We start from the raw sequence: 115,343 nt of genomic DNA, 5'->3' as shown, positions 1-115,343 counted from the left end.
GGGCCGCGTGCAGCAGCGTCGCGGCCGCGTGAGCGGCCGTCAGGTCCCAGTGGCCGCCCCAGGTGTTGCTGCCGTCGGCGGGCTCGTCCTGCTGCTCCTGGGCCAGCCGGTCGACGGCCAGGGCGGGCATGGGGTTCCACCAGGGGCTGAGCCGACCGGTACCGTCGTTGATCTCCGCCATCAGGTCGTTGAGGTCGGCGCCTGTGGTGAAGCCGGTCCACAGCGGCAGCCGAGGAGCAAGGATCATCCTGTGGTCTGTGGTCTCGTCGATGACGAGGTCGTGCAGCGGCTGAAGCGCCCGCATGTCCCGGTGCTCTTCGCGGCGGGAGCGCAGCGCCAGTGAGGCCAGGGCAATTTGGGCGGCAATGCAGCTGGCGATGGTGGCCAGCCAGGCACTTTCGGCCAGTCCGTCGAGGCGGCGGGGGCCGGTGGCCGAGCCGAGCATGGCGCCGGCGGTGAGGGCGACGTTCACGAGGTCGAGGCCGAGCGCCAGGGCGAACCAGCCGAGCACGTTCCGTACGTTCTCGACGAGTTCGGGGCGGCCGGGGATCGACACCGACCGGCACTCGCGCACGGTCACCACGACGGTGACGATCAGCGTGGTCCAGTAGACGGCGTGGAGGGCGGTGACCTCAGGCACGTGGGCGTAGGCGGCGGCGAATCTCAGCGGGGTCGCCGGGCCCAGGTCGGCGTGAACGTACAGCACGGTCATGGCGGCGATGGCGCCCCCGTAGACGGGTGCCCAGCGTGCGGCCGTGCGGCGCAGCACCGCTGGTTCCCTGCGCTCGGGCTGCCAGAGCTGGCTCAGGGCGTGGGCGTGGGCCACGCACGTCAGCGTGGCGGCCGGGACGAGGAGGGCGCAGATGTTGGCCGAGTGCAGCATCTCGCCGACGAACCGGTACACGAGCGGGGTGGCGAGGAGGAAGATCAACCCGGCGAAGATGAGCACGGAGGCGGTCAGCCACAGGGTCCATTCCCGGTGCTGGCGTGCCGCCAGCAACTTGACCGTGCCGAGCCCCAGGCTGGCGACCGCGATGATCAGGTTGACGGCTGTGAGGAGCGCGGTCTCCATCAGATGGACCGACGATTGGCGAAGCCGGTGACCAGGTGGCTGGTGCGCTCGCTGGCCGGGTCCAGATCGAGCAGGGGCAGCACGACCCGCGCGAAGACCTCACACCGGCGCTCTTCGTCCGTCTCGTAGTCGGCGCGCAGCTTCGCGGGCCGGGTGAGGATTTCCTCCCGGACGCCTGCCGGCAGGACCGACAGCTGTTCCCTGAGCATCTGCACGCTCACGCCGTCGAAATGGCTGTGCACGGAGATGGGGGCGCTGGGGGAGGCCGCGCTGTCCGAGAGGTCCAGGTGACGCACCTCGTGCAGCAGGACGTGCGTGCGGTGGCGGCGGCTGAGCCGGTCGCTGAGGCCGATGTAGTCAACGTCCTCGCACGGCACCGCGATGCCGGTGATGTGCGCGGGCAGGGAGGGCAGCGTGAGAGGTACGACCGTGCGGCCGCGCGCCTCTGTGACGGCGTCCAGCACACTCTGCGGGGTGGCTCCGGATCCCAGGCCCAGCTGGCCGCCGAAATAGTCGAGTGCCGCCTGCCGCTCGCGGGCCCAACGGCGGTGGTCACGTACGGCGTTGCCGACGTTGGCGGTTGCCTCGGCGATGCGGGCGAGGCGGGCGCGGCGTGGGGGCGTTGCGCCGGTGTTGTTCATGGCCCGGTCAGCCCTCCCACCGTGGGTGGGTGCCGCGATGGGCGGGGCACGGTGCTGCTGTGCCGCGTATCAGCGCCTGGTCGGGCGCCCGAAAGTCCTGGTCCATCGGCCGTCTCACGTTCCCCGTATCCCCTAACGCAGTGACAGACTGTGCCTGTTGACCTGCGGAGAGAGAGGCTATCAGCCTGTCCTGACCATGACGGGTTCGGTGTGTCGAACAACCGGGGGCACGGCGCCGACCTCGGGCACCGTGCCCCAGCCGTCGTCTACGCCGCGGCGGTCGCGGCGGCCCTGAGCCTGATCTGCGCCCACAACGCGGTGTCGGAGTTGGAGGAGTAGGAGCTGATCGCCGGGGACGTGGGGGCGCCGGTCCGGTCCCAGTCGAAGTGCTCGATGAACGCCGCGAGTGCCGTGCCGGCCATCATGCGGGCCAGCGGGGCGCCGATGCAGTAGTGGGCCCCGTGGCCGAACGCCAGGTGCCGCGCGAGGGCGCTGCGGGAGACGTCGAAGCGGTCGGCGTCCGGCCCGAAGGCCCCCGCATCGCGGCCGGTGGCCGCGACACAGATGACCACCGCGTCGCCCTGGTTCACCGTGACGTCCGTGCCGGGCACGGCCACGTCCTCGGCCGCGTACCGGAACATGATGGTGTTGATGGGCCCGTTGAACCGGAGCGTCTCCTCCACTACGTCGTCGATCGGGACCGCTCCGTCGTGCACGAGGTCCAGCTGCCCGGGGTGATCCGACAGTGCCTTGAGCGCGTTGGTGATCAGGTTCATCGTCGTCTCGTGCCCGGCGAAGAGGAACAGCATCAGGGTGTAGAGCAGCAGCTCATCGTCGAGAGTGGCGTTCTCGCCGTCGGTCGCGTCGATCAGGGCGGAGGTCAGATCGTCCGCCCGGCGCGCTCGTTTCTCGGCGATCAGAGTGGCGATGACGGCCCCCACGCCCGCCTTGCCCGTGGCGACTTCCTCGGCGGTGCTGTGGCTGTCGTGGATGGCGGTGTAGTCCCGGGCGAGCGTCTCGCTCGTGCTGGGGTCCAGGCCGAACAGGTGGCAGATGATCTGCATGGGCAGTTCGAAGGCGAACCGGCGGCGCAGGTCGACGAACTCGCCCGGGGCGGTGCCGGCGAGGCCGTCGATCAGCTTCTGGACGATCTCGGTGATGCGCGGGCGCAGGCCCTCGACCCGGCGGGGGGTGAAGGCCCGGCTGACCAGCGACCGCAGTTCGCGGTGCCGCACGCCGTCCTCGTTCAGCATGCCGGGCATGGCGATGAACTCCAGGATCCCCCAGTCGGCGGGGACCTGGCCGTTCTGGAGGTCTGCCCAGTGCTCGGGGTTCTTCCTGAAGGCCGGTCCGCCCAGGATCGCCTCGGCGACGTCGCGGTGTCCGGTGGCCCAGGCCCGGATCCCGCCGTCGAGGACTGCAGGAACGAGGGAGCCCCGCTCGTGCAGGCGGCGCGCCTCGTCCAGGACGTTGGTGGCGTGCGGGTCGAGGGGGAAGGGGTCGGTGCAGGTAGCGAGATCCATTCAGCGGCCTCCAGCCGGTGCAAAGGTTTCTGCGCGCCCACGGGCCCGGCCGGGGTCCCAGCTGACGTCCAGGCCGCCTTCGCCGGGTATGCGCACGATGATGGAAGGGCTCCACCGGGTGGGCCGGCCGGGGTGGGTCAGGTGTATGTCGTCCAGGCGGTCGCGCAGCAGTTCGACGCCGTCCCGGACGATGGCCGTGGCCAGGTCGGGCGCCGGGCACTCGTGGGGCCCGTTGCCCCAGGCGAGATGCGACTTATTGCCGTAGGTGCAGGAGGAGCGGGCGTCGGCGGTGCCGAAGCGGGTGTGGTCGAGGTTGGCGCCGGCGAGGCTGACGATGAGCAGCGCCCCCTGGGGGATGGCCAGCCCGCCCAGTTCCAGGGCGGTGGTGGTCACCCGGCCGATGACTTGCTGCACGGGCGTGTGGTCCCACAGCACCTGCCCCATGACGCCCGGGACGTCCGCGAACCCGCTGCGCAGGTCGAGCTGTGTGTCCACCGTCCGGGCCAGCAGCTCCAGGACGTTCGCCAGCCATGCGGTGGTGGCGCCCATCCCGGCGTTGATCGACAGCCAGACCGTCCAGCGGACCTCACTGAGGCCCAGACCGGCTTCCAGGAGCCCCGAGACGATGTCCGCACGGGGCTCTGCGCGGCGCCGCTCCACGTGGCCCTCGATGATCTCAACGAGTTCCTCGTTGGCGGCGAGCGCCCCCTCCCCGCCCTCCAGGAGGGTCATGATGGCCCGCTGGAGCCGCGGCTCGTCCTCCGGCGGAAAGCCGAAGAGCCGGGCCAGCACGAGCATGGGCAGCGGGACGGCGTACTGGCTGACGAGGTCCGCCCGGCCCGCGTCCAGGAAGCCGTCGATGAGCTGGGTGGCGGCCCGCTCGACGACCGCCTTCAGCCGACCGGATCTGATCTTGCCGAGGCTGGCCGTGAAGGCATCACGCAGCCGGGCGTGTTCCTCGCCCTCGGCGTGGAGCATGTTGGGCATCCATTGGACGTGGGGGGCCAGGGGCCAGTCCGGCGGGAGCCCGCCCTGCTGGGGCACGCTCCACCGGCGCAGGTCCCGGCTGTGGAGGTAGCCGGTGCGCAGTACGTGGTTGCACTCGTTCCAGCCGATGACGAGGTAGGCGGGAACGTCCCCGTCCAGGTTGACCTTCACCACGGGGCCGTGCGCGCGCAGTTCGGCGTAGAACTGAGCCGGGTCGCCGACCATCTGCTGACTCGACAGGGGAACGGCCCCGCCGTGCTGGACTGGGCAGCCCGCGGGCTGTAACGCTGGACCGTCGGAGGGGCGCTGTGCCGGGTGTGAGGTCATCGCACGATTCCGTATCGCCGGGATGGGGCCAGGCGGCGCCCGCCGGAAACCCCGAGTCGCTGTGATCCTGAAGGACAGTCCGTCCAACTGTCAACGAATGGCTACACTCCTGGTCGCAGGCGACACAGCCCGGATACGCTGCGGGCGCACATCCATCTGCCATGGCCCCTCTGGAGACCCACCGGTGAATGATCGCCCCAGCGAGGTGACCGCGGCCGACATCGCACAGCTACTGCGCGAGATCGACAAAGCGGCTCTGCGTCTCGACAAGCACCGGGACGAGGTCCTCGACATCGAGGAGATCTCTGCGGCAACCGGTATCCGGCCCGGCCGCGTGCGCGAACTGCTCGCCGGGGCCGAGCCGGAGCAAGAGCCGCGCGTGCGGGAGCTGCGCGAGGAGTTCTATCGGCGGCTGGTGAGTCAGCGCCTGGACGATCTGCGGAAGAAGGGCAATCCGGCGTCGCCAACTGGCGACAGCTACCGTGCTATCGGTTCCGAGGTCAACCTCACCCACACGCTGGTCGAGTTCCTGGTCAAGGGCAGGCGCAGCGCCCGCCCGGAGTACAGCTCCCCCCTGGAGAAGCACTACGGGGTGGATCACGGGTTCCTGTCGAAGCTCGAAGGCGAGGCCCTCGCCGACCGGCTGACCGAGACCAGGGACGCCCTGCACGCCGGGGCTCTGCTGGAAGGGCTTCAGGTCCTCGGAGGCGGGGAGGTGGCGGCCCTGCGGCAGACCGAGGCGGCGGCTCCGTCGCTCGGTGATCTGGTGGAGGTCATGGACGCCCTGGTGGCCCGGAAGCGGATCCGGGACCGCAAGGAGGCGGCAGGTTCTTGACGGCCTCTCGGGGCGGTGGGTCCCGGGCGTACGCCTGAAATATGGGGAATGTCAGGAATCACGCCTTCTGCGGCCTGACCTGGCACACGCGTCTGTAGTCATTTGTTGACAGCACGGTGGGAGGTGCATCAGGATCAGGGCTCGTTAGCGATCGCCGCCGGCGCCCCACGACCAGGCGCGCCCATGCTTGCGGCCTGCTTCCTGCTGGCCTGAGCCATCTCGACGCGCCCCGGTGGCCCCCATCTACAGCAGGAGTCTGTCGTGCCGACCCCCAAGCCCGCGCCGCGTTCCGCCGCTGCATCCGTGGCTGTTCTTGCCCTCACCCTCAGCGCGTGCGGCGGCACAGACGACGACAGCGGACAAAAGCCCGCCGCGCCGAAGGCCACCGTCTCGAAGTCCAGGCAAGCGCCGCCCTCCGGCGGCGACGTGGCCGCCGGGCAGAGCGTCACGGGCAAGGTGGCGGAGAAGGACGGCGCGGTCACCTACGAGATCGCCGCCGAGAAGGTGGACCTCGGCACGCAGGCCGAGGCGGCGAAACTCGTGCAGGACCCGAAGGACGCCAAGGGCAAGGTCTTGGCCGTCGCGCACGTGAAGTTCACGCACAAGTCCGGCCCGGCCGTGAGCAGTTCGAGCGACGTCAACGACGCGACCACCGTTTGGGCCGACCACGAGCGCGGCGCGGTGCTCATCGGTGCCTCCGACGACGCTGCCGGATGCGAGGACGCCTACGACATCGAGGACTGGAAGGCGGGCGAGAGCCACACCCTCTGCACGTCCTACCTGGTCCCGGCAGCGGCGAAGAACGTGCAGGTCCACTGGTCGCAAGAGGACGGCCAGCCCTGGGTGTGGAGCTTTCCCAACAGCTGACGCTCCGCTCGATCGTGAGCGTCTGTGACCCCGGCCAGAGGCCGTTCGACCCCCTATCCGGCCGGCCCTCCCGTGGGTGAGCCGAGGCAGCGGCGCACCCACGTCCGGGATCGATTGAGGAGAGCCATGGCAGTGGCTCGACACCGCACGCGCTTCCTCCACGCCCGCGGACCTCGCTCGTGCGGGGTGGCGCCCGTGCGGCACCCCGCACCCCCGCCTGGCGCATCTCGCTGGCTCTGCCCTCTGTCCCGCCCCGTGATTTCCCTCTGCACAGGAGTCCGTCCCATGGCCGTCTTATCCGCCGCGCTTGAGGTCTCCCCCCGGCCGGTTGCCGCCCCCCGTACGGCGGCGGTGGTCGCGCCCTTCGGTGAGTGCGGCTACGCGGCGGCCCTCGTCCGTCAGGTCTGGCGGCCGGTGGCCGTCGACCTGGCGCCGCGGCTGCGGCCGCACGCTCTCGCGCAGGCGCAGCTGTCGGGACCGTACGCGCACACGGTCGAGCACCGCGGTGCGCTGCGGCAGACGGTCAAGGCGCTGCGGGGACTTGGCGTGTCGGCCGTCGTCGCCGGGAGCGCGGCGGGCATCGCGCTGGCAGAGCGGATCGCCTGGCAGCTGGAGCTGCCGGGCGGCGACCCCGTGGCCGCACTGCTGCGCCGCGATCGCGGCGCGCAGGCCGCCGCCCTGGCCCGGGCGGGCATCCCGGCCCCGCGCAGCGTGCGCACCACGAGCCTGGCCGAGGCCCTGAAGTGGGCCGAGTCCACCGCGCTGCCCGGCCACGTGCTGGCCCCGGCCGCGGCGGGAGTGCCCGTCGAACCGGTGGTGTGCACGCACGAGTTCCAGATCAGCGCGGCCTGGCCCGCCATGTGCCGGGAGGCCGCGCAGTACGCAGGCGACGCGCACCTGGTCCTCACCGAGCAGCTGCCCGGCCACCAGTACGTGGTCAACACCGTGACCCGGCTCGGCTACGACAACACCCCGGACCACATCGTCACCGACCTGTGGGCCGAGACGCGTACCCCCGGCGGACTGCTGGACCGCACCGATCTGCTGGACCGTCACCAGCTGCTGGCCAGGGCGCTGTCGATGTACGCACTGCGCGTGCTCGACGCCCTCGGGGTGGTCTGCGGCCCGGTCTCCCTCCGCATCGCCTACGGCGCGGGCCGCGGCCCGTTACTGGTGTCCGCGCTGGCGGTCCCCGGCACCTCGCCGGCCGACGACGCCCTGCGCGTGGCCACCGGCCGTGACCGCTTCGCCGACGCGCTGGATGCGGTGATCCCGCCCGCCTGCGCCCAGCTCGTCCCCGCACCGACCGGCCGCCAGGTCGTCCGCGTCCACCTGCACCCCCGCCACAGCGGCCGCGTCGACCCCTGGCTGGCGCGCATCCTGCGCCAACTGCCCACCGTGGCCACCGTCAGCGAAGCCCTCCGGCCGGAGGCCACCGATGGCCCCGCAGCCCACGCCGAGGCCGTCCTCAGCAGCGACGAACCGGAAGCCATCGAGGCGGACTGCCGCGTCATCCGGGCCCTGGAACGCGAGGGGCTCTACCCGGCAGACCGGCCCTGAGCAGCCCGCCCGCAGCCTGCCCCCAGACCCACCGATCCCCCCACATCACCGTTCCAGGAGGAGGAACATCCATCATGTCCCGAACCACGACCCGCTCTCAGCGCCTGCACCACCTGGCCCTGCTCACCGTCACCGTGGCCACGGCCCTCACCCTCACGGCCTGCGGCTCCGGCGGGGACACCGACGGCAAGGCTGCTCACACCGCGAGCGCGAGCCCCACCCCCACAGGCGTGGTCACCGCGAAGGCTGCCGCCACGGCACTCGACCACTACGAGAACATCAACAACCAGGCCAACAAGACCGTGAAGACCGACAAGGCCAAGGCCGGGACACTGCTGCGCACGGTGGAGGGCGGGCAGGTCAACGCGCAGTCTTTGGCGGACTATGAGCTGTTCACGACCTGGACCGCGAAGAAGCAGTCGTACTACGGATCGGGCTTCACCTACGAGCGCCGCAAGTACCTGATCCCGCAGGCGGGCTCCGCCAGCTGGTTCGCCGTCCAGGCCACCGCCAGCGGTTCCAAGAACGAATCCCTGATCATCTTCGACAAGGCGGACGGCACGTACAAGGTCGTCGCGGCCGTCTACGCCGACGGCAAGCTGCCGATCCCCAAGGCCGCTCTCGACAAGCACGGACTCGCCACGGCCATCGACCCGGCCAAGCGCGTAGGAGCGCTCGCACCGGACCAGCTCAGCACCGCCTTTGAGGACCTGGCCGAGACCGGCGGCAAGAAGACCGGCGGCAAGCTCGCGTCCACGCGGGCCACCAAGGCCGCCGTCCAGCTCTACACGGACCGCGACAAGGACAAGAACTCCAAGTACGCCACCACCAAGTACTTCGCCACCGACGTGAAGGCCCGGAAGGTATACGCGCTGCGGCTGGCCGACGGCGGCGTGCTCACCGTCTTCCCGACCGCCCACAACCAAGAGACCATGCTCCGGCCCCCGTACATGAGCAGCTACAAGATCGACCCGAACAAGGAGGAAGCGGTCTACAACAGTTCGGGGCGGGTCGTCATCACGGACGAGTTCCAGGGCCAGGCCCTCGCGCAGCTGACCCCGTCGAGCAAGCCGCAGGTCATTGCACGCGAGTACCGGATGGTGGACTCGCGATGAGCGCGCGGGAGTTTGGCGCCGGCACTGCTCCTGCGCACGACCCGTTGCGGTTCCCGCTCGAATCCGTCGACGCCGCCTGGGAGCACGAGCGCGACGCCCGCCTCGCCGGGTTCATCGCCCAGCGCCTGGCCGATGTCGAGGCCACCGGCTGCGGCTCCGAGCGGAAGCTGGCGGCAGGCGTCGGGGACGTCTTCGCCGAGTGGACCCGCAAGCGCGAGCTGGCCCGAGCCACCGACAGCGCCCCGCTCGCCGCGCTGACCAGCGCGTTGGGGTGGCTCTGCGCTGCATCACGCACAGCGCGTGGCACGGAACGCCGGGCTGGGAACCGGCATTCCACCCGCAGGCCATGAGCCCCGAAACCACCCCGGAGATCCCGACGTGACCGCATCTCCCCAGCCGGGCCCCGCCTTCGGCCCGGACGACGAGTTCGATTTCGACTACAGCCCGTCCACCCGGCACGTGACGAATCTGCCCGCACAGGACACAGCCGCCGGGGCTGCCCCGGTGCCCTGGCACTCGGTCAACCCGGCGGGCCCACCGCCCGCCCCGCCGGTCGGCTGCACGGTGTGCGGAGCCCACCCGGTCGCGCCGGTCGAGGTACGCGCCCACCAGGGCCTGCTCCTGCTCATGCGGTGGCAGACGATCGACGGCCCGTTCTGCGCCACCTGCGGCATCGCCCTGATCCGCGAGCTGACCACCAAAACGCTGTGGCAAGGCTGGTGGGGGCCCTTCTCGTTCTTCTGCACGCTCTACGCCCTGCTGTCGAACTGGGACGCCTACCGCCAACTGCGGCGCCTGGCGCCGCCCATCCCGATCCCGGGCCGACCACAGGCCGTCATGGGCAAGCCGGTACTCGACCGCCCGCTGGCCTACGTGGCGATCATCCCTCTGGGCTGCGCCGTCGGGTTTCTCGCCAGCCGGGTCATCTCCGGCGCCTGACTCCGCTCCGCGAGACGACGCTGAACCGCCGCAGCATCATGTGCGCGGACTGCAAGACGGTCTTCGCCCTGGCGACCCGCGACGATGCCCCGCAGGCAACGCCGGGGCCCGCCCCGTGCGCGGCCGCGCCGCCTACCGGGCCGGGGGAGCTCCTCGAAGGGGTACTCAGCTGCTCGTGTTTGAGGTCGTTTGAGTGAGTGCAGGGCTGTCTGGCTGAGTCTGCTGCGGTTCAACGGTCCGTTCGTAACTAGTGTGCTGTGTTTGCAGATTGGGCAGCTGTGGGGGGCGCCGTCATCCCGGTCGTGGGGAGAGTGGCGTCGTCTGTGCTGCTGAGTATCGGACAGAAGAAGGCGACGAGGCAAAACCCAGGAGTCCCGAACTGCTGCTGGAACCTCACATCCACTCGGGATGGGGCAGTTCGGTAAGGCCCGCATCTTGGCCTGAGCCTCAGTTGGCGCGTTGCTTCCGCGTGGCAGCTGTGTGAGCTGCGTGTTTTCGGCGGTGCCCCCAGCTCTTGCAGCCGAACCCCCACCTGGTGGTTGTGCTCGGCGTGCCCGATGACCTTACCGCTGACGCGGGCCCCGAGAGCGGGCAAGCCCATCGCCTGAGGCATGGCAATGATCTCGGCCAGCGCCGTGGATGGCTGCGTGGAACATGCATGCCAGAGCCGTCTTCTCGCCGGCGCACTTGCACCCAGCACTGCCCAGAATCCGGCTGAGGGGCCCGAGAGGTAGCGCACCTGGCGGCTGTTGGACCGGGCAGGCAGCCGGGCTCGGCTCATGTCCCGCCTGCGGCTTCAGGACGGAACTTCCTTGATGGCTGTTTGACACCGCCATGGCCAGCTTCCAGGCTGGTGCATAGCCGAATGATTCGCCCAAAGGGAGATGATCGTGGCGATAAGCATCCGAAAGTGCACCCGACACCTCGTCGGCGCGTCGTGCGCTGCTGCGCTGCTCGCCGGAACGGTGGGCGTGGCGAGCGCGGAGGCGGTGCCGCTGACCACGGTGGAGGCGCCGAGAACGGCGCCACACGGGGACTGTACGGGTTACCACTACGACAAGGATCGCAACCGCATCTGGGATCCGGCGGGTTGCACCCCGCCATGAAGTGAGGCAGCCACTACCGGTCTCACGCCTTTACCGAAGCCGGCATTGTCACCACTGGCGTTCATCATGTCACTAAGGGTGTTGATCAGGGCTTGATGGCACATGCGCCGAGGGCAACCGTTGCAAGGGTCGGCCTTGCACTCAACACCGTTGCGTTTGGCCCCTGAGCTGGACGTCAAGCCCTGCTGAACAGCGCAACGGGACCACCTGGTAGATCAACGATCGGCGAAGAGAGTTGATCAAGGTCAGGGGTCCCGTTGCAGGAGAAGTCTGTCATCACGTCCACGATCGAGACAGCCCGGGGTGTGTTCGCGCCGGGTCATCTGGGGGAGCTGACTCAGATCGTGGACTTCGCGCTGGTGGACGCGGTGCTGGAGGAGACCGGTCGGCGTGAGAAGCGCCTGCGGCTGCTGCCTTCGCGGGTGGTGGTGTACTTCGTGCTCGCTCTCGCGCTGTTCGAACACCGCTCGTACCGCGCGGTGTGGTCCAAGCTGACCGCCGCCCTGACCCCGCTGGACCTGGTGTGTCCTGCGGTCTCCTCGCTGACGCGGGCCAGGCGCAGGGTGGGGGCTGCACCTCTGCGGCGTCTGTTCGAGACGCTCGCCGGGCCCGTCGCCCGCCCCGGGCAGGCCGGGTCCTTCTACCGGGGGCTGCGCACGGTGGCCGTCGACGGGACCTTGCTGCACACCCCCGACGACGAGACGCTCACCTGGCGCTACCCCAAGCGGGCCGGGGAGAGTCTGGAGTTCGGCTATCCGCTCCTGCGGCTTCTGGCCCTGGTCGAGTGCGGCACCCGCGCGCTCATAGCCGCCGCCTTCGGACCGGAGTCCGAGGGTGAACTCCCCTATGCCAAGCGGCTTCTGACCGCCCTGGACAAGACGATGCTCCTGCTGGCCGACACGGCCTTCGACGGCAGCGAGTTCCTTGATGCCGTCCACCGGAGCGGGGCGCGGTTCCTGGTGCGCTCAGGGGCCCGCCGCGCCCCCACCCCCGCCGGGCACCTGGGCGACGGCTCCTACATCGCCCGCATCGGCTACGGCGTCCTGCGGGTACTGCTGCCGGTGCGCGTGATCGAGGCAACCCTCACCGTCACCTTGGCCGATGGCACCGTCCGCACCGAGCAGTGGCGGCTGATCACCAACCTGCTGGACCCCGTCCGCTTTCCGGCCGCCGAGCTTGTTGATCTCTATCACCGCAGATGGCAGGCGGAAACCACGTATTTTTCGATCAAGGCCACGATGCTCGACGGCCGCGTCCTGCGCTCCCGCAGCATCGATGGCCTCGACCAGGAGGTCTACGCCCTGCTCACCGCCTACCAGGCTCTGATCCGCGCCGGCGACGACGCCCTGACCGGACAGCCGGAAGTACCCATGGAACGGATCAGTTTCACCGTCCTGCTGGCCGCCGCAGCCGACACCGTCACCGCCGGCCAGGGAATCTTCCCCGCCACCCTCACCGACCTGGTCGGCACGATCGGCCACGCCGCCCTGAGCGACCTCCTGCCAGCCCACCGACGGCAACGAGTGAAGGCCCGCACCCGCAAGAACCCCACCAGCAAGTACGGCCCGAACGCCGCACAGCACCCCCAGAAGGCCCAGAACTACACCGTCCACACCACCGTCGCATTCTTCGCCCACGGCCTCAACCGCCGCTCACGGCGCTAACGCAACGGTGTTGGCCTTGCACTGGTTACGCGATCTTCTCCGCTCGGGGTGGCTGCACGGCCGGGCGCGGTCCTCACCTGCGGACGCCCTCTAGAAGGTGATCACCGACACCGAATCCGAGCCCTTGTTGGCCACGTAGACCTGGCGCTCGGCGGGGGACACCGCCACCCCCTCCGGGGAGTTGCCGACGGGGATGCCGTCTGCGATGTGGTTCGTCGCGGGGTCGATCTCCGACACCGAATCCGATTTCCCGTTGGCCACGTAGACCTGGTGTCCGTCCGGGGACACCACCACCCCCGTCGGCCGCTTCTCGATGGGGATGGGGCTGCCGACGGTGCGGTTCTTCGTGGTGTCGATCACCGACACCGAGTCCGAGCTGAAGTTGGTCACGTAGACCTGGTGTCCGTCCGGGGACACCGCCACCCCCGTTGGCCGCTTCTCGACGGGGATGGGGCTGCCGATGGTGCGGTTCGTTGCGGTGTCGATCACCGATACCGAGGCCGGTTTCATGCTGGTCACGTAGACCCGGCGTCCATCCAGGGAGACCGCCACCCCCGACGGGAAGCGGCCGACGGGGATGGGGCTGCCCATGGTGCGGTTCGTCGCAGGGTCGATCACTGACACCGAACCCGATTTCCCGTTTGCCACGTAGACCCGTCCGTCCCGGGACACCGCCACCCCCTCCGGGGTGTCGCCGACGGGGATGGGGCTGCCGACGGTGCGGTTCTTCGTTGCGTCGATCACCGACACCGAGGCCGAGTCATTGTTGGTCACGTAGACCCGGCGTCCGTCCGGGGACACCGCCACTCCGGACGGCGAGTCGCCGACGGGGATGGGGTTGTCCACGGTGCGGTTCGTCGAGGTATCGATCACCGACACTGAGTCCGAGCTGAAGTTGGTCACGTAGACCCGGCGTCCGTCCGGGGACACCGCCACCCCCGCCGGGGAGTTGCCCACCTGGATCGAGGACAGTTCGGGATGGGAGGAGGGGGGCTGTGCCAGGTAGATACCGCCGCCTACCGCGGCCAGCGCCACCACCCCCGCGATGAGCCCGGCTCGTCGGTGTCTGGGCCGCTGCGGGCGGGGCGGGGCCTCGTCGCCTTTGCGCGGCAGCGGTCCCCGGGGCGGGCCGGCCGGTTCCGCCGGCCCGGCCGGCCCCATGGGTTCGGTCGGCGGGGCCGATTCCTGAGGGCGCGGCGGCTTCGAGGCGGGGGGCCGCTTGGGTGGCGGCACCCCCGGTGAGGGAGCCGGTTGCTGCAGAGGGGGCGGGTGGGGCCGGGCGGCGACGGAGGTGAGCCGCTCGGCGGCCTCGTCGCCGCCCATTCTCTGCGCGGGGTCCTTGGCCAGCAGCCCGAGGAGGACCGGGGTCAGCCCGGCTGCCCGGCGCGGCGGGGTGGGAGGCTCGAACTGCAGGGCGTTCAGCGTGGCGAGGGCGGAGTCGCGGTCGAAGGGGCCGGTCTCCTCGAGCGCGAAATACAGGGTGGCGCCGAGCGAGAACAGGTCGGCGGCCGGGGTCGGTGTCCCGCTGCGGGCCCGTTCCGGGGCCATGTAGCGCACGGTCCCGACGATCTCCGAGGAGGCGGTCAGGCGGGCCTCTCCAGAGCCCGGCTCCAGCGCGATGCCGTAGTCGGTCAGCAGCACCTGGCCGCCCTCCGTAGGAGAGGAGCGCTGCGGGCCGGGGTCGGTCAGCAGGATGTTGGCCGGTTTGACGTCCCGGTGCAGGATGCCGAGCCGGTGGCCCTCCAGCAGGGCGTCGAGCACCGCCAGCCCGATCCGGGCGACGTCGGCGGGCGGCAGCGGCCCCCGCTCGTGCACCACCGCCTCCAGGTCCATAGCGCCGGGGACGAAGTCCATGACGATCCACGGCAGGCCATCGTCCTCCACGATGTCGTGCACGGTGACGACATGGGGGTGGTTGCGCAGCCGGGCAGCGTGCCGCGCTTCGCAGCGGGCCCTGGCGATCCGGGTGCCCACCTCGCGCTCTGGGACGTCCGGCGGCAGGATGATCTCCTTGAGCGCAACCTCGCACGCCAGTTCCTGGTCGTAAGCCAGCCACACCCGCCCCCAGCCGCCGGCGCCGAGCCGACGCAGGAGCCGGTAGCGCCCGGTGATCACGCGCCGCGCCGCCTCGTTCGCTCCTGTCATGGCTCCCTCTTCCAGGATGGGCCAGCAGGGCTCTTCGGTAAGCGGTAAAAGGCTTCCCTCCACGTATCGCATATCAGTCAAAGAGTGGCAACTCGCCCATTGGTTCGCGACTCGATTAGTGCACGCGTTCGATTATTAGGGCAAGCGGGACACCCGTGTCGGTGGATGGCTCTCTGTGCCGTGACTCTGCTCTCTGCGGGGAGAGAACACCGCGCCTGGGTTGAGCCGTCCAGGTCGACGGACACACAACAAGGCCCAGACGGCTGGCCGTCCGGGAGCCGAGGGGTCTGTTACCGGGATCAGCGGTCGGTGGCACGAGCGGAGTGCGAGCCGACCAGGAGGCCCTTGCCCGATGCGCTGGTCGTGATCTGAGCCGTCAGGCCTGGGAGTTCCCCGAACTCGTCCTGCGGTAGTTGCACGGCCTTGGTGCTTCCCGGCCGCAGGATGAAGTGTCGCTTTACGAACGGTGTCGCAACGAGCTGGTGCACGTCGTTTTCTCTTCGCCGGGCGAAGAGGGTGGTGGTCTCGGGGACCCGGGCGCGGGGGAGGGGAGCACGCCCTGGGGCAACGGTCATCGTTGCCCCCGTTACCGCTCGTCGCGTTGATGCCGGCACTGGGGGCAACCGCCGCCAGTACCTCATCGACCTGCCCGGGGGCGCGAAGGTCGAGCTGGTACCACGAGGCTCCGGGCATGCTGCCCGGGCGGGAACAGTACGTTGCGGCCGTCTCCCAGCCTGCAGCAACCGCCTGACGCACAAGCTCCGTCCCCAGAAACCCGCTGCCACCGATGATCAAGACCCTCATGACGCCCAACGGTAGGGCAGTTGACTGCACTAACTTGGGTCTGAGGGGCCACGAAGTTTCCGGACAGGGACCCAATAGGGTTGTCCTGAACAGGAAATGAGGAAGCAGTGGCGCCACCCAGCAAGTACTCACCGGAGTTCCGCGAGGAAGCCGTCCAGATCGCGTTGAGGTCGAGCAAGACGATCTCCGAAGTCGCCCGGGAGCTTGAGCTGAACCCGGAGACGCTACGCGGCTGGGTCAAGAAGCACCAGAAGCAGCAGGAACCGGCCCCCGACTCGGAACTGACAGTGAACGAGCGGGCGCGCCTGAAGGAACTCGAACGACGCAACCGCGAGCTGGAGATGGAAGTTACCTTCCTGAAAAAAGCCGCAGCGTACTTCGCGAAGGATCCCCGGTAGCAAGCAAGTACGAGTTCATCGACGAGATGCGGCTCGACACCGAGGAGTACGCATACAGCGTCGAGTTCATGTGCGGCCGACTCGGCGTATCCAGATCCGGCTACTACGACTGGCGAGCCCGCCCGGAAACCGCGACCGGCCAACGGCGCGACGAACTGAAGCTGCTCATCGAGAAAGCCTTCGATATGTCCGACAGCACCTACGGACATCGGCGCATCCAGGCCCAGCTGCACCGCTGGGGCGTCACCGCCGGCCTGGAACTGGTCCGCCGGCTCATGCGCGAGCTGGGCCTTGAGCCCTGCCAGCCGCGGCCGAAGAGGTTCAGCCTCACCCGGGCCGCGGCCGGTCAGGTGCCGGACCTCGTCGGCCGCAACTTCACCGCTGACGCGCCCGGCGAAAAGCTCGTCGGCGACATTACCTACATCGCGACTGGGGAAGGCTGGCTGTACCTCGCAACGGTCATCGACTGCTGCACGAAGGAAGTCATCGGTTACGCGATGGACGACCACTACCAAACCCCACTGATATCCAGGGCGATCCGCAACGCGGCACGGAACAGGAACCTCTCGGCCGGCGCAATATTTCACTCCGACCGCGGAAGTAACTACATGTCAGCCGAGTTCGGGAAGACGCTCGACCGGTTCGGGCTCCGCAGATCTTCCGGCCGCACCGGGATCTGTTTCGACAACGCCATGGCCGAATCATTCTTCGGCGCACTGAAGAACGAGCGTGTATCAAGGGTGACTTACCTGACCCGCGAGGCCGCCCGGCAGGACATCACTCGCTACATCGAATTCTGGTACAATCGCAAGCGCCTCCACTCGTCGGTGGGTTACCGCCCTCCACGCGAAGTCCACGCCGAGTACGAGAAGTTGCGAATCGCCGCGTGAAATAGACGGTCAGATACCTGTCCGGAAAACGCGAGGCCCCTCAGTCAAGGCTCGACGTGGTAGCGGTGTGGAAGGCGAGACGCCGTCGTTGCCTTGGCGCGTCGTGAAGGGGCTGGGCCTGGTCCACCAAGGCCGTGAGGGGGAGAACCGATGGACGTTGTGGGCACATCGATCACAGCGGTGGTTGCACTGCTTGGCGTGGTTCTGGGCGGTTGGTTGTCCATTCGCAATCAAGACCGGTTGTGGCAGCGTGACCACGCGCGCCAATGGAGGGACATCCGCCTCGCTGCCTGCAAAGACTTCGTGGCTGCCTACCGTGCCTCGTGGCGCACAGCGTGCGCTTCACCACCCACCTGCGGGCCAGTACGACAAATTCGCGTTGCCCGTCGGATCGGCGCACGACCTCGATCCGGACTCCGTGACGGGCGAACGCCTTCGCCAGCGCCGGACCCTGGTAGGCACTATCGACCCACACCAGCTTCAACAGCCGGCCCGGCTGGTCCATGAACGTCTCCAGCAGCGCGGGGGCGGCCTCGGAGTCGTGCACATCGGCCGTGGTCACGGTCACCTCCAGGAGCAGGCCCTCGGAATCGGTCAGGATGTGACGCTTGCGCCCGTCACGTGACTTGCCGCCGTCGTATCCGCGACTGTCCTCGCCGACGGTCTCGGAGGCGTCCACCGACTGACTGCCGATGATTCCCGCACTGGGCTCGGCATTGCGGCCTGCGCGTGCCCTCGCCGTGCGGCGCAGGCGTTCGTGCAGTTCACGCACGTAGTCGCAGGCCCGCCAGCGGCGGAAGAAGTCGTAGACCGCCCGCCAGTGCGGGAAGTCGACCGGCATGGCCATCCACTTCACGCCGTTGTCGACCAGGTAACGCACAGCGTCGAGCATCTCGCGGTGGCAATACGCCTCCGGACGCCCGCCCCGCTTGAGCAGCCAGGCCAGCACCGGCATCGCGGAGCGGACCTCGGCCCACTCCGCATCCGTCATGTCACTCGGATAGCAGCCTGCCCGCAGCCCCGGAGCGACCGAACCGGTGCACGTAGCAGTCACACCCAGGGGTGACCGCGGTGGACGCAGGCACAGTGGTACTGCTCAACTGATCAGGCAACGGGCTTCCTTGGTCGTGCTGGGTGTCGTAACCGCGTCACTACCAAGGGGTCCGTTTTTTCATGCCCACGGCCGCACCCGTACCTCTGTCACGGCAGCTGTAAGTCTTGATTGTTGAGGTGTCCGTGCAGGTCAGGGGGGTGGCCGCAGACACGGGAATGGCCACCGTGATCATTGACGTGTGTGAATACGATCAAGAACCAGGTGGCCGTGGAGGCCACGATAGCCGAGCGGGTCTGGACGGCGGCGTTCGGGTCGCTGATGGCGGCGGTGGCCGTCTGCTTCCCGCGCCGGGACTCGCGGATGCTGGGCCGGGCGATGACGCAGGGCATGCTGATGGAGCTGGAGCGGCGCAACTGCTGGACCCTCGCCGAGGCGCTCGGGCACGACGGGCCGCACCGCCTCCAGCACTTCCTCTCGCGCGGCGCCTGGAACCATGACCTGGCCCGCGACCATCTCGCCGCCTGGGTCGCGGCCGAACTCGCCGACAACGAAGCCGTGTTGATCGTCGACGAGACGGGTGACGAGAAGTCCTCCACTGACTGCGTGGGAGCCTCCCACCAGTACTCCGGCGCTCTTGGCGGGGTGGGTCTGTGCCAGGTCGCCGTCCATCTCACCTACGCCTCGCCGCGCGGTCATGCCCTGATCGACCGCGAGCTCTACCTGCCCGCCGCCTGGGCCGAAGACGAGGAGCGCAGGCTGCTGCGGCACGTGCCCGACGAGGTCACCTTCGCCACCAAGCCTCAGCTGGCCGCCGCCATGCTGCACCGCGCCCGTCAACTCGGCCTTCCCGCCCGCTGGTTCACCGGCGACGAGGTCTACAGCAGCCTGGAGCTGCGCCGCACCGCCCGCACGCTGGGCTTCGACTACGCCCTGGCGGTCAAGGCCGACCATCGCGCGAGCACTGCCGTGGGCCGCTTCAGCGCCACTGAGCTGGCGGCGAAGGCGCCGGCCAGGGCCTGGATGCGACGACGTACGGGCAACGGCACCAAGGGCGACCGCCACTACGACTGGGCCCTGATCGACGTCCTGGCCGACGACGCCCCCGCGGACCGGGACGAGGCCGGGCACGCGTTCCTCGTCGTGCGCCGCCACCGTTACACCCGCGAACTGTCCTTCTACCGCTGCCACTCCATCACCCCCGTCAGCCTCGCGGTCCTCGTGAACACCATCTGCACCCGCTGGAAGATCGAGGAGGATTTCCAGGGCGCGAAGGGCCTGGCCGGACTCGACCAGGGCCAGGTGACCTGCTGGACCTCCTGGATGCGCTGGAGCCTGATCAGCCTGTTCGCCGCCGCCGTCCTCGCCGTCACCCACGCTGCCACCCGCACCATCGACGGAACCGAACACGGCCTTCAACTCGCCCCGGCCAGCGGGCGCGAACTCCTGGCCGTCCTGCGGATCACCGCACTCCCCACGCCCCGCCGCGACCTCGAGCACGCCCTGCACTGGTCTGCCTGGCGCCGTCACCACCGGCACCAGGCCACTGAGGCCCACCGCCGATGGAACAACATCACCGCGGCGGCGACCACATGACCGGAGCCAGACGATCAAGACTTACAGCTGCCGTGTCTGTCCAGATGATCACCCGCGCCGCACACCTCGAACGAAATCCGGTTTGCCACAACGCACTTAGCCGACCGAGCGATGCGACGGGAGCCAAAGTTGAGCGTAGTCAACGGCGTCCACAAAGCTCAGCAGCTTGCATTGAGCTGATCCGATCAGGCTGCTTCGCACACTCTCACCCGCTGACGCCCGTTCAAAGTCCGCTCCGAGCAGGCCGAAGTCGCTGTCGTCCAAGGCAACGTCTTCGTACTCCCACCACTGCCGCAGGCCGTTCCTTCGGATGACGCACCTGTAAGTGCGGCGGGGAGGAGCGTCGACTCGGTACTCACTGAGATGGAATGCAGTACACCGGTCGAAACCGACGCCCAGCAGTAGTACTTGCGCTTGCGTGTCGTACAACCGGGCGAGAGGGGAATCCTCGCCGAGGTGACAGTCGGGATGGTGACCGTCAATGATCTTTGCGGCTTGAGCACCCAGCGCAGCGAATGATGTCTGTGGATGACCGCTGCGCGCGGACTGCGGATGGCACCGAACCGCCTCGGCCAGGACGCCCATGCCCGTAGATGGAGTGTTTGCTGGATCGAAGGGCGGCATATTGTCCCAAAAGGCGATGCGAGCCTCATCGCTCAGACCGCGGATCCGTTCCCGGTGAGCAGATGACGTATCCGAGTTGTCTGAAGTAAATGTGGGGACCACGAGCGTGCCTTCGGGGCCCAGCACACGACTGAGCGCACTCAGCACGGAGGCAGCGCCACCCGCGACCCTTCCCACGGAACTCAGCGAGGCGTGCACCATCAGGGTGTCGCCATTTGCGATACCCAGTTCGGTGAGCTGGTGAGTGACTTCAGATTCGGTGAGCTCTTCCATGGCAGAGACAGTGCGCATGGTTCCCCATTCCCGCCGCCCCCACGGCAAGGTGGGCGGCGCATGGTCGGTGACGGCTCATCCTAGATCCCAGCGCCAGACAGATTCTGCCCAATGAGCAGGAGAAGACCACGTCGAACATAGTCATCATTTCCACTTGTGGGGGTCTGGAACCTAACTGCGAGCCGAAGCGCTGCGAAGCTCTGTCTCTGCGCCCCTCAGGCAGTGCAACGTCCTCTCGTGGCGATCGCCGACCGCGTCGGTCACCCGCACACGGATCTCGAAGTCCTCCAGCAACTTGGTGGCCTGCTCGGAGAATCGGCCAACGTAGACAGTGCCCAGGACAGCGCCCTGGCCGATGGTGTTCAGGTCGAAGTCCTTGCCGATCTCCAGGCTCAACTGCTCCAGCCCTGCCACCATGGAACGGTGGCTCACCCATTCCCCACCCCACCCTTGCCTGTGTCGAAGCCGATAGCTGACCTCGTCCACGGCAACGCTGTGGGTCCCTCCGTTCCGCATCTCGACGTGCCAGACGTGGCGCCCATTCATCCCGTACTCGTTGCTTCGGGGCTGGGCACGCCATCCAATCAACGGGCGGACAGCTCGGGCGTACTGCGCTCGGGCGAATGTCAGTCCCATGGCGACAGCAAGCAGACTCGCCGCTGAAGGGCGATCCAATAGAGACAGGCGCCACATCCCTGAATCCCTCGCGCCCGGTTCAAGATTCGTACGAACTATTTCCCACAGCAACATCAGGAAGAGCAGGATCACCAGACCCATCGGAACCTTGAACAGTACGAAGCTCCGGCCGATTTTGCGCGTGAGTTCCTGGCCTTCGAACCTGTCCCGCGGCATACCAAGCCCCCCAACTTGTGCCCACCCGTTCGTCTGTTCTCCTCAGAATGCGGTACGCAAGAACCCCCGCCAAGAGGCTAGTGTCCTGCGCCAGGAATTCGATGTAGATGTGTAGCCTTGGGCTGTGGCGCGTATGGGACGGCCGATGGCCGAGCTGACATTGACGGATGAGGAACGCGAGACGCTGGTCCGCTGGTCACGGCGGGCCAAATCCTCGCAGGCGCTGGCGCAACGCTGCCGGATCGTCCTCGGCTGCGCGGACGGGAAGTCGAACCAGGAGGTCGCTGCCGAGATCGGGGTGTGGCCCCAGACCGTGGGCAAGTGGCGGCGGCGGTTCCTCGCCGGCCGGCTGGAGGGCCTGGCCGACGAGCAACGCCCCGGCGCCCCGCGGAAGGTCAGTGACGAGCAGATCGAGGACCTGGTCGTCGCCACCTTGGAACGGACCCCCAAGGACGCCACCCACTGGTCGCGGGCGTCCATGGCCGCCGAGAGCGGGCTGTCGAAGTCCACGGTCGGCCGGGTCTGGAAGGCGTTCGGTCTTAAACCGCACCTGGTGGACACCTTCAAGCTCAGCAAGGACCCGCAGTTCATCGAGAAGGTCCGCGACGTGGTCGGGCTCTACCTGGACCCGCCGGAGCGGGCCCTGGTGCTCTGCGTGGACGAGAAGAGCCAGATCCAGGCGCTGGACCGGTCCGCGCCGGTGCTCCCGATGATGCCGGGCATGCCCGAGCGTCGCACGCACGACTACCTCCGCAACGGCGTGACCACGCTGTTCGCGGCACTGGACGTGGCGACCGGTGAAGTCATCGGCTCGCTGCAGTATCTCGTGTACCAGATCTCCCGCGAACTGGGCCTGACCCAGGACTGGCCGGTTGTGATCGTCGGTATCGGTAACCTCGGCGCCGCGCTGGCCAACTACGGAGGATTCGCGTCCCGCGGCTTTCGGGTCGCCGCGCTCATCGACGCCGACGCGCACTTGACCGGCAAGCTGGTCGCCGGTCTGCCCGTGCGGCATGCTGATGAGCTGCAGGAGGTCGTCCAGGTCCAGCAGGCGTCCATGGCCGTGATTGCCACGCCCGCCGGTTCGGCGCAAGAAGTGTGCGATCAGCTGGTAGCCGCCGGGGTCACCTCCATCCTGAACTTCGCGCCGACCGTCCTGTCCGTCCCGGACGGCGTCGACGTGCGCAAGGTCGACCTCTCCATCGAGCTGCAGATCCTTGCCTTTCACGAGCAACGCCGGGCCGGCGAGGAAGCTGAACAGGAAGCTTCGAGCACGGAATCGAGAACCTCGAGGCCTTCATGGGAGGAAGGCCGCAGCGAGACCCGCATGAGCAGCTGAGTAGGCGCACCGTCACATCGCGCACGGACGACACCTTCTGCCCAATCGGGGAGGCAGGTGCTGGAGATCGGGACCGGCACCGGATACTCAACCGCAGTCCTGAGCACCCGGCTGGGCGAGCAGAACGTCACCTCGATCGAATACGACGAGGACGTGGCCGCACGGGCACGGACAGCCCTCGGCCGACTCGGCGTGTACCCCACGCTCATCAGCGGTGACGGCCTCCTCGGCTACCCCGACAGCGCCCCGTAGGACCGCGTCATCGCAACCTGCAGCGTGCACACGGTTCCCGCGGCCTGGATCGAACAGACCCGGCCCGGCGGGCTGATCCTGACGACCATCGGCGGCTGGCTCGGCTCCTCGGAGCTTGCGCGCTTGAACGGAGATCGCTATGGCCAGCAAGTTCAAAAGGGTGGCCCCGTCCACGAGCGCATCGTAGAGCTGCAGTCCCAGGTTGGCGAGGGTCGCGAAGTGGTCCGGTAGAACTTCTGCCGGCCCGGCATCGTAAGGCAGAAGGCCGCCGAACGCGGTGCCGTGAACGGCACACGGATGGGGAGAACACCGCTGTCGCTCTCGCCCCACAGCAAACAGCCTGGCGTGTGGCCAACAGCGTTGCCCGTCCGCCACACGGGGTGTCAGCCGACCCGGCGGGTGGCCCGCCCCGTCGCAAGCCCGATACCCCCGTGCCCCGGGCGCTGCGCCGGCCCTGTGACGAGCGCGCCCAGCAGTCCAGGACGAGGCCGTGGTCCCGCAGTCGGCACCCTTGCAGTCCACGACAAACAGCGACAAGGCGTCTGCCGCGTCTGCGGATGCGACCCCTGCCCGCTACCGAGGCGACTTCCCGCAGGTCGGCGACGCAGGCGTTCAGGCCAACCCGGAAGGCAAGCTCAAGCCGATCCAGACTCGAACGGTGTCCGGCGCCTACCTCAAGCACGTGACGGCGCTGGGATCTTCCGACGTCGGCTGACTCGCATGTGGCCCCGGCCGCCTGGCCGTTTACCGCCGATTGGGTCAGCATGGGCGGCTCGGCCGCCCATGCGCCGGAGCCCTACGGGGCCGCAGCGGCGGCGTTGAGCGAGCGGCTGCGCGAGCTCGTCGATGCCGGGCTCGTCACCCACACCCACCTGCCTTCAGCTCCAACGGCAACTGCAAGGCCACCACGGCGGCTGTCGATGGCCGCTACCGGGCGGTCGCGTAGCGCCGCCGTGATGGAAACGGAGGCGAGGAAGGCTGCCACACCCTGGAGCAGCAACGCCCCACAGCCCGGCCCGGCTCAAAGATCCGGATCGCCGTCCTTGGAATCGGGCTGAGGAGGGCGAACATCGCGAAGGGCCTCGCCAGCAATGTCCTTGAACCGCTGGAACGGTGGGTCCTCGCCCGTCAGGTATCCAAGGTACTCCGTGAGCGTTGCCAGGCCGCCTTCGATCCAACGGACCTGATCCATCACGGCCAAGGCGAACAAGCGTGGAGTCAGATGGTCGGGGACTTCGAACCGCACGTCAGGGAACGCATCGCTGATGTACCGCATGCACATGGATCGTCCTTGCGGGTCTTGCATCATCGGCAAGTCCAGGAACGCGTCGCTCAGTTCTGCCATGTAGCGGCCCACTGACAATCGCTCGGCCTGCGGGCTGCTCCGCCGCTGTGGCACGGGCTCAGTGTTATTGCGTGAGGCGGCGATCCAGAGGGCATGGAAATGCCGGCGCTCTTCGGGCGCAGACAGGCCTGGGGCTTGCTCGCTCAAGGCCTTCACGATGATGTCGACCATGCCCCACGTCGGCAAGCGCCCCCTGCTGAAGACATCGTAGATACGGCTGTGGCTGAACGCCCCTCGGCCAAGTGCCCGCTCCAGGTCGCGCACGGACGGCTGGCCTGCGAGCAGGTGCAGATGGTGGAGCGCATCGTTCAGCTCCTTCAGCCGCCCAGGTGCAAGCTCAGGTCTGCGGAGTTTTCCCAACAGGTCCTCCTGCCGTCTGGTTCTGTCTGATTCTGTATGACAACACTTCCTGAAACAGGTCTCCCCGGGCAATACGTACGGCGTTGTCGGACTCCGTAAAGCGGGCTCCCAGGGCCCTCACCCTGTAGGTAAAGGGCCGTGCATAGAGGGGAGTTGAGGTTCATGGAAGGCGAGCGCCTACGACGTCTGCGTCATGCCGCGCTGTTCGCGGCTGTGCGAGGAGCGTCCACCGCGGCCGGCGGTGCGCTGGTCGGGGCGATCCTCTGGTGGATCCGGCAGCGATGATGCGGGAGTTGCCTGTGCCGCCAAGCCTGCTGCACAGGCATGCGGCGATGGCTGCGGGTGCCGGCCACTGTGATCCAGTTGCTCAACTGGGCTGCGGGCTCCCTTTCCGCCTGATTTTTGGCGGACCTGCCTGACACCCGTGCTGACTGTGTTGCGCGGGCAGCACGCTGCCCGGGGGACCGGCCGTGTCACCGGGCCACCGTCATGGCCGTCAACCGGCCCGGCCGGCCGCGTCCTTCCGGGCCTCGACCGCCAACCGGGTTGCACGCTCGCGCAGTTCGTCGGGGTACTTACGGGGAGCAGCCATGAGCGGCATCCTTCCGGGTCTTCGATGTCTCCATCAAACCCGGGGCGGTTCCAGGTTCTTCTAGAGGTGGAACCGGGCAGGAGTCGTCACCTATATCCGTGACCAGCTTCGCCGGAGGATCCGTACCGGCAAGGGCCGCTGCCCGCACCCGGTGACCCTGATCGTCGACTCCCAGTCGGTCAAGGGCGCCTCCACCGTCGGCCAGGGAAGCCGCGGCTACGACCCCGCGAAGAAGATCAACGGCCGCAAACGACATATCACCGTGGACACACTCTGCCTGCCCGTGATGATCATGGTGACGGCCACCGACCTCCAGGACCGCGACGCCGCCCGCGACGTGTTCTGGCGCCTGCGTCTGACCCAGCCGCAGATCACCCAGGTCTGGGCCGACCGCAGCTACGCCGGCGACCTCGTGGACTGGGCCCGCGACCGCCTCTGGCTCACCCTGCGCATCGTCTCCCGGCCCAAGGGCACCAAGGGCTTCGTCGTCCTGCCCCGCCGCTGGAAAGTAGAGCGCAGGATGTGCGCCACGAGGCGCTCTGTTTGTATCCCTGGCTCGGCCGGGAGGAACTCGGAAGGAGGTTCCTGGGCCTGATGACTTACCTGGATCCGAAAGGTGAAGGGGACAACAGCATGTCAGGAAACCAGCGACCGTGCTCAGTTGTCGCAGACGGTGCGCTCGGAGGCCCGCGCGATATGGCGAAGACTGGATTGTTTGAAGCCCAATCTCCAGCAGATGCAAGTTCTCATCCGCCGGAACGACAGCTGAAACCGGCGCCGCACCCTGCACGGGGTTCGATCGTGCCCCCGTGCACCTCCGGGGTGCGGAGCGATGCCCAGCGAGGGCATTCAAGGAGATGAGTGGGACGCCTGTGTCGCGCTAGAACGTACAGCAGAGACGAACGTGGGATCGCCTACGGGACGCGAGTCCTATGGCGACGGAGGCCCCGTAGTGGTCGCCGGAGTAACGGCTGGCCGGGGAGGACGGGAAAGCCGTCCACATCGGGCGAAAGGGGCCAGGTGGCTCGGACACGCCAGACCCGGGAGGTATGCGAAATGCAGATCGCCGCAACGGCGCCGTGTGTCCTGCGCGAGCAGTCTGACTCGCTCACGCTGTAGTCACTGGAGAGCCGGATGATCGGGAAACCATCACGTCCGGTTCGGCGGGAGGCCGCGCGGAAAAGGATCTGCCACGGCAGACACCTCGCCGCGCGGCCGACCCAACCGGCTGGTGCATGAACGCCCGCCGCAACGCCCGCGACTACGAACGCCTCCCGCAGCGCTCCGAAGCACACCTGAACTGGGCACTCATCACCATGATGACCAGGCGCCTCACCCGCAAAAGCCCCCACACCAGCTGGACGAAAAAGCGCACCGGAAATGGGGAGATGTCCTGTTGACCCGGCTCACCTCGGTCAGAGGTGGGCGACTGGTCTGATGGGTCAGTCCAAGGTCTGCGTCAGTTCGCTCCGACTCGGGGCGTGGACGATACGGCCGTACGCTCCGTTGACGATCGGCATATAGGGCGGGACGTGGCCGCACTCGATGTCGGCGATGATCGGCACGTTGAAAGAACCGAGTGCGTCGAGGACGGCCTCGTGCTGGCTGAGGGAACGGTTGCCGGGTGCGTTGGTCCGGCCTACGAGAACCGCGTTCGCCCGGTCGAAGAACCCAGCGAGCTTCATGCCATGCAGGTTCCGGCAGATGGTGAAAGCATCGTCGCCAGCTGCCTCCACATACACGAGGAGCCCATCCGGTGACTCGTTGCGAGCGATGGCCGAGACGTCGAGGTAGGACGTCCCCGCGAGATTGCACAGAGTTTCGATGCAGCCGCCGATCAGTCTTCCCTCTGCCTCCACGTCACCACTCCCGTTGAGCCGGGTCCAGGCGCCCACGGAGTCGAGCGTGTACTCGCGTATGTCGGGGCAGGCGGCAAAGTCGTCGAAGCCGGTGGTCCGGTGGCGACCGGGTGGAGTCTGGGTGAACTGGTGCCCCGGGGGCGCTGTAACGATGTCGAGCCACGATCGCAGTCCGTCAGGCACTCGGTAGGGCGTGTCCATGAGGTTGTTGCCATGGACGGTCGCCGTCCCGGTAGCCAGAGTCATCGGCGTGATCAGGGTCGCCATGTCGGAGAATCCGACGAGCCAGGTGGGCTCTGCCTCCCGCAGCCTGTCCCAGTCGAGCAGTGGCAGCAGGTCAATCGCGGTCTCTCCGCCCCACGGCGGCACGATGGCCTTGACAGTGGAGTCGGTCAGCATCGACATCAGCTCGCTTGCGCGGTCAGCAGCCGAAGCACTGACGTGCCCGGAGCCGTCCATGCACCGGCCTATAACGACCTCGTACCCGCGATCCTGGACGTCACGAACGGCGACATTGAGGCGCTCACGCAGTTCCTTCGCGACCCCGCTCGATGGAGAGGTAACACCAACACGGTCACCGGGACGCGGGGGGGTGCCTCTATGTTTTCCGTCAAGGCGCCCCTGACGGGTTTGGGGTGGTTCGGGGTTACTGGGGTTATGCGGCGAGCTCGACGTCCGTCGGTGTCCGGGATTCGTAGAAGGTGCCGTCGCGGAGCATGGCGAACAGGACGCTGATGCGTTGGCGGGCGAGGCGGAGGAGGGCTTGGGTGTGGGTCTTGCCGCGGGCTCGTTGCTTGTCGTAGTAGGCGCGGGAGGCGGGGTCGGCGTTCATGCAGGCGAAGGCGGACAGGAACATGGCCCGTTTGAGCTGCCGGTTGCCGCCTCGGGGTGCGTGTTCGCCGTGGATGGAGGTGCCGGACGACTTCGTGGTGGGGGCGAGGCCGGCGTAGGAGGCGAGGTGGGCGGCGGTGGGGAAGCTGGTGCCGTCGCCGACGGTGACCAGCAGGACGGCGGCGGTCCTGACGCCGACGCCGGGCATCGACGTCAGGACCGGGGAAAGAGGGTGCGCCTCCAGCAGGGTGTTGATCTGGGCTTCCATCGCCCGGCGCTGGGTGTGGACGGCGGCCAGGGAGGCGGCCAGAGAGGGGATGACGATGTCGAGGGTGCCGGTGCCGGGGACGACGACGGTCTGCTCGTCCAGGGCGGTGAAGACGTCGTCGATGAGCCGGGATGCCATGCGCGGGGCCTTGGGCCGGATGAGCTCGACGAGCCTGCGGCGGCCGGCTTTGCGCAGGGCGGCCGGGGAGCCGTAGCGTTCCAGCAGCCAGGTGACGGCCTGGTGGTCGAGGCGGGGGCCCAGGACGCGCTCCAGCGACGGGTGGAACTGGGTGAGCAGGCCGCGTATGCGGTTGGAGGTGCGGGTTGCCTCGGCCGCAAGGTCCTGGTCGAAGCCGACGAGCACGGTCAGTTCGGCGGTGATCTCGTCGGTCAGTTCCAGCGAGCGCAGGGTGTGCGGCATGGTGCGGGCCGCGTCCGCGATCACGGCGGCGTCCTTCGCGTCGGTTTTCGCCTCGCCCGGATACAGGTCGGCGATCCGGCGCATGGCCAGGCCGGGCAGGTAGGCGACCTTGCAGCCCGCGTCGCGGGCCACGGTGAGCGGGAGGGCGCCGATGGAGGCAGGCTGGTCCACGATCACCAGGACGGTGCCGAACTTGGCGGTCAGCTTGTCGAGGACGGCCCGCAGTTTCGGCTCGCTGTTGGGCAGCTGCTTGTCGAGGACCTTCTTCCCGGCCGGGGTCAGCCCGTGCCCGTGATGGGCGCTCTTGCCGACGTCCAGGCCGAGGAACACGCCCACGTCTTCGGTGTCGAACATCGCGCCCTTCCCGGGGTGTTGAACGTGCCGGCCTCGGCAGTGGTGTCGTGCTGGCGCATCCACGTTATGCAGACCTGCCATCCGCGAGCTGTCCGGCATTGCGCCGGACCGGGTGGTGGCCGGACCTCTGATCAGCGTCTCCGACGGCACCTGCCGGGCCCGGTGACACCACCCCCCAGGTCATCCGTTCGACAGGGGGACACAGTCATGCCGGGCCCGGAGGCCAGCGGCCCCATTGCGGAGCCGCGAAGAACATAACGGGGGGGGTATCGAACAGCCATGCGCTGAATTTTGACACAGTGCCATATCGGGAGGACAGCGAGTTCTATGCGCTCCAAACGGCACGGATGTCTGGTCACCAGGTTCAAAAACACCTAGTCAGCCCGACTGGGCGGACCTCAGCGCCGCCAGCAGCGTACGAGCGTCCCGGACCGTGGGATGGCCGTCACCAAGACGTACGGAGACCTCGTCCACGACGCGTTCGGCGTACGCTGTTCCGCTTGTCCCGTCGTAGCCGAGCATGGCGTGGGAGACCTTGAGGCGCAGGGCCAGGGGGTGGTCCTCGCCGAGCCGGGAGCGCGCCTCCGCGGCGAAGGCGCCGCATTCCCGGCGTACCTGCTCGGTCGGCTTCGAGCCGCCTTCGCGTTCCCAGGCGAGGACTTGGGCTTCGAGGTCCTGGGCTGCGGTGTCGGGGGTGCGGGCCTCAGGCGGTGTGTCACCGGTGCCGCCGCCCATCTCCGGCCGTGCGGCGACCGTGGTGTCGTCCGGTCCCTCGACCCGAGTGTGGACGAGCGTCTCGAAGCGGCGGGTGGCCGGGAGGGTGGCGTGCTCGCGGATGAGGGTCGTCGCCTCGGCGGGCAGGGGCGGCGGGGCGCACCGTTCCGCCTCCGGTCGCAGGGGTGCCCCCGCCGGGCCGGCCGCGAGGGCCGCGGCGACCTCGGCGGGGGTCGGCCGCCGGGCCGGATCGGCCTGGAGGCACGACCGCACCACCTCCTCCAGTTCGGCGGGCAGACCCGCCAGGTCGGGCGTGCCGTCGCAGATGTTGCTCATCACGGCGAGGACCTTCCTGCCCCAGGGAAGGCGCCCCAGGGCGAGGCGGGCGAGGAGCGTGCCGAGGGAGAACACGTCGCTGGCCGGGGTGAACTGCTCATGCTCCCGGATCTGTTCCGGCGAGGAGTAGGCGTACGTACCGGCGAACCCGCTCCGGGGCTCGGTCAGCCGCTCGATCTGCGCGATACCGAAGTCGATGACGCGGGGGCCGTCCTCGGTCAGCAGCACGTTCGCGGGCTTGAGGTCGAGATGCACGATGCCCTCGGCGTGGATGGCGCTGAGCGCGGAGGCAATGCCCGCACCGATGCCGCGGACGGTGGCGGTATCCAGGGCGCCGCACCGCTCGGCCACCTCCTGCAGCGAGGGCGCGGCCACGAACGGCACGGCCATCCAGGGGGTTTCGCCGCTGGTGTCGGCGGCGATCACGGGCACGGTGAACCGGCCGCTGACCCGCCGGGCCGCCTGCACCTCGTGCGTGAACCCCTCCCGGATCGAGGAGTCGGCCGCGTACTGCGCGTGCAGGGTCTTGACCGCCACCATGACGCCGTCCGGATCCTGGCAGAGGTAGACGCGGCCGAACCCGCCCTCCCCGACGCGCTCCAGGACCTCGTAGGAACCGAAGGCCGCCGGATCCTCCGCCGTCCGCGCGGACGTGGCCCGCCCCACCTGCCGCCACTCGCCCAGGGCCTCGGCTTCGGGGTGGACTGCCGTGGCACCGCCCGGGCCGCGCGCGGGCGCGGGTTCCGGCGCCGCCTGCTCGTCGTCCACCACGACGATCGACACCGTATGGGGTGTGCCCTTCCGGAAGGAGTACGCCTCCACGTTCACATTGCCGGCACCCTCATTGGAGACGTAGACGCCGAGCAGCCCCAGCCGCTCGCACAGGGCGATCTCCTCGGGCCTCGGCCGGCGGTCCGCACGGGCGAAGTAGAAGGCGCGGGCCTCGCACCCCTGGTCGGCCACGCGCTGGATCACGCCGAGCCACTGCTCGATGCTGACCATGTGCGGTCGCGGATCATCGGTACCGTCGGTGACCGGGAAGACCCGGGCGATGTGCCGGGCGCGGGCTTCGCGTGCCAGCAGCCCGAAAGCCGTGGCGGGTGCCGCTTCCACCTGCCTGGCCAGCAGGGTTCCCGCCCTGTCGCCGATGTGGAGTTCCGTCTTCCCGGCGGCCCGGGCGAGTCCGTCCCGTTGCTCGGACAGCGTGTCGTACTCGGGCGAGCCCGGGCCCTGTCCTCGTAGCTCCATACACGCGAGCACTTTCCCGAAACAGACGACGGCCTCGTCCAGGTCCTCCGTCTGCATGGCCGCCTTCGCCTGCGAGACCAGCGCGCCGAGCGTCCGGTCGCTGCCCGCGCCGTACAACTCCTTGCACTTCTCGGCTATGTGGCCGTACATACGGCTCGCCCGCGAGAGGTCACCGCTCCGCTCGATCTCCGCGGCCGCCGCGACCAGGTCCTCCAGGCTGTCGTGCCCCCGCTCGTGGCCGAAAGGCAGCCCGCCGGCGAGTTCTGCATAGCGCCTGCGGGCGATACCGGTGAGTTCGTGCCGACCGCCGAGCTCGCCCTCGGCGGTCTTGAGCATCCGGGTGTAGGTGCGCAGCGCGGCGGCGTTGTCACCGGCCTGCTGCTGCCAGTGGCCCATGTCGCCGAGCAGGTTGAGCGCGGCCTCGGTACGGCCCTCCTGCTCGGCCGAGCGGTGCATCTCCTCGTAACGGCGTACGGCTTCCTCGGCCCGCCCTGCCCGGCCGTGCCAGTGGGCGAGCTGGTGGCGGGCCAGTCCGGTGTCCTGATGCCGAGGTCCCTGGAGCCGCTCCCGGTCGCAGAGGAGCTGAGCGAACAGCTGCACCGCGCCCTCCGTGTCGCCCGACTCCCCTGTCCAGTGGGCGAGTTGGTGCCGCAGGGCCAGGGTGGCGGGGTCGTCGGGCCCGGGCGCGGCCGTCGCCCGAACGACCAGTTCGCGATACCGCTTCACCGCCTTGCCGGGCCTGCCCTGCCGGCCGTCCTGCTCGGCCGAGGCACTGCCCTCCCGCAGCCGCGCGAGCACCTCGGCCGCCGGATCACCAGACTCCGGCGTGCCGTTCCCTCGCTTGCCGATCCAACGCATACAGACCCCCGGAGCTGTCGATCGGCCGACATCCCGCCCTGCGAGCAGACCGGATGAAGGGCCAGTACACGACAAAGTACCGTTCCCAAACTGTGAATCAGGAAGTTTTCCAGCGTCACACGCGGGCCTGCTCCGGCTCCTCGATTGCACTTACGTGTGGAAGTGGTTCGGTCGAACCACTTCGTGGATCCTCGTTCGAGCGCGATGGGCTTCAGGCGAAAGGCGTTTCAGCCAAAACATCTGGGCGGCCTGGCGGAACCTCGGATCGGCCGAACCGAGGAGCCCCGGGCGGGGCACTGCCTCAGCTCTCGGCGCCGAGGACCCGGTCGGTCCGGCCGAGGACGTCGTTGGACAGGGTGAGGAGGGTGTCGGAGAGCTTGCCCAGCTCCTCCGGCGCCAGGGGCCGGGTCTGCACCTCGCGCCCCTTCTGGCTGAGCATGACGAACGGCTGGCCGTTCGCCCGGGACACCCACATGCCGTGGATGTAGGCGTTGCGGCTCTTCAAGTGAGAGCCGATCTCATCCAAGGACTTCACGAGGCCGGACAGCGCATCGTCGGAGATCCGGCCGTCGGCGGCGGCCTTCCGTGCAAGCTTCCTGGCTTCGTCCACGAGCGCGCCCGCAGGTACGCCGTCGAGAGCTTGGCGCTGCTTGTCCGTGGTGGCCAGCAGTCCGCCGGTGTGCCGCACCACCGCCTCAAGGTTTCCGGCGCGGTACACCATGCGGCCGAGGGCGGCCTCGATCGCATTCAGGTCGGCGGGTATGCCGCTTTGTGCGGTCGTCATGAGCGCCAGACTCCCATCCCTCGGTCTGCAACCTCGTTTCGGCCGAAACGAGGTTCGTACCAAACTTCTTCCGGAACCGAAGGAAGTTGAGGGAGGGGCGATGCGTTTGCACGTGACCAACGTGCCTCACGGACCCTCGGAAGCTTTCAAGGCACGTACGCCATACGGGTACTTGGCTCACATGCCTGGTGCTTCGCGGACGCCCTAGATAAGCCCGGCCGTGACCGGGATCACTCCGAACCGGGGGAGGGCCTCCCATCAGGAACTCACCCGGCGCAAGGTCGGCTGGGCGGTCAACGAAACGGGCTCGACGCGGATGACGATGGATTTGGTCGTGGGGGTGTTGCTGGTCTCTGCCGTGGAGTCCAGGGCGACCAGCACGTTCGTCTCCGGGTAGTAGGCGGCGGCGCAGCCGCGGGGTGTGGGATAGCGGACGGCGCGGAAGCCGGGGGCGCGGCGTTCACCGTCGGGGTTGACGCTGACCAGGTCGACCAGGTCACCGTCGTGCAGGTGGAGGTCGCGTAGGTCGTCCCGGTTGAGGAAGACGACGCGCCGCCCGCCCTTGATGCCGCGGTAGCGGTCGTCGAGGCCGTAGACGGTCGTGTTGAACTGGTCGTGCGACCGTACCGTCGTCAACAGCAGGTGTCCTGGGGGGACTTCGTGTGCGGTCGGTGGGTTGACGGTGAAGCGGGCCTTGCCGGTCGAGGTGGGGAAGGTGCGTGAGTCGCGCGGTGCTCGGGGGAGCATGAAGCCGCCGGGCTGCCGGACGCGCTGTTCGAAGGCGTGGAATCCGGGGACGATGTGCTCGATGCGGCGGCGGATCAGGGCGTAGTCGTCGCGCATGGCGCGCCAGCCGAGGTCGTCGCCGAACAGCGTGTGCCCGAGGTCGGCGACGATCGCGACCTCGCTGCGCAGGTGCGGGGATCCGGGAAGGAGGCGTCCGCGCGAGGCGTGCACCATGGCCATGGTGTCCTCGACCGTTACGAACTGTTCGCCGGAGGGCTGCTGGTCGCGCTCCGTGCGGCCGAGGCAGGGCAGGAGCAGCGCCTCGGTGCCGTGGCACAGATGGGACCGGTTCAGTTTGGTCGCAACGTGGACGGTGAGGGCGCAGGTGGCCAGGGCGGCCTCGGTGACCTCCGTGTCGGGCGTGGCCGCGGCGAAGTTGCCGCCGAGGCCGATGAACACGTCGACCTTGCCGTCGCGCATTGCCCTGATCGAGTCGACGGTGTCCAGGCCGTGGGCACGAGGGGGATCGAATCCGAACTCCTCGCGCAGCTTGTCCAGGAACGTGTCTGGCATCTTCTCCCAGATGCCCATGGTGCGGTCGCCCTGGACATTGCTGTGTCCGCGGATCGGGGCGGGGCCAGCACCGGGGCGCCCGATGTTGCCGCGCAGCAGATGGAAGTTGACGATCTCGCGGATGGTGGCCACCGCGTTGCGGTGCTGGGTGAGCCCCATCGCCCAGCAGACGATCACGCTGTCGGCGGCCAATACTTCGGCGGCGCAGTCCTTGATCCGGCGGCGGGACAGACCGCTCAGCGTCTCGATCCGCGACCAGTCCAGGGCGCGCCATGCGGCCGCGGCCGCCTCGAATCCGTCGCAGTACCGGTCGATGAATTCATGGTCGAGGGCGGAGCCCGGCCGGGCGTCCTCCTGCTCGATCAGCGCGCGGTTCAGTCCCGCGAACAGAGCCAGGTCGCCGTTGATGCGCACCGGGAGGTAGCGGTCGGCGAGCTTCGTACCCGGACCGGCCAGGCCGCGGGCGGTCTGCGGGTTGTGGAAGCGGCCGAAGCCGGCCTCGGGGAGCGGGTTGGCGGCGATGATGCGCGCGCCGCGCTGCTTGGCCTCCTCGAGCGCGGTGAGCATGCGGGGGTGGCAAGTGCCGGGATTCTGCCCCACGATGATGATCAGATCGGCGTGCTTGGTGATGTCCGCGTAGGTGATGAGGCCCTTGCCGACGCCGAGCGTCTCGGTCAAGGCCGCGCCGCTGGATTCGTGGCACATGTTCGAGCAGTCGGGCAGGTTGTTCGTGCCGAGCCGGCGCGCCAGCAGCTGGTAGAGGAAGGCGGCCTCATTGCTGGTGCGGCCGCTGGTGTAGAACACGGCACGGTCCGGATCGGCGAGGCCGCGCAGGCGATCAGCGGTGAGCGTGAGCGCGTCCTTCCAGGTGATGGGCGCATAGTGCGTGGCGCCAGGGGCGAGGTGCATCGGCTGGGCCAGCCGGCCCTGCGCCTCCAGCCAGTGGCCGTCGCGTTCCCGCAGGTCGGCGATGGAGTGCTCGGCGAAGAACGCCACGTCCACCCGTTTGCGGGTGGCCTCCCAGGCGACGGCCTTCGCGCCGTTCTCGCAGAACTCCGCGATCTTCCGGTGGTCGGGATCGGGATCGCCCCATGCGCAACTCGGGCAGTCGAAGCCGTCCACGTGGTTCACCGACAGCAGCGTCTGCAGACTCCGCTTCGGTCCCATTTCCTCGATGGAATAGTGCGCGGATTCGGTGATGCCATGAATTCCTACGCTGGACTTCTTGGGACCCGACGATGTCGGTTCCGATGCGGGCGGAGGGCCGCCCGCCGATGTGTTCGTACCGGTCGGATGGGTCGGTTGTTCAGCCATGGCCGCCTCTTTGCCTATATGGGCCAATGGTATGCGAGGGCGAAGTTGACCGCAGCAGCGTACGCGAGATACATGAGACAGCCGCCGGTCGCAATGTGGAAGAATCCCAGCGCGCGTTCGCCGATCTTTGAGTCCGATCGAGGCGAAGAAATCGAAGAAGTAGGTCGCGAACAGGCCCAGGAAGAACAGACCAACCGGCCAGTCGGCGACCTTGAAGAACATCGTGGCGCCCATCGCGGAGATCACCATGAAGGCGACGCACATGCCTGCATTGGTTCGTGGATCATTTCCGCGATAACGGTTCCAGCCGATCGCGAACCAGTGAATGCCGTACGCGGAGAACGCCAGCGCCGCCACGTACAGCGGCGGTTCCTCGGCGATTCCTGGAGGCAGGTCAGCCCGACGAACAGGATCATCCCTGTAATGAGCTGGCACAGGCCGGGCATCCAGATCCCCCACACTCCGAGCCCCCGGTCCACCGCATCACTTTTCCGCGGATAGCCGAACAATTCGTGCGGCCCGTGGTCAGGTATCCGGTACCGAGGCCGAAAAACCCGAGCGCCAGCGGTGGAAATACCGAGGGGACGAATGTCACGTCGGTTCTCCTCCTTCGAAGAAGAACCGACAAAGACGTCCTCGTGACCGACGGCGGGGCTGCCCCAGCTGTCCGGGCCCGGTCGCCCCCCGACCGCTGCTGCCAGGAACACGCTCCGACACGGGGGAGGCTCTTACGAGTCTGAGCCGCAGTGTCCCACGGTCGTTCTACTGGGCCTGTTGTGAAAGTCCGTACGGATGTGTACCTGTCCGCAGTGCTCGATCTCGACGACACCCGGCGCTCGGGTGTCGGAGGGCGTCCTGGCAGGGCCGGGCATCCCGGCGTTAAGAGACGGGCATCGCGCCGTCAGTGCCGTCGAGTAGGTTCTCTCCGTTCGGCCCGTCAGGCGGGCCGCCGAACTGGGAGGACTCGTCGCCGTGAGCATGCACATGCACATGCGCGCCGTCGCGGAATGCGAGATCCGGGACGACCACACCTGGCTTGCAGCGTTCATGTGGGAGGCTTGGGAGAACCACCCCGACGAGTACGCAGCGGGCATCGCCGAGTCGATCGACAAGGTCTGGGGCTCCGTCAATGACCTCTATGCCGCTGCCGATGTCCTCGATGCGGATGCCGACGACTCTTGGGAGCTGCCGATTTACGGCGGGCGGCCAGTGGCGCACAGGGCCGATGCCGACCCCTCCAACCCGCCCCTGTTGATTCTGGAGCCGCCTGGGGTGTCACAGGCCGCAGGCTTCCTCGCACGTGTCTCGTTCGACGAGCTGTGGAACGTCGCCGGTGCCAAGCTCGTCTGGGCCGGCTGGGACGAAGCGCAGGTCAGGCAGGAGTTCCTCGACTATCACAGGGGCATCCAAGGGTTCTATGGGCGGGCGGCTGCGGCAGGCCACGCCGTGGTCAGGGCGGTGTGGGCTTGAGGCGTGGTCGCGTGCCGGTCACAGCCATTCGTTGATGGCGGCGACCAGCAATGTCGCTTCGTAGCGGACAGCAAGTTTGTCGTATCGCGTGGCCACGGCCCGGTGCCGCTTCAGCCGGCTGATGCCGCACTCGACGGCGTGCCGGGCCTTGTAGTCCTCCGGGTCGAACTTCGGTGGACGGCCGCCGCGGGAGCCGAGCTCCTTTCGGTTTTTCCGGGAAGCGTACGCTTTGTCGGCGCGCACGCGATCGGGCCGAGTGCGCGGCCTGCCCGGCCCCATGCGGGGCACGCGGACCTTGTCCAGGACGGGCTCGAACTGCGGGGAGTCGCCGCGCTGTCCGGCTGACCACGATGGACATGGGCTTCTGCCCCTGCTCGGCGGCCAGGTGTAGCTTGGTGGTCAGGCGGCCGCGGGAGCGGCCGAGCCCATGGTCGTCCGGCTCGATGACGATGCCGCCGGGCGGTTCCTTTTGCAGGTCCCCCTTTTCCTTGCCCCGGCCGCGTGCTGGTGGGCCCGGACGATGGTGGAGTCGACGTTGTCCCAGGTGATCAGATCCTGGGCGTCGGCCCGGGCCTGCAGCTCGGTAAAGATCCGCTGCCAGATACCGTCTCGCTGCCAGCGGCGAAACAGGTCGTACGCCCGGCCCCAGGGCCCGTACCGCTCCGGAACATCGCGCCACGGCGTCCCGGTTCGGGTCCGCCACCGTATGCCGTCGATCAGTCGTCGCCGGGTCCATATCGCCGGCCGGCCCGGCTTCTTGCCCTTCGGCAACAGCGGCTCCAGCACCGCCCACTGGCGTGATGACCAACGGCCGAATCACCCAGCCCGGCCGTGTATTCGCCCTCGAACAGCGACTGCATCTGGTCGACCGCCAACTGCTGGGGACCTGGGCAGCCGGAGGCCGGCCGCTGTGGGAGCTGCTGCCCGCACTCCCCGCACCCCGCAGGCCGTCCTCGCTGTCCTGACCAACGCCTTGCCGTGGCCTCGGCGGCAGCCGCCAGATCGCCTTGCCCCGGGAGCGCCGCCGAAGGAGTACCTGACAAGAGCGCGAATCGAGCCGTTGTGGGCATCTTTGCTGCCACCCGTGGGCGACCGGCTACTGGGACGCGACCTGTGCGAGCTACACCTTGATGAGCGCTGTTCGAGGAGGCGGGAGGGGCTGTTCATGCTCACCATCAATGTGGCGGTGCTCCTGGCGGTCATCATCGTCTTCCGGTTGGGTCGCCGGACCCAGGCGCGAAGCCGCAATGACGAGAAGCTGACCGTGCTCATCGTCTTGGTGTTCGGCGTCCTCGTGGCTCCGACGGCGTTCGGGCAGGGGATTCTGGACGCCGTGGGGCAGCTGGCGTCCGGGATCAGTGAGTCGGGTCGCTGAGTCGGGCCGTACTGCGGTGCCGAAGGTGGGCGGAGCGGCTATGGGCCAGGCTTCGCAGTCTTCCCTGACGGCGACAGCGGCGATGACCACGGTGGCCGTCAGGTCGGCCCGGACGACGTCGAGGTCACTCGCCCTGGTCCACTTGGGCAACCTGCTCGGTCAAGTTCGGCGATGGTCAGGCAGGGTGGGCGTCCGTCAGCACCCGCTCGGGGTGCAAGGCCGGCCGCCCGGTCCGTCTTCGAGCACCGTATGCATCGACCCTGGGGTGCGGTGTGCCCCCGACGTGGTTGCACTCGCCAACGTGTGATTCACCACAGTCAGTTATGTTGTGCACAATTTAATTGCTGACTAGCGTCTGAAGTCGACACCACAGCACAGGGAGGCAACACCATGGATCCCGTCCGCTACGAGGATTACCGCCCCGCCGAACGTCGGACTTACCGGGAGGAGTTGGATGCGGTGGTCGCACAGGTGGCGCAGCGCACCCGCGCCTCGGTCGAGCGCGAGGTCGTCGGCCGCGTCGTCCGCACGGCCCACGGAAAGACCTACGGCCTTCTCACGGCCACGGTCACGGTCGGTGACAACCGCGGCTTCTACGGTCAGGGCATCTTCGCCCGACCCACCGTGTACGACGCCGTCGTCCGTTACTCCAACGGCCTTGGTCACCAGCGCCCCGACCACCAGCTGGGCGCGGCGTGCGGGATGGGCATCAAGCTGTTCGGGGTCCCCGGCCCGTCACTGCTGGACGACGAACCGGACAGCGGTACTTTCGACCTCAACTTGATCAACAACGATGTCTTCTTCGCGAACACCGCCTACGACTACATGGTCATCGAGGACCTGTTCGCGGAGCTGCCGGAGGCCCTGGTGAACCCAGCCCGCCGCAAGACCTGGATGGCGGAGTTCCTGACCCGCCGGGGTACGCTCACCGATCCCGACAGCTGGCTGTGGGACGAACTGTTCGCCATGTTGTCGTTCACCACCGTCCCGCGCAGGAACCTGCTGTCGTACACCTACAACAGCATGGGCGCCTTCCGGTACGGCGACCACATCGCCAAGATCCGTACCGTGCCCACGACCGAGTCCGTGGCCTCCCTGACGCACGAGATCGTGGACGTGCGCGCGGACAACGAGGCGTTCCGCCACACACTCGTTGCCGAGGCCGCGGAACGGGACCACTCCTTCGAACTCCAGGTGCAGCTCAACACCGATCTGGCCCACATGCCGGTGGACAACACCTCCGTGAAGTGGCCCCAGGAACTGTCCCCGTGGGTGACCGTCGCCCATGTGGACCTCCCGCGCCAGGACATCGGCGGGGACGAGAACGTGGCGGCCGCCGACGCCACGTCGATCACACCGTGGCGCTCACGCGAGGAGCACCGGCCTGTCGGCGAGATCCAGCGGGTGCGGCAGGAGGTGTACCGGCGTTCGTCCATCGAACGGCACCGCATCAATGGACAGCAGCGGCGCGAACCGGTCAGCAGCGCGCAACTGCTCGGATGAGCCGGCTCAGCCGCGTCCCGCCGCCTGCGCCGACCGCACTCGGACTGCGGCAGGGCGACAAGCGACCCGGCAACGGATTCTCGACGCCGCTCACGTGCTCTTCCCGGAGCGTGACGACGTGTAGCGGCGGGCCCTCCCAAGTGGCGTGAACCGCCCGCACGGTGGGGCCCTGGGAGCGGCTGTGGGCGGCGTCGGCTCGGCTCGGTCGATGGCCTGCCCCCTTCAGGGGCGCGGCGGAGTCATGCCATCGCAGTCGCATGACCGCAACTGCGCCGCCCGCACATGCCAGACGGACTACCGCAACCACGCCGGTCGTTCTGGGGGAGTGCGCCCTACCCCCTGCTCGGGAACGGCCATCTCGCCCAGCGGCGACCAGTCGTCCTGCGGAACGTTCGCGCTCATGATGCGGGGTGTTTCGACCGGATGGCGCCGGCAGCGTCTGCTGCACGGCCTTGAAGTGCGCCCAGCGCACGCTCGTAAGCGGGAAGGCCGCGGGTGCCCTGGCCACGCCCACGCCGGAACGGCGCACCCGTGCCAGGTCCTATCCTCGGCGCGGCGGGCGGAGCCGCTCGGTTTCGGCGGCGGAACCTGTTCCCCCGGAACAGGCTGCCCGAGGCCCTGCGGGGCGACGTGGCGGGATTCCCCGGGCCGCGCAAGAGGCGCAGGGCCTGCCGCGGGGGATCGGACGAGGCGGCCCTGCGCAGGAGGGTCAGCGCGTGGGGTCGAGAAGGATCTTGCGGACGCCGTCGGAGCGGCCTGCGAACAGTTCGTACGCCGCCGGGCCTTCGGAGAGGGCGAAGCGGTGGGAGACCACGACCTCTGGCTTGATCCGGCCGGCACGGGTGAGGGCGATCAGAGCAGGGAGTTCGTAATGCACGGAGCACAGCCCGATGGCGAACTCCAGTTCCTTGATCTGCGCAAGTCCCATATGGAAGGGGAAGGCCTTGCTCTGGCTGACCCCGATGACGCTGACCCGGCCGGCCTGCCGGACGGCCTTGAGGGCGAGCTCGATGGTGGCGTCCGAACCCACGGCCTCCACCACGGCGTCCGGCCCGCGTCCGTCGGTCATGTCCCGTATGGCCGTCCGCGCGTGCTCGCCCTCGACCGGCTCGACACCCAGGGTGGCGGCGAAGGCGCGGCGCTCCGCGACCAGGTCTGCGCCCAGCACCCGCGCGGCGCCCATCGCGAAGGCGGACTGGGCGGCCATGAGGCCGACCGGGCCGAGGCCGATGACCAGGACGGTCTCGCCGGGCTGGATGCGGGCTCGGCGGCAGCCGTACCAGGCCGTGGGGGCGTTGTCCGTCAGGACGGCGGCGGCCTCGTCGGAGATGTCCTCGGGCAAGTGCACCAGATTGACGTCGGCGTATGGCACCGCCAGGGCCTGGGCCTGGCTGCCCGGGAGCTGCGGGCTCACTCCGTAGCAGAGGTCCGTGCTGGACGTGGCGCGCTCGCACCGGGCGGTGAACCCGGCCGCGCACGACCGGCACTCGTCTAGCCGACAGAGGCGGGCACCAGAACCCGGTCGCCGGGCGTGAAGCGGGTCACCTGGCCGCCGGTGTCGACAACTACGCCGACGCACTCGTGCCCCGGCGTGTAGCCCAGTTCCGGGCTGAACGGGTTGCCGCGGTAGATGTGCAGGTCGCTGCCGCAGATGCCGGCCGCTGTCACCTGCACCACCGCGTCGGTAGGGCTGGTGACGGCCGGGTCGGAGACATCCCCGTAGCGGATGTCGTGACGGCCGTGGTAGGTCAGTGCTTTCATCGGGTTTCTCCCCCTCAGCCCGGTCGGTCCGCGATCTTCAGCACCAGCTTGCCGTGGTTGTCACCACGGAACAGTCGCATCAGGATCGCCTCCTCGACGTGCTGCCAGTCGGTGGGCCGCGGATCTCCCACGGGACGTGCGGCCAGGCGCACCTGGCCGTTGATTCTGCTCAACTCCGGCGGCTCCTTCGACGGTCGCGTTGGATCGGTGGCCGGCACGGTCGACAGGCCGGCATCGGCGCGCAGTGACGCTTCTACAGAGCATACCGACCAGTCGGTATGGATGGTGAGCGTACGGGTGCCGTGCCGTCGGAGACAAGAGGGGCCCGGCGCGACATACGATTCATGCACTCGGTCGCCTAACTCACACCCGGTCTCGCATGTCGCGCCTGCACGTCGCCAGCGGATGACCTCCGTGTGCGCAGAGCAGCGGAATGGCACCTGTTCGTGCACTCCCACAGCTTGAACTGGCGTTTTAGCAGGGAGAGTTGCACGGTGGCGCGCCTCTTGGTCAGGGAGCGGCCACCCGCATCAGGTGTGCGCCCCGGGCTCCGTGTAGGGCACCTAAAGGTAGTAACAGCGTGGGGGCACCGAGGACGAGGCACGATTCCTGGACCGCTCGCGGACGCGGTCCTGGACGGTCGAAGAACTCGTCAGCTGACCCGAAGACCGACCGCCAGCGTCAGTTCAAGGACCCGGTGCGGCGATGCGAGATCCGGAAACAGGTCCCGCAGCTGCGACATCCGGTACCGGACGGTCTGGGGATGGACGAACAACGCCGCCGCCACCTCATCCCGCCTGCCCTGGTGCAGCAGCCACGCCCGCAACGTCTCTTCCAGCCGCCGCGCGGTTGCGACAGGCAAGGTCCGCAACGGTGCGAGGGCTCGGGCACGCAGGTCTGCGAACGCGTCCACGTCGGCGCTCAGCACCAGCTCGGGCAGGTGGTCCTCGGTGTCGCGAATATCAGAGGAGAGGGAGCGTGCGCGTACGGCTCGTGCGTACGAGGCGGACGCACGAGTCCATGGCCGGGCCGGGCCGACCACGGCGGTGCGGTCGGTCAGCTGCCGCAAGAGATGTGATCGGTCGGCATCGGGGACGAGCAGCACGCCGAAGGCGTCCGGCAGATCGTCGAGGACGAGGGTGCTCGGGTCGAGCGCGCGGTAGGCAGGCCGGGCCTGGGCGGCGGGCAGCAGGACCGCGGTCAGCGAAACCGGAGGCTGCCACCCGGCCCGTTGAGCAGAGACAAGCAGCACGTCCGGGCTCGCGCCGGCGAGGAGGTCGCGGGCCAGGTGTTCCAGGTGGCGCTCGTGGGCCCGGCCCCGGGCGGCCAGTTCGTCGGCGTGGCCCGCGGCGCTCGCGGCGGAGAGCTCGTCGATGTAGGCGAAGGTCAGCTCGGCGAACTTGGCGACCTCGGCGGCGGGCAGACCTGCGGGTACGGCACCCGCTGCCAGGCATCGCCAGGCCACGCGGGCGCCGACGCGGTAGGCGCTGAGCAGGGCGTCCATCGAACGGCCGTCCCGGACCTCGCCGCGGCCCAGCTCGTAGGCTGCGTCACCGGCGTCGCCGCGTGTGGCGTTCCCGCTCGCGAGGTCCAGGTAGTGCCCCAGGGCGGTGCGGACGGCTCGGCGGATGGTGCCGCCCATGCGGCCCGAAAGGGCGTTGGCGTAGGGAGGGACCTCGTCGATGATCGCCTGGACGACCTCGTCGGCGGTGGTCTTCAGCGCGGCCCGCAGTGCGGTGACCGTCGTCTCATCCAGGGCCAGTTTGCTGGCCCTCCGGATTGCGTGGCTCATGATTTGTTCCCTGTGAACAATTCAGCCGACCAAATTTACGTCCTGCGGTCAGGACTTTACGCCTTGAGGCACATCAAGCTGGAGTCATGACGAGTGCAGCCCTCCGCAGTAGGGCGTGGAAACTGCTGGAGATGGTCACGACACCGCTGCTGCCGTCGGACTACCTCGACCTGGTCAGCCCGCTGCGTGCGGGCGCTGACCTGCGTGGGCGCATCGAGGCCGTGCACCCCGAGACGGGTGACGCCGCGACCATCGTGATCAGGCCGGGACGAGGCTGGCGCGGCCACACGGCCGGTCAGTACGTGCGGATCGGCGTCGACGTCGACGGGGTGCGCCTGTGGCGTGCCTACTCGGTCACCTCACCGGCAAAACGCCGGGACGGCCGCGTCACGATCACCGTGAAGGCGATCCCGGACGGCAAGGTCAGCAACCACCTGGTCCGCAGGGCGAAACCGGGCACGCTGATCCAGCTCGACCAGGCGACCGGTGACTTCGTGCTGCCGGAGGCCAAGCCCGCCAAGGTGCTCTACCTGACGGCCGGCAGCGGCATCACGCCCGTGATGGGCATGCTGCGCGACACCGAGTTCAACGACGTCGTCATGGTCCACTGCGCGCCACAGCCGCAAGACGTGATCTTCCGCAACGAACTGCACGACCTGGTCGCGGACAAGAAGCTGCAGCTCACCGAGGTGCACACCGACACCGACGGCATGCTCGACATCGCCCGTCTGGACGAACTCGTGCCCGACTGGGCCGAGCGCGAGACCTGGGCTTGCGGGCCCGCGGGCCTGCTCGACGCCGCCGAAGAGCACTGGAGCGAGCACGGCGTCCCAGAGCGCCTGCACACCGAACGCTTCCGCCCCAGCATCGTCGTCGCCGGCGACGGCGGCGAGGTCACGTTCAGCGCCACCGGCAAGACCGTCGACGCGGACGGCGCCACGCCGTTGCTGGACGTCGGCGAGGAGGCCGGCGTGCTCATGCCCTCCGGGTGCCGCATGGGCATCTGCTTCGGCTGCGTCACGCCGCTCAAGGCGGGCGCCGTCCGCGACCTGCGCACCGGCAAGATCACCGAGGCCGCGCCGGGCGTCCTCATCCAGACCTGCGTGTCCGCCGCGGCGGGCCCCTGCGACATCGAACGATAGGAGCACCTTGACCGCCATCGACCCCACCGCCCACCTGACCGCGGAGCAGATCGAGGAGCTTGGCCGCGAGCTGGACGCGATCCGCGACGAGGTGATCGCCAGCCGCGGCGAGAAAGACGCCGCCTACATCCGTAAGGTCATCTCGGCGCAGCGCAAGCTCGAGCTGGTCAGCAGGGGCGTGCTGCTGTTCTCGATCTTCCCGCCCGCGTGGCTGATCGGCACCGCCGGTCTGTCCATGGCGAAGATCATGGACAACATGGAGATCGGCCACAACGTCCTGCACGGCCAGTGGGACTGGATGCGGGACCCGAAGATCCACTCCACCACCTGGGAGTGGGATCACGTCTCGCCGTCCGAGCAGTGGAAGCACTCGCACAACGAGCTGCACCACACGTACACCAACGTGATCGGCAAGGACAACGACCTCGGCTACGGCATCATGCGCGTCGACGAGGACCAGAAGTGGCACCCGTTCCACCTCGGCCAGCCGCTGTGGAACTTCATCAACGCCTGCTTCTTCGAGTACGGCATCGCAGCGTACGACCTGGAGCTCGGCAAGAACCTGCACAAGCGCCGCCGCAAGAACCCGGAGTTCCGCGCGCGGGCCAAGGCCGTGGGCCGCAAGATCCGCAAGCAGGTGCTCAAGGACTACGTGATCCACCCGCTGCTGTCGGGCCCGTCGTTCCTCACCACGCTCGCCGCCACGTTCACCGCGAACCTGGTCCGCAACACCTGGTCCCACTCGGTAATCATGTGCGGGCACTTCCCCGAGGGCGTACAGGTCTTCGAGCGCCGGTCGATCAAGGGCGAGACGCGCGGCCAGTGGTACCTGCGCCAGATGATGGGCTCGGCGAACATCAGCGGCAGCAAGGCCATGCACTTCATGACCGGCAACCTGTCGCACCAGATCGAGCACCACCTGTTCCCGGACCTGCCGAGCAACCGGTACGCCGAGGTCGCGGTGAAGGTGCGCGCGTTGTTCGAAAAGTACGAGCTGGAGTACGTCACCGGGCCGCTGCCCAAGCAGGTGTTCTCCGCGTGGCGCAAGGTCTTCCGGCTCTCGCTGCCGAACAAGAAGCCCAAGGTCGAAACGCCGGCCCGCGAGCAGGAGCTCGTCGCGGCCTGATTCCCGGTATCGGTTCAGATCTTTCGGCCGTACCGGCGGCACCGCCGGGTTCGGTGAGATCCGTTGCGGACGGTGGGCGACCGCGACATCAGACCGTACGACACGGGATCCGGGACAGCCCGGTGTCCGGCTGCACTGCTACCTGGACGTGCGCCAGGAGCTCAACACACACCCCGACCGGCTCCTCCTGGATCAACCAGGTCGAGCGGTGGTTCGGCTACCTCGCCCACCAGATGATCCGCCGCGGCGCACACAAGAACATCCAGGCCCTGGAAGCCGACATCCGCGCCTGGGTCAAAGACTGGAACGAAGACCCCAAGCCGTTCATCTGGACCAAAACAGCCGAAGAAATCCTCGCTCCCTCGCCCGCTTCTGCCGACGGATCTCTGGCGCAGGACACTAGTGCTGGATTCCGCTTTCGGTGGGTATAGCTGCTGGTAGCGGGGCGGTTGCGGGTACTCCGGGGCGGGTGCTGGGTCATGGTGCTGAGGGCACGGCCGGGCCGTGACGAGGGCGAGCAAGCGGTGGTCCACCGCCTGGCGTCGGCCAGAAAGGCGCCGAAGGATGTGGTGGAGCGGTGCTTGATGGTGGAGCTGAGCTGGGACGGGTGGCTGGTCCCGCAGATCGCCGACGAGCTGAGATGCAGTCAGAAGACGGTGCGCCGCTGGCTGCACCGCTTCAACCGCTTGGGGCTGGAGGGCTTGGAGGATCTGGGCGGGCAGGGCCGCAAGCGCCGGATCACCGAGGCCGAGCGCTCGGGGATCGTTGGCCTGGTCAAGCAGACGCCGCCAGGTCGACTCGAGGTGCAGCCGTCGAACGAGATGTGGGCCGCGGACGAGTCAGGGCCCTCGGAGTGGACCTTGGACACGCTGGTCGCTGCGGCCCGGGACCTGGGCATCGAGGTCAGCCGCTCCCAGGTGCGCCGGATCCTGCTCGCGGAAGGGGTTCGCCGGCGGCGCACGCGATCCTGGACGCGCTCGAAGGATCCGGACTTCGAGGGAAAAGGACGCGGATCGTCGAGCTCTACACCAGCCCGCCCGCTGGCGCGACGGTGGTCTGCGCCGACGAACTCGGCCCGGTGATCCCCCGCGCTTTCCCGTTGGCACCGGGCTGGCCGCCGGACGGGCACCGCATCAAGAACGAGATCGACTACTCCCGCGGGCCGGAGAAGACCTGGGTCTACGGCGCCTTACGCGTCCGCGACGGTCAAGCGATCACGATGACCGCCACTTCCCGCAACAGCGCCTTCTACCAGCGGTTCCTCCAGTTGGTCGAGGAAGCCAACCCCGCCGGGGACATCTACGTGATCACGGACAATCTGTCCTCGCACAACAGCGTGTCCACCCGCACCTGGCTCGAGGACCACCCACGCATCAAGCACGTCTTCATCCCGGTCGGCGCCTGCTGGCTCAACCTGCAAGAAGGCTGGTGGCGCATCTTCCGCAAGACCGCCCTGGCCGGATGCTCCTTCGGCGACCCAGGCCACATCACCCACGCCACCAACGTCGCCACCGGCCAGCTCAACTCCCGTGCCCGACCCTGGATCTGGGGCAGACCCGCACCACCCACCAAGCGCTTACGCCGCCGCTATGTGTACTTCCTGTGAGGAATCCAGCACTAGTAGGCGCAGTTGGCTTCCTCGTTGAGTCGTTCGACGAGGATCATCGCCACATCGTCCGCCAGGCGGCCCTCGGCATGGCGGATCAATTGCAGCTGCAGTAGTCCCAGAAACACCGGTGGGGAGGTGCTGGCGGGTATCCCTTCCATGGCCCGCGGCAGGTCGAAGAAGTCGTTGTCGCGATTGCGGGCTTCGATCACGCCGTCGGTGTACAGCAGCAGCCGGTCGCCTGGGACGAAGGGATACCTCTCGGGCTTGGCGGGCGGATCGGTGATGAGATCTTCCAGGCCGAAAGGCGGCAGGGGGCAGGTGGGCATCAGGGCCTGGACCCTGTCCTGGTGCAGCAGCAGCGGAGGCGGATGGCCACGGTTGACCAGGTGCACCACGGGTCCGTCGGGTACCTGGGCGATGAGCGCGGTGGTGAATCCCTCCATCAGAGCTTCCTGATCGAACGCGCCTGGCACGGCGGCTTCCCGCTGCAGGGCAGCCGCGCAGTGGTTCGCGACCTCCACCAGCTCGTCCTCGTAGTGCACGGCCTCGCGAAAGGCGCCCAATGCCACCGCGACCGCGCGCACAGCATTGAGCCCCTTGCCCCTGACGTCGCCCACGATCAGCCGGACGCCGTACCGCGTGTGGACCGCCTCGTACAGATCACCGCCGATCTGAGCCCCCTCCTCGGCCGCGAGGCTCAGGCTGGCTGCCCGCACCGGGCCCAGCCGCGCGGGCACAGGCCGCAGAATGACGTCCTGCGCCGCCATGGCGACCCGGCGAACCTGGTCGAATTCGCCTTGCCGGTGCCTACGCGCCGCGATACTCATCGTGACACTGGCCAGCGACACCAGGAACAGCCCCAGCAGGTTACCGAAGACCTGATGGGTGCCCCATGCATGGTTGTAGGTGGCCGTGGTCACGTTGACGCCCAGAGCGGCGGCCGCCGCGGAGAGGGTGCCTTTGGGGCCCATCGTCAGTGCGGCCAGCGCCGGCACCGCGGTGAGGATGGGGCCAGTGACCAGAAAGTGTGCGGGTGAGACCTCGATACCGAGCACCACCAGCGCGATCATGAAGGGCGCACCCTGCGCGAGAGTGAACCAGACCCTGCTGTGGCCGCCCGCTCCGGGTAGAGGCGGTGAGAGGAACAGCGACCGCATGGGCATGGGTTAAGCCTGCCTCGGTGCAGCTCAATGCTCCACTCAGAGCCTCTTGCCACGGATCATGGCCCATAGAACGTTGGCTCGTCGGCGGGCGCGACACAGGAGGGCTTGCTTGTGGTTCTTGCCTTCGCCGCGCTTTCGCTCTGGTACGCCTTCGAGGCGGGACATGAACTGAGACTGGCCTGAGCAGAGAGGTGGAAGGCCCGCAGGAGACCTCGGTGGCAGCGCCGGGGACGGTGCATGTTGCCGCTGACGCGCCCTGAGTCGCGGGGCACGGGAGCCAGGCCCGCGAAGGCGGCCAAGGCCGTCCACAGTGGCGAAGGCTTCCAGATCACCGCCGGTGGCCGCGAGGAACTCCGCCCCGAGCATGCTCCCCACGCCCGGCATGCTACTGATCACTCGCGCATGCGGGTGCTGGCGACGCCGGGCCTCGATCAGAGCGTCGAGCTCGGCGATTTCCTCGTTGAGGGCCAGTTACCCCCTTCGCAAAGACGGGCGACCGTCATCGCGGCCAGCTTCTCGTCGGGCAGTGCCGTGTGCTGGGCCTGGGCCGCCTCGACGGCAGCGCGGGCGATCTCGGTCGCACCCCTGACCTTGCGGTTCTTCAGCCAGGTCGTGATGCGCCGGACACCCGCCCGGCGGATGGCCGCAGGTGACTGGTAGGCGGTCAGCAGCAGGACGGGCTCCTGGTTGGTCAGGGTCAGCGCACGCTCCAGAGCAGAAAGATCTCCAGGAGCTGGGCCCGCAGGCGGTTGACCTGACGAGTACGGTCACAGACGCCCTGCGGGACGCCATCGTCCGCCTGGTCCGCGCGCGGGAGGCCGGCGCGGACGCCTACGCGGGCCCGGTCTACTTCATGCTCCACGACGTGCCGAGTGAGGAGCGTGCCTGCGAGCTCGCCGCCGCCTTCCACGCCGCCCTGTACGGGGATCTGGAGCCGCTGCGGCGCGCGGTGCCCGGCTGTGCCGGCCTGGAGGAGTAGACGCTGGTTGAGGCCGGGGTGCGTGTGATGACGGCGCCGGGTGGCCCGGCCGCGCGCCTGTTCGGCGGTGAACCAGATCTTTCCGGAGCAGTCGAGCAGGTGTCGAGTCGTTCAAGGCGCGGAGCGTGCGATGGTTCATTCCCCCCGATGAGGACTACGCGCCCCGGGAGGGCAGCAGCCCGCACCTCGCCGAGCGCATGACCGATGTGGCACGCGGCTTTTTGTTGGTGCTGGCTCCTGACGGCGGCGCCCAGGCTGAGGCGGTGCTGCTGGTGGTGTGTCCCGGACGGCTGGTCGACAATGCGGTGCGGCACGGGGGCAGGATGACTGGCTTCGGGCTGAGGGCCGCAGCGGGCACGGTGACCGTCACGGGGGAGGACGCCAGCCGGGTGCCGCCGCTTCCGCGGCCGCCAGATGCGGCCAGACCGGGCGGCCTGGGCTGGGCCTTGGTGCAGGAACTGGCGATGGACGTGCACGTGAGCGTCGGCCCGCACGGGAAATCCGTGTCGGCCGTCCTGCCGCTGTCCCGTCCCGGGTACGGGCTCACAGCATGAGCACGACCGGAGGGACCCCCACGTGCGAGCCCACCGGTCCCAAGGTCGTGCTCGTGGTCAGGAGCAGGCCGACCCGGCAGCCGGGAGGTGGGCGCCTCGCCTGCCGCCGGTCGACTGGGGCTGAGGGCTGGCGGCCCTCAGGCGGCCGCATGCGAGCACCAGCACATCAGCGCTCCGATGTGGCCTGACTCGTCCCGTCGTCTGTGCTGTCGACCGGTCTGTCATTCCGGTGCTGCACGAGTCGCCGCTTCAGATGCCGCATGCCAAGGACGGTCGGGATGGCGGCCACGGCCGTGAGTCCCCAGGACAGCACCGGCGGCCACTGCGCGACGTCGGCGGGGATGATGGACGTTCCCCACATGCCCGCCGCCGGGAAGGTGACGGTGACGGTGGAGGTCTTCTGGACCCTGCCGCTGACCAGAGCCAGCCGCGCTTTCCAGGGACCGTCGGGCAGCCGGTCATCTGGATTCCTCCGTGGATACCCCAGCCTTCAGGCTGGGGAGGAAACGGACTCCGCGGAGCAGGGTAAGGGAAGGCGATTCGCCGCCAGGGCGGATCGTCGTTCACCAGCAACTGCCTGCGGAGGTAGTAGAGTTGCCAGGCCCGGCCGGTGATCACCAAGCTGGCCGGGCCTACCGCCGGGCTGGCGGGATGTCAGGGCTGTGGAGCTGGCGTAAGACTGCTGGGCGTGCCAACGTCCCCCGCCGTTGATTCGGGGCAGCTGCTGTCTGAGAAGCAGAAAGCTCAACCCGCGAGGGAAGAATCCCCCTGCTTCAACTGGGGGAGATGTCAACCAGCACGACCTTCACCGACCCGGTGTCGCCGAGGGCCAAAGTGGTACCTGCTGGCACGCGATACGGCCCCGCACGCAAACCCGCCGGTCCGTCGGAGAGCGAGAGATTGCCGGAGATTTCCAGCGCGCGTTCCCCGGTGTTGCGGACCTGGGCGGCGAGTTCGGGTCGGCCGTCGCGGGAGCGTCCGGAGGTGAGCTTCTCGATCGTGAAGTCCGAGGGTGGTTCACCGCCGGGGCCGATGTCGAGATACATGCGGACCCCGACCCGGTTGACCACCTGGATATTGCCTTGGCCGGTACTGGCGACCTGGGCCCAGACCACGCCGTACCGCTCGCCTCGCGAGGCCTTCGGCGGAACTCGGACGGTGATCCGCGCCCTTTCCTTGCCGTCAGGGGCGAGGGTAAGGGCGGGTCGGTCCACACCGTGGTCACCGTGACGATGCCGTTGTCCGTCTTGCCGTACCGACCCAGCTGTTGATTGCCACTCAGGATGGTGATGTTGAGGGGCGGAGGGTGCCACTCCGGATGAGCATGGCGATGTGATCGTTGCGGGTGGGTTGATCTCCGGAGTGCCGAGGGGCACGGTGACCATGTCTTGATCGGCAAACGGCCCTCCCGTTGTCGTTTGGTCGCGAAGCCGGGAGGGCCGTTCGGGTGCGCCCGGAGGCGCTTTGATCACCGTAGAGGTGGACGCCAGCGATGTCGAACGGCGTCTTGTGGCAGGCGAGTTGGAGTGCCCGGCGTGTGGCGGGAGCCTGACGCCGTGGGGGCGGGCGAGGCCACGCGGACTGCGCGGGGCCGGTGTGGGGCGCCTGGATGTACGTCCGCGTCGCTCACGGTGCTCGGGCTGCGGGGCCACCCATGTGCTGCTGCCGGTCAGCGGGTTGTCGCGGCGGGCGGACGTGGCCGAGGTGATCGGGGCCGCGCTTGAGATGAAGGCGGCCGGGGCCGGGCACCGGACGATCGCCGACCGGCTGGGGCGGCCGGCGACGACGGTGCGGGGCTGGCTACGGCGGTTCGCCGGCCGGGCCCGCCTGGTCGCGGGGGTGTTCACCGCCCACTTGGTCGCGCTCGCCGACGACCCGTCGGCGGTGCTGCCGGCGCCCGCGGTCAGTGTGTTCGGTGACGCGGTCGCGGCGGTGATCGCTGCCGCGCTGGCGGTGAAGGCCCGGTTCACGGTGATCGCCGCGCCGATCTGGGAGGTCGCCTCGGCCATCAGCCGTGGCCTGCTGCTGGCACCGGGCTGGCCACCGCCAGCGCGGCGGTAGTCGATCAACACGAGTTGGCCCTGACGGGCCGCGGTGGTGCCCGCCATGCTCGCTGGCTGACATGTCCGCAGCCTTTTTTGGAGGTCACCGACGATGGCTCTGGTCGATGAGGAGGAACGCCGGCGGGCCGAGCGGGCCCACCAGGTCGCGCTGTTCCGCTACCAGTTGATCCGTGAGGCGGCCGACCCTGCCCTCAGTCCGCGTCAACGTGGGGCGATGGTCCGGGAGTTGGCGGCAAGGACGCATACGGATCCGTTCGGACGGCAGATCACGGTGGGCCGGGGCACCCTGGACCGGTGGCTGAGGAACTGGCGCGAGGGCGGCTTCGACGCCCTGTTGCCGCCGACCAGACAGGTCACCCCCAGGACACCGGAGGAGGTGCTCGATCTCGCGGCGGCGCTCAAGCGGGAGAACCCCTCGCGCACGACCGCGCAGGTGGTACGGATTCTGACCCAGCACCTGGGCTGGGGCCCTTCCTGTCGCACCGTCCACCGGCATCTGGGCCGCCTCGATGGCTGTGACGTTGTTCAGCGGCCCCGGCATGTCGGCTTCGAACGGCCCCAGTTGATAGAGTTTTCGAGGCTTGCGGACGTCCTGAACTGGCCCCGCGGAATGGCTTGCGTGGGACCACCTGAGGCGTCTTGACACTGAGGCGACCAGCGGAATCCCTCCGCGTCTGTGATCTCGGGGTGGCAGGATCGGCTGATGGCTGTTGATCCGTTGCTGAAACAGGCCCAGCGAGTATGGGAAACGCTGGCTGCTGTGCCGGTGCCGTTTCCCCTGGTGGAGGGCTTGAACGTGGTCACGTCGCCCGCCTCGCAGCTGGCCCCGCCTTCATGGGCCGGGATTGTGGCGCTCGGCAACTCGGCGATCATTACGGCGCCGACCGACAGAGCTGTGCAGGTTTTGCGTCGGATCCTGGCCAGGATGCCGACCAGCTCACTGACGTCTCCAGAAGCGGTTCGGGCCGTATTGCCTGTGAATGAGGTGCTGGGTCCGGCGGTCTTGGGATACGTGTCACGTGACGGCTTCCGCCCGGCGCCGACTGACCGTTTCGTTGAACGGCTTACCCCCGGGCATCGGGACCTGATGACGTTGGTGAAGTCGGTGCCGCCTGAGGACGCCGGTGAGAGCGGGATGGACGAGGTCACCTCCGCTGCGTTCGTCGTGCGCAAGGGCGCGGACGTGGTGGCTGCGGCGGGGTTTCAAGCCTGGCCTGCGGCAGCCGCTCACCTCTGCGTGCTCACTGCACCAGGGGAAAGAGGCCGCGGGTTGGCGCGGCGGGTCGCTTCTGCGGCGGTGGCGCAGGCGCTCGACGACGGTCTGCTCCCGCAGTGGCGTGCCCGCCCGATGGCCTCCCGTAACGTCGCACGGGCGCTGGGGTTTCGCGAGCTGGGAAGCCAGCTCAGCATCCGCTTGGACCAGGCGCGGCTTTGCCTGGAAGGCTGACCAGAGCGTGTCACCCTGCGGCTTTGTTCTTCTGGGCTTTGGAGCGAGCGAGGCGATACGACTCGGTGCCGGTCTCGATGATGGAGGCGTTGAAGGTGAGCCGGTCCACGATCGCCGCGCAGAGCCGCGGATCGGTGAAGGTCCGACTCCAGCCGGTGAAAGCCTCGTTGGAAGCGATCGCGATACTGCTCTTCTCCTCACGCTCCGTGAGAACCTGGAAGAGCATTTCCGCGCCGCGGCGGTCGAGTTCGAGATAGCCGAGCTCATCGATTTCGAGCAGGTCGACGCGCCCGTAGCGGGCGATGGTCTTGCCCAGCTGCTTGTCGTCTGCCGCTTCAACCAGCTCGTTCACCAAGGCTGCCGCGGTGGTGTAGCGGACGCGGTAGCCGGCCATCGCTGCCGCGGTGCCCAGCCCGATCAGCAGGTGCGACTTGCCGGTGCCCGAGTCTCCGATGAGACACAGGGGGTAGCCCTTGGCGATCCACTCGCAGGTGGCGAGATTGTGGATCACTGCCGGATCGACGTTGGGATTAATGCGGTAGTCGAACTCCCGCAGTGACTTTTCGCGGGGAAAGTGAGCTGCCCGGATGCGTCGCTCGGCCCGGCGGCGGTCCCGGTCCTCGCACTCGGCCATCAGCAGCTCGGCGAGGAACCCTGCATAGGACAGGCCCTCGCGTTCGGCCCGGGCGATCGTGTCGGTGGCCTGGGCGCGCATGGTGGGCAGGCGCAGCAGTCGGCAGGCGGTGTCGATCGCCGCGTCGGATGCCTGTGCGGTCAGCGCGTGGTGGGCGGTGGTCATGAGGAGTCCTTCCGGCGAAGCTGCAACAGCTCGTCCCACTGCTCCAGGCGGGGCAGAGGACGCTGATCGGAGGGCAGAGCACGCGCGAGACGTCGCGACGTCAGCGGTGTGACCGGGGCTGGGTCCAGATCCAACGGCTCCGGGGCGAGGGGGCCGACGGTGACGGTCGGTGCCCGCCCGGCCGCCTGGGCCGCCTTGCGGGCCTCCAGCGCGATGACGTCCTCGTTGAAGGTGCCTGCCGCGAGGGCCGCGCGGATCCCGGTCACCACGTCGGCGTGCTGCTGGTGGCGGTGCAGCAACAGCACTTTGACGAGGGATTTCGTTCCTTCGATGTCTCCGAGGGCCTTCTTGGCCGCCGCCCAGAACGCTTCGTGGACGCCCGTGAACGTGCCTCCGGCGCGGGCCTGGTGGAGTGCCTCGGAGCGTTCCAGTGCTCCCGGCTTGGTCAGCAGGGCTTCCAAGTAGTGGTCCAGCACGAGGTGTTCGGCACCGCGATCGGTCAGCCGCCGGTGGCGGGCGATCTCCCGCCGGCCGTCATAGACGGTCAGGTCGTCGCAGGTGAGCGTGACGGTGACCCTGCGGTCGATGAAGCGGACCGGAACCGAGTACCGGCACATCTTCACGGTGATCATGCCGTAGCGGTCGACGCGGGGCGTGAGGGTGATGCCGGTGGCGAACGGATCGTCCGGCAAGGGCAGCAGATGGCCGGCCTCGCGGGCGAAGTCCTGCGCGATCGTCCGCATCCTCGCCCCGATCCGCCGCTCGTTCTCCTTCGCCTCGAACTCGGCCAGCCGGGTGTTGAGTTCATCCACGCTGTCCACTTGCGGCACCGGGGTGAGGTAGTTGCGGCGGAAATAGCCGACCTGGCCCTCGACCCCGCCCTTCTCGTGGGCGCCGCGCAGGCCCGGCTCGCAGTAGAACGGGGTGAATCCTTAGTACTCGTGGAAGTTGGTCCAGCGCGGGTTCTCCTCCCGCGAGCGGCTGCGGAAGACCACTTTCTTCACGGCCGGGGTGAGGTTGTCGTAGCGGACCTGACCGGCCGGCACGCCGCCCAGCGTGGTCAGCGCGTGGACGTGTCCCTCGAAGAACGCCTGCTGACCGCACGAGCGCGAGATGCGGTGCACGGCCTTGCCCGAATAGGCCAGCCGGAAAGCGAACAGATAACAACGGGTGCGCTGCCCGGCCAGGTCCACGTAGACGTCCCCGAAATCGACCTCGGCGTCCGCACCGAGCGCGTTGTGCCGGGTCACGAACGCCTCAACAGGCGCCCCCGCCTGGGCGGCGATCTCCTTGCGACGGGCCGCGACGAAATCCCGGACCGTCGGATACGGGACCGCCTCGCCGAACTCCTCCTCGATCCGCGCAACGATCCGCCGCACGGTGTGCCGCTGCTTGCGCGGAGCCTCCAGATCAGCCCGCAGCCAGGCGTCGACCGTCTTCTTGTACGGCTCCATCCGAGGTGACGTCCTCACCGCCCGGCGGCGTGGAGTGGGAACCGGCGAGGAGAGTGCCTCCCGTACGAGGCGGCGGTGAACGCCGTACTTCTTCGACAGAGCACGGATCGACAGCTGCCGCTGCCAGCTGTCACGCCGGATCCGGTCGAACAGCTCCTGCTTGGATAAAGACATCCGCGGCACCGCCCCTGCCAGCAACCACAGGAACCGTCTCACCGCAAGAACCGGGGTGGGGCCACTTTGCCCCGTCACCACCCCTCAATGCACCCGTGCGACCCATCAACTGGGGCCGTTCGAAGCCGACATGCCGGGGCCGCTGAACAACGTCACAGCCACGCCTCGATCTGCTGGACCGCCCCGACGGGCTGGCGCCGCCGGTCTTCGGCCGGTTCGAGGCCGACCACCCCAATGAGCTCTGGGTCGGCGATGCCTTGCACGGCCCGAAAATCGCAGGTCGCAAGACCTATTTGTTCGCTTTCGTGGACGACCATTCACGCGCGATGGTCGGGCACCGCTGGGGCTATGCCGAGGACTCCGTCCGCCTGGCCGCCGCTCTGCGGCCCGCCCTGGCCGTGCGAGGCGTTCCCGAAGGCGTCTACGTCGACAACGGCTCCGCCTTCGTGGACTCTGCCCTGCTCAGGGCCTGCGCGAGGCTCGGAATCAAGCTCATCCACTCCACCCCGGGACGTCCCGAGGGACGCGGGAAGATCGAGCGCGCCTTCAGAACGGTGCGCGACCAGTTCCTCGTCGAGGTGGACCCCGCCACGATTGCCGATCTCGGCGAGCTCAACCGTCTGTTCACGGCGTGGTGTGAGCATGTGTATCACCGGGCGGTGCACTCCGAGACCGGGCAGGCGCCGATGGAACGCTGGCTGGCCGGCTCTCCGTTCCCGCAGCCGACCCCGGCCCAGCTGCGGGAGGCTTTCCGCTGGCCGGAGCACCGCACCGTCACGAAGACCGCGACGGTGTCCCTCCATAACAACGTCTACAACGTCGACGTCGCGCTGGTGGGACGCAAGGTCGAGCTGGTCTTCGACCCGTTCGACCTGACCGAGATCGAAGTCCGCTTCCAGAACCGGCCGTTCGGCCTCGCCAGTCCGCACCGCATCTCCCGTCACGCGCACCCCAAGGCCAAGCCCGAACTCCCCAAGGCGCCGCCCGCGCCGACCACCGGCATCGACTACCTGCGGCTCGTCGACACCGCCCGGACCGCCGAACTCGGACAGAAGATCAACTACACCGCCCTCATGACCGATCAGAGCGACGAGGACCGGTGAGCAGCGGCAATCCGGTCCAGGAACGCATCTGCGACCTGGAGGACGCCGAGGCGGCCGCCCGCCGGCTGCGGGACCGGGCCCTTGACCTGGCACTTCGCCAGAGTCCTCACAAGGCCGGCCAGCCGCTGCCCGCGCTCGCGAAACGGGCGGTCTTCCTCGCCCTGGCCCTGCACGAACGCGCCGAGGCAGCCGCCCGCGAACTCGACGACTTCATCAACTACCTGGAAAGGGACATGAGTTGATTGACAAGATCCAGGGCTACTACGGGTTCACGGTCATGCCGTTCGGCAAGGACCTGGCCCCTGGAATGCTGCACCGGCACTCCTCCCACGCCCAGGCCGCGGCCCGCATCACCTGGTGCATCGGGGAACGCTGCCTCGGCGTGATCACCGGCGAGGTCGGTGCCGGGAAGACCGTCGCCGTCCGCGCGGCCCTCGACGCGCTCGACCACCCCAGACACACCGTCATCTATCTCCCCAACCCCGCCATAGGCGTCACCGGCATCCACCAGGCCATCGTCACCCGCCTCGGCGGGGTCCCCAAACCCCACCGCTCGACGCTGATCCCGCAGGCCGCGGACGCGCTGGCCACCGAACACGCCGAGCGCGGGCGGGTTCCCGTCCTGGTCATCGACGAGGCCCACCTACTGGATCACAAGCAGCTGGAAGCCGTGAGGATGCTCACGAATCACGACATGGACTCCACCAGCCCGCTGGCCTGCCTGCTGGTCGGGCAGCCCACCCTGCGGCGCAACATCAAACTCGGCATGCTCGCCGCCCTCGACCAGCGCATCGCGATCCGCTACAACATGCCGCCCATGACCAGCGAGGAAACCAGCAGTTACCTCGCCCACCATCTCGCCCTCGCCGGACGCTCCGACACCCTCTACTCCGACGACGCGATCACCCTGATCCACGACAGTTCCCGCGGCTACCCCCGCGCCGTCAACAACCTCGCCGTCCAGGCCCTGCTGTCCGCCTACGCCGACAGTAAATCCATCGTCGACGAAGCCTCCGCCCGCGCCGCCATCGCCGAAGTCACCGAAGAATGAACCCCATCGAGCACGGCGCCATGGCCATCCAAATGACACCGTGAGCATCAAATGCCCTGCCGGACTCCGTCCGGCAGGGCATTCTCATCGCGCCGCATGCTCACCTTGAGTGGCAACCCCATGCTCATCTTGAACGGCACTCAACAACCCAGCCACTGCCGGCCCACATGCGCGGTCGCCGTGCTGTCCTTGCGGTCCCCGGAGTCGTCGATCACGATGACCCCGCTGTCGTGCGGAGCCGTCGCCCGCTGCTCGCGCAGCAGCTCAAGCCGCCGGTCGTTGACCTGCCTTCCAGGGGGACTCGGACAGGAAGAACTGCAGCCGCTCACCCCCGGCATCCCCGCACCGGCCACCGGCTCCGCGCCTGCCAGGCAGGTGATCGTCTTGTTCCGCTCCCGCGGTGCCAGCAGCCCGGTCAGGTACTCGCGAAAACCCCGCCGTTGAGCCAGGCTGAAGAAGGGGTCGTCGAACCGGGCCGCGTACTCTTCCAACGGCCCCGGCGGGGGCGGACACGGACGGCGAGCGGCCATCTGCAGCCCCCAGCAAGGCAGTTGACTCCTACCACCGGCCTACGACCAACCCCACCTGCCGTCGACCCACACCAACCGCCGAATTTAGAGGCCGCGCAGATAGGCGCGGGGCGCCCCGTCAGGGAAGCAGGCACAGATTCTTGGTGATCCTGGAGTTGCGACGCTCTGTGATCACCGGGGAGACCTGTGCCTGTCCTGCCATCGTGGCTGACCGAACCGCTCTGGGACCAATTGCCGCGCTGTTGCCTGAGCGGCTGGCTTACGCTCCGACTCATCCGCTGGGCTGCCATCGCCCACGCATCAGCGACCGGATCTCTACCAGACGACCGGGCCGGTCTTGTCGAAGAAGCCGCCGGTCGGGCCGTCGGCGCCGATCGAGGCCATGCGGACGATGATCTCCGCGCCCTCCTCGATGGTTTGGGTGCCCGTGTGGCCGTTGAGGTCGGTGGCGGTGTAGCCGGGGTCGACGGCGTTGAACCGGATGGCGGGGAAAGCCTTGGCGTACTGCGAGGTGACCATGACCAGCGCGGTCTTGGAGGAGTTGTAGTCCAGCGCCGTTACCTGGAACTCCACCCGGCTGGGATCGGCGCACGCCGCCAGCGAGCCCAGACCGCTGCTGACGTTGACGACGACCGGGGCGTTGCTTGCTTCCAACAGCGGCAGGAAGGCGTGCGTGACGCGCACGACGCCGAAGACGTTCGTGTCGTACGTGGTCAGCATGTCGGACCCGGTGACCTCGCCGACCCGACCGAGCTTGCGCGCGCCCACGATCCCGGCGTTGTTGACCAGGACGTCGAGGCGGCCAGCGTCCGCGCGAACGAATTCAGCGGCGGCTTTGACGGAATCCTCGTCGGTGACGTCGAGCTGAAGGAAGCGGGCGCCGAGCCTCCCGGCCGCCGTTCGGCCGCGGTGGGCATCGCGTGCCCCGACGTAGACGGTGTGCCCGGCCCCGATCAGGCGACGAGCCGTCTCGAAACCGAGGCCCTTGTTCGCTCCAGTGATCAATGTGGTGGTCATGCGCTCACTCCGGTGATCGGTGGATCGGTGATGTCTCCACCGTCGTCGCACCGCAGACGAACAGGCAGTGCCCGCCTTAGCCAGTGGACCAGCAGTACCAGGCTGTCCGGGCGCGGTGGCCGGATACTGGGACGGTGAGCGAATCCAGGGAACTGGGCAGAGCCCTGCATGGCTGGCGGGACCGGGTCGCCCCCGCTACGGTCGGGCTGCCCGCGGGCGGGGTACGTCGGGCCGCCGGACTGCGCCGCGAGGAACTGGCCCAGCTCGCCGGCCTGTCGGTGGACTACATCACCCGCCTGGAACAGGGCCGGGCCACTTCCCCGTCGGTGCAGGTCCTGTCCGCGCTGGCCCGCGCCCTGCGGCTGTCGGCAGCCGAGCGCGAATACCTGTTTCTCCTCGCGGGGCAGCCGGCGCCGGGCCCCGGGCAGCTGTCGGCGCACATTCCACCGGGGGTCCGAAGGCTGCTCGACCAACTGGACGGCTCACCGCTGAGCGTGCATGACGCCGCATGGAACCTGATTCTGTGGAACCCGTTGTGGGCCGCCCTGTTCGGAGACGCATCCGCGCTGCGCGGACGCGAGCGCAACATCGTCTGGCGGCACTTCGCCGGTCTGCCCAGCCGGGTCGGCCACACCCCCGAGCAGGAGGCCCGGTTCGAGGCGGCCGTGGTCGCCGATCTCAGGGCGGCGACCGCCCGCTACCCCGCCGATGCCGACCTGCGCTCCCTGATCAAGGACTTGCGGGGTGTCAGCACCGACTTCGCACGCCTGTGGGATACGGGCATCGTGGGCGTCCACGAGTCGGACACCAAGACCGTCCATCACCCCGATGCCGGCACATTCACCTTCGACTGTGACGTGCTCGTGGCTCCCGGCAGCGATCTGCGCATCGTCGCCTATACCGCCGCCCCTGGCAGCGACGCCGCCGACCGGCTCAGGCTCCTCAACGTCATCGGCACCCAGGCCATGACCGAAGACAGCACCCCGGGATAGCAGTCGGCGGGCGCACTCCACCCCCATGGCCCGCAGCCCGGCGCACCGACCACCGACGACGGCTCGCTGTCGACGCCGACGAGAGGTCCCCAGATAGGCGTGGTCTCATGGGCGGCGGATCGGGCGTTCGTCCCAGCGGTGGGTGGTCCATGCCCGTCGGATCAGGCTACGGACGGTGATGATGGTGTCGGCGAGGTCGAAGAAGGCGTCGATGACAGTCGGCCGGCGCTCGTAGCAGCGGGCGAGGCGGTAGAAGGCGTTCTGCCAGGCGTGGGCCCTTTCGACATGCCACCTCTGACTTGCCTGGATCGGTGCTTTCTCACCCTTGTGCGCGATGCGGCCGTGCAGGCCGCGCTCGTCGAGCAGGGCGCGGGTCTTGTCAGAGTCGTAGCCGGCGTCCAGGTGCACGGTGACGTCGTCGGGCAGCGGTCCCAGGTCCTCCAGGCGGTCCAGGGTCGGGGCGAGCAGGGGCGAGTCGTGACGGTTCGCTCCGGCCAGCACGCGGCCCAGTGGGATGCCATAACCATCCGTCATGCCAGAACGCTTCAGACCCTGTTTCCCGCGATCGACCGGCGATCGCCCTGCGACCTCTCCGCCGCCGGGGGCTTTGGTGATGGAGCCGTCAACGGCGATCTGGTCCAGCACGAGGCCGACGATGCGGTCGTAGGACGCCAGCGCGATCTGCTTCAGCTTGGCGAAGATGCCCAGCCCGATCCACTCGTCGCGACGGTTGCCGTGCCCGTCGCTGGCGACGCGGAGGGTGAGAGGTGGCCCAACAGCGGTACCTTCTCGTCCTCGTGGCCGGGGGGAGGGAACGTCATAGTGTCAGTGGTGAACTATGGCCGTTTCAGCGAGCGCCGTTCCATCAAGCGTGAGATCAGGGAAGTGCGGGCGCGCTTCGACGCGGGCGACAAACGCGTGGCGTACCGGCTGGGTGAATTGCTGGCAAAGGTGGGCCGCAGCGATGAGTTGCGGGCCCGGGCCGAGGCGGGCGACAGTTATGCGGCCGAGCATCTGGGGCGTTTGCTGGCAGCGCAGGGCCGGATCGATGAACTGCGCGATCTTGCTGACAGCAGCGACTCACACATCGTCTCCCAGTTGCTGCACAGCACGCTGGCGGTGCAGGGCCGCCTCGATGTACTACAGGCCCGCGCCGAGGCCGGAAACGGCTACGCCGCCAGGACGTTGGTGACAGCGCTGGTCGACGCTCGACGCTTCGACGATGCCGTCGCGGTAGAGGCACGTTTCGATGCGGCCCACACATCTCCCCCCCCGACGCAGGTGTTCTCGGCCTGCTCGTCAGCCTTCTGATCGGCCACGGCCGTGTGGAGGAGGCTCTAGACATCCAACGGGCCCGTGCCGACGCCGGCGACAGCGACACCGCCGAACGACTGGCTTTCCTGCTGCTGGAACACGGCCGTCTCGACGAGCTGCGGACGCGTGCCGACACCGGGGACAGTGACGACGCCCGGGAAGCGGCTTGTGATGCCCTGGCCCGCATGCTGGCGGAGCGGGACTGTGTGGAGGAGTTGCGGGCCCGGGCCGACGCGGGGGACAGTTACGCCCGCAACGACCTGATTTTCCTGCTCCGGGAGCGCAGTACGGGAGAGTTGCGGGCCCTTGTCGACGACGGTGACACGTACGCCGCCATCGCACTGGCCCGTCAGCTGGAGAATTCGCGCAGTGACCGCGAGGTGTCCGCGTTCATCGATCTGCTCGCCGAGCGGGGCAGTATCGACCAACTGCGCGCTCTCGTCGGCGAATCCGATCTCGCTGCTTACAGACTGACCCGTTTGTTCACCGACCAGGGCCGTGTCGACGACGCCATCGCCGTATGGGTCGACCGCGCCGAGGCGCGGCCCGGGGACCACGCGCCTGCTTACCGGCTGGCTTGCCGAGCATGGCCGGATCGACCAGCCGCGGGCGCGCGCCGACGCCGCCGACGCCTACGCCGTTTCTCGCTGGCCGATCTCCTGGCCGAGCAGGGACAGGTGGACGAGGCCATCACCCTCCTCCAGGCCCACCCCCACTCTCCCGACAGACTCGTCAAGCTGCTCCTCGATGAGGACCGCATCGACGAGGCCGTCGCCGTCCGACGGGCTGCTGCCCGAGTTCCCGGCGCCCGGGAATCACGCGACCAGCAGAATGCTCGCATAATGGCGGAAATGAGTCATTTCGATGAGCTGTGCGCGGCACTGAAGAGCGACCTGCACGGGGACTTCCGGCTGGCTCACCTCCTCGTCCAGCTGGGTCGTGTCGAGGAATTGCGCTTCTTCCCCGACACCGGGGACGTGGCCGAAGAGCAACGGGAGGTCCAGGCCGCTCCCCCTTGCAGGGACGCGGACGCAACGGAGCCGCCTTTCGTCTCCGGCACCGGTCGCTGACGGTCGGCAAGAAGGGCTATGGCTGCGACCTCCGGGTGCGTCACGCCCTGGGCGTGTCGGCGGACCGAGCGGCTGCCGACCTGTGCCTCGGTCGGCTCGGGCGCGGTGGGTGAGTTGGACGGCCCGCTCCACGGCCTGGGCGTGCAGCGGGTACAGCCGCCTGGTGATCTCGCGTGCCACGCGGCGGGCGCTGCTGGCGGTGTCGCCGATCGACGGCGCGCTCATCTGGGTCTCGTCCGGAACCGCCGCGTAGATCCTCATTCGCGGGACACTGTCGTCGGGCTGGCACAGGCGCGGGGGCTTTTCAGATCAGCGCCGCGCAGATTGGCGCCGGCCAGAACGACGGCGCCCAGACTGGCGTTCTCCGTGGATACCCCAGCCTTCAGGCTGGGGAGGAAACGGACTTCGCGGAGCAGGGCAAGGGAAGACGATTCGCCGCCAGGGCGGAGCGTCGTCCACCAGCAACTGCCTGCGGATGCAGTAGAGTTGCCAGGCCCGGCCGGTGATCACCAAGCTGGCCGGGCCTACCGCCGGGCTGGCGGGATGTCAGGTCTGTGGAGCTGGCGTAAGACTGCTGGGCGTACCAACGTCCCCCGCCGTTGATTCGGGGCAGCTGCTGTCTGAGAAGCAGAAAGCTCAACCCGCGAGGGAAGAATCCCCCTGCTTCAGCCGGGGGAGATGTCAAACAGCCTGTGAGGTGGCCCGGATACCGTCGCGGGTTGGAAGGCCGGTGCACGGCGAGAGAGCACACTGATGATCCGGCCTGAGAGCCTGTCGGCACGCACAGGAGTCACACTCCTTCTCCGTCGGTGCCCGTGGAGTCGGCGGCCTTCTCCGGCGCGGCTGGCTCGCTGCCTGCCGCAGTGCCTGCCAAGGCCGGTGGCCCCTGCTCCCGCCCGGCACGCGCACTGGCCTGCCCCGGTTGCTGGAGTGCTGCCATCAGATCTTTTCCAGCACCAGGGGCGCAGCGGCCCCCGCCACGACTGACAGCCACGGCGAAGCCGCGACGGCGAGGTACTCACGATGGCCGCGGCCACACCTGCCCCCTCCGTGATCCGCGCACCGGCGATGGTGTAGGCCCGCAGCCCCGGCGCGGGCAGCTTCTCAGGGCGGCTCCGCCCCGGGGGTGCGGAGCCGCCCTGCGGTCGGGTGTCAGCGTGCTGGCCCCCACCAGCCAGGGGAGTTTCCTCCATCGCCTCGCAGCGATGATGTAGTCGAGGGCCTCCATGGCGAACCCGCCAAAGGCTCCCCACAGCACGCCTTCCCAAATGATCACGGCGGCGAAGATAGTGAAGCCTGTGGCCATCGCGGACGGATGACGGAACCTGGCCGGGAAATGAGCGAAGTTGCCCCGTCGCGCTATAAGCGATCAATGGAGCACGCGATCCCAGCTCATGAAGTTCCGCTGCCAGCCGCGCCTGCTCTGTTGGGCTTACCCAAGCGCACGCGTACGTGGGCCAAGGACCGGCTGAGCGACGGCTCCTGCTGACGTGCCCCCCGCTCGGCGTCATCGCGCATCCTCGGCGGCCGATCCGCGTGGTGTTTGTGCCCCGGCCTCCGGGCCGTGACGGCCTCGCCCCTGCCCGCGTCGTTGTTCGAGGTCGATTACCCCACCGCCAGACACGCGGAAATCTATGTTGGCTGGAGTAGACATTGGGCCGGTGGTCTGGTTAGGGTTTCTCTCGTAGCCGAGATCAACGGGGCCTGGCAGAGACGAACTGCCGGCCAGCAGTACACGCAGTTGCAGTGCGCAGGACGGTGCGGTGGTGGAGTCGCGAAGCCAGGGATGTTGCAGGACGGCGACGGGACTGACAACCGGACCGGGTGGCCCGCAGTGATCAGGGGCCGCCGTGAGCAAGTCCGCAGTTAACGCAGTGGCATTACCCGTAAGTGCAGTTCGCAGTACCCAGCAGTGAAGTCAGTGAGCAGCACCTCGGTGAAGGCGTCGGCTGCGGACGCGCGCACCGGGAAGTTCGGCAGTGGGGTTCTAAGCCAGAGCAGACGCAGGACGGGCGACGGGGCTGGCTGCCGAAGAGTGGCGCTGTCGCAGGCCACTGAGCGGTTCGCATCACCAGCAGTACGCAGTAGAGCAATACCAGCAGTACGCAGTCCCCCGTTTGGTAAGTAGTTGAACACCGAGGGAAGAACGGAGGAGCGGAGCGCCATCAGGATCGCCCGGGCAGAAGTCTTGAGCCCGGGTACCGCAGGACATCGATAGTGAGGTGGTCTTCGGTCAAGCAACCGCGATCCCCGCACCCCCGACAGCATCTGGGTCGGGTCTACGGAAACAGCAGGCCGGCGCAGTACCAGGGCCGGCAGATGGTGTAGCAGTTCCTTCGGGGCCCTGGCGCCAATGGCGCCAGGGCCCCTCCACGCGTTCCACAGAGAGGTGCAATGACAGCAGACGACTCGTACGGCCGTCTTGATGACGACGACTACCCCGCCTACACCATGGGCCGGGCCGCCGAAGTGCTCGGCACCACCCAGGGCTTCCTCCGCGCCATCGGCGAAGCCCGCCTCATCACCCCGCTCCGCTCCGAAGGCGGACACCGCCGCTACTCCCGCTACCAACTGCGCATCGCCGCCCGCGCGCGGGAACTCGTCGACCACGGCACCCCCATCGAGGCCGCCTGCCGCATCGTCATCCTCGAAGACCAGCTCGAAGAAGCCCAACGCATCAACGCCGAATACCGCCGCGCCGCCGACCCAGCGAACCCAACGTCCGCGGCCTGAGGCGGCCAAGAAGACCTGCAACTCCCCCAGGAGCTTCGCAGCTGCCGCCCACGCTGTTGCCCGGAACGCAAGCGTTCCGGGCAACGTCGTTTTTTGCGGACACCAACGGCGACCGTCGCATTGGCTGCGGCACAGCACCCTCCGACCGTGGCCGCACTGCCGCAGCCCAAAGCGTCGATTCCACAGTGTGTCGCGCCCATCAGCATGCGGCAGGGGCCAGGAAGCATGGGGACCTACAGAAGGAACCGCCGGGCGGAGTTGTGGCCGAGCCCTGTGATCACAGGCTGGGCCGCTCACGTGGCGGGTTCACCACCAAGCTGCACGTGGCTGTCGAGCAGGGCCAAAAGCCCATGTCGATCGTGGTGACGGCCGGGCAGCGCGGCGACTCGCCGCAATTCGAGCCCGTGCTGGAGAATGTCCGCGTACCCCGCATCGGTTCGGGCCGGCCACGCGTCCGCCCCGATCGAGTACGCGCCGATCGGGCGTACTCCTCCCGCAAGAACCGCGCCTACCGCCGCCGTGGAATCCGCTGCACCATCCCATACAAGGCTGACCAGGCCCGCAATCGCAGGAAGCTCGGCTCCCGTGGCGGCCGACCGCCGCGTTTCGACGCGGTGGATTACCGCGAGCGCCATGCGGTCGAGTGCGGGATCAACCGACTTAAAAGGCACCGGGCAGTGGCCACGAGGTACGAGCTCTCCGTCCGCTACGAGGCGACTGTGCTGGTCGCAGCCGTGAACGAGTGACTGTGACCAGCACCGTCGCAACAGCCCTCAGACGACGTCGAATTCGTTGCCCTCGGGGTCCTGCATGGCGGCGGCGTAGAGCCCCATGTCCGGCTCATCCTTGATCCGCAGCACGGTGGCACCAGCTTTGACCAGCTGTTCCACCGCAGCCTTGACCCGCTGTATGCGGACGTCCAGTGGGACGTCACGGCCCCCGCCGACCTTCAGGTCGAAGTGCCACCGGTTCTTGGCGACCTTCGGCTCTCCGGAACCTGCTGGAACCACACCCTCGGTCCACGTCCCGCAGGATCGATGATCGACTCCGGAATGTCCCCGGCATCGGCCGGCAACTCTGCCTCGGGCACCCCCATGGCCGCCCAGTAGGCACGCCAGGTGGCGTGCCCGCCCGGCGGAGGCTCAGGCACGTAGCCCAGGGCCTCGGCCCAGAAGGTCACCATTCTCTGCGGATCGGAGCAGTCGATCGTCAGCTGCACTGTCATCTCCATGATCAGAGCATCCCAGGCAGGTCTGCAGAAGATCCACTTTCGCAACAGGCCCTAGATTAGGCGCCCGTCGGTACTGGCAGAGGGCCCCACTCAAACACGGTGCCGCTGAACGTCGCACCGGCGAAGCCGACCGTGCCGCCGCTGAACGTCGCCTCGACGAAGAGGACTGCGCTGCCGCTGAACGTCGCGCTGTTGAAAGCGACCGTGCCGTCGCTGAACGCCGCCCCGCCGAAGTGGACCGTGCCGCTGCTGAACGTCGCGCTGTCGAAGGAGACCGTGCCGCTGCTGAACGTCGCGCTGTCGAAGGAGACCGTGCCGCTGCTGAACGTCGCGTCGACGAAGAGGACTGCGCTGCCGCTGAACGTCGCGCTGTTGAAAGCGACCGTGCCGTCGCTGAACGCCGCCCCGCCGAAGTGGACCGTGCCGCTGCTGAACGTCGCGCTGTCGAAGGAGACCGTGCCGCTGCTGAACGTCGCGTCGACGAAGAGGACTGCGCTGCCGCTGAACGTCGCGCTGTTGAAAGCGACCGTGCCGTCGCTGAACGCCGCCCCGCCGAAGTGGACCGTGCCGCTGCTGAACGTCGCGCTGTCGAAGGAGACCGTGCCGCTGCTGAACGTCGCGTCGACGAAGAGGACTGCGCTGCCGCTGAACGTCGCGTTGCCGAAGCCGACCGTGCCGCCGCTGGCTCCGGAGCAACAGGTGGCGTTAACACGCCTGTTAGGCGAGCCGGAGTCGGTAACGGACTGGCGTGACCAGCATCCGGACAGCGTCGACATTCTCGTGGTCAGCAACTGCGGCGACCAGCCGGTGGTAGGCAACCAGGTCTGGCATTCCGATCGTTCCATTCCGCCCCGCCCGGCACGCTTCACCATGCTGCGCGCCGAGACCGTACCCAGCAGCGGCGGGCACACCCAGTTCGCGGACATGGCAGCCGCGTACGAGACGGCGCCGGCCGGGTGGGCCGACGCCCTGGCAGACGCGGTCGGAGTACACACCTGCGACACCATCGCCCACCTTCGGGCTCGCATCCACGGCAAACCCCTCGAATCCCATTTACACCGAGCGGTTTCCTCCGGTGCGCCACCCGATCGTGCGCCGCGATCCGGTCACCGGCCGGCGGGGATTCTTCCTCAATCAACTGTGCCTGCAGCGCATCGAGAACACCACCTGCCGACGGTATGCGGGGCCTTCGGTGGCGGAGCTGCACGAGCACGCTACCCAGAACCGTTTCGTCTATGAGCACCGGTGGCAGCGCGGTGACGTGGTGATCTGGGACCACGCCCGGATCCTGCACCGCGCAGCCCGCCTGGAACCCGGAATGGCCCGGGTACTGCACCGCACCACCACCGCCGAACCGGACGTGCACAGCGACGAGCAGCCCCCGCACCGGGCCGGACATGTACCCAGCGGGCGGACACGCGCATGACGGCGACTGCGCTGGACCGGATGATCGCGCTTCAGGCCGCAGCGGTCGAAGAGATCGCCACCAGGGACTTGTCCGCCCAGGCCGAGACCCTGGCCAAGGCACGCCGGGTCGTACGGGTCGGCGCCGGCACCGCTCAGCACGCCGCCGAACTCGGCAGCATGCTGCTGCAGAACGCCAAGATCGACGCCCGCTGGTCGCCGGCCACCACATGGACACGGTGGAACCGCGCACGACCCGGCGACGCCCTGATCCTGCTCAGCCACACCGCCGGCACTGCACATGTACGGCGCGCTCGCCAGCAGGCGCTGCACGAGTCGCTCCCGGTGGTCTCCATCACCGGAAAGGGATGCGGCTGGCCCGAAGCGATCGAGGCGCAGACCGGCTACCCGATCCGCTCTGGCTGGCGCACGCTCGGCGAGGCGCGCCCGCTGCCACTCCAGCACTCCGAGGCTGGAGTGGTAGGACGTCACCCGCTCGGCCACGCCGGCGGTCCGGGCGGATTCCATGAACACGGCCATCTTGACCGCGCTGTCTTTGCCGCCGCGTCCTCTACGCCACCGGCTCCCGGATTGTGGAGGCCGCCGACAGGAGGCAGGGTGGTCCTGAGACTCTCTGTGCGAGGCAGAAGGCGTACGCCTGTCACGGATGCGGGCTGTGCCTTGACTCCATTGTGAAGCAAGTTGTGTGAGCCCGGCACCGACGAACTCGGTCATCGCCGCGGTGGCCGACGCAAGATCGTCCATTCCAGGCAGGCTTACGGAGGTGCATCACAGTGTCAGAGCAGAACCCAGTGCACGCGAACCCTGCCGAGGGGCACGAGGTGTCGTTGCCGCCCGAAGTCAAGTTGCTGCAGGAAGTCACTCCGCCCTTCTTTCCCGAAGGTGGTTCGGGAATGACCATCCTCGTCGAGTGGCCTCCCGGTCACCCCGGGCTCCCTCCGCACCGCCACTCGGGCCCGTCGTTCGGCTACGTGATGGAGGGCGCGGTCCGGTTCGAGCTCGAGGGTGAGCCGGAGCGTGTGGTCGACGCCGGTGGGACGTTCTGGGAGCCGGGTGGTGATGTGATCCACTACCAGGACGGCAACGCCCTGTCGGACGCACCGACCAAGTTCGTGGTGACCATGGTGTGCGCGCCGGGTCAGCCGATGCTCACGTTGGTCGACGAGGAGGAGCTGAAGGAGCGGGCGCACCTGCGCGCCCTACGTCCCTCCGAAGACTGACCCGCGAGTTCGATACGGGAAGGCGGAGCACGGGCCCCTGACCCCGGCGCCGGGCTCCGCCGGCCACGCGGTTGGACGGCTTCGTGCGGCTCGCCGTGCGCGGCAGGAGCCGACGCGCTTCCTACCTTAATTCGGCTGGGGTGTCTCGCTCACGGTGACCTCGTCCCCGCGCGAGGGGATCAGTCGAGGATACCGAGCTGAGTGTCGGGCCGGCAGTGGGTGCAGGCAGGCACACCGTTGGCGAGGGCGCGCAGGGCCTGCTGCCGTCCGACGCCCTTGCTGCGTTTGCCGGCCATGTGGCAGCCGCCGACGTGGACGTACACGGCGGGCGAGTGCCCGTCGAGGCTGCGCTCGATGAGCCAGTCCGGCTTCGGCGGACGTGCCGCGATACCGCGCCTGCGCTCCGCCTGCTGCCGCTCCTCGTCGGCGATCCACCGCTGGGTGCGTTCGAGGTCCTTCTCGGACCCGGTCGCGGAGGACAACGAGTGCCGCAACAAGGCGGTCGCCGTCCTCCGCGCGGTGCATACAGCCAACCGGTTTACCTCATGGAGCGGTTCAGCCGGTGAAGGCCGCCGTGCCGTTCGGGACGCCGAGGCCGGTCGGGCCGTCGTACCCGGTGGCGCCGGTGCACAGGTACGAGCCGGAGCAGCTGCCGTTCGAGCCGCTGGTCACGTCGTAGAGCGCCGAGGTGTGCGCGTAGGGGAACGACGCCGGGTACGAGCCGGAGGACGGGGTGCCCGCCAGCGCGTAGGTCGCCGCGATCAGCGGGGCCGAGGCGCTGCTGCCACCGAAGACCATCCAGCCGGTGGCCTGCCGGTAGCTGTCGTAGACCGCGACGCCGGTGTTCGGGTCGGCGACCGCGGAGACGTCCGCGACGGTCCGCTTGGCGCAGCCGCTGTCGGTCTGCCAGGTGGGCTTGGCGTCGTATGAGGAGCAGCCGGAGCCCGCTCCGCTCCACACCGTGTCCGTCCAGCCCCGTGAGGTGGACGAGGTGTTCAGGGACGTACCGCCCACGGCGGTCACGTACTTGGACGCGGCCGGGTACTCGGTGCCGTAGCCGTTGTCGCCGGAGCTGACGGTGATGGCGACGCCGGGGTGGTTGAAGTACGACGAGTCGTAGGTGGAGTCGCTGGAGGACTCGCTGCCGCCGTAGCTGTTGGAGACGTACTTGGCGCCCAGGCTGACGGCGGTGTTCACGGCCGTGCCGAGGTTCGTCATGGTCGCCGAGCTGGCCTCCACCAGAAGAATCTTGCAGTTCGGGCAGGCCGCGCTGACCATGTCGAGGTCGAGGGATATCTCCTCGGCCCAGCCGGAGTCACCGCGCGGATAACCGGTGCCGCCGGTCTGGTTGACCTTCTTGAAGCAGCCGTTGGCGGTGGTGCAGGCGGGCAGGCCGTACTGCGAGCGGTAGACGGCCAGGTCGGCCTCGGCGTTCGGGTCGTCGTAGGCGTCGACGATGGCCACGGTCCGGCCCGAACCGCCGCTGGAGGAAGGCAGGTTGTACGCGGCCTGCAGTGAGGTGGGGCCGTAGCCCGACGGGGCGGCGGCCGCCGTCAGGTCGCTCTCGGCGTGCGCGGACTTGGGGGTGCCCGCGGTGACGTGCAGCGCCTTGCACGCCATCACGTTCTTCTGCGTCGGGGTCGCACAGGAGTGGGCGACGGTGACGCCGTTCGGCGACGGTGAGGCCGAGGGCGCCGCCTGGCCGGCCGGGGCGGCCAAGGCCAGAGCAGCCGTGGCCAGGGAAGCCACGGCGGTGAGAGAAATGGTTCTGCGCAACGTAATTCCTCCGAGAGGTGGGTGAACCAGGGGAGACATGCGGGTGCGCTGGACGGCCGGGACGCGGGATGCGTGTCCCGACCGGCGCAAAACCTATGAGTGGCTGGAACATGCCAACAAGAAGATCATTGAAGCTGTGACTACCCTTTGTTGTTCCTGGTCAACTCATGTGTTGTTCCTGAGATGTCCGTGGCGGAACGGTGGCGCGATCATGGGTTGACACGCCCCGGGTGAAGCGGATTTCACGGCGCAGGCGATAGCGGAGCACGTGACAGCTGTACCGCACCCCGATCCGAAGCCGCCGGACCCGCCCGGTCCGGCCGCCGCAGCCTCGCCGTCGCCCTGCTCAGCGGCGCCCTCGGCGCGGCCGTGGCGCTGCTCTCCACCGGCAGAGCTGGTCGGAGGGCACAGGCCGTCACCTCACCCCGCATGCCACGGCCCAGACCACGGGCGTCAAACGCCGTGGGCGGGGCCGTAAAGCGAACCTGTCCTCGCGGGGCAATCCCTGAATGTGCGTGATCCTTTTCGACGGGTCGGGCTGCGTCGTTTCGCCGTAGCCCGTTAGGGTCTGGGCCTGGCCTGGTTCGTCTGTTCGGGCTGGTCCAGCGTGGTGGAGGGAGACATGAGTTGGCCGTCCCGTGGGACCTGGTGATATCCAGTGCCGGCGGCGTTGCCGCCACGGTCGTAGGCGTCTTCGCCGGCGGCGTTGTGGGGCGGCGTGGCCAGAACGAGCAGTGGATCAGGGACAACCGGACGAAGGCGTATGCGGCCTTCTTGGAGGCGTTCGCCACGCTGGAGATGGACTTGCGTGAGGCGTTCCTGGAAGATCGGCCCCATACGTACGACTGGGTGCCGTGGCATTCGGCGCTGACCGCTGTCAGCCTGGTCGCGCCGCGTGAGGTGGCTGCAGCCGCTTCGGAGTTGACTGGCGCGGTGGGACGCTTCGCGGAACTGGTCGACAACTCCCCCAAGAGACGCGAGGACTTGCAGGAGGTTCACGCTGCGCTGGTCGCGGGACAGATCCGTTTCGTGAACGCGGCGCGAGAGTCGTTGGATGGCGGGCAGGAACCGCTTGCCTGGCAACTCGGAGGGCCGCCCGCGTGGCACGAGATTGAGCCGTATGCTCCCGCGCCGTCCGCGGGCGAGCCCGCGTAGGCCGTTGTTCGGCAGGCCGCTGACGACTCACGGGACGTCAACCACAAGCGCGAGTTGCACGGTGTAGTAGACACGGTTGCGGTTCAGGCCTTGGCCGCGGCGACCTCTCGCGCACGGCCGGAGAGTTCCCTCACCGCGCGGGCCTTGGCATACGGGGCGAGGTCTGCGCGCATCGTGGTGAAATGATCGTCGCCGCGGACGTAGGGCTCCGTTAGGTCTTTGTGTCTCGCGTGTTCAGGAGCATGGTGGGTGTGTGGACGCATATGAAGTGAACCGTGCTCGGGCGAAGTTGGCGTTATTCGTGGCTGATGTGTTCGCCTCGGTGCCGCGCAAGGACCAGCGGGCCAAGAGCGACTGCTATCTGCGGGGACTGATGCTGGACGGACGGCGCAAGTCCATCCAGCCGATGGCGGAACGGCTGCCGGACGGCAACGAGCAGAATTTGCAGCAGTTCGTGAACCAGTCGACGTGGGATCCGGTGCCGGTGCGGCGGCGGATCGCGCAGCGGATGGTGCCGCTGATCGGCCCGGATGCCTGGGCGGTCGACGACGTGTCGTTCCCCAAGGACGGCCGGATGTCGGTGGCAGTTGCGCACCAGTACTGCGGGGCGTTGGGCAAGCAGGCCAACTGTCAGGTCGCGGTGAGCGCGCACGCGGTCTCCGACACCGCGTCGTGTCCGCTGCAGTGGCGGCTGTTCGTGCCCCAGGAGTGGGCGGACGATCCGATACGCCGGCGCAAGACCGGGATTCCGCAGGAGATCGGGCACCGGGAGAAGTGGCGCCTGGCCCTGGACAGCATCGACGAACTGGCCGAATGGGGCATGGTCCCGCCGGTGCTGGTGGCCGACGCCGGCTACGGCCAGAACGCCGACTTCCGCGACGGGCTGGATAGCCGGGGCATCGGCTATGTCGTCGCGGTCCGCTCGGACGTGACCGTCCACCCGCACGATGCCGAGCCGGTCACGCCGCCCTGGTCGGGCAACGGCCGCAAGCCGCAGCCCCGCTACCGGGACAAGCCGTCGGCGGTGGCCGCGCCGGCGGCCGGCCATGGGCGGCAGGCCTTCACCGAGGTGACCTGGCGGCAGGGCTCCCGCGGACCGATGCGCTCGCACTTCCTGGCGCTGCGGGTGCGGCCGGCCGGGGTCAGAGCCCGCCGCCTGGCCCAGGCCGCCGCCACCGCGCAAGACGGCTGCTGGGACGGTGTCCTGCCCGAGGTCACGCTGCTGGTCGAATGGCCCGACGGCGCCGAGGCACCCACCGACTACTGGCTGTCCAACCTGCCCGCCGACATCCCGGTCGCCGAACTGGTCCGCCTGGCCAAGATCCGTTGGCGCATCGAGCACGACTACCGCGAACTCAAGCACGGCCTCGGCCTGGACCACTTCGAGGGACGCTCCTGGACCGGCCGGCATCACCACGTCACCCTCGTCACCGCCGCCCAGGCGTTCCTCACCGAACAGCGCCTGGTCCCAAAAGCCGATACAGCGGACTCACCCTCTACCAGATCCTCGACACCATCCAAGACCTGCTGAACTGCTGGACCGGCACCTGCACCACCTGCCACCGCCCCCTGCCCAGAACACCCACCACCAGCCAGAAACCCAGAGCCAGAGCAACCTAACGGAGCCCTACTCCACCACAAGCGCCGTTACCCTGCCCAGGCCGCTGCCCGACGACCGCCTGCAGGGCGCGCTCGACCGCATGCCGTCCGTGCGTAACCAGCTCACTTTCGTCCTGGCCGCCGTGCATGCGCTGAGCAGCCATGACCAGCGCCATCTGCTCCTGGACGACCTCGACCTCAGCCGCGGCACGCTCCTCGTACGGCGCCAGGGCAAGACCGATCACACCCTGTACCTCGACGAGCTCACCTTTCGCCTGGCCCGACAGTGGCGGGCCGAACGCCATCGCCGCTGGCCGAGCAGCACCAACCCCTACCTGCTCGTGACCGTGTGCACTGCGGTCGACGACACCCACCCCGCCGTCAACCCTCAGCCTGGATCCACCGCGTGAATTCTGATCTTCGGTATCGGGCGGGCTCGGGGTGATCTTTCGGGGTGCGGGCAGCACGATGGGCCGGGTGGCCGTCCGGTGCGGGGTCTCCGAGGTTCTTCCAGGTCGTGGGCGGTCAGGTCGAGCGTGTGGTTCAGGTGAGCATGCGCTGGCCGGTGGCTGTCCACAGGTCGGTGAAGTCGTCGGCCCAGCGCCAGCGTTCGGGCAGGTGGAGGGTGACGCGGCGGGCTCGGGTGGCGATCCGGGCGGGGATGTTGATCAGGTGGCGGCGGATGGTGCCGGTCCTCGCCTTGGCATGGAAGGCGGAGGCGAGGTGGCCGCTCGCGCGGGTGAGGTTGTAGGCGGTGGCGGCCAGGGTCAGCCAGGCCGCGTTCGCGGTGAACTTCCCCGAGGGCAGGTGGGCGAGTGCGGAGTCTTCCAGGTCGGCGAAGACCTGCTCGATGACGGCGTGTTCGCGGTGCATCGGCTCGGCCTGAGCCAGGGCGAAGGGGCTGTCGGTGAAGATCACGTGGTGGCGCCAGAGGCCGAACAGCTCGGCCTGGCCGGCGGGCACGCTCTTGGGGTTCAGCCGTTTCACGCGGCGCACGATCAGCCGGGCAGTGGTGTGGAACGCCTTCTTCTTGCTGGTGAACGCGGTGAAGGGGATCTCGGTGATCTCGGCGTCGGAGATCCAGCGTTCCTCCTCGGCGTCCCAGACGGCGCTGGCGTACTTGATCGGCGTCCAGGCATCCTCGGGGATCTGCACGATGGCCTCGCGGATGGTCTTCTTGACCGCGACGGCCAGGGAGAAGGCTGCGCCGGCCTTGCGGCACGCATCGACGACCTTGTGGGAGAAGTACGCCGAGTCCGCACGGACGACGATGTGTGCGGTGATGCCCATGGCCCGGACCGTGGCCAGGGCCTCGCGCAGCAGACTGGCCGCGCCCTTGCCGGAGCCTGCCGAGCCCTTGCGCAGCCTGGTGGCCACGATCACGGGTGCGCAGGTGCCGGTCTTCACGGTGACGATCTGGAAGTGCAGGCCGCGCTGCTTGGTGTAGCCGAACGAGGCGCCCTGCTTGGCGGGGCCGTAGACCTGTTTGACCTTGGAGTCGATGTCCACGAACACCACCTCGTCCCGCTGCGGGACCATGCCGGTGTGCGCGGCCAGGCGGCAGGTGAACGCCCGTGCGGCGGACTCCAGTTGGCGCACATGCCCCCAGGTGAAGGCGCGCAGGAAACTGCCCAGCGTGGACGGCGCCCGCACTCCGCCGAACAGGCGCGGCAGCCCGCCGTGGCGCAGTATGTCCAGGTCGTCGATGCTGTCCGCCCCGGCGACCATGCCGCCCACGATCGACATGGCTTTCGCGTCGGCTGCCGTACCGGCACCGTTCTTCGCACCGGTCAGGTGGACCTTCTCGGCCACCAGCCGGGGCAGACCGCACCGCTCGGCCAGCCGGATCGTCGGGACCAGCCCGGCGTGCGCGATCAGGTCCGGGTCGTCGAACGCGGCGAAGAGCTCCGCGGGCCTGTGGGAGACTTTCACTTACGAGGTGCCTTGCTTCGTGGGACTGGTGTGGGCGTAGGAACTCCCATGATCCCAGGTCAGCAGGCACCTCTTCTCTTTTCGTCGCCCACAGACCGAGTATCACGCGGTGGATCCAGGCTCAGGCGATCACCACATCACTACGCCGACTGGGCCTGCAGGTCGGACGCCTACGGATGGACCGCATTCTCGACGAGGCCAAACACACGGCCGACCCCGTCCACCTCATCCGCCTCTTCGGCCTGTCCCCTTACACAGCCATGCAATACGTCCGAGCCGCGCACCCCTACGGCGGAGGCCCGAGCCCATTGTGATCTGCCGCGGACCGCCGGTGGACGAGTACGGAATTCGACGCCCCTCAGCTTGAATTTTACCGATGATCAGAGCGTTCCAGCCAGTTCCACGGCTGCACCGGTTCGATGACCTGAATCTGACGTGAAGGCGGATCTCCGTCTCTATTTGCAGGATGCCCGTGACGCGCTGTCGTGGAAGCTGGAAGGCTTGTCGGAGTACGGCATCCGCCGGCCCATGACTCGCCAATGGCGACGCATGCCCGTTCGAGGCACCGTACGCCCGCGACGCTAGAGCAGCCCTGACCGACTGACGAAGTCGGCTCCGGCCCACGTCGAAGAACGCGAGCCGGAGCCAAGCCGGACACGGGAAGGTGATGGTGGTCAGTCCGCGGACCGCACGGTGGGTGTGGCGAGGGCGACCGGGCCGGTGGCGGCACCGGTCTTGCAGGAGTCGTGGCAGTTCTTCTCCAGGCTGCAGCACAGTGAGCAGATCGCCCCGGAGTGGAAGGTGCAGTTGGCCACGTCGGGCCGTTCGAAGTCGGTCGTGCACACGGTGCAGGTCAGCGTGGCCGCGGAGGGCAGGCCGTCCGTCCCGAGCAGCGGCTCCTCGAGGTCGTCGACGCGGGCGATGTAGTACCTGCCCTTCGTGAGCACGGCGAACAGCGGTGAGAGGACCATCGCGAGGAACAGGGCGATGAAGGGGGAGTACGCCTTGCCGTAGTCGCCGAAGGCCTCGAAGTACGCGGCGATGGAGACGGCGGAGGCGATGAGCATCGAGCCGAAGCCGACGGGGTTGAAGTTGTACAGGTGGGCGCGCTTGAACTCGATGTACGACGGGCTCAGTTTCAGCGGCTTGTTGATGACCAGATCTGCGACGACCGCGCCGATCCAGGCGATGGCCACGTTGGAGTAGAAGCCGAGGACGGTGTTGAGGAAGCCGAAGACTCCGCCCTCCATCAGGGCCAGCGCGATGCCGACGTTGAGGAAGATGTAGACGACCCGGCCCGGGTGCCGGTGCGTGAGGCGGGAGAAGAAGTTCGACCAGGACAGCGAACCGGAGTACGCGTTCGTCGAGTTGATCTTTATCTGGGAGAGGATCACGAAGAACGTCGCCAGTCCCAGGGCGACGGGCGCCGCGAAGGTCTTGAAGCCGTGCACGTACTGCTGGATGGGCTCGTTGGCCTTGGACAGGCCCACACTGCCGGCGATGTAGAAGGCCAGGAACGCCCCGCCGATCTGCTTCGCCGCGCCGAGAACCACCCAGCCGGGACCGGCGGAGAGCACGGCGCCCCACCACTTCCCCGCGTTCTCGGGGGTCTTGTCGGGCATGAAGCGCAGGTAGTCGACCTGCTCACCGATCTGCGCGATCAGTGACAGGGCCACGCCGGCGCCCGCGCCGACGCCGAGCATGCTGATGCTGGAGCCGGTGGGGGAGTTGCCCGCGAAGTGGGTGAACTGCGAGAACTTGTCCGGCTCCTGGATGGCGATGGAGACGAACGGCGCGACCATCAGCACCAGCCAGACCGGCTGCGTCCACACCTGCATCTTCGACAGGGCGGTCATGCCGTAGATCACCAGCGGCAGGATGATCAGCGAGCAGATCAGATAGCCGACGGCCAGGGGGATATGCAGGCCCAGCTCGAGGGCCTGCGCCATGATCGAGCCTTCGAGGGCGAAGAAGATGAACGTGAAGCTGGCGTAGATGACCGACGTGAGGGTCGAGCCGAGATAGCCGAAACCCGCGCCCCGGGTCAGCAGGTCCATGTCGATGGAGTACTTCGCCGAGTAGTACGAGATCGGGATGCCGGTCAGGAAGATGACCACCGCCGCGGCGAGAATGGCCACCATGGCGCTGGAGAAGCCGTTGGAGATGGCGATCGAGCCGCCGATGGCGAAGTCGGCGAGGTAGGCGATGCCACCGAGCGCCGTCGTGGCCACCACGTAGGGAGTCCAGCGGCGGAAGGACTTCGGTGCGTAGCGCAGCGAGTAGTCCTCCAACGTGTCGTTCTGCGCCCAGTTGTTGTACGTCCGTCCGCCTGTACTCGCCGGCGGTGCTTCCTTGTCGACGATCTCCGTCACGACATTCCCTCTTCCCAGCACTGGGGACGACCCGGGCGACCCCGGGTGATTGCACGGAAGAGTCACGCCGCACTGTTTCTTGAACGTTTCGCTTCCTTTAAGGGAAAGGTCTTTAACGGGCCTTTATTCGACGCGCGTAGATAGTGCACGACCAGGAGCGCGCCGCGTGGGCGGGGCGCCCGTCGATGGGAGACTGTGGCGAGCGAAGGGCTCGAATTGAATACAGACGCCCTCGTCTCCGCCAGATGCTTCCCGTAGAAAGTATTTCTGTGGCAGGGTAATGTCAATCAACGGCCAGGGAGCCGGGTCAGAGTTGGGTGACGACGTGGAAGTCGAAGGCATCCGCCCGTGCCAGGTACAGCCGTTGGGTGAGATGGTTGCCGCGCAGCCGCAGTGCGCCGCGCGGGCCCTCGTAGGAGACCGTTTCGCCCACGGCGCACATCGTCTTCACGTCCAGCGACCGCGCCCGCTCGGCCAACGCCGCCAGCAGGCGCACTCCTTCGAAACACGACTCGCCCAGACTACCCACGACGGGTGCCTCCACACCGAACCGCGCCGCGTAACGCGCGCTGAAGTCCAGGCTCTCGGCGGTCGCGAGCGTCTCGAAGAAACCGGCCGTCGCCCACAGCCCGTCGGTGGACTCCGCTCCGGTGGCCAGCAGGATGTTCTCGTCCATGTGGGTGCTCAGCCGCAGGCACCGCTGATGCAGACCGTACCCGGCGAACGCCCGGTTGAAGTGAGCTGCGTCGTCCCCGACCAGCAGCATCAGTACGGCGTCCGCCTCGCACCGCTCGATCCGGCGCAGCACGGGCCCGAAGTCGCGTGTTCCCAGGGGCACGAAGACTTCGTCGCGCACCAGACCGCCACAGGTCCGGGCGTATCGCCGTGCGGCACGGGCGGTCACGCGCGGCCACACATAGTCGTTGCCCACCGTGCACCAGCGTCGAGCTCCGGTCGCCTCGGCCAGCAGCCGCATCGCGGGCAGCAGTTGAGCGGCGTCGGTCTCGCCCGTCAGGAAAACCCCGGGTGTGCGCTCGCCGCCCTCGTACTGGGCTGTGTAGACGTACGGCACGCGGCCCGCGATCCGCGGCAGCAGCGCCTGGCGCACCGCCGAGGTGTGCCAGCCCACCACCCCGTCAACGGCGCCCAGCGACACCAAGGCCTCGACTTCGGCCGCCACCTGCTCCGGCGACGCCCCGCCGTCCACCGTGACCAGGTGGACCTCCTGGTCCAACACGCCGCCCGCGGCGTTCAGTTCCTCCGCGGCCAGTTGCGCGGCCAGCTCGCACGACGGACCGAAGACCCCCGCCGGTCCCTGCAGCGGCACGACCAAGGCCACGACCAGCGTCGTGCTCGAATCGTCATTCCCTCTCGGCGGCACCGGATGCACAGACCACCTCCGTGAGGGCACTGGGCGCGCGGATCCCGGTCCGGGCCCCGGCACCCTCGCGGAGGCTCGTAATCTGCCCGAACACTAGACCTACGGAAGGACACCGGCAATGCCGTCGGAACCCTCCTCGCCGGACCTTGCCCACCTCCTCAGTCACGCCGAGCGATGCCTCGGCCGGCGCTTGGCCGCGATGCTGGCCGAGGAGGACTGCTCGGTGGATGAGTGGCGCGTCCTGTCGGCCGTCGCCGACGGGCAGGGCCACTCGATGTCCGAAATCGCCGACCACGCCCTCATGCCGGCGCCCACTTTGACCAAGCTCGTCGACCGCATGGTCGCCGGCAACCTGGTCTACCGTCGGCCCGACCCCGACGACCGCCGCCGCGTCCTGCTTTACCTCACCGCCCGCGGCCGCATCCTCCACCAGCGCGCCGCCCACCGCGTCCGCTCCGACCAGACCCGGCTTCTCGACGCCATCGGTGACCAGGGAGAACTCGCCCGGCTCCTGCCTCTGCTCGCGGCGACGGTCGACGGGTTGCCTGCGGTGGCGCCCAGCAGACCGCAGAGTTGATCTTTTCGATCAATGGCCGCGGCCTCGCCCGTGTGCGGCGAAGGTGGGCCTGCGCTTCAGCGTCTTGACGGTCGCGCGAGCGAGTGGGGCGACCAGGTTGGCGTGACGGTCAGCGGAGGTGGTGAAGCCCTGCGCACACGCGCTCAAAGAGGGAGCGCGGCCAGAGCGCGGGCGGGATGACAGGGGTCGAGGAAGACGACGATGCCCGTGGCCTCGGGTGAGGGTGCGGGGAGGAGTAGATGGATCAATGGATCCAGATGACGCGGTGAAGGTCTTGGAGGGTGTTGCCCATCTTGTGACTCAGCTGTCGAGTGATCAGCGAAGCGAGTTCATCGACCTGCTCGGTTCGATGGCTGCGGAGGAGACCGATCCTTCGCGCCGCGAGTTCTTGGAGGGTTTCCCTGAAGGTTTTGGACTCGTTGAGGACGACTCCTGACCTGGGATTTATGCATAGAGCAGGACACGCTTGCGGAGGAGTTCGAATCCCGCGCGACCGAACATCTGACGCTTGAGCATCTTGATCCGGTTGACGTGGCCTTCGACGACGCCGGAGTTCCAGGGCAGTGAGTGGCCGGCGATGACGGCGTCGAGGCCCCGCCCCCTGGAGACTCTCTCCAGGGGCAGGGAAGGGTGGGGGCGATATTCCCCACGACACCGCCGCTGCGGCGGGTGCGAGGTCGGGCGGTTGGCCGGTCAGCCCACGAGTAGCACGAGTTTGCCGCGCACAGTCCCCGCTTCGCCGACGCGGTGCGCGTGGGACACCTCGGTCAAGGGGAAGGTTTGGCCGACCTGGATGGAAAATCGTCCAGTCTCGGCCATTTGGGCGACCTGGGCCAGCGCGTAGGTGGCGCGGCCGGTGTCGCCGCGGCTGAAGCGGACGCCCGTCTGCTGCGCGCCGCGGAAGTCGGCGACCGTGATCACATGCTCGGGGGCGCCCACGAGTCCCATGAGTTCGGGAAGGACACCGCTGCCGGCGACGTCCAGTGCAAAATCGAACCCCGACGGCATGATCGCCCGGACTCGCTCTGGCATCCCGTCGCCGTATGCCACCGGCTCGGCCCCGAGCGAGCGGATGGCATCATGCGTGCCTGGACTACCCGTGCCGATGACGCGCGCGCCGCGCTCCACGGCGAGTTGGACAGCGGCACTCCCGACGCTGCCGGATGCCCCGTTGACGAGCACGGAGCTGCCCGCTGTGACGCCAAGCTGGTCGAGCGAGCGCGCTGCGGTCTCGGCTGCCGCGGGGATCGCTGAAGACCTCGCATAATCCAGCGAGTCCGGGATCGTGGCCCAATACGACAGCACGGCCAACTCCGCCTGGGCGGCTCCGTACGGCGAGGCTCCGAAGACCCGGTCGCCAACCGTGACACCCGAGACATCGTCACCGATCTCGTCAACGAGACCCGCAGCCTCGTATCCCAGGGTCTGTGGCAGTTCCTGGTCCATCAGGCCCCGGCGCTTTTTCCAGTCGCTGGCGTTGATACCCGCGGCACGAACCTTGATCCGTATCTCTCCGGCACCGGGATGGGGATCGGGGAGATCGACGATCTCAAGAACGTCCGGGCTGCCGAACTGGCTGAACTGTGCTGCCCTCATGACGCACTCCTTCCGCGGAAGAAGTGGCGGATCGTCCGATACCGCGTGTGCGCGTACTCCCCGTCCGGCTGTCTGCTCGGCCCAGAGCACGTTTCTACTCCGATACGTCGACCCTACTTCATGACCGCCCACACGTGTCCGAGACGACCACCCCCATCGAACGGCCCCGGTGAGGGTGCGTACACTGGTCGGCCCTGCGCCACCAAGGCGGCCGCGTGGACGTAGGGGTGAAGCGGCCGGACGGCGCCGACTATGACGCTCCGCGCATGGTCAGCGCGGTTCGCGCCAGCCCGCGCAACCAGGCGTGGGCGTGGTCGGTGTCGTAGCGCTGATGCCACGACAGATATACCGGTGCGAGCGGTAGTTCGAGCGGCAGGGGGAGCACGACCAGGCCGAGGTCGGCGACCGCGGATCGCGTGGTGGCTTCGGGGACGCTGACCAGGAGATCGGAACCGCGCGCGAACTCCAGCGCGGCCGCTTCCGTGGGTGCGGTCGCCACCACGCGGCGGGTGAGGCCAAGCCCCGCGAGAGCGTCGTCGAGGGCATTGCTGAGGTTTCCCCGTCGCGAGACGGTGACGTGCTCGGCGGCGGCGTATTGATGTGCGGTGACGGTCCTGCCACGGGTGAGGGGATGCCCCTGCCTCGCGACGATGACGAGGCGGGACTCGCCCACGTTCTCGGCGCGGATGTCCGGTGCGCTCGGGTGGTTGGCGTTCGCCTCCAGGTCCACCTCGCCGCGCCGCAACTCCGGTGTGTCAATGCTCGATTCCGCGACGAAGCGCAATCGCACGCCCGGCGCCTCTTCACGCACGGCCGCGAGCAGCGCGGGGCCGCTCAAGGCGACCAGGGAATCGTGCCAGCGGAGTGTGAACGTGCGCTCCAGTGTTGCCAGATCGAGTTCACGGCTCGGTGCCAGCACCCCTTGGACCTGGTGAAGCAGCTCGTGCACCTGTTCCCGGACGGCGATCGCGTACGGCGTCGGGGTCATCGTGCGGCCGGTGCGCACCAGGATCTGATCCCCGGTCGTGCGCCGGATTCGGCCCAGACTCCGACTCATCGCGGGGGCGGTGACATGCAGGCGTGCGGCCGCCCCGGCCACACTGCCCTCCTCCAGCAGCGCGTCGAGCGCGGCCAACAGGTTCAGGTTCAATTGCACGTGAGTAATCCTAGCCGTGCTTTACATGCATTTGAAGTTATTCAAGGGGCTGTATACCGTCGAGATCAGAGCGCTGGACAGAGCGCACAGCTCGGCCCGAACGGCCTCATCACCCCCTACTCACATGGGAGTTCACCATGTCCGAAACGCTTCAGACCAATGACGTCGCCGCCTCCGACGCCGACCTGCTCGACCAGACAGCGATCGCCGTGCGCGCGGCCGGTTCGGCGCTGCGCGAGCGCTTCGGCGAGGTAGTCCGCTACCAGACCCGCGAAGAGCTGATGCGCGCGCTCGCCGCCAACGACGACACGGCCCTCGGCATCCTGCGCCCCCGCCTCACGCACCTGCGCCCGGACGCAGGCTGGGTGGAGGACGAGCTGGACGGCGGGGCGCTGCCGCCCGGCGAATGGTGGGTCGTGGATCCGGCCGAGGGCAACGTCAACCACCTGCACGCCCTGCCGGAGTGGGCGGTGACCGCCACCCTCGTGCGCGAGAACCAGCCGGTGCTCACTGCGGTCCACCTGCCGTTGACCGGCGAGACCTACACCGCGCTCACCGGCGCGGGCGCCTACCTCGACGGCCGGCCGCTGCACGTCTCCCAGACCGCGGACCTCGGCCTGAGCCTCGTGGCCACCAGCCAGGCCCGGCCCGACGAGGACAAAAACGTCGTGCGACGCGTCGGCTCCTCGATCACCGCGATGCTCTTCGACGCACTCGTCGTCCGCACTTCCGTGCCCGCGACCCTGCACCTGCTGAACGTGGCCGCCGGCCGGATCGACGCCTTCTGGCAGTTCGCCGGCGCCCGCGCGGACCTGCTGCCCGGGGCGCTCCTCGTCACCGAAGCCGGCGGACAGATCTCGGACGCCGAGGGCCGCCCCTGGACCCCGCACAGCGAGAGCTTCCTGGCTGCCGCGCCCGGCGTCCATGCCGAGGCCGTCGCCACGCTCTCACGCTGACCGCGCACCACAACCTGCACGCACGGAAGGACCAGATCATCATGACCACGATCGCAGTTCTCGGAAACGGCCGCGTCGGCGGCAACCTGGCCGCAGCCCTTACCAGGGCAGGGCATGAGGTGACCGTGGCGGACCGCGCGCCGGGCGCCGCCGCCGACGCTGCCCGGACAGCCCAGATCGTCATCAACGCCACCCCGGGAGCCGGCTCGCTGGACCGGCTCGTCGCCCTGCGCGAGGAACTGCACGGCAAGATCCTCGTCGACGTCTCCAACGCCACCGTCGACGGATCGGACGGACTGCCCGCCGACCTGATCTACCCCGGCTCAAGCCTCGCCGAGCAACTCCAGCAGGCGCTCCCCGAAACGCGCGTCGTCAAGACACTCAACACCATGCTCTTCCCGGTGATGACCGCGCCGGCCACGCTCACCCAGGCGCCCGATGCCTTCCTTTCCGGCGAGGACCCGCAGGCCAAGCAAACCGTCCGCGAACTGCTCGTCAGCCTCGGCTGGCGTATGGAGTGGATCACCGATCTCGGCGGGATCCAGACCGCTCGCGCCACGGAGGCCGCGATCCTGTTCGTGCCGCATGTGATTCGCTCCAGCGGATTCGCGCCTTTCGCGATCTCGATCGCCCGCTGATCCGGCGGGCCCTCCCAGCACGCGGACAGTTCGTCGAGCCCGATGTTCAACTAATCTCCCGCATTCGGTTCCGAGAACGGGCGGCCTACGTGCATGCGGCGCAGGTCGGGGGAGCCGTATGCAGTGCTGCCGCCGGGGCGGGGATCGTCGGTGAGCAGATCGACGGCGTCCATGAGCTGGCGCAGGCCGTCGGGGTCGTCTTTGAGGAACCGGGCGGCCGTGTCGATGGCGGGCTCGTCCCAGATGATCTTGTAGGTCAAGTCAGTCCGAGGGGGGCGCGTACCTCGTCGTGCGGGATGGCGGAGGCATGGTCTTCGGCTTGCCGGATCCGGTACTGGGCCAGGGCGAGGGCGTCCTCCAGGTCGGCGAGCTCCTGGGGATTGATCAGCACGGCGGCCGGCTGTCCGTGATCGGTGATCGTGATGCGTTCGCGGGCGTGGGAGGCGCGGCGTACCAGTGAGCCGAAGCGGGCCCGCGCTTCCGTGATCGGCAGAGTGTCACTCTTGTACAGAACTGAACACTTTCTGGTGAGGGCGGGGGAGGGGGGCTGTCCGTCAGCCGGTCCAGCCGGAAAAGGAATGGCTCGTGCCGCGCGTGAGCGAAGACTGCCAGCGCCATCTCGCCGCGCGCACGGGCACCCAGTGAATCCCACTCCGGCTCGTGCCGAAGCCCGAAGGATGCCGACCGTGCTGCTCCAGCCCGCGCGGCGACCACTCCTGACAGGATTCTTCGAGGCATGCGCGCATCGAACTACAGCCCCCGCCTGCCTGCCTGACGAGATGACACTCGCGGGGGAGTCGTCACTCTGGTGAATCCCCGCTCCGACACAGGACTTGATCGTCTAGTAGGAGCGGAAGTCGGAAGGCCTGGGGAACTTCACGTCGGTGCAGCCGCGGCGTTCGGTGATGTCGTCGGCGTACGCCTTGAAGAGGGTGCTGATCCGGTCCCGCACGATGTCGTCGTACCGGAGGCCGAAGCTGAGGGTGTGGACGGCGGGCTCGCCCGCGCAGGTGGAGGAGGCCCACCAGGCCCGGGCTCCGGCGTTGCCGCCCGCGGTGCCGGGGCGCAGGGGCGTCTGGTAGCCGCCGAACTCCTCGGCCACGACCTCGCGGGCCTCGTCGCCGAAGAAGGACTCCGTCCGCAGCCACCAGGGGGAGAAGTCCAGCACGTCACTGAGCCGGGTGGAGCCCGTCTCCTTCTTGCCGAGGCCGGGCCAGACACTCTTGACCTGGGCCGGGCTCGCCGCCAGCAGGCAGGTCTCCTTGGGGCTGTGCTCGCCGGCCGGGGCCGGGAGCGCGCGGTCTGGGAGCCGGCCCATGCCTTCGCGGCCGATGAGCCTCCGGTACGGAGCACGTCCCGTCCGTCTCCGCCGAGGTGGCCTTCACCAGGTGAGCGTCCGGTATGTAGAGCCTGATGAGGGGGCTGGGCGCCGGGGCCGCGGGGGTGCAGCCGATGTTGTCCGCGGTCTTGTACGCGGCGTCGCGGGCCAGTTCGATGAGGGTTGCGCGGTCCTGGAAGGTGACGTGGTCGTAGTCGGCCGTGGCCACGGCATTCACGGACGTGGTGGCACCCTTGCCCGCCTCGCAGACCGCCTTGAAGGCGACGCTGTCGTCGTCGTAGTACCCGAACCGCCCGTCGTCCCCGTCCGCGTAGCCGAGCGGGTACTCGGGCACCTCGTCGGCCACACGCGTCACGTCGGCGACGTTCTCGCGGCTGTGTTCCTCGAACGGGCCCGACGAGCCCTCGACGATGTTGGCGTATCTGTCGCTGGGGTTCGTGTAAAACGGTCAGCTCGAAGTGCCCGTACGTGGTGCCCGGGCCGCCGACCCGGTAGATCACACAGGTGCCCGACAGGGAGTCGGGCGTGAACGTGTCGTCGTCGCTGCCCGGGCGGGCCCGGAAGATTCCCCCGTTGAGGCTCAGTACCTTGTCGGGGTCGACGAGTCCGGCGCACCCCAGGGTGATTTTCTCCCGGCTGGCCTGCCGGTCCTGGTACTCCTCGGTCTCCAGCCACAGGCCCCAGCGGCTCGCGCAGATGCCGAGCACGGCCGCTGTGGCGAACAGCTGGTTGAGGGCGTTGCGCCGGCGGCTGCCCCGGTCCGGGGTCAGCCAGCGGGAGCGGATACCGCCTGTCCCGAGCCGCCCGATGACGCGGCAGGGGCCTATGCGACGGGGATCGCCAGCGTGCACCGGCTGGACACCAGGGCTCCTTTGACGTGAGCAGCCGCGTGTATCGGCCGGGATGGATGCTGCATGCTACCGGGTGATACGCAGCCGCCCTGACCTCCTGGCGGACAGGGCGTGAATGCCGCGTGCGCTCATCGCTGACGACTTCACCCGTCCCAAGAACAACCACGCCAGAGCTCAGACGGATACATGCCGCTACCAGCCCCATCGAGTTCCCGCAGCGCACACTCGCCGAGGCTCTCGCTGCGCCTTTCGTTTATCGGGAAAACCGTCCGTAACTGTCTTCTCTGTGACTACTGTCTGTGGTCATGCGGTTTCTGCACCAATTTTCGAGGCGCCACCATAAGTGAGGCGCCACCATAAGTGCGGAACACTTGGCAAAACCGCAGGTCAGGGGGAGGCTCGTCTTGTTGGCGTGGGGCTCCTCGGGGGTGCCGGTGCTGGTTTCGTGCTGACCTGTGGGCACCCCTCGTCATACCTGGTGACCCGTCCCGTGCTGGTTCTTTGCTGGGTCCTTCGGACTTCGTGCTGCCCGTGGCGGAAGAGGGTGTGGCGGCTGCCCTATTCGCAGTGGCCGGCCCTCTCCTCTGCACCGAGTGGACCAATGCCGAGGCGCATCAGGAGGCGGCGGAGTCAGGCGCTCACGGCCAGGGCACGAGATCTTCTCCAGTACGCCCGGAGTCCGACTGACCCACGGTCGGCGTTACGGCCTCCACCGCTCCCTGTCCTGGCCGCCGGTGTGAGGCGGTCGGCCGAGGCGGCACAGCACATGGTCCCATTCGTCGATCCGCCGAGGGGCAAGAGGTCGAGCGGTCGGGAGAACGAGACCACGGACGTAAAGGATCAACCATGCGACTCTCCGGTAGCGTCAAGGTATGAGTCATCCGCATCCAGAGTTGAAAGCCGCCCCGCCTCTGCCCGAGGGAGGGCTGAGGATCGTCGCCCTCGGCGGTATGGGTGAGATCGGCCGCAACATGACCGTCTTCGAGTACGCGGGCAAGCTGCTGGTCGTCGACTGCGGCGTGCTGTTCCCCGAGGAGCACCAGCCCGGGGTGGATGTGATTCTGCCGGACTTCACCTCGATCCGGGACCGTCTCGACGACGTCGTGGCGATCGTGCTGACCCACGGTCATGAGGACCACATCGGCGGCGTGCCCTACCTGTTGCGCGAACGGTCCGACATTCCCGTCGTCGGATCGAAGCTGACGCTGGCGTTCCTGGAGGCCAAGCTCAAGGAACACGGCATCCGGCCGCGCACGGTGCGCGTGCGCGAGGGCGACCGGCGCGGATTCGGCCCCTTCGACTGCGAGTTCGTGGCGGTCAACCACTCCATCCCGGACGGCCTCGCGGTCGCCATCCGCACCGGCGCCGGACTGGTGCTGCACACCGGCGACTTCAAGATGGACCAGTTCCCGCTGGACGACCGCATCACCGACCTGCGCGCCTTCGCCCGCCTCGGCGAGGAGGGCGTCGACCTGTTCCTCACCGACTCCACCAACGCCGAAGTGCCCGGCTTCACCACATCCGAACGCGAGCTGAACCCCGCGATCGAGCAGGTCATGCGCACCGCACCACGACGGGTCATCGTCTCCAGCTTCGCCAGCCACGTACACCGCATCCAGCAAGTCCTGGACGCCGCGCACCAGTACGGCCGCAAGGTCGCCTTCGTGGGCCGCTCGATGGTCCGCAACATGGGCATCGCCCGCGATCTCGGCTACCTGAAGGTGCCCTCCGGCCTGGTGGTCAACGTCAAGGAGCTGGAGAAGCTGCCCGACCACAAGATCACTCTGGTGTGCACCGGCTCCCAGGGCGAACCGATGGCCGCGCTGTCCCGGATGGCCAACCGCGACCACATGATCCGTATCGGCAAGGGCGACACCGTCCTGCTCGCCAGCTCCCTCATCCCGGGCAACGAGAGCGCCATCTACCGCGTCATCAACGGACTGACCCGGTGGGGTGCGAACGTCGTCCACAAGGGCAACGCCAAGGTGCACGTCTCCGGGCACGCCAGCGCCGGCGAACTCGTGTACTGCTACAACATCGTCAGGCCCCGCAACGTCATGCCCGTGCACGGAGAGTTCAAGCACCTGCGGGCCAACGCCGACCTGGCCATCCGTACCGGAGTCGACCCCGACCGAGTCGTCATCGCCGAGGACGGCGTCGTCGTCGATCTCGTCGACGGACGTGCCTCGATCACCGGGAAGGTACCCGCGGGCAACGTCTACGTGGACGGCATGGAGGTCGGCGGCGTCACTGAAGCCTCCCTCAAGGACCGCCGCACTCTCGCGGAGGAGGGTGTGGTCACGGTGGTGGCGATCGTCGACGCCGACACCGGCGCTCTCGCCGAGGCCCCGGACTTCCTGGCCCGCGGCTTCGTCCACGACGACACCACCTTCGAGCCGGTCGTCCCCCTGATCGAGAAGACGCTGGCCAAAGCGGCGGAGGAAGGCGTCGGGGACGCACACCAGCTCGAACAGCTGATCGCGCGCGCCGTGGCGAACTGGGCGTTCCGCACCCACAGCCGCAGGCCCCTGATCATTCCTGTGATCATCGACGCCTGAGCGGCCCACCCCGAAGCCGGGCATGGGCACTGGGCACGGGTACGGGGAGTCCGGGAGCCGCCCGCTCGTCCACATCGCCGTGTCCGGCACGTCCGGCAACTCCGGCACCTCCGACGCGCACAACTCGCCGGCATCGTCGGCGGAGAAAGGGAAGTGGATGAGCCTGCGTTTCGAGGAGGTCGACTGGCGCCCGACACCGCTGGGGGAGATCAGCCTGCGGCGCAGGCGGCACCTGTCATCGGGCGAGGACGTGTACGAGGTCAAGCTCGGCGACGAGTTCCTCATGTCCAGCCTCTTCACAGCGGGCGAGATCGCACTCGCGCGACTGGGCCTGGCGCAGCTGGCCCAAGGCGAACTCGACGTCGCCGTGGGCGGGCTCGGTCTCGGATACACGGCACGGGCGGCGTTGGACGACCCGCGCGTGCGTTCGCTGGTCGTGGTCGAGGCGCTCGGTGAAGTGATCGAGTGGCACAAGCGAGGGCTCGTGCCCCTGGGCGAAGGCTTGGCCTCGGATCCCCGGTGCCGCCTTACGCACGGCGACTTCTTCGCGTTGGCCGACGCCCCCCGCGGTCTGGATCCACAAGAACCGGGCCGCCGATTCCACGCCATCCTGCTGGACATCGACCATTCGCCCCGGCATGTGCTGCAACCACGTCACGCCGCGCTCTACGAACCTGCGGGGCTACGCGGCCTCGCTGATCACCTTTACCCGGACGGTGTCTTCGCTCTTTGGTCGAACGACCCGCCGGACGAACAATTCGCCTCCGTACTCGCGGAAGTCTTCGCGGACTCGGAAGCTCATGTCGTCGAGTTCGACAATCCCCTGCAAGGCGGAACGGCGACCAACACCGTCTATGTAGCGGGGGAGAAAGAGGGAGAGAACAGACGTGGGCTCGTACAAGATTTTCGTAGCCGGTGATCGTCGCCGATGGGGGCTTCTCAGAGGGCGTTTACCCAGGTCGAGGGCGGTTCGCGGCTTATGCGGCTGCCCCACTTCCGTGTTGTTTCTTCCGTAAGTGAAGAATGCTGCCCGGCAGGGCGAGAGCCCTCCTGCCCGTCTCATCCGCTTCTTCGCCTGGAGACCCGTCTGACGTAGAGGTGCCCAAGAACCTCCCAGTCGCCAGCGGAATGAGAGATTCCAGCATGTTCATGCTCACGCTGTGCCGTGAGCGAGCGCAAGCCGTACCCCAGCGACCTGTCTGACGCCCGATGGGCCTTGATCGAGCCGACGCTGACGGCCTGGAGAAAGGCCCGGCTCGACCGTAGACCAACCGGGCAGCCGGCCAAGGTCGATTTACGCGACGTCTTCAACGCGATCCTCTACGTGAACCGCACGGGAATCCCCTGGAAATACCTCCCGCACGACTTCCCGAACCATGGCACCGTTTACGCCTACTACGCCGCGTGGCGCGACGAAGGAATCTTCGCCCAGCTCAACTACGACCTGACCGTCCTGGCCCGCGTGAAAGACGGCCGCAAACCCGAACCGACCGCCTCGGTCATCGACACCCAGAGCGTCAAGACCTCCGCCAACGTACCCCTGAACAGCCAGGGAACCGATGCCGCGAAGAAGATCGTCGGCCGGAAGCGCGGCATCCTGACCGACACGATCGGCCTCGTCCTCGCCGTGACCGTCGCCTCCGCCGGCCTCTCCGAGAACGCCCTGGGAATACGCCTCCTCGACCAGGCCAAGGCGAACTACCCAACCATTTCCAAGAGTTGGGTCGACACCGGCTTCAAGAACGCCGTCGTGGAACACGGAGCCAGCCTCGGAATCGACGTCGAAGTCGTCAACCGAAACCCGGAAAAGCGGGGGTTTCACGTCGTGAAAAGGCGCTGGGTGGTCGAGCGGAGTATCGGTTGGATCGTGATGCACCGTCGACTCGCCCGCGACTACGAGACCCTCAGCGCCAGCTCTGAATCCATGATCTACATCGCCTCGATCGACAACCTCGCCAAGCGCATAACGGACGAGAACACCCACACCTGGCGAGGAACTTACTAGGAGATAAAGGGCAATCTGCCTAGATCAAACGCCCTCTCAGTCACTAACTGGAACCGTCCATCACGTATGAAGGACGACCACCATGCCCCCGGATGGACGCCCGTTCTTTAGCGGGCATCAGGTACTTTGCCGTGCCCCCGCAAGAGCGGCCCGTTCCCGCGCGGCGCGTACCGCTGCGGACAGCGTGGCGATGTCGTAGGCGCCGTAGTGGCGGAGGTCGTTGACGAAGAACGTCGGTGTGCCCGACACACCGCTGAGATCGGCGGACTCCACATCCGCGGCGACCCGGGCGGCACCCGCGCCGGCTTGCAGGTCACTGCGGAAGCGGTCGACATCGAGACCGATCTCCTCGGCGTAGCGGAGCAGATCCTTGGGCCGCAGATCCCCCTGATGCTCCAGCAGCAGATCGTGCATCTCCCAGTAGCCGCCCTGGCGCGCCGCGGCCTCGGCGGCCTCCGCGGCCAGCTGGGCGTGGGGGTGCACATCGTTCAGCGGCAGATGCCGCCACACGTAACGCACGTCGCCGAAGTCTGCGAGCAGTTCGCGTACCACGGGCTCGGCCAGCCCGCAGTAAGGGCACTCGAAGTCGCCGTACTCCACGAGCGTCACCGGCGCGTGTAGCGGGCCGCGTACATGGTCGCGCTCCACGTCGACGGGGTCACTGAGGTCGATGATGGCTTGGCCCCTGCCCAGGAGGGCCCGGGCACGGGAGGGCCGGGGGAGGGCGCCGATCACCCAGGTGACCAACCAGGTGAGGACGAACGAGCAGACAACGGCGGCGAGAATGCCGAGCTTCGCCTCCTCCAGTCGGGCGCCGTCGAAAGCGAGTGTGGCGATCAGCAGGGACACCGTGAAACCCACCCCGGCCAGAGTGCCGCCCGCGGTGATGGCGCCCCAGCCGACGGGCGGGTGAAGGCGCCCTCGGCTGGCGCGCGTCGTGAGCCAGGCCGCGCCGATGATGCCGAGTGGTTTGCCGAGCACATAGCCGAGGAGAATGCCGACGGTGATCGGCGAGGTGAAAGCGTGGGCCAGCTGGCTGCCGCTGATGGTGATGCCGGTGTTGGCGAGGGCGAACAGCGGCACGATCACATAGCTCGTCCAGGGGTGGAACATCTGCTGGAGCCGCTCGTTGGGTGAGAGCGTCGAGGCGATCCCGCGGCGTACGGTGCGCCCGAGTTCCGGGGTCGGCTGCTCGCGAAAGCGCCGGAACAGACGGCTGGCGTGTTCCAGATCGCGGCGCTCGGCCGGACGGGCATAGGTCAGCAGACCCATCGCGAGACCGCTCACGACCGGGTCCACGCCCGACTTCAGCAGGGCCAACCACATCGCCACACCCAGCACCACGTACAGGGAGGGAATCCGCACCCCGATGGTCCACCGCACCACCAGGACCACCGCGAAGAGGCCGAGCGCCGTCAGCAGCGCGGGTAGGGCAATGGTCCCGCTGTAGGCGACGGCGATGACGGTCAGGGCCAGGAAATCGTCGACGACGGCGACGGTGAGGATGAAGACCCGAAGGGTGTCGGGCAGCCGTGCCCCGAAGATGGCGAGCATGCCCAGCGCGAAGGCCGTGTCCCTCGACATGGCGGTGCCCCAGCCGTGCACGGAGTCGTGGCCCGCATTGACGGCCAGGTAGACGGCGACGGGGATGAGCATGCCGCTGAGTCCGGCGAGTAGCGGCAGGGTGACCCGTCGGCGTTCTCGCAACTCGCCCATGTCGAATTCGCGGCGTGCCTCCAGGCCCACTAGAAGAACAGCGCCATCAGCCCGCTGTTCACCCACTCGCGCAGGTCCAGAGAGACCCCGCCCGATCCGACGCGCACCGACAACTCGGTGTCCCACAACGCTTCGTATGTGCCAGGTCCGATGTTGGCCCAGGCGAGCGCCGCGAGCGCGGCGGCGAGCAGCACCGCGGCACTGCCGGTTTCGGTCTGCAGGAAGGCCCGCAAAGGGCCGCGAGTTTCCTTGCCGCACAGGGTCTGCTCCGACATGGGCGAGGTCTCAGCTGGCACAGTCACTCCCTGATTTTCGCCCCGCACGTGATCCGGCACTCGGCGAAAGCCGTGGTGTCGCGCAGCTGCCACTCCGAGAACTGGTCGCTGCATGGCGGGTTACGTGTCGTGGCCCGTGCTGGCAGGCCATACCCCCGAGCTTCCGCCGCGCCAGGTGATGAGGTCGCTCTCTCGACGTCCACGTCCACCAGGCCCGCGCGACGAGGGAACTCAGCGATGTCTTCGACACGGTAGGTGGCGCCGAGTATCCCTCCGCCGACGGTGACGGGGCGGGCACCGTCGATGTCGGCCGGGTGGACTATGTCCGCGGCCATCGGCGAGGGCGTGCACGAGCCGGTTGGACGTCGCGGATGACGGCAGTGGCACCATCCCCTCTCCGTGCCGCTCGGGCAGCAGCCGCTCGGTTTACCCCGAAGCCGTCCCAGCGTCCCGCTGGAGCGGTCCCGCCCGGCCTCCAGCACCCCCCGCAGGGCGGCCACCACCCGCTCGGCCGCACGTCCCAGCGCTGACCGTGACGCCGTTGTTGGACACAGTTCCCGCACAGCTGCAGTCGGCTGTCCTGTGCCGCGCTGCCGGTGTTCGGGAACCGATCGGGCCATGGGCCTGACCAGCTGTGGTCGCCCCTGGATACATGGTCTCCAACGCGCACGCCGGCACCGAAAACGACGACCCTCAGGTGGGCGCCCTCCTCGACCGCCAGCACCAACGGCTGCGTGACGCCCTGCACTCCGCGCTCCGCTCGGCCCAGCGGCAGCAGCAACCCGCCGAAGGCGTCGTCCCCGGGTCTGCGGCCGACATCCTGGCTCTCCTCGCACACGGCGTGAACCTGCGCTCTCGCGCCGGGGCGGACGCCCAGCAGCTCCAGGCAACCGTCGCGGCGGCGGTCACCGCCGTGACCCGCGGGCGGTGACCGGTCCGAACCGCCACGCCTTCGCCCCGCGAGCCGCGTGGAGCGGACAGCGGGCGGATCTGGGCGCTCCGGTCTCGCTTTGGCCGTGACCGATGGCTGGATCTGACAGAACCCGGTCATTGCGGACACGGCCCGTTCGGCGGAAGGATTGCGCTATGCCCGAACCGCGCACCGTCGTCATCGCCGCTTTCCCCGGGGTCGAGTTGCTGGAGGTGACCGGCCCGGCGGAGGTCTTCTCCGTCGCCTCCCGCCTGGTGGAAGGCGACGCACCCGCCTACCGGGTTGAGATCGCCGCCGCGCAGGTCGGCCCGCTGCCGACCGCCGCCGGGATCAGCCTGGTCGCCGAGCGGTCGCTGGCCGAGGTGAGCCAGGGCGTCGACACCCTCCTCGTGGCCGGCGCCATGGACAACGCCGACGGCCGGTACCGAGCCGTCATCGCCACTGACGTCGTCGCATGGCTGGCCACGGCGGCTCCGGCCGCACGGCGCGTCGGCGGCGTGTGCGCCGGCGTCCACCTGCTCGCCGAGGCCGGACTCCTCACCGGCCTGCCCGCCACCACCCACTGGCTCACCGCCGACCAACTTGCCGCACACCACCCGGACATCGCGGTCGATCCTGAGCCGATCTTCATCCGCGCCGGCCGGATCTGGACCTGCGCGGGCGTGACCGCCGCCCTGGACCTCGCCCTCGCCATGGTGGCCGAGGACCACGGCCCGGCCATCGCCCTCGACGCCGCCCGCGCCATGGTCATGTACGTCAAACGCCCCGGCGGACAGACGCAGTTCAGCGTGCCGCTCTCCCTCCAGGCGAGCGCCGACGACCGCATCGACGAACTCCGCCGCTGGATCGACGAACACCTCGCCGAGCGGATCTCGGTCGAGGCCATGGCCGCCCGCCTGAACCTGAGCGTGCGCCACTTCGCCCGGGTCTTCCGCGACTGCACCGGCCGCACCCCGGCCGACTACCTGGAGGCGGTCCGGGTGGAGGCGGCCCGCCGCCTCCTCGAGGAGTCCGCACACAGCCTGCCCGACGTCGCGGCAGCCAGCGGACTGGGATCGGTCGAGACCCTGCACCGGGCCTTCCGCCGCCGACTGGGCGCCACCCCGGCCGAGTACCGCCGCCGGTTCCGGCCCCATGCAACCGCCCGCTGAACCGCTGACCGCAGCCGCGGTCGCCCGTCCGTGCACCCCAATTCGTGAAGGAGCACCCCCGTTGTCCCGTACCAAGGTCGTCCCGATCCCCGTCCTGGGCCAGCGAGCCGTCAACGCCTACCTGCTGCTCGGCCGCCACCCGGTCATCGTGGACGCCGGAACGCCGGGCAGCGGCCGGCGGATCACCGAGCAGGTCGCCGCCCACGGCCTCGACCCCGAGGACGTCCGCCTCGTCGTCGTCACCCACGGCCATATCGACCACTTCGGCTCCGCCGCCGAACTGCGCCGCCTCACCGGCGCCCCGATCGCCGCACACGCCGCTGATCTGGGCCCCTACCGCACCGGCCGGGTCCGCGAACCGTACCTGCCCACCGGGCCGATGGGACGGCTCATGGCCCGAAACCCGAAACTCCACGAACAGGCCGAACCCTTCGAACCCGACATCCTCGTCCGGGGCGCGACCGGCCTCGCGGACTTCGGTGTCGACGCCCGCATCATCCCCACCCCCGGCCACACCGCAGGCTCCGTCTCCGTCCTCACCGACGACGGCGATCTGGTGGCCGGCGACCTCATCGCCAACTCCTTCATGGGCCTGATCAAGGGCCGCCCCGCCAACCCGCCCTTCCACGACGACCCGCTCGCCAACCTCGCCAGCCTTCGCGCGATGCTCGACCTCAAGCCCACCCGGCTTTACGTCGGCCACGGCACACCCCTCGACCCGGCCCGGGCGGACCGCTGGGCGACAGCGGAACAGCGCAGGCTCACCCGCCGAGCAGCCCGAGGAAAGCTACAGGTCAGGGCCCTGGAGCCGGACGGGGAACCGGCCAGAGCCGACGAGCGAGCCTAACCCCGAGCCCAGGCCCGTGCTGCTCGCATCCTCCACGCGCTGGCGTAGGGCCTCGCAGTACGACTCGAACTCGATCACCCTCACTCCTGGCTCGGGGAGGCCGGGCGTACCGAGAAGGCAAGCCAGCCCGCCGCATCTTGCACCAACCTCCTGCCGCCATTGGCCGTTCCGCTCCTCCCCGAAGGCTGACATGGCCAGCACCAGCACCTCACCGGCCACCTCTACCGACAGTCGAGGACACCCCTACGAGCGGAGGCAGCTGTCGTCGAGGACGCCGTAGTTCACCGGGATGACCGCCGGGCCGTCGAGTGTCGACACCGCGACGCGCCCCACGCCGTGCGTTGAAAGCCGGGCGCGGTAGTCCGGTGCCATTCGGGCGCGGCGGGCCGTTTCTCACCGGGTCAGTCCCTGCCGCCTGCCCGCGCCGCCAAGGGACCCCAGGTCACCGTTGTCCAGCCGGATTGCCGAATCGGGGCCGCGGTCCAGGTCCCGCAATGCACGCGGCGCGACGTGGACGCCGCCCGCCGTGGCCGTTGGACTCACGCCGAGTAGCGGCTGCTGATCGTGCAGTGGCCGATGCACCGATGACCGGCACGAACTTGTCACGTCTGGCTGCCGGCCGCGGCGTGCGGGGCGGGACAGGCCGAAGGGCCTGCGTGGCGGCCGATTGGGTCCCATGGGCAGGGGGTGCCGCCCGGGGTGACCCTGAGGATGGGAAGCAGGACGTCTGGACGCGGGAGACATGATGAGCGGTCTGGTGGTCGTGGGCGTGGACGGGTCTGCGTCGAGTCTTGCCGCGGTGGAGACGGCGGCGCGAGAGGCGCGGTGGCGCGGGGCGGGGTTGCGCGTGGTGCATGCGTTTCCGTGGCCTGCGATGCATGTGCCGCTGGGGCCGTCGCCGCTGGGGCCGCCCGAAGGCGGAATCAGGAACATGGTCGAGCACCTGGGCCGTGAGGCGGTGGCGCGTGCCAGGTCGGTGGCACCGGAAGTGGATGTCTCCCAGGCGGTGGTGACGGGGGAGCCGCTGACGGTGCTGGAGGCGCAGTCGCGTGCCGCGGAACTCGTGGTCGTCGGGTCCCGGGGCATGGGTGGGTTCGTCGGGCTCCTGGTGGGATCGACAGCGGTGCATCTGGCCGCGCACGGCAAGTGCCCGGTGCTCGTCGTGCGAGAGACGGGTGATGACGCTGGGCCGGTGGTGCTGGGCGTCGACGGCTCCACCACGGGCGAGTCGGCGGTGGACTTCGCCTTCGTCGAGGCGGCGTGGCGTGGAGCCGGCCTGGTAGCCCTGCACGCCTGGACCACGTGGAACGCACCGCTGCCCGCACCGCAGGACGCGGCGGCGCCGTATGCGAACCCGCCCGGCGAGCTTGGACAGGAGGAGGAACGGTTGTTGGCCGAGGCGCTCACCGGCCACAGGGAGCGGTACCCGGAGGTGGCAGTGGAGCACCAGGTGGTGCACGGCCGGACGCGTGAGGCGCTGATCGAGGCGAGTTGTTCCGCGCAGCTGCTGGTGGTCGGTGCCCGGGGGCGGGGCGGGTTCGCCGGGCTGCTGCTGGGGTCGGTCAGCCAGGCTGTTCTGCATCACGCGCACTGCCCGGTAGCCGTCGTGCGGGGTTCTGGTGGGCGCCGCTGACGCGGCGGGGGTGCCCGGTCACCGGGATGGCCTCGTGCGCGATGCGCATCACGAGCGGCCGCCCATGAGTTCGTACTGGGGCTGGGAACCGATGCTGACCGTGGCCCGGGCACCTAGCAATGCACCTCGGCCCTCTGCCGGGCAGAGGGCGCTCACCGTGACGCTGTGTCGTGTCGTGTCGTGGCGCGGCCGGCGAGCCGCGGCCGACGGGCGTGCACCGGAGAAGCGGTTGATCACGGGTCCGGCCACGGCGAGCAGGAGAACATAGGCGGCCACCAGGGCACCGAGCCGGTCATGGCGCACACACCAGACCGACGACGAGGGAGAACTTACCCCGGGCGATGAGCGCGGTCCCAGCCCGTAGCCGCCCCCGGCGTCCCGCGCCCTCCCGTCCCGCCGCATACCAGCCGGAGGCCACTTCGTCACGGTGGTGACCAGGGCCAGCAGCAGGCCGACGGGCAGCACCGGTGCGCTTGGTCGGATGGACAGACCGATGGCGAGGAAGAACACCGTGGCGAACCTGTCCCGCAGCGGTCTGAGCACCTCCCAGGCCCGCTCGGCCGACTCGCCGGTGAGCGACAGCCCGACGAGAAGGGCCCCGTTGACGTCCACGCACATCACCCCGTCAGTGATGAACCCGGACCTGTGCGAACCCCGTACTGGCGGCCCGCCGTGCGCAGATATTCGGCAGGTGCCTACGGGTACTCGAGCACTGGCGCCAGGGCCCGGGCTGATCCGTACGGGTTGATGGCAGTGTCCTGGTCTTTGAGGGGCGTCGGCAGGGCCCAGCGGTCCCTCGGGTGGCCTGATGGCCCCTGGCCCCGGTGGGCGACTCAACACCCACCGGGCCGCCGGGATGCGTGAGTACGAAGCGGCACACGACTGGCTCACCATCGTGCAACACCACAGAGCACGACGTTCAGTGCGGGGATCTCATTCCTGCCTTGACGCGAGGTTCATCACTCCAAACTGTTCAGTTGAGGCTGTTATTAAGTTTTACCTGTACAGCCTGGGCTAAGCAGGCTAGTCTGCGTGGCGTGGGACAAGGCGCGCCGAAGATGGCGGGGCCGCGCGGTCGTCGGCGGGCCAGGGGGAGCGATCAGCCCGGCTCGCTATGCGTGGAAGGGCACGAGCGGCTCCGGACCTGACCGAGGGTGCCCTGCACCGCGCCGACTTCCCACTGCGCCGCCGGGCGGTCCCTGGTTGTCGCGCTGCGCCGCGTCGCCATGGCACCGGTGTGCCATCCGCGGTCCGCGCCACCGGCGAGCGTGGACACCGCATCCCTTCGGTCGCCGGCCTCACGGCCGACCGCGCCGACACCGGATTGTCCCCGGACGGGACCCGTGGCAAAGGAGAAGAAGACATGACCCAGGCTTCGAGGCTGAAAGAGCTGATTACGGACCGCGAACTGCTGGTGATGCCAGGGGCCTTCGATCCGGTCAGCGCGACGCTGGCCGAGCTGGCGGGGTTCACCGCACTCCAGTGCAGTGGGGCCGGTATCTCGGCGGTTCACCTCGGGCGCCCGGACTACTCGATGCTCTCGCTGGAGGACATGGTGTCCTGCACGGCGCGCATCGTGCGCAGCGTCAGCGTGCCGGTGATGGGTGATGCCGACACCGGCTTCGGCAACGCCGTCAACGCCTACTACACAGTCAGGGCCTTCGAAGAGGCGGGAGCCGCGGGCTTGAACCTGGAGGACCAAGTCTCACCCAAGCGCTGCGGGCATCTGGACGGCAAGCAACTGATCGACCTCGATGAGGCCGTGACGAAGATCCGGGCGGCGGCCGACGCTCGGCGCGATCCTGACTTCGTCATCAACGCGCGTACCGACGCACTCGCCTCGGAGGGCATGGACGGCGTGATCCGCCGCGGCAACGCCTACCTGGAGGCAGGGGCCACGATGGTGTTCGTCGAGGGCGTGACCTCCCGAGAAGAGATCCGAGAGGCGGTCAAGGGCATCGACGGGCCCGTGTCGGTCAACGTGGTCGAGGGAGGCAAGTCACCGCACCGGCTGACGTTCGAGGAACTACAGGCGCTCGGCGTCGCCCGGGTCAGCCTGCCGGGCGTGCTGCTGCTGTCGGCGATGGGTGGCATGCGCACCGCCCTGCGACGCGTACGCGACGAGGGCGGCACTTCGGGTCTGTCGGACCTGCTCCTGCCCTTCCGGGAAGCCCACGACATCATCGGCATGAGGGAGATCGAAAGGCTGGAGGAGCGCTATCTGCGCCCTCTGGCCGACGGTACCCGGTTGGCTCGATGAGTCCCTCTTCTCCCCTTGTGAACCGCCTGAAGGAGGCCTCCGGCATGCCCAACGACCGTATCCCCGACGATGGATCCACGGGGACGACAGCGGCGCGTTCCGTCATCGACAAGATCTGGGACCAGCACGTCGTCGCCGAACTCGACAACGGCGCCTGGCTGCTGCACATCGACCGCGTACTCCTGCATGATCGCAGTGGCGGTCTCGCCCTGAGGGCGGTCCGCGACGAAGGACGCAGTCTCTTCGACCCTGACCTGGTGTTCGGAACCATGGACCACGTCGTGGACACACGTCCCGGCCGCGATGGCACGACACCGATCCCCGGCGGTTCGATGTTCATCGAGGCGTTCCGAGAGGAGGCCCGGCACCACGGCGTGGCCCTGTTCGACATCGCCGACCGCCGCCAGGGCATCTCGCACGTCGTCTTCCCGGAGGAGGGCATCGCCCTGCCCGGCACCACCATGATCTGTGCCGACAGCCACACCCCGACGCTGGGCGGGGTCGGAGCACTGGCCTGGGGTGTGGGCATCACCGAGTGCGAACACGCGCTCGCCACACAGACCCTGGCGCTCAAGCGTCCTCGCACTCTGCTCGCCCGCTTCGAGGGAACACCGGGCAGCGGCGTCTTCGCCAAGGACCTGATCCTGGCCCTGATCGCCAAGATCGGGACGGCGGGTGCGACGGGGCACGCGATGGAGTTCAGCGGCCCGGCGATCAGCGCGCTGGGTGTCGAAGCACGTATGACGCTGTGCAACATGGCGGTGGAGGCCGGTGCCCGCACCGGCCTCGTCGCACCCGATCACACTCTTCTCGCCTACCTCAAGGGCCGCCCCTACGCCCCCGCCGACGAGGACTGGGAGCGGGCCGCCCGAGCCTGGCTCGGCCTGCGCAGCGACCCCGGCGCGTGGTACGACCGATCGGTCACCCTGCCCGTGGACGCACTGGTCCCCCAGGTCACCTGGGGGACCACCCCCGAGCACGCCACCGGAGTCGACGCCGTCGTGCCGGATCCGGACGACGTGGCGGACCCCGCCGCGGCACGCCGTGCGCTGGCATACATGGGCCTCGTCGCCGGTACTGCGCTGACCGACGTGGGCATTGACGCGGCATTCCTCGGCTCGTGCACCAACGCACGGCTGAGCGACCTGCGCATCGCCGCCGATGTCCTGCGCGGGCGCAAGGTCGCCGACGGCGTCACCGCCATCTGCGTGCCCGGCTCCACCGCGGTGCGCCTGGCCGCTGAGGCCGAAGGCATCGACAGGGTGTTCACCGATGCGGGCTTCCAGTGGCGCGAATCCGGATGCGGCCTGTGCTTCTACGCGGGCGGAGACCGGTTCCCCACCGGCGCCCGGGTGGTCAGCTCGACCAACCGGAACTACGAGAACCGACAAGGCCCGGGAGTACGGACCCACCTCGCGAGCCCGGCGACCGTCGCCGCGTCCGCTCTGGCCGGCCGACTCGCCGATCCCCGGGAGGTATGACCGCCATGCAACCCTTTCGACAAATCAGCGGAGTCGCGGCGCCACTGCTGCGCGCCAACATCGACACCGACGCCCTCTCACCGTCGCGGATCCGCATGAAGCAGCTCTCCAAATACGGCTTCGAAGACGCCCTGTTCGCGAACTGGCGATTCGACGAGGGCGGTGCCGAGCGCCCGGAGTTCGTGCTCAACCAGCAGCCTTACCGCACGGCGAGCATCCTGGTGGCCGGTGCGAACTTCGGTTGCGGCAGCTCACGTGAGACGGCCGTCTGGGCGCTGCGCGACTTCGGCTTCCGGGCCGTCATCGCACCGAGCTTCGCCTCCATCTTCGAGACCAACTGCGTGCGCAACGGCCTACTGCCGCTTGCCCTGCCGCCGGACCAGCACCAACAACTGGTGGAAGAGACCTTCGCGCCGGAGCGGCAGCCGTCCGTCGACATCGACCTGGAAGCCTGTGAAGTCGGGGCGGCCGGAGCCGGGCGGCACACCTTCACCATCGATGAGCGAGCACGCCGGCAACTGCTCAACGGCCTGGACGCCATCGGTGAAACGCTGCTGCTGAGCGACGACATCAAGCGATTCCGCGACCGCGACCGCGCAGCCCGCCCCTGGGTCTACCGGCCCGCCCACCACTGATCGAAGAACGCCGTCGCCCTGTGCCCGCGCACCCCCGGCTCGACGACTCACTCCGGTGAGCGGGCACACGGTGCCACCGGCGAGATCGAGAAGCACGCCACCGCCAAAGGCCTGGGGCCGTCGGCGCTCGATGGGAACACCCTGTCGGGGTGCGGAGCGCGGCGGTCTCACCATTCGAGGAGACCCGCCTTGTACCTCACCCAGCACCTGCACCGAGCCGTGCAGCAGACCCCGGAGGCAATCGCCACGGTCTACGGGGACCGTGTACGGACCCACCGGGAAAGCGTCGAACGCATCGCCCGACTGGCCGCCGCCCTGCGCTCCCTGGGGGTGGCAGAGGGCGACCGGGTCGGTATCTACGCGCACAACTCCGACCATTTCCACGAGTCCCTCAATGCGGTGTGGTGGATCGGCGGGGTGGTCAACGCGCTGAACACCCGCTGGAGCGCACGGGAGATCGCCCATGCCCTGCGGGATTCCGGCACCCGCGTCCTCGTTGTGGACGACGCCTTCGCGCCGGCCGTGCCCGCGCTGCGCGGGCTGTGGGACGGCCTCACCACCACGGTGCACTGCGGGGACGGCCCGCCTGCCGAGGGCATGCTCGGATATGAGGACCTGATAGGCGGATCCGACCCGGTGGAGGACCGGCGGCTCGGCGGTGACCGGCTTGCCGGACTGTTCTACACCGGAGGCACCACGGGGTTTCCCAAGGGCGTGATGCTCAGCCATCGCAACCTGTTGACCTCGGCTTTGGGAAGCCAGGCGTCCTTCCGGTTCAGCGTAGGCGGGGGCCGCACGCTGTACTGCGCACCCATGTTCCATCTCGCGGCGCTCGGCGGCTGGTTGGGCCAGAGCGTGGTGGGCGGCTCTCATCAGTTCGTGCCCCCCTTCGAGCCGGGAGCCGTCCTGGCGGCGGTGGAGCGACACCGCCCGACCGGGATCCTGCTGGTGCCCACGATGATCCAGATGCTGATCGACCACCCAGCAGCCCGCACCGCCGACCTCTCCAGCATCCAGCGCGTCGTCTACGGCGCCTCGGTCATATCGGAGACACTGCTGAGCCGCGCGGTCGACACCTTTCCGCAAGCCGGGTTCGTCCAGGCCTACGGCATGACCGAACTCTCCCCCGTCGCCACCCTGCTCAGCCCTGAGGACCACCACGACCGGCGACGGCTGCGCTCAGCGGGCCGCGCGGCGAGCTTCACCGAGGTCCGTGCCGTCGACCCCGAAGGCGCGGAGCTCCCCCCGGGTACCGTCGGTGAAATCGCGGTACGCGGTGACAACGTCATGCTGGGCTACTGGGGCCTGCCGGAGGAATCAGCCCAGGTCCTGCGCGACGGCTGGATGTACACCGGAGACGCCGGCTACCTGGACGACGCGGGCTATCTCTACATCGTCGACCGCCTCAAGGACATGATCATCACCGGGGGCGAGAATGTGTACTCGGCCGAGGTCGAGAACGTCATCGCCCAGCACCCCGACGTCGCCGCCTGCGCGGTCGTGGGTATCCCGGACCCCGAGTGGGGCGAACGCGTGCACGCCGTCGTGGTCCTCAGACCCGGCCGCACCACCACGACGGACAGCATCCGCGCCTACGCCAAGACCCTGATCGCCGGTTACAAGGCACCCCGGAGCGTGGAGTTCCGCGAGTCTCTGCCCGTATCGGCCGCGGGAAAGGTCCTCAAACGCGATCTCCGGCTTCGGTACATGCGGCAGATCGGACAGCCGGTCGACTGACCGGCCGGCGATCATCGGCCTCGATGCCGTGCGCGTGCTGGGTCGCGCCGGCAGTCGGGTCCGGCGGCAACAAGGCGGCACCACCGATCCACCGGGTGGTGCCGCCTTCCGCGTCGTCGCGGTATCTGAACGAGGCCGACCGCGTGCACATCGCCGACCGGCTGCCCACCAGGCAACGGCCGGTAGCGTCTTGAGTCCTCTGCGGCCCCAGTTCGACCACAGAGCCGGCATGGGCTGTTCCGGCAGACGATCTGACTGGGAGCGGCCGGCACGCCGGGTCCGCACTGAACTGGCCCCGGTGCACTCTCCGCGCGGTGTCCCGCGACATGTCCGCGACCTGTCCGACGTCTCCGGCGCTCCCGCCCCTGCGAGGCAGTCGACTATTCGGTGAGAGCGAGGTCGTGCAGGAAGGCGATGCCGCATGACGCGGTGGACATCGTCGCCAGGCGTGCGCGGGCACCGACGACGGCATGGCGGTACCGGGAGGACCGGTACCGCCATGCCATCGGTTCAGGGCGGCGTGTGATGAGGCGGCGTCGCGCAGGGGTGCTTCCTCGCGACACGCTGCGGGGTCGTTACGGGGTGTGGAGATCGCCAAGAGATTCGTGGGCGGGCTTTTCGCTCTCGGCTTCTTCATGCCGGATTCCCAGGCGCCGTGCGTCCCGCTCGGGATGGATGACGCACAGCGAGTATGCCCCACATAGCAGCATCAGGACACCAGAAAGGATGAAGGCGATGCGGTATCCCGTTGCTGGTTCCGCTGAGACCTCGATGATCTTCCCGGTGACATATGGCGAGATGAGGCCCGCGACGGTCACAAGTCCGGCGGTGATGGCCAGAATGGCACTGCGCTGCCGTGTGGGAGTGATCTCGGCGGCGACGGTCTGGCCGATGGCGAGGCTGATCAGGCCGAGGCTGAAGGCAATGGCCATCAGGGGAAGTTTGAGTCCGTTTCCTGGGACGAGCACGAAGAGCACCATCGCCATGCCTGCCGTGGTCACAGCCGTACCGCCGATAATGCCTCGAGCGATGCGACTGGAGGTGCCCCTGCGCATCAGGCTCTGCGTTACTACACCCTGAGTCAGAATCAGCACCCCTGCGGCTGCTGCGGGGAGCGCGATGAGTGTGGCGGCGGTGCTGCTGCTGTAACCGAGTACGTCTTCCAGGTACGGCGGCAGCCAGGCCAGTCCCAGGGCAATAGTCCAGTAACTTGCGAATGCCGAGGCGAAGGCCCCGAACCAGGACCCAGTGAAGAGGATCCGACGGTAAGGGACGGCTGGTTCATCCGCCCGGTCGGCCGACGGGGCGGCGTCCGCCGACGTCGTGGCGGCCATCGGGCCGTCTTGCCCGAACAAGCCCCAGATGACCACCCATACCATTCCGATGGCGAAGAGCGAGAAGAACGCCCGGTGCCATCCGAAGTCGTGGATCACGAACGCCAGGAGCGGCGCCGTGATGACCACGCCGAGAGTTCCTGCGACGTTGATCAGGGCGCTCGGGAGGCTGCGTTGCCTGTTCGGGTACCATGCAAAGGCCGCGTGCGTGGCAATCGGGTTCGTCGGACCCTCTGCCGCACCCAGAGTGATCCGGCTGGCCAATAGGGTGCCGAAGCCGATGGCGGGCCCGGCCATGGGAAGTTGGGTGAAGGCCCATACGATCGCCAGGACCAGCAGCACCCTCTTCGTCGAGACCCGGTTCGCCACGAAGCCGACGATGACCGCGGAGACGCTGTAGAGGAGAAAGAAGCCGCTGGACACCAGGCCGTATTGGCCAGTGTTCAGATGGAGGTCATGCATAATGGGTTTGGCGGCCAAGCCCAGGACAGCCTTGTCCGCGTAACTGATGACCACCATGATCAGCAGCAGCGTCATCACGATCCGGCGTCGTCGTTGGTTTCCTTGGAGTGCGGATCCAGCGGTGTTGTCCGATGGTGGGGGAGTCCTTCGCCGAGAAGGCGATGTAATGCGGCCCTGCTTCTGCTCTGTTTTGCCCATTCTTGGCTCCCGGATGTGGTGGAGTGCACCGCGTGTGAGCTCAGAAGACACGGTGCCCGGTAAGGAAGTGCCACGGCTTCCATGGGCGCGTTCGGGAATGGAGCGCACGTTCTTCGGAAGCCACCCGTGCAATACCCCGGCGAGGGGAGTGCGTCGAGCTGAAAGGCTGTGACGGCTTCTCGTTGTCCTTCGGCGGCTTCGGGTGGCAAGCCGCCTGGCTCTTGTGTGCCTACGGTCCAGAAGGTCGAGCCGAGTGGCTGCGGAGTACGGGCGCCGTCCAGTCCACGGCTTTCTTCGTAAGTGGTGGGTGCTCGATCCCGGCGTGCCACTCACTGACGCGCTGTCATGCGTTCTGTGACGGCTTGACGCTCAGTCAAAGCTGCCGCGTACCTGCGTGGCTGGACGAAACCTGTGTGCCGCCCGTGTGTGTACGAGCGGCCGCGTCCGGCAGCGGGAGATCATCACGCCGCGGAGGGGTGGGCAGCGGTTCGGAGGGGGATTTCGTGTGCGGCTCGCTGAGTCGAAAGGGCGGGCCCGCGCGTTCCATGGGTCGTTCGACGACAGCCCGCCTCAGCACGGCCTGAGTGTGGGCTCGGACCCGCACGGCATGGGTGCCATGTGAAGGCAATGGGGTTTACTGCGTCAGTCGTTCCAAAAGGGACAGCGCTTCGATGATGGTCTTGCGCTGTTCCTCGGTGTAGCGATCTTGCAGGGCTCGGGCCAGCCACTCGTCACGGGCCTCGCGGCTGCCGTACATGGTGGCCAGACCGCTCTCGCTCAACGAGATCAACTGGCGACGCCCGTCCTTGGGGTCAGGGTGACGCTGGATGAGGCCGCGCTCGCGAAGAACGGCGAGGATGGACGCCATCGACTGGGGGCGGACCCGTTCGGCAGCCGCCAAGTCACTGGCTGAGGCCGCCCCGTCTTGTCCCAGGCGGCTGAGGACGGACACCTGGGAGGGGGTGAGATCCTGGGTGTCGTAGAGCTCTCTGAGCCGACGCCGTAGGCGGCTGACCAGCACGCGCAGGTCGCGCGCCGCCTGCGCGGCCGGCTCTGAGATGCCGGGAGTGTTCTCGTCCATGGCCACAAGGTAAGGCCGTCAGCTCAGGCTGTCCAGTTTTAACTCAATGTTTTCTTGTGCGAGGTCAGGTTGTGGGCCTCTGGGTGCGTCACCGCCTGAGTCGACGAGATCGCCTGAGTGGCAAGAACCAGCTGCGCAGCCGAGGCGCGATCAGGCAGAGCAGGCACAAGGACACGAACCACGAGACTGTCAGGCAGGCGGCGCCCCATCGACTGTCGCTGGTCGACGGGCATGGCCGTGTACCGGATCCAGCCAGGTGTTCGTCAGGCCGCCAGACTGTTCCTCCACAGGTCCACGACGGCGGTCCGGAGCCGTTTTCCGTCGGCGGCGTCCGCGTTGACCAGGTGCAGGCCGAGGCCGCGAAGCTGTCCGAGCAACGCGAGCGAGGTGGCCTCCAGGTCGATGCCGGGGCGGACCCTCCCCGCGGCCGCTCCGGCACGCAGGTCATCGGTGAGCAGCGCCCGAAGGTACTGGTCACGTTCCTCGAAGATCGGGCGCAGTTCGGGTGCCGCGGCGATGGAGTCCGCCCACAACAGCAGGAACGCGCGCCCGCGGGCTCCGCCCGCGTCCAGCGCGGCGAGGTACCCGTCGACGAGCGTGAGAAGGCGATCCAGGCCGGGTGCCAGGTCATCGACGGTGGGAACGAAGTCCCGTTGAACGTGCGTCAGCAACGCGGTTAGCAGGGCCTCGCGCGAGCCGAAATGGTGGGTCACGATGCCGCGGCTGTACCCGGCGGCCTCACCCACCGCCGCGAGCGTGGCCGCACGCGGGCCCCGCTCGGCGATCAGCCGGGCTGCTGCTTCGAGGAGCCGCCGTTCGGTGTGCTCCCGCCGTTCCCGTTGAGTGCGTACCATGGAGCCATGATACTTGCTAGTTGCATAGCTAGTTACCGACAGGCCCCACGGTGAGTTGGACATTGCTCGTGCGCCGCGACGATCTGACCTCGTTCGAACTCGCGCACCCCATGCTCGAGGCCCCCACGGCCGGCTCCGTGCGGCTCGCGATCGAACAGGTCGGACTGGCCGCCAACAACGTCACCTACGCACATCTGGGGGAGCGCGCCGGATACTGGACGGCGTTCCCCGCACCCGACGGCTTCGGTCAACTCCCGGCCTGGGGATTCGGCGTCGTCGAAGCGTCCGGTCATCCGGGGGTCGCGATCGGTGAGCGGTTCTTCGGCTACTTCCCCCTGGCGACCCACCTGACGGTTCACCCTGAGCTCACCGGCTTCGGCTTCGTCGACGCCGCACCCCATCGCTTCGGCCTGCACGACTACTACCGGCGTTACCGGCGGGCCGAGCCGCCCACTGAGCTCGATGGCCTGCGGACGGTCATCCGACCGGTCTACGGGGCATCCTTCCTGCTCGCCGATCTGGCGAGGACCGCCGCCGAGCCCGTATCAGTCGTCATCAGCAGTGCGTCGAGCAAGACGGCGACGGGAATCGCGCATCGGTTGCGCGCGGTCGGCACGGTGACCACACACGCACTCACCAGCACGGCCAACCAGGCCTTCGTCGAAGGCCTCGGCTACTTCGACAGGGTGTGCCCGTACGCGGGCGTGCCGGAAGTCGATATGCCGGGCCCGGTGGTCTTCCTGGACCTCACCCGCAACCTCGAGGTGGTGTCAGCGGTGCACCAGCGCCTGGCGGGCCGGCTGGTTCGTTCGGTGATGGTCGGTGGCACCCACACCGGACAGCCGATGGACGTCGGCGCGCTACCGGGGCCCACCCCGCAACGGTTCTTCGCACCGGATGCCGACGAAGCACAACTGGCCGGATACGAAGCAGCCGAAGACGAGTTCGTGCGCGACGCCGGCCGGTGGTTGCGGGCGCAGGAGCAGAGCGGCCCCGAAGCGATGGCCAACGTTTTCCGGACATTGCTGCACGGGCGCCAGGATCCCTCCGTCGCGTTCGTTCTGCGTCCCGGGTAGAACATCACTACCAGCCGGCGGGGCGAAGGCGCGGCAGTGACGTGGGATGGCGCAGATCAGCCCTGCTCTTGCCGAATACCTCATCCATGCTGGTCAGGCCGCATGTGCGTACTCGTGTAGGGTGCCGCCGAGCCGCACGCGTCGTCGTATGTCGAGGCGCTCGATCCGCTCTGGATCGTCGATCGCCTTGGGCAGCGGATGTAGAGGACTGGCGTTGGCGAGGCCCTGATGCGGTCGGTGCGCGTTGTAGAAGGTTTCGAACTCGCGTAGAGCGTGGAGGAGATGGCTTTGGTTCCAGATCAAGGTGCGGTTGAGGAGCTCGCGCCGGCAGGTCTGCACCCATCGCTCCATGATTGAGTTCATGCGGGGTATCCGGATGCCGCTAAGGACGACCGCGATGCCGGTGGCCTGGAGGATCGCATCGAACAGTTGCGGGAACTTCCCGTCCCGGTCCCTGATCAGGTAGCGGGCGTTGCAGTTGGCGTCCTCGAGGTCCATGACGAGATTTTTCGCGGCCTGGGCGACCCAGGAGGCGGTCGGGTGCGCGGTTGCGCCGAGGATCCGGATCCGCCGGTTCGCGTGCTCGATCACCGCGATCACGTACAGCCGTGCTCCGGTTAGGGTGACGGTTTCGAAGAAGTCGCATGCCAGTAGTGCATCGGCTTGGGAGCGCAGGAAGTCCGCCCAGGTGGTCGAGGCTCGTTCGGGTGCTGGGTCGATGCCGGCGTCCTTGAGGATCTCCCAGACGGTGGAGGCCGCCACCTTCACCCCGAGGACGAGTAGTTCGCCGTGCAGGCGCCGATACCCCCAGTTCGGGTTCTCCCTGGCCAGGCGCAGCACCAGCGCTCGGATGGAGTGCACGGTACGCGGTCGGCCGCCGGGCTTGGGCCGGGAGCCGGCGGCGTGGCGTCGAGCGATCAGGTTGCGGTGCCAGCGCAGCACCGTGTCCAGCCGGATCCGTCGGAGCGCCTCTCGCGGGAGGCCTTGGATCAGTGCGGCGAGGAGGGCCCTGTCACCTACGTCGAACCGCACCCGCTGCCCGCTCAACTGCCTCTCGAGCACGTCGATCTGGTGGCGCAGGGCCAGGATCTCTATATCCTTCTCCCGGTTGCTCATCGGCAACAGGCGCAGCAACGCGAACGCGTTTGTCACGCCCAGGTACGCCATCTCAGCTGACGTGCCCCACCTCTCAGGTTCCAGTTCTGGTGGCTAACTGACGGCCTTCACGAAAGGCTGCCGGACATGCCCCGCGCCTACCCCGCTGAGTTCCGCGCTCGTGCCATCGCGCTGGTTCGGGCAGGGAAAGAACAGAAGCAGACCGCCGTTGAACTCGGCATCCATCCGGTCACGTTGTCGAAGTGGTTGCGTCAGGACGACATCGACAACGGCCGACGGCCCGGCAGGATCTCGGAGGAGTCCGCAGAGCTGAGAGGGCTTCTCGAAACCGAGTGTGGGGGCTGGGTTTGTGCTGGTCGTGTGTCACGAACGCTGAAGGAGGCGTCGATGTAGGAGCTTCTGGAAGCGGTGCTGTGCAGGAGATGGAGGTAGGTCCTCCGGGGTCGCCCTGCGGGGGGAGGCTTCAAACCGCGTGTGTCACGAACGTAGAGGGGAGTTCAGGTAGGAGGAGCTTCTTGATGCGGTGCTGTGCGAGAGATGAAGGATGGTTGGCCCTTCGGTGCCGTCCTGCGGGGGATGGTGCCAAACCGCCACATGCTGCGTTGGTTGACGACCGTCGTGGTGAGCGATGTGGAAAAGGCGGCGGTAGAGCCGTCAGGTAGGGATCAGGAAGACGAACGCAAGTGAATCGCTGCGGAAGTGTCGTTAGAAGATAGATGACATCAGAACCGGAGATTTGTGGTTGCTCCGGGATAAGTCTGGCGGGAGTCCCGTCTACTGGCCAGGCGGTGTCCGGCACGGAGGCGACGTGAGCCTGATCTGCGGCTTTCGCATGGAACGTGAGAAGGCATGCCCCGATAATGCCGCTTGAGTAATACGGGTGGCGAGAGGGAGTGGCTCAAGCGGAAGAACCGTGAGGGCTTGAGTACCGATGCGGGGCGTGCTGGCGGACCGGCTCGTAGTAGTGAGGAACCCTTTGTAATGAGGGGGGAGCGAAGGGGTCGGGTCATCCGTGACTGATTGTTCGTTCGGTCAACCGGAAGGTCTCCGGGAGGAGCTGGGTGGACCAGTTGAAATCATCAGGCAAGCCGTTTGAGATTTCGAAGTGGGAGGTTCAGGAGGCGTACGAGAAGGTCAAGGCAAACAAAGGTGCGCCAGGGGTGGACGGGCGTTCCATCGAGGACTTCGAGAAGGATCTGAAGAATAATCTCTATCGGATTTGGAATCGTCTGTCCTCGGGGAGTTACTTTCCCCCTCCGGTGAAGGGTGTGGAGATCCCGAAGTCGCATGGTGGCGGGGTTCGTTTGCTCGGTGTTCCTACCGTGGCGGACCGAATCGCTCAAACGGTTGTGGCCCGGCGTCTTGAAGAAAAGGTCGAACCGATCTTCCATCAGGACTCCTACGGTTACCGTCCTGGGCGGTCCGCGTTGGACGCGGTCGCGGCATGCCGAAAACGCTGTTGGAAGTACGGCTGGGTGATTGATTTGGACATCCAGAAGTTCTTTGACAGCGTGCCATGGGACCTTGTCATCAAAGCGGTTCAGGCCCACACCGATCTCCCCTGGGTAGTGCTGTATGTGCGGCGGTGGCTTGAGGCGCCGTTGCAACTGCCCGACGGGACCTTGCAGCAGCGTGATCGGGGAACCCCGCAGGGTTCTGCGATTTCGCCTGTACTGGCTAACCTGTTCATGCACTACGCGTTCGACATGTGGATGGCCCGGGAGCACCCGGACGTACCGTTCGAACGGTACGCAGACGATGGTGTTGTGCACTGCGTCAGCGAGAGCCAGGCCCGGAGACTACGGGAGGCGATCGCGAACAGGATGCGGGAGGTCGGGCTGCGTCTGCACCCTGACAAAACCAAGATTGTGTACTGCCGGGACGGTAAACGCCGACGGCCCTTCGGGCAGACGGAGTTCACCTTCCTGGGGTTCACTTTCCGGGCCCGCAAGGCCATCGACAGGAACGGGGAGAGGTTCACCTCGTTCCTGCCGGCGATCAGCAAGGAAGCCTCGAAGAAGATCAGCGGTGAAGTGCGGCAATGGCGGCTTCATCGGCAGATCGGCCGGACCTTCGCAGAGCTCGCACGGGCGATCAATCCAATCATTCGGGGCTGGATGCAGTACTTCGGCGCGTTCTACCGGACAGCACTGCTTCCCCTCCTGGAGCGCATCAACGCCTACTTGATGCGCTGGATCCGCAAGAAATTCAAGCGGCTGAGGACCTTCAAGAAGGCCCATGCGTGCTGGCGGCGTATCACCCGTCAGTACCCCAGGCTCTTCGCCCATTGGGCATGGATTCCCACGTTCTGGTGATCAGGATGACAAGAGCCCGGTGACGGGAGACTGTCACGCCGGGATCTGTGAGGGCCGGGGGGCGAAATTCCCCCCGGCTACTCGACCGCAGGCTGCGTCGGTTAAGTGCCGTTCGTGGTGAGCGCTGCGGGAAAAGGCGCGGCGGTGATCGCGTCAGGTGTGGGTCAGGAAGGCGAGCGAGAGCGAACCGCTGATGACGTGTCGTAACAAATTCCAGTGGCGTCGAAACCAGGGCGAGACCAGGGCTCTGGGACAAGTCCGGGGGGAGCCTGCTGACTGCCCGGATGGCGTCCGGCATGTAGGCGGCGCGAGCCTGACCTGGGCTCTTGCATGGAACGTGAGAACCTGTCGCCCCGATACTGCTGCTGGTCCGTGGGGCCGGCGCCGAGAGGGAGAACCCCAAGCGGCCAACACCGCAAGGGGCGGAGTACCGATGCGGGGCACGGGGGCAGACCGTCTCGTAGTAGTGACGAAGCCCGGTAATGCGGGTGGAGCGAAGGGGACGGATCATCCAGGTCTGCTTGGCGGTCGACCGGAGTTCCCGGGAGGAGCCGGATGAGTGGGCCAAAGTCGTTCGAGATCTCGAAGCATGTTGTCTGGGAGGCGTATCTCAGGGTCAAGGCGAACGGGGGAGCGGCCGGGGTTGATGGCGAGTCGATCGAGCGGTTTGAGGCTGACCTGCGGGGCAACCTCTACAAACTGTGGAATCGCCTGTCGTCAGGCAGCTACTTCCCGCCGCCGGTGCGGATGGTGGAGATCCCCAAGTCTGGGGGATCGGGCAAGGTCAGGGTTCTCGGGGTGCCGACGGTCGCGGACAGAATCGCGCAGACTGCGGCGGCCATGGTCCTGGAGCCGGAGGTGGAACCGATGTTCCACCCCGATTCCTATGGATACCGGCCGCGCAGAAGCGCGCTGGACGCGGTCGCGGCCTGTCGGGAGCGGTGCTGGAGGACGGACTGGACGGTCGACATCGACATCCAGGGGTTCTTCGACAACCTCGACCACGACCTGGTCCTCAAGGCGGTGGCCCACCACACCGATCAGCGGTGGATTTGAGGGGCCACGAAGTTTCCGGACAGGGACCCAATAGGGTTGTCCTGAACAGGAAATGAGGAAGCAGTGGCGCCACCCAGCAAGTACTCACCGGAGTTCCGCGAGGAAGCCGTCCAGATCGCGTTGAGGTCGAGCAAGACGATCTCCGAAGTCGCCCGGGAGCTTGAGCTGAACCCGGAGACGCTACGCGGCTGGGTCAAGAAGCACCAGAAGCAGCAGGAACCGGCCCCCGACTCGGAACTGACAGTGAACGAGCGGGCGCGCCTGAAGGAACTCGAACGACGCAACCGCGAGCTGGAGATGGAAGTTACCTTCCTGAAAAAAGCCGCAGCGTACTTCGCGAAGGATCCCCGGTAGCAAGCAAGCACGAGTTCATCGACGAGATGCGGCTCGACACCGAGGAGTACGCATACAGCGTCGAGTTCATGTGCGGCCGACTCGGCGTATCCAGATCCGGCTACTACGACTGGCGAGCCCGCCCGGAAACCGCGACCGGCCAACGGCGCGACGAACTGAAGCTGCTCATCGAGAAAGCCTTCGATATGTCCGACAGCACCTACGGACATCGGCGCATCCAGGCCCAGCTGCACCGCTGGGGCGTCACCGCCGGCCTGGAACTGGTCCGCCGGCTCATGCGCGAGCTGGGCCTTGAGCCCTGCCAGCCGCGGCCGAAGAGGTTCAGCCTCACCCGGGCCGCGGCCGGTCAGGTGCCGGACCTCGTCGGCCGCAACTTCACCGCTGACGCGCCCGGCGAAAAGCTCGTCGGCGACATTACCTACATCGCGACTGGGGAAGGCTGGCTGTACCTCGCAACGGTCATCGACTGCTGCACGAAGGAAGTCATCGGTTACGCGATGGACGACCACTACCAAACCCCACTGATATCCAGGGCGATCCGCAACGCGGCACGGAACAGGAACCTCTCGGCCGGCGCAATATTTCACTCCGACCGCGGAAGTAACTACATGTCAGCCGAGTTCGGGAAGACGCTCGACCGGTTCGGGCTCCGCAGATCTTCCGGCCGCACCGGGATCTGTTTCGACAACGCCATGGCCGAATCATTCTTCGGCGCACTGAAGAACGAGCGTGTATCAAGGGTGACTTACCTGACCCGCGAGGCCGCCCGGCAGGACATCACTCGCTACATCGAATTCTGGTACAATCGCAAGCGCCTCCACTCGTCGGTGGGTTACCGCCCTCCACGCGAAGTCCACGCCGAGTACGAGAAGTTGCGAATCGCCGCGTGAAATAGACGGTCAGATACCTGTCCGGAAAACGCGAGGCCCCTTCGCCGTTCTGCCCGGCGGCGGACAGAATCCGGTACATCGTCCGCTCCGAGCACCAGTAGTTCCCCGCGTCCAGCTCACGCGCCCAGACCTGCGCGGGCGGCAGGTCGGCGTACTCCGGCCGGTTCAACAGCGCCAGGACCTGGGCCCGTTCGGCCGGCGAGAGGGCCGAAGCGGGCGCGGGTCTTGGGGACGGTGCGGGCTTCGGCCTGGGGCTGATGTGACGGTAGTGGGTGGCGCGTGAGCGCCCGGTCAGCCGGCAGGCCGCTGTGGTCCCCAACTGGCCCTGCACGCCCGCGAACGCTTCGTCGATCACGGGCGCGGCGGCGTGCTTCAGTCCGCGCTCTCGGAGAGCAGTTCCAAGAGCGCGTTGGCTTTTCCCATGACTTCCAGGGCCGCGTCCCGGCGGGCCAGGTCCTTCTCCAGCCGGGCGACCTTCTTGCGCAGCCGCTCCAGCTCGGCCTGCTCGGCC

Annotated in this window: 101 protein-coding genes and 18 pseudogenes (2 of these 119 cut by a window edge); 68 read left to right on the top strand and 51 right to left on the bottom strand. The window is 68.2% G+C overall.

Going from position 1 to position 115,343, the window contains the following annotated elements; genetic code table 11:
• From OG390_RS00810 to OG390_RS00795, 4 genes are all read right to left on the bottom strand, one after another.
• On the bottom strand, positions 1–1,072 hold the 5' portion of the coding sequence (locus OG390_RS00810) for a DUF6545 domain-containing protein (RefSeq protein ID WP_406164514.1). It extends 188 nt beyond the left edge of the window; the window shows 1,072 of its 1,260 coding nt (coding positions 1–1,072); it begins with the start codon at positions 1,070–1,072; its stop codon lies off the left edge, out of view.
• On the bottom strand, positions 1,072–1,713 hold the full coding sequence (locus OG390_RS00805; protein WP_406164513.1) for a hypothetical protein: 642 nt from the start codon (positions 1,711–1,713) through the stop codon (positions 1,072–1,074). The genes OG390_RS00810 and OG390_RS00805 overlap by 1 nt, the downstream gene beginning before the upstream one ends.
• A gap of 266 nt (positions 1,714–1,979) precedes the next feature.
• A complete protein-coding gene (locus tag OG390_RS00800; RefSeq protein WP_406164512.1) occupies positions 1,980–3,236 on the bottom strand; it encodes a cytochrome P450 in 1,257 nt (418 codons plus the stop codon).
• A complete protein-coding gene (locus tag OG390_RS00795; protein ID WP_406164511.1) occupies positions 3,237–4,448 on the bottom strand; it encodes a cytochrome P450 in 1,212 nt (403 codons plus the stop codon).
• Positions 4,449–4,734: 286 nt separating this feature from the next.
• On the opposite strand from OG390_RS00795, the gene OG390_RS00790 reads away from it, so the two are divergent.
• From OG390_RS00790 to OG390_RS00755, 8 genes are all read left to right on the top strand, one after another.
• Entirely contained in the window at positions 4,735–5,385 is a 651-nt protein-coding gene (locus tag OG390_RS00790; protein ID WP_406164510.1) for a hypothetical protein, read from the top strand.
• 261 nt (positions 5,386–5,646) lie between these two features.
• A complete protein-coding gene (locus tag OG390_RS00785; RefSeq protein ID WP_406164509.1) occupies positions 5,647–6,252 on the top strand; it encodes a hypothetical protein in 606 nt (201 codons plus the stop codon).
• Between the two features lie 285 nt (positions 6,253–6,537).
• Entirely contained in the window at positions 6,538–7,812 is a 1,275-nt protein-coding gene (locus tag OG390_RS00780; RefSeq protein WP_406164508.1) for a hypothetical protein, read from the top strand.
• Positions 7,813–7,886: 74 nt separating this feature from the next.
• Positions 7,887–8,927 carry a hypothetical protein gene (locus OG390_RS00775; RefSeq protein WP_406164507.1) on the top strand — a complete coding sequence of 347 codons (1,041 nt, stop codon included), beginning with the start codon at positions 7,887–7,889 and terminating at the stop codon, positions 8,925–8,927.
• Positions 8,924–9,277, top strand: a complete 354-nt coding sequence (locus tag OG390_RS00770; RefSeq protein ID WP_406164506.1) for a hypothetical protein — start codon at positions 8,924–8,926, stop codon at positions 9,275–9,277. Before OG390_RS00775 ends, OG390_RS00770 begins: the two co-directional genes overlap by 4 nt.
• A gap of 28 nt (positions 9,278–9,305) precedes the next feature.
• On the top strand, positions 9,306–9,866 hold the full coding sequence (locus OG390_RS00765; protein WP_406164505.1) for a hypothetical protein: 561 nt from the start codon (positions 9,306–9,308) through the stop codon (positions 9,864–9,866).
• 890 nt (positions 9,867–10,756) lie between these two features.
• The gene (locus OG390_RS00760) at positions 10,757–10,972 is read left to right on the top strand and encodes a hypothetical protein (protein WP_406164504.1); all 216 of its coding nucleotides are present in this window, start codon (positions 10,757–10,759) and stop codon (positions 10,970–10,972) included.
• A gap of 257 nt (positions 10,973–11,229) precedes the next feature.
• Complete coding sequence (locus OG390_RS00755; protein WP_406164503.1) at positions 11,230–12,636, top strand: IS4 family transposase; 1,407 nt, start codon at positions 11,230–11,232, stop codon at positions 12,634–12,636.
• A gap of 90 nt (positions 12,637–12,726) precedes the next feature.
• Here the strand turns inward: OG390_RS00755 and OG390_RS00750 are convergent, their stop codons facing one another.
• The 3 genes and pseudogenes from OG390_RS00750 to OG390_RS00740 all read right to left on the bottom strand — a co-directional run.
• Entirely contained in the window at positions 12,727–14,781 is a 2,055-nt protein-coding gene (locus OG390_RS00750; RefSeq protein WP_406164502.1) for a protein kinase domain-containing protein, read from the bottom strand.
• A 299-nt stretch (positions 14,782–15,080) separates the two neighbouring features.
• Positions 15,081–15,269, bottom strand: a complete 189-nt coding sequence (locus OG390_RS00745; protein WP_406178332.1) for a hypothetical protein — start codon at positions 15,267–15,269, stop codon at positions 15,081–15,083.
• Between the two features lie 109 nt (positions 15,270–15,378).
• A pseudogene (locus OG390_RS00740) lies at positions 15,379–15,585 on the bottom strand (sugar nucleotide-binding protein); the annotation flags it as partial.
• A 107-nt stretch (positions 15,586–15,692) separates the two neighbouring features.
• Between OG390_RS00740 and OG390_RS00735 the strand changes: the two are divergent.
• A protein-coding gene (locus OG390_RS00735; RefSeq protein ID WP_406164501.1) for an IS3 family transposase occupies positions 15,693–16,873 on the top strand; the annotation gives its coding sequence in 2 pieces (ribosomal slippage) (positions 15,693–15,957 and positions 15,957–16,873; 1,182 coding nt in all).
• A gap of 172 nt (positions 16,874–17,045) precedes the next feature.
• On the opposite strand, the gene OG390_RS00730 is transcribed toward OG390_RS00735, so the two are convergent.
• Complete coding sequence (locus OG390_RS00730) at positions 17,046–17,864, bottom strand: IS5 family transposase (protein WP_406164500.1); 819 nt, start codon at positions 17,862–17,864, stop codon at positions 17,046–17,048.
• A 303-nt stretch (positions 17,865–18,167) separates the two neighbouring features.
• On the opposite strand from OG390_RS00730, the gene OG390_RS00725 reads away from it, so the two are divergent.
• Positions 18,168–19,520 (top strand): IS701 family transposase, encoded by a 1,353-nt coding sequence (locus OG390_RS00725; protein WP_406164499.1) that lies wholly within the window; start codon positions 18,168–18,170, stop codon positions 19,518–19,520.
• Positions 19,521–19,616: 96 nt separating this feature from the next.
• On the opposite strand, the gene OG390_RS00720 is transcribed toward OG390_RS00725, so the two are convergent.
• Entirely contained in the window at positions 19,617–20,417 is an 801-nt protein-coding gene (locus OG390_RS00720) for an aminoglycoside N(3)-acetyltransferase (protein WP_406164498.1), read from the bottom strand.
• Between the two features lie 171 nt (positions 20,418–20,588).
• The gene (locus tag OG390_RS00715; protein WP_406164497.1) at positions 20,589–20,849 is read right to left on the bottom strand and encodes a hypothetical protein; all 261 of its coding nucleotides are present in this window, start codon (positions 20,847–20,849) and stop codon (positions 20,589–20,591) included.
• A gap of 553 nt (positions 20,850–21,402) precedes the next feature.
• Here OG390_RS00715 and OG390_RS00710 point away from each other — a divergent pair.
• From OG390_RS00710 to OG390_RS00695, 4 genes and pseudogenes are all read left to right on the top strand, one after another.
• Positions 21,403–22,086, top strand: a pseudogene (locus OG390_RS00710) (IS630 family transposase); the annotation flags it as partial.
• A pseudogene (locus tag OG390_RS00705) lies at positions 22,084–22,608 on the top strand (redox-sensing transcriptional repressor Rex); the annotation flags it as partial. The pseudogenes OG390_RS00710 and OG390_RS00705, both read left to right, overlap by 3 nt.
• Positions 22,609–22,662: 54 nt before the next feature.
• Positions 22,663–22,860 (top strand): annotated as a pseudogene (locus OG390_RS00700) (methyltransferase domain-containing protein); the annotation flags it as partial.
• Between the two features lie 490 nt (positions 22,861–23,350).
• The gene (locus OG390_RS00695; RefSeq protein ID WP_406164496.1) at positions 23,351–23,575 is read left to right on the top strand and encodes a hypothetical protein; all 225 of its coding nucleotides are present in this window, start codon (positions 23,351–23,353) and stop codon (positions 23,573–23,575) included.
• A gap of 306 nt (positions 23,576–23,881) precedes the next feature.
• Here OG390_RS00695 and OG390_RS00690 read toward each other — a convergent pair whose 3' ends face one another.
• Complete coding sequence (locus OG390_RS00690) at positions 23,882–24,565, bottom strand: effector-associated domain 2-containing protein (protein WP_406164495.1); 684 nt, start codon at positions 24,563–24,565, stop codon at positions 23,882–23,884.
• A 743-nt stretch (positions 24,566–25,308) separates the two neighbouring features.
• Here OG390_RS00690 and OG390_RS00685 point away from each other — a divergent pair.
• Positions 25,309–25,752, top strand: a complete 444-nt coding sequence (locus OG390_RS00685; protein WP_406164494.1) for a transposase — start codon at positions 25,309–25,311, stop codon at positions 25,750–25,752.
• Between the two features lie 634 nt (positions 25,753–26,386).
• Positions 26,387–26,557, top strand: a pseudogene (locus tag OG390_RS00680) (IS5/IS1182 family transposase); the annotation flags it as partial.
• Between the two features lie 42 nt (positions 26,558–26,599).
• Here the strand turns inward: OG390_RS00680 and OG390_RS00675 are convergent.
• From OG390_RS00675 to OG390_RS00655, 5 genes and pseudogenes are all read right to left on the bottom strand, one after another.
• Positions 26,600–27,607, bottom strand: a pseudogene (locus tag OG390_RS00675) (S66 peptidase family protein); the annotation flags it as partial.
• 64 nt (positions 27,608–27,671) lie between these two features.
• On the bottom strand, positions 27,672–28,889 hold the full coding sequence (locus tag OG390_RS00670) for an IS110 family transposase (protein ID WP_406164493.1): 1,218 nt from the start codon (positions 28,887–28,889) through the stop codon (positions 27,672–27,674).
• Positions 28,890–29,267: 378 nt separating this feature from the next.
• On the bottom strand, positions 29,268–32,045 hold the full coding sequence (locus tag OG390_RS00665) for a protein kinase domain-containing protein (RefSeq protein WP_406164492.1): 2,778 nt from the start codon (positions 32,043–32,045) through the stop codon (positions 29,268–29,270).
• A gap of 301 nt (positions 32,046–32,346) precedes the next feature.
• Positions 32,347–32,829, bottom strand: a complete 483-nt coding sequence (locus OG390_RS00660; protein ID WP_406164491.1) for a hypothetical protein — start codon at positions 32,827–32,829, stop codon at positions 32,347–32,349.
• Between the two features lie 258 nt (positions 32,830–33,087).
• Positions 33,088–35,442, bottom strand: a complete 2,355-nt coding sequence (locus tag OG390_RS00655) for an FdhF/YdeP family oxidoreductase (RefSeq protein ID WP_406164490.1) — start codon at positions 35,440–35,442, stop codon at positions 33,088–33,090.
• Between the two features lie 978 nt (positions 35,443–36,420).
• On the opposite strand from OG390_RS00655, the gene OG390_RS00650 reads away from it, so the two are divergent.
• Positions 36,421–36,912 carry a DUF1877 family protein gene (locus OG390_RS00650; RefSeq protein WP_406177437.1) on the top strand — a complete coding sequence of 164 codons (492 nt, stop codon included), beginning with the start codon at positions 36,421–36,423 and terminating at the stop codon, positions 36,910–36,912.
• Positions 36,913–36,930: 18 nt separating this feature from the next.
• Here the strand turns inward: OG390_RS00650 and OG390_RS00645 are convergent.
• Positions 36,931–37,698, bottom strand: a pseudogene (locus OG390_RS00645) (IS5 family transposase).
• Between the two features lie 14 nt (positions 37,699–37,712).
• On the opposite strand from OG390_RS00645, the gene OG390_RS00640 reads away from it, so the two are divergent.
• From OG390_RS00640 to OG390_RS00630, 3 genes are all read left to right on the top strand, one after another.
• Positions 37,713–37,877, top strand: coding sequence for a hypothetical protein (locus tag OG390_RS00640; protein ID WP_406164489.1), 165 nt, complete (start codon positions 37,713–37,715; stop codon positions 37,875–37,877).
• A gap of 200 nt (positions 37,878–38,077) precedes the next feature.
• On the top strand, positions 38,078–38,287 hold the full coding sequence (locus tag OG390_RS00635; protein WP_384023799.1) for a hypothetical protein: 210 nt from the start codon (positions 38,078–38,080) through the stop codon (positions 38,285–38,287).
• A 390-nt stretch (positions 38,288–38,677) separates the two neighbouring features.
• Positions 38,678–39,790: a catalase family protein gene (locus tag OG390_RS00630; RefSeq protein WP_406164488.1), complete on the top strand. Its 1,113-nt coding sequence runs from the start codon at positions 38,678–38,680 to the stop codon at positions 39,788–39,790.
• 709 nt (positions 39,791–40,499) lie between these two features.
• Here OG390_RS00630 and OG390_RS00625 read toward each other — a convergent pair.
• The 4 genes from OG390_RS00625 to OG390_RS00610 all read right to left on the bottom strand — a co-directional run bounded on the left by OG390_RS00625 (position 40,500) and on the right by OG390_RS00610 (position 43,343).
• Positions 40,500–41,204, bottom strand: a complete 705-nt coding sequence (locus OG390_RS00625; RefSeq protein WP_406164487.1) for a zinc-binding dehydrogenase — start codon at positions 41,202–41,204, stop codon at positions 40,500–40,502.
• 77 nt (positions 41,205–41,281) lie between these two features.
• Complete coding sequence (locus OG390_RS00620; RefSeq protein ID WP_406164486.1) at positions 41,282–41,551, bottom strand: alcohol dehydrogenase catalytic domain-containing protein; 270 nt, start codon at positions 41,549–41,551, stop codon at positions 41,282–41,284.
• A 14-nt stretch (positions 41,552–41,565) separates the two neighbouring features.
• Positions 41,566–41,724, bottom strand: a complete 159-nt coding sequence (locus OG390_RS00615; RefSeq protein WP_406164485.1) for a hypothetical protein — start codon at positions 41,722–41,724, stop codon at positions 41,566–41,568.
• Positions 41,725–42,203: 479 nt separating this feature from the next.
• Positions 42,204–43,343, bottom strand: a complete 1,140-nt coding sequence (locus tag OG390_RS00610; RefSeq protein ID WP_406164484.1) for a PucR family transcriptional regulator — start codon at positions 43,341–43,343, stop codon at positions 42,204–42,206.
• 86 nt (positions 43,344–43,429) lie between these two features.
• Between OG390_RS00610 and OG390_RS00605 the strand changes: the two genes are divergently transcribed.
• The 6 genes and pseudogenes from OG390_RS00605 (at position 43,430) to OG390_RS00580 (ending at position 47,217) form a co-directional block, all read left to right on the top strand.
• Positions 43,430–44,485, top strand: a complete 1,056-nt coding sequence (locus OG390_RS00605; protein WP_406164483.1) for a ferredoxin reductase — start codon at positions 43,430–43,432, stop codon at positions 44,483–44,485.
• Positions 44,486–44,492: 7 nt separating this feature from the next.
• On the top strand, positions 44,493–45,611 hold the full coding sequence (locus OG390_RS00600) for a fatty acid desaturase family protein (RefSeq protein ID WP_406164482.1): 1,119 nt from the start codon (positions 44,493–44,495) through the stop codon (positions 45,609–45,611).
• Positions 45,612–45,669: 58 nt separating this feature from the next.
• Positions 45,670–45,729 (top strand): annotated as a pseudogene (locus tag OG390_RS00595) (hypothetical protein); the annotation flags it as partial.
• Positions 45,730–45,751: 22 nt separating this feature from the next.
• Positions 45,752–46,014 (top strand): annotated as a pseudogene (locus OG390_RS00590) (IS630 family transposase); the annotation flags it as partial.
• 76 nt (positions 46,015–46,090) lie between these two features.
• On the top strand, positions 46,091–46,693 hold the full coding sequence (locus OG390_RS00585; protein WP_406164481.1) for a transposase: 603 nt from the start codon (positions 46,091–46,093) through the stop codon (positions 46,691–46,693).
• Positions 46,690–47,217 carry a transposase gene (locus OG390_RS00580; protein ID WP_406164480.1) on the top strand — a complete coding sequence of 176 codons (528 nt, stop codon included), beginning with the start codon at positions 46,690–46,692 and terminating at the stop codon, positions 47,215–47,217. The genes OG390_RS00585 and OG390_RS00580 overlap by 4 nt, the downstream gene beginning before the upstream one ends.
• 11 nt (positions 47,218–47,228) lie before the next feature.
• Here OG390_RS00580 and OG390_RS00575 read toward each other — a convergent pair whose 3' ends face one another.
• Positions 47,229–48,290 carry a PP2C family protein-serine/threonine phosphatase gene (locus tag OG390_RS00575; RefSeq protein ID WP_406164479.1) on the bottom strand — a complete coding sequence of 354 codons (1,062 nt, stop codon included), beginning with the start codon at positions 48,288–48,290 and terminating at the stop codon, positions 47,229–47,231.
• Positions 48,291–48,419: 129 nt separating this feature from the next.
• Positions 48,420–49,158: pseudogene (locus tag OG390_RS00570) on the bottom strand (transposase); the annotation flags it as partial.
• Positions 49,159–49,236: 78 nt separating this feature from the next.
• On the opposite strand from OG390_RS00570, the gene OG390_RS00565 reads away from it, so the two are divergent.
• Positions 49,237–49,362: a hypothetical protein gene (locus OG390_RS00565; protein WP_406164478.1), complete on the top strand. Its 126-nt coding sequence runs from the start codon at positions 49,237–49,239 to the stop codon at positions 49,360–49,362.
• A gap of 125 nt (positions 49,363–49,487) precedes the next feature.
• Positions 49,488–49,916 (top strand): ATP-binding protein, encoded by a 429-nt coding sequence (locus OG390_RS00560; RefSeq protein ID WP_406164477.1) that lies wholly within the window; start codon positions 49,488–49,490, stop codon positions 49,914–49,916.
• 773 nt (positions 49,917–50,689) lie between these two features.
• On the opposite strand, the gene OG390_RS00555 is transcribed toward OG390_RS00560, so the two are convergent.
• Positions 50,690–51,130, bottom strand: a complete 441-nt coding sequence (locus OG390_RS00555) for a hypothetical protein (protein ID WP_406164476.1) — start codon at positions 51,128–51,130, stop codon at positions 50,690–50,692.
• Positions 51,131–51,572: 442 nt separating this feature from the next.
• On the opposite strand from OG390_RS00555, the gene OG390_RS00550 reads away from it, so the two are divergent.
• From OG390_RS00550 to OG390_RS00540, 3 genes are all read left to right on the top strand, one after another.
• A complete protein-coding gene (locus tag OG390_RS00550) occupies positions 51,573–51,977 on the top strand; it encodes a helix-turn-helix domain-containing protein (protein ID WP_406164475.1) in 405 nt (134 codons plus the stop codon).
• A gap of 93 nt (positions 51,978–52,070) precedes the next feature.
• Positions 52,071–52,622, top strand: coding sequence for a helix-turn-helix domain containing protein (locus OG390_RS00545; RefSeq protein ID WP_406164474.1), 552 nt, complete (start codon positions 52,071–52,073; stop codon positions 52,620–52,622).
• Positions 52,623–52,682: 60 nt separating this feature from the next.
• The gene (locus OG390_RS00540) at positions 52,683–53,426 is read left to right on the top strand and encodes a GNAT family N-acetyltransferase (RefSeq protein WP_406164473.1); all 744 of its coding nucleotides are present in this window, start codon (positions 52,683–52,685) and stop codon (positions 53,424–53,426) included.
• A 10-nt stretch (positions 53,427–53,436) separates the two neighbouring features.
• Here OG390_RS00540 and istB read toward each other — a convergent pair whose 3' ends face one another.
• Together istB and istA are read right to left on the bottom strand one after the other, a co-directional pair.
• On the bottom strand, positions 53,437–54,225 hold the full coding sequence (gene istB, locus OG390_RS00535; RefSeq protein WP_406164472.1) for an IS21-like element helper ATPase IstB: 789 nt from the start codon (positions 54,223–54,225) through the stop codon (positions 53,437–53,439).
• Positions 54,222–55,853: pseudogene (gene istA / locus OG390_RS00530) on the bottom strand (IS21 family transposase). The gene istB and the pseudogene istA overlap by 4 nt, the downstream one beginning before the upstream one ends.
• A gap of 170 nt (positions 55,854–56,023) precedes the next feature.
• Between istA and OG390_RS00525 the strand changes: the two are divergent.
• From OG390_RS00525 to OG390_RS00515, 3 genes are read left to right on the top strand one after another with little or no spacing between them, the layout of a single operon-like run.
• A complete protein-coding gene (locus OG390_RS00525) occupies positions 56,024–56,956 on the top strand; it encodes a DDE-type integrase/transposase/recombinase (protein WP_406177435.1) in 933 nt (310 codons plus the stop codon).
• Entirely contained in the window at positions 56,953–57,198 is a 246-nt protein-coding gene (locus OG390_RS00520) for a hypothetical protein (protein WP_406164471.1), read from the top strand. Before OG390_RS00525 ends, OG390_RS00520 begins: the two co-directional genes overlap by 4 nt.
• Positions 57,195–58,007, top strand: coding sequence for an ExeA family protein (locus tag OG390_RS00515; protein ID WP_406164470.1), 813 nt, complete (start codon positions 57,195–57,197; stop codon positions 58,005–58,007). The genes OG390_RS00520 and OG390_RS00515 overlap by 4 nt, the downstream gene beginning before the upstream one ends.
• 140 nt (positions 58,008–58,147) lie before the next feature.
• Here OG390_RS00515 and OG390_RS00510 read toward each other — a convergent pair whose 3' ends face one another.
• Positions 58,148–58,498 carry a transposase gene (locus tag OG390_RS00510; protein ID WP_406164469.1) on the bottom strand — a complete coding sequence of 117 codons (351 nt, stop codon included), beginning with the start codon at positions 58,496–58,498 and terminating at the stop codon, positions 58,148–58,150.
• A gap of 225 nt (positions 58,499–58,723) precedes the next feature.
• Here OG390_RS00510 and OG390_RS00505 point away from each other — a divergent pair.
• A pseudogene (locus tag OG390_RS00505) lies at positions 58,724–58,851 on the top strand (IS5/IS1182 family transposase); the annotation flags it as partial.
• Position 58,852: 1 nt separating this feature from the next.
• Here the strand turns inward: OG390_RS00505 and OG390_RS00500 are convergent.
• Positions 58,853–59,554 (bottom strand): SDR family oxidoreductase, encoded by a 702-nt coding sequence (locus OG390_RS00500; protein ID WP_406164468.1) that lies wholly within the window; start codon positions 59,552–59,554, stop codon positions 58,853–58,855.
• Between the two features lie 134 nt (positions 59,555–59,688).
• Between OG390_RS00500 and OG390_RS00495 the strand changes: the two genes are divergently transcribed.
• Positions 59,689–60,546, top strand: a complete 858-nt coding sequence (locus OG390_RS00495; RefSeq protein ID WP_406164467.1) for a helix-turn-helix domain-containing protein — start codon at positions 59,689–59,691, stop codon at positions 60,544–60,546.
• Between the two features lie 105 nt (positions 60,547–60,651).
• On the opposite strand, the pseudogene OG390_RS00490 reads toward OG390_RS00495, so the two are convergent.
• Positions 60,652–61,275: pseudogene (locus OG390_RS00490) on the bottom strand (IS5 family transposase); the annotation flags it as partial.
• A 596-nt stretch (positions 61,276–61,871) separates the two neighbouring features.
• Between OG390_RS00490 and OG390_RS00485 the strand changes: the two are divergent.
• The 4 genes from OG390_RS00485 (at position 61,872) to OG390_RS00470 (ending at position 66,409) form a co-directional block, all read left to right on the top strand.
• Positions 61,872–62,930, top strand: a complete 1,059-nt coding sequence (locus OG390_RS00485; RefSeq protein ID WP_406164466.1) for a hypothetical protein — start codon at positions 61,872–61,874, stop codon at positions 62,928–62,930.
• 109 nt (positions 62,931–63,039) lie between these two features.
• Positions 63,040–63,183 (top strand): hypothetical protein, encoded by a 144-nt coding sequence (locus tag OG390_RS00480; RefSeq protein ID WP_406164465.1) that lies wholly within the window; start codon positions 63,040–63,042, stop codon positions 63,181–63,183.
• 2,141 nt (positions 63,184–65,324) lie between these two features.
• On the top strand, positions 65,325–65,663 hold the full coding sequence (locus OG390_RS00475; RefSeq protein WP_406164464.1) for a MerR family transcriptional regulator: 339 nt from the start codon (positions 65,325–65,327) through the stop codon (positions 65,661–65,663).
• A gap of 56 nt (positions 65,664–65,719) precedes the next feature.
• On the top strand, positions 65,720–66,409 hold the full coding sequence (locus tag OG390_RS00470; protein WP_406164463.1) for an IS5 family transposase: 690 nt from the start codon (positions 65,720–65,722) through the stop codon (positions 66,407–66,409).
• Between the two features lie 27 nt (positions 66,410–66,436).
• On the opposite strand, the pseudogene OG390_RS00465 reads toward OG390_RS00470, so the two are convergent.
• Positions 66,437–66,894, bottom strand: a pseudogene (locus OG390_RS00465) (VOC family protein).
• Positions 66,895–66,993: 99 nt separating this feature from the next.
• Here OG390_RS00465 and OG390_RS00460 point away from each other — a divergent pair.
• The 4 genes and pseudogenes from OG390_RS00460 to OG390_RS00445 form a co-directional block, all read left to right on the top strand.
• Positions 66,994–67,836, top strand: a pseudogene (locus tag OG390_RS00460) (TauD/TfdA dioxygenase family protein); the annotation flags it as partial.
• Between the two features lie 133 nt (positions 67,837–67,969).
• On the top strand, positions 67,970–68,320 hold the full coding sequence (locus tag OG390_RS00455; protein ID WP_406164462.1) for a TauD/TfdA dioxygenase family protein: 351 nt from the start codon (positions 67,970–67,972) through the stop codon (positions 68,318–68,320).
• Positions 68,317–68,994, top strand: coding sequence for an SIS domain-containing protein (locus OG390_RS00450; RefSeq protein ID WP_406164461.1), 678 nt, complete (start codon positions 68,317–68,319; stop codon positions 68,992–68,994). Before OG390_RS00455 ends, OG390_RS00450 begins: the two co-directional genes overlap by 4 nt.
• A gap of 146 nt (positions 68,995–69,140) precedes the next feature.
• Entirely contained in the window at positions 69,141–69,539 is a 399-nt protein-coding gene (locus tag OG390_RS00445) for a cupin domain-containing protein (protein ID WP_406177433.1), read from the top strand.
• A 179-nt stretch (positions 69,540–69,718) separates the two neighbouring features.
• On the opposite strand, the gene OG390_RS00440 is transcribed toward OG390_RS00445, so the two are convergent.
• Both OG390_RS00440 and OG390_RS00435 read right to left on the bottom strand, forming a co-directional pair.
• A complete protein-coding gene (locus OG390_RS00440; protein ID WP_406177432.1) occupies positions 69,719–70,021 on the bottom strand; it encodes a DUF6233 domain-containing protein in 303 nt (100 codons plus the stop codon).
• Positions 70,022–70,094: 73 nt separating this feature from the next.
• Entirely contained in the window at positions 70,095–71,354 is a 1,260-nt protein-coding gene (locus tag OG390_RS00435; protein ID WP_406164460.1) for a peptidase S8, read from the bottom strand.
• Positions 71,355–71,583: 229 nt separating this feature from the next.
• Here OG390_RS00435 and OG390_RS00430 point away from each other — a divergent pair.
• The 4 genes and pseudogenes from OG390_RS00430 to OG390_RS00415 form a co-directional block, all read left to right on the top strand.
• A pseudogene (locus OG390_RS00430) lies at positions 71,584–71,725 on the top strand (TIGR02234 family membrane protein); the annotation flags it as partial.
• Between the two features lie 217 nt (positions 71,726–71,942).
• A complete protein-coding gene (locus OG390_RS00425; protein WP_399095852.1) occupies positions 71,943–72,470 on the top strand; it encodes a hypothetical protein in 528 nt (175 codons plus the stop codon).
• A gap of 253 nt (positions 72,471–72,723) precedes the next feature.
• Positions 72,724–74,001 carry an IS701 family transposase gene (locus OG390_RS00420; RefSeq protein WP_406164459.1) on the top strand — a complete coding sequence of 426 codons (1,278 nt, stop codon included), beginning with the start codon at positions 72,724–72,726 and terminating at the stop codon, positions 73,999–74,001.
• Between the two features lie 169 nt (positions 74,002–74,170).
• Positions 74,171–74,479 carry a hypothetical protein gene (locus OG390_RS00415; RefSeq protein ID WP_406164458.1) on the top strand — a complete coding sequence of 103 codons (309 nt, stop codon included), beginning with the start codon at positions 74,171–74,173 and terminating at the stop codon, positions 74,477–74,479.
• Between the two features lie 133 nt (positions 74,480–74,612).
• Here the strand turns inward: OG390_RS00415 and OG390_RS00410 are convergent, their stop codons facing one another.
• The 3 genes from OG390_RS00410 to OG390_RS00400 all read right to left on the bottom strand — a co-directional run bounded on the left by OG390_RS00410 (position 74,613) and on the right by OG390_RS00400 (position 79,763).
• On the bottom strand, positions 74,613–76,001 hold the full coding sequence (locus tag OG390_RS00410; RefSeq protein ID WP_406164457.1) for an IS1380 family transposase: 1,389 nt from the start codon (positions 75,999–76,001) through the stop codon (positions 74,613–74,615).
• Positions 76,002–76,675: 674 nt separating this feature from the next.
• Positions 76,676–78,373: a purine-cytosine permease family protein gene (locus OG390_RS00405; RefSeq protein WP_406164456.1), complete on the bottom strand. Its 1,698-nt coding sequence runs from the start codon at positions 78,371–78,373 to the stop codon at positions 76,676–76,678.
• A 307-nt stretch (positions 78,374–78,680) separates the two neighbouring features.
• Positions 78,681–79,763, bottom strand: a complete 1,083-nt coding sequence (locus OG390_RS00400) for a substrate-binding domain-containing protein (protein ID WP_406164455.1) — start codon at positions 79,761–79,763, stop codon at positions 78,681–78,683.
• A 109-nt stretch (positions 79,764–79,872) separates the two neighbouring features.
• Between OG390_RS00400 and OG390_RS00395 the strand changes: the two genes are divergently transcribed.
• The gene (locus OG390_RS00395) at positions 79,873–80,331 is read left to right on the top strand and encodes a MarR family winged helix-turn-helix transcriptional regulator (protein WP_406164454.1); all 459 of its coding nucleotides are present in this window, start codon (positions 79,873–79,875) and stop codon (positions 80,329–80,331) included.
• Between the two features lie 247 nt (positions 80,332–80,578).
• Positions 80,579–80,767, top strand: a complete 189-nt coding sequence (locus OG390_RS00390) for a hypothetical protein (RefSeq protein ID WP_406164453.1) — start codon at positions 80,579–80,581, stop codon at positions 80,765–80,767.
• 257 nt (positions 80,768–81,024) lie between these two features.
• Here the strand turns inward: OG390_RS00390 and OG390_RS00385 are convergent, their stop codons facing one another.
• Positions 81,025–81,927 carry an NADP-dependent oxidoreductase gene (locus tag OG390_RS00385; protein WP_406164452.1) on the bottom strand — a complete coding sequence of 301 codons (903 nt, stop codon included), beginning with the start codon at positions 81,925–81,927 and terminating at the stop codon, positions 81,025–81,027.
• A gap of 250 nt (positions 81,928–82,177) precedes the next feature.
• Entirely contained in the window at positions 82,178–83,083 is a 906-nt protein-coding gene (locus OG390_RS00380; protein WP_406164451.1) for a LysR family transcriptional regulator, read from the bottom strand.
• Between the two features lie 137 nt (positions 83,084–83,220).
• Here OG390_RS00380 and OG390_RS00375 point away from each other — a divergent pair, with 137 nt between their 5' ends.
• Complete coding sequence (locus tag OG390_RS00375) at positions 83,221–84,039, top strand: 3'(2'),5'-bisphosphate nucleotidase CysQ (RefSeq protein ID WP_406164450.1); 819 nt, start codon at positions 83,221–83,223, stop codon at positions 84,037–84,039.
• A gap of 41 nt (positions 84,040–84,080) precedes the next feature.
• Complete coding sequence (locus OG390_RS00370) at positions 84,081–84,677, top strand: NADPH-dependent F420 reductase (RefSeq protein ID WP_406164449.1); 597 nt, start codon at positions 84,081–84,083, stop codon at positions 84,675–84,677.
• 50 nt (positions 84,678–84,727) lie between these two features.
• Here the strand turns inward: OG390_RS00370 and OG390_RS00365 are convergent, their stop codons facing one another.
• From OG390_RS00365 to OG390_RS00350, 4 genes are all read right to left on the bottom strand, one after another.
• Positions 84,728–84,937 carry a type II toxin-antitoxin system RelE/ParE family toxin gene (locus OG390_RS00365; RefSeq protein ID WP_406164448.1) on the bottom strand — a complete coding sequence of 70 codons (210 nt, stop codon included), beginning with the start codon at positions 84,935–84,937 and terminating at the stop codon, positions 84,728–84,730.
• Positions 84,934–85,164 carry a type II toxin-antitoxin system Phd/YefM family antitoxin gene (locus OG390_RS00360; RefSeq protein ID WP_406177431.1) on the bottom strand — a complete coding sequence of 77 codons (231 nt, stop codon included), beginning with the start codon at positions 85,162–85,164 and terminating at the stop codon, positions 84,934–84,936. Before OG390_RS00360 ends, OG390_RS00365 begins: the two co-directional genes overlap by 4 nt.
• Before the next feature lie 354 nt (positions 85,165–85,518).
• On the bottom strand, positions 85,519–85,845 hold the full coding sequence (locus OG390_RS00355) for a hypothetical protein (protein ID WP_406164447.1): 327 nt from the start codon (positions 85,843–85,845) through the stop codon (positions 85,519–85,521).
• Position 85,846: 1 nt separating this feature from the next.
• Positions 85,847–86,371: a hypothetical protein gene (locus OG390_RS00350; RefSeq protein ID WP_406164446.1), complete on the bottom strand. Its 525-nt coding sequence runs from the start codon at positions 86,369–86,371 to the stop codon at positions 85,847–85,849.
• Positions 86,372–87,739: 1,368 nt separating this feature from the next.
• On the opposite strand from OG390_RS00350, the gene OG390_RS00345 reads away from it, so the two are divergent.
• From OG390_RS00345 to OG390_RS00335, 3 genes are all read left to right on the top strand, one after another.
• On the top strand, positions 87,740–89,425 hold the full coding sequence (locus OG390_RS00345) for a ribonuclease J (RefSeq protein WP_406164445.1): 1,686 nt from the start codon (positions 87,740–87,742) through the stop codon (positions 89,423–89,425).
• A 157-nt stretch (positions 89,426–89,582) separates the two neighbouring features.
• The gene (locus OG390_RS00340) at positions 89,583–90,344 is read left to right on the top strand and encodes a spermidine synthase (RefSeq protein ID WP_406177430.1); all 762 of its coding nucleotides are present in this window, start codon (positions 89,583–89,585) and stop codon (positions 90,342–90,344) included.
• 246 nt (positions 90,345–90,590) lie between these two features.
• Positions 90,591–91,430, top strand: a complete 840-nt coding sequence (locus tag OG390_RS00335) for an IS5 family transposase (RefSeq protein WP_406164444.1) — start codon at positions 90,591–90,593, stop codon at positions 91,428–91,430.
• 117 nt (positions 91,431–91,547) lie between these two features.
• Here OG390_RS00335 and nhaA read toward each other — a convergent pair.
• A pseudogene (gene nhaA / locus OG390_RS00330) lies at positions 91,548–93,421 on the bottom strand (Na+/H+ antiporter NhaA).
• A gap of 23 nt (positions 93,422–93,444) precedes the next feature.
• Positions 93,445–93,756, bottom strand: a complete 312-nt coding sequence (locus OG390_RS00325) for a hypothetical protein (RefSeq protein ID WP_406164443.1) — start codon at positions 93,754–93,756, stop codon at positions 93,445–93,447.
• 317 nt (positions 93,757–94,073) lie between these two features.
• Between OG390_RS00325 and OG390_RS00320 the strand changes: the two genes are divergently transcribed.
• From OG390_RS00320 to OG390_RS00310, 3 genes are all read left to right on the top strand, one after another.
• Positions 94,074–94,352: a hypothetical protein gene (locus tag OG390_RS00320; RefSeq protein WP_406164442.1), complete on the top strand. Its 279-nt coding sequence runs from the start codon at positions 94,074–94,076 to the stop codon at positions 94,350–94,352.
• A 155-nt stretch (positions 94,353–94,507) separates the two neighbouring features.
• Positions 94,508–95,503, top strand: a complete 996-nt coding sequence (locus OG390_RS00315; RefSeq protein WP_406164441.1) for a GlxA family transcriptional regulator — start codon at positions 94,508–94,510, stop codon at positions 95,501–95,503.
• Between the two features lie 61 nt (positions 95,504–95,564).
• Complete coding sequence (locus OG390_RS00310) at positions 95,565–96,350, top strand: MBL fold metallo-hydrolase (RefSeq protein WP_406164440.1); 786 nt, start codon at positions 95,565–95,567, stop codon at positions 96,348–96,350.
• 243 nt (positions 96,351–96,593) lie between these two features.
• Here OG390_RS00310 and OG390_RS00305 read toward each other — a convergent pair whose 3' ends face one another.
• Positions 96,594–96,722 carry a pyridoxamine 5'-phosphate oxidase family protein gene (locus tag OG390_RS00305; RefSeq protein ID WP_406164439.1) on the bottom strand — a complete coding sequence of 43 codons (129 nt, stop codon included), beginning with the start codon at positions 96,720–96,722 and terminating at the stop codon, positions 96,594–96,596.
• A gap of 373 nt (positions 96,723–97,095) precedes the next feature.
• On the opposite strand from OG390_RS00305, the gene OG390_RS00300 reads away from it, so the two are divergent.
• On the top strand, positions 97,096–97,983 hold the full coding sequence (locus OG390_RS00300) for a universal stress protein (protein WP_406177428.1): 888 nt from the start codon (positions 97,096–97,098) through the stop codon (positions 97,981–97,983).
• 48 nt (positions 97,984–98,031) lie between these two features.
• On the opposite strand, the gene OG390_RS00295 is transcribed toward OG390_RS00300, so the two are convergent.
• On the bottom strand, positions 98,032–98,595 hold the full coding sequence (locus OG390_RS00295; protein ID WP_406164438.1) for a hypothetical protein: 564 nt from the start codon (positions 98,593–98,595) through the stop codon (positions 98,032–98,034).
• Between the two features lie 751 nt (positions 98,596–99,346).
• Here OG390_RS00295 and OG390_RS00290 point away from each other — a divergent pair.
• From OG390_RS00290 to OG390_RS00275, 4 genes are all read left to right on the top strand, one after another.
• On the top strand, positions 99,347–100,243 hold the full coding sequence (locus OG390_RS00290; protein ID WP_406164437.1) for an oxaloacetate decarboxylase: 897 nt from the start codon (positions 99,347–99,349) through the stop codon (positions 100,241–100,243).
• A 44-nt stretch (positions 100,244–100,287) separates the two neighbouring features.
• Entirely contained in the window at positions 100,288–101,724 is a 1,437-nt protein-coding gene (locus OG390_RS00285) for a 3-isopropylmalate dehydratase large subunit (protein WP_406164436.1), read from the top strand.
• A gap of 5 nt (positions 101,725–101,729) precedes the next feature.
• Complete coding sequence (leuD, locus tag OG390_RS00280) at positions 101,730–102,359, top strand: 3-isopropylmalate dehydratase small subunit (protein WP_406164435.1); 630 nt, start codon at positions 101,730–101,732, stop codon at positions 102,357–102,359.
• Positions 102,360–102,548: 189 nt separating this feature from the next.
• A complete protein-coding gene (locus OG390_RS00275) occupies positions 102,549–104,096 on the top strand; it encodes an acyl-CoA synthetase (protein WP_406164434.1) in 1,548 nt (515 codons plus the stop codon).
• A gap of 380 nt (positions 104,097–104,476) precedes the next feature.
• Here OG390_RS00275 and OG390_RS00270 read toward each other — a convergent pair whose 3' ends face one another.
• The 4 genes from OG390_RS00270 to OG390_RS00255 all read right to left on the bottom strand — a co-directional run bounded on the left by OG390_RS00270 (position 104,477) and on the right by OG390_RS00255 (position 108,025).
• Positions 104,477–104,602, bottom strand: coding sequence for a hypothetical protein (locus tag OG390_RS00270; protein WP_406164433.1), 126 nt, complete (start codon positions 104,600–104,602; stop codon positions 104,477–104,479).
• A 69-nt stretch (positions 104,603–104,671) separates the two neighbouring features.
• Complete coding sequence (locus OG390_RS00265; protein ID WP_406164432.1) at positions 104,672–105,967, bottom strand: MFS transporter; 1,296 nt, start codon at positions 105,965–105,967, stop codon at positions 104,672–104,674.
• A 757-nt stretch (positions 105,968–106,724) separates the two neighbouring features.
• Positions 106,725–107,171 carry a MarR family winged helix-turn-helix transcriptional regulator gene (locus tag OG390_RS00260; protein WP_406164431.1) on the bottom strand — a complete coding sequence of 149 codons (447 nt, stop codon included), beginning with the start codon at positions 107,169–107,171 and terminating at the stop codon, positions 106,725–106,727.
• A gap of 263 nt (positions 107,172–107,434) precedes the next feature.
• The gene (locus OG390_RS00255; protein ID WP_406164430.1) at positions 107,435–108,025 is read right to left on the bottom strand and encodes a TetR/AcrR family transcriptional regulator; all 591 of its coding nucleotides are present in this window, start codon (positions 108,023–108,025) and stop codon (positions 107,435–107,437) included.
• A 50-nt stretch (positions 108,026–108,075) separates the two neighbouring features.
• Between OG390_RS00255 and OG390_RS00250 the strand changes: the two genes are divergently transcribed.
• Positions 108,076–109,101 carry a DUF2855 family protein gene (locus OG390_RS00250; protein WP_406164429.1) on the top strand — a complete coding sequence of 342 codons (1,026 nt, stop codon included), beginning with the start codon at positions 108,076–108,078 and terminating at the stop codon, positions 109,099–109,101.
• 93 nt (positions 109,102–109,194) lie between these two features.
• Here OG390_RS00250 and OG390_RS00245 read toward each other — a convergent pair whose 3' ends face one another.
• Positions 109,195–110,268 (bottom strand): integrase core domain-containing protein, encoded by a 1,074-nt coding sequence (locus OG390_RS00245; RefSeq protein ID WP_406164428.1) that lies wholly within the window; start codon positions 110,266–110,268, stop codon positions 109,195–109,197.
• Positions 110,269–110,343: 75 nt separating this feature from the next.
• On the opposite strand from OG390_RS00245, the pseudogene OG390_RS00240 reads away from it, so the two are divergent.
• The 4 genes and pseudogenes from OG390_RS00240 to OG390_RS00225 all read left to right on the top strand — a co-directional run.
• Positions 110,344–110,532: pseudogene (locus OG390_RS00240) on the top strand (transposase); the annotation flags it as partial.
• A gap of 746 nt (positions 110,533–111,278) precedes the next feature.
• The gene (gene ltrA / locus OG390_RS00235) at positions 111,279–112,532 is read left to right on the top strand and encodes a group II intron reverse transcriptase/maturase (protein ID WP_406164427.1); all 1,254 of its coding nucleotides are present in this window, start codon (positions 111,279–111,281) and stop codon (positions 112,530–112,532) included.
• A 555-nt stretch (positions 112,533–113,087) separates the two neighbouring features.
• On the top strand, positions 113,088–113,588 hold the full coding sequence (locus OG390_RS00230; protein WP_406164426.1) for a reverse transcriptase domain-containing protein: 501 nt from the start codon (positions 113,088–113,090) through the stop codon (positions 113,586–113,588).
• Positions 113,589–113,651: 63 nt separating this feature from the next.
• Positions 113,652–114,832 (top strand): IS3 family transposase gene (locus OG390_RS00225; RefSeq protein ID WP_406164425.1). Its coding sequence is split into 2 segments (ribosomal slippage): positions 113,652–113,916 and positions 113,916–114,832, totalling 1,182 coding nucleotides; the frame shifts between segments, so codons are not numbered across the junction.
• A 372-nt stretch (positions 114,833–115,204) separates the two neighbouring features.
• On the opposite strand, the gene OG390_RS00220 is transcribed toward OG390_RS00225, so the two are convergent.
• Positions 115,205–115,343: the 3' end of a hypothetical protein gene (locus OG390_RS00220; RefSeq protein WP_406164424.1), read on the bottom strand. Its footprint extends 254 nt past the window's final position; the window shows 139 of its 393 coding nt (coding positions 255–393); its start codon lies beyond the right edge, outside the window; it ends in the stop codon at positions 115,205–115,207.

The sequence above is a fragment of the Streptomyces sp. NBC_00996 genome (assembly GCF_045162675.1).
Classification (GTDB): Bacteria; Actinomycetota; Actinomycetes; order Streptomycetales; family Streptomycetaceae; genus Streptomyces.
This window is presented reverse-complemented; position numbering and strand designations above follow the sequence as displayed.

Bases quoted from the DNA above. Each gene is read 5' to 3' on its own strand.
- OG390_RS00435 (WP_406164460.1), bottom strand. From the start codon at position 71,354: ATGTCTCCCCTGGTTCACCCACCTCTCGGAGGAATTACGTTGCGCAGA.
- istB (WP_406164472.1), bottom strand. From the start codon at position 54,225: ATGACCACCGCCCACCACGCGCTGACCGCACAGGCATCCGACGCGGCG.
- OG390_RS00655 (WP_406164490.1), bottom strand. From the start codon at position 35,442: ATGGCTGAACAACCGACCCATCCGACCGGTACGAACACATCGGCGGGC.
- OG390_RS00245 (WP_406164428.1), bottom strand. From the start codon at position 110,268: ATGGCGTACCTGGGCGTGACAAACGCGTTCGCGTTGCTGCGCCTGTTG.
- OG390_RS00260 (WP_406164431.1), bottom strand. From the start codon at position 107,171: ATGGACGAGAACACTCCCGGCATCTCAGAGCCGGCCGCGCAGGCGGCG.
- OG390_RS00300 (WP_406177428.1), top strand. From the start codon at position 97,096: ATGAGCGGTCTGGTGGTCGTGGGCGTGGACGGGTCTGCGTCGAGTCTT.
- OG390_RS00285 (WP_406164436.1), top strand. From the start codon at position 100,288: ATGCCCAACGACCGTATCCCCGACGATGGATCCACGGGGACGACAGCG.
- OG390_RS00315 (WP_406164441.1), top strand. From the start codon at position 94,508: ATGCCCGAACCGCGCACCGTCGTCATCGCCGCTTTCCCCGGGGTCGAG.
- OG390_RS00665 (WP_406164492.1), bottom strand. From the start codon at position 32,045: ATGCGTTGGATCGGCAAGCGAGGGAACGGCACGCCGGAGTCTGGTGAT.
- OG390_RS00370 (WP_406164449.1), top strand. From the start codon at position 84,081: ATGACCACGATCGCAGTTCTCGGAAACGGCCGCGTCGGCGGCAACCTG.
- OG390_RS00415 (WP_406164458.1), top strand. From the start codon at position 74,171: ATGCCGTCCGTGCGTAACCAGCTCACTTTCGTCCTGGCCGCCGTGCAT.
- leuD (WP_406164435.1), top strand. From the start codon at position 101,730: ATGCAACCCTTTCGACAAATCAGCGGAGTCGCGGCGCCACTGCTGCGC.
- OG390_RS00320 (WP_406164442.1), top strand. From the start codon at position 94,074: ATGGTCTCCAACGCGCACGCCGGCACCGAAAACGACGACCCTCAGGTG.
- OG390_RS00630 (WP_406164488.1), top strand. From the start codon at position 38,678: ATGGATCCCGTCCGCTACGAGGATTACCGCCCCGCCGAACGTCGGACT.
- OG390_RS00375 (WP_406164450.1), top strand. From the start codon at position 83,221: ATGTCCGAAACGCTTCAGACCAATGACGTCGCCGCCTCCGACGCCGAC.
- OG390_RS00545 (WP_406164474.1), top strand. From the start codon at position 52,071: ATGGCTCTGGTCGATGAGGAGGAACGCCGGCGGGCCGAGCGGGCCCAC.
- OG390_RS00230 (WP_406164426.1), top strand. From the start codon at position 113,088: ATGAGTGGGCCAAAGTCGTTCGAGATCTCGAAGCATGTTGTCTGGGAG.
- OG390_RS00270 (WP_406164433.1), bottom strand. From the start codon at position 104,602: ATGGCATGGCGGTACCGGTCCTCCCGGTACCGCCATGCCGTCGTCGGT.
- OG390_RS00650 (WP_406177437.1), top strand. From the start codon at position 36,421: ATGCACATGCACATGCGCGCCGTCGCGGAATGCGAGATCCGGGACGAC.
- OG390_RS00385 (WP_406164452.1), bottom strand. From the start codon at position 81,927: ATGAGGGCAGCACAGTTCAGCCAGTTCGGCAGCCCGGACGTTCTTGAG.
- OG390_RS00450 (WP_406164461.1), top strand. From the start codon at position 68,317: ATGACGGCGACTGCGCTGGACCGGATGATCGCGCTTCAGGCCGCAGCG.
- OG390_RS00605 (WP_406164483.1), top strand. From the start codon at position 43,430: ATGACGAGTGCAGCCCTCCGCAGTAGGGCGTGGAAACTGCTGGAGATG.
- OG390_RS00395 (WP_406164454.1), top strand. From the start codon at position 79,873: ATGCCGTCGGAACCCTCCTCGCCGGACCTTGCCCACCTCCTCAGTCAC.
- OG390_RS00620 (WP_406164486.1), bottom strand. From the start codon at position 41,551: ATGAAAGCACTGACCTACCACGGCCGTCACGACATCCGCTACGGGGAT.
- OG390_RS00640 (WP_406164489.1), top strand. From the start codon at position 37,713: ATGACCAACGGCCGAATCACCCAGCCCGGCCGTGTATTCGCCCTCGAA.
- OG390_RS00290 (WP_406164437.1), top strand. From the start codon at position 99,347: ATGACCCAGGCTTCGAGGCTGAAAGAGCTGATTACGGACCGCGAACTG.
- OG390_RS00800 (WP_406164512.1), bottom strand. From the start codon at position 3,236: ATGGATCTCGCTACCTGCACCGACCCCTTCCCCCTCGACCCGCACGCC.
- OG390_RS00575 (WP_406164479.1), bottom strand. From the start codon at position 48,290: ATGATCGCGCTGGTGGTGCTCGGTATCGAGGTCTCACCCGCACACTTT.
- OG390_RS00265 (WP_406164432.1), bottom strand. From the start codon at position 105,967: ATGACGCTGCTGCTGATCATGGTGGTCATCAGTTACGCGGACAAGGCT.
- OG390_RS00585 (WP_406164481.1), top strand. From the start codon at position 46,091: ATGGTGCTGAGGGCACGGCCGGGCCGTGACGAGGGCGAGCAAGCGGTG.
- OG390_RS00770 (WP_406164506.1), top strand. From the start codon at position 8,924: ATGAGCGCGCGGGAGTTTGGCGCCGGCACTGCTCCTGCGCACGACCCG.
- OG390_RS00730 (WP_406164500.1), bottom strand. From the start codon at position 17,864: ATGACGGATGCGGAGTGGGCCGAGGTCCGCTCCGCGATGCCGGTGCTG.
- OG390_RS00780 (WP_406164508.1), top strand. From the start codon at position 6,538: ATGGCCGTCTTATCCGCCGCGCTTGAGGTCTCCCCCCGGCCGGTTGCC.
- OG390_RS00325 (WP_406164443.1), bottom strand. From the start codon at position 93,756: ATGGCCGCGGACATAGTCCACCCGGCCGACATCGACGGTGCCCGCCCC.
- OG390_RS00565 (WP_406164478.1), top strand. From the start codon at position 49,237: ATGCTCCACGACGTGCCGAGTGAGGAGCGTGCCTGCGAGCTCGCCGCC.
- OG390_RS00255 (WP_406164430.1), bottom strand. From the start codon at position 108,025: ATGGTACGCACTCAACGGGAACGGCGGGAGCACACCGAACGGCGGCTC.
- OG390_RS00775 (WP_406164507.1), top strand. From the start codon at position 7,887: ATGTCCCGAACCACGACCCGCTCTCAGCGCCTGCACCACCTGGCCCTG.
- OG390_RS00795 (WP_406164511.1), bottom strand. From the start codon at position 4,448: ATGGTCGGCGACCCGGCTCAGTTCTACGCCGAACTGCGCGCGCACGGC.
- OG390_RS00390 (WP_406164453.1), top strand. From the start codon at position 80,579: ATGGATCCAGATGACGCGGTGAAGGTCTTGGAGGGTGTTGCCCATCTT.
- OG390_RS00305 (WP_406164439.1), bottom strand. From the start codon at position 96,722: ATGGCACCGGACTACCGCGCCCGGCTTTCAACGCACGGCGTGGGGCGC.
- OG390_RS00475 (WP_406164464.1), top strand. From the start codon at position 65,325: ATGACAGCAGACGACTCGTACGGCCGTCTTGATGACGACGACTACCCC.
- OG390_RS00610 (WP_406164484.1), bottom strand. From the start codon at position 43,343: ATGAGCCACGCAATCCGGAGGGCCAGCAAACTGGCCCTGGATGAGACG.
- OG390_RS00635 (WP_384023799.1), top strand. From the start codon at position 38,078: ATGCTCACCATCAATGTGGCGGTGCTCCTGGCGGTCATCATCGTCTTC.
- OG390_RS00670 (WP_406164493.1), bottom strand. From the start codon at position 28,889: ATGTTCGACACCGAAGACGTGGGCGTGTTCCTCGGCCTGGACGTCGGC.
- OG390_RS00540 (WP_406164473.1), top strand. From the start codon at position 52,683: ATGGCTGTTGATCCGTTGCTGAAACAGGCCCAGCGAGTATGGGAAACG.
- OG390_RS00345 (WP_406164445.1), top strand. From the start codon at position 87,740: ATGAGTCATCCGCATCCAGAGTTGAAAGCCGCCCCGCCTCTGCCCGAG.
- OG390_RS00500 (WP_406164468.1), bottom strand. From the start codon at position 59,554: ATGACCACCACATTGATCACTGGAGCGAACAAGGGCCTCGGTTTCGAG.
- OG390_RS00750 (WP_406164502.1), bottom strand. From the start codon at position 14,781: ATGACAGGAGCGAACGAGGCGGCGCGGCGCGTGATCACCGGGCGCTAC.
- OG390_RS00805 (WP_406164513.1), bottom strand. From the start codon at position 1,713: ATGAACAACACCGGCGCAACGCCCCCACGCCGCGCCCGCCTCGCCCGC.
- OG390_RS00660 (WP_406164491.1), bottom strand. From the start codon at position 32,829: ATGACGACCGCACAAAGCGGCATACCCGCCGACCTGAATGCGATCGAG.
- OG390_RS00720 (WP_406164498.1), bottom strand. From the start codon at position 20,417: ATGGAAGAGCTCACCGAATCTGAAGTCACTCACCAGCTCACCGAACTG.
- OG390_RS00340 (WP_406177430.1), top strand. From the start codon at position 89,583: ATGAGCCTGCGTTTCGAGGAGGTCGACTGGCGCCCGACACCGCTGGGG.